Annotated in this window: 107 protein-coding genes and 2 pseudogenes (2 of these 109 only partly in view); 47 read left to right on the forward strand and 62 right to left on the reverse strand. The window is 73.6% G+C overall.

What is annotated here, in order from left to right; genetic code table 11:
- Positions 1 to 913, reverse strand: partial view of a flavin reductase gene (locus tag OTB16_RS06245; RefSeq protein ID WP_267718884.1) — the 5' portion only. The gene continues 389 nt to the left of window position 1, outside the view; only the first 913 of its 1302 coding nucleotides appear in the window; its start codon is at positions 911 to 913; its stop codon lies beyond the left edge, outside the window.
- Positions 914 to 1095: 182 nt separating this feature from the next.
- Between OTB16_RS06245 and OTB16_RS06250 the strand changes: the two genes are divergently transcribed.
- Positions 1096 to 1884 (forward strand): IclR family transcriptional regulator, encoded by a 789-nt coding sequence (locus OTB16_RS06250; protein WP_267718885.1) that lies wholly within the window; start codon positions 1096 to 1098, stop codon positions 1882 to 1884.
- Positions 1885 to 1890: 6 nt separating this feature from the next.
- On the opposite strand, the gene OTB16_RS06255 is transcribed toward OTB16_RS06250, so the two are convergent.
- Together OTB16_RS06255 and OTB16_RS06260 are read right to left on the reverse strand one after the other, a co-directional pair.
- Positions 1891 to 2586, reverse strand: a complete 696-nt coding sequence (locus tag OTB16_RS06255) for a hypothetical protein (protein WP_267718886.1) — start codon at positions 2584 to 2586, stop codon at positions 1891 to 1893.
- Positions 2587 to 2588: 2 nt separating this feature from the next.
- Complete coding sequence (locus OTB16_RS06260) at positions 2589 to 3539, reverse strand: hydroxymethylglutaryl-CoA lyase (RefSeq protein WP_267718887.1); 951 nt, start codon at positions 3537 to 3539, stop codon at positions 2589 to 2591.
- A 64-nt stretch (positions 3540 to 3603) separates the two neighbouring features.
- On the opposite strand from OTB16_RS06260, the gene OTB16_RS06265 reads away from it, so the two are divergent.
- Together OTB16_RS06265 and OTB16_RS06270 are read left to right on the forward strand one after the other, a co-directional pair.
- On the forward strand, positions 3604 to 4797 hold the full coding sequence (locus tag OTB16_RS06265) for a CaiB/BaiF CoA transferase family protein (RefSeq protein ID WP_267718888.1): 1194 nt from the start codon (positions 3604 to 3606) through the stop codon (positions 4795 to 4797).
- A gap of 1 nt (position 4798) precedes the next feature.
- Positions 4799 to 5458: an isochorismatase family protein gene (locus OTB16_RS06270; RefSeq protein ID WP_267718889.1), complete on the forward strand. Its 660-nt coding sequence runs from the start codon at positions 4799 to 4801 to the stop codon at positions 5456 to 5458.
- Between the two features lie 151 nt (positions 5459 to 5609).
- Here OTB16_RS06270 and OTB16_RS06275 read toward each other — a convergent pair whose 3' ends face one another.
- The 6 genes from OTB16_RS06275 to OTB16_RS06300 form a co-directional block, all read right to left on the reverse strand.
- On the reverse strand, positions 5610 to 6275 hold the full coding sequence (locus tag OTB16_RS06275; RefSeq protein WP_267718890.1) for a neocarzinostatin apoprotein domain-containing protein: 666 nt from the start codon (positions 6273 to 6275) through the stop codon (positions 5610 to 5612).
- Positions 6272 to 6835 (reverse strand): neocarzinostatin apoprotein domain-containing protein, encoded by a 564-nt coding sequence (locus OTB16_RS06280; protein ID WP_267718891.1) that lies wholly within the window; start codon positions 6833 to 6835, stop codon positions 6272 to 6274. Before OTB16_RS06280 ends, OTB16_RS06275 begins: the two co-directional genes overlap by 4 nt.
- A 137-nt stretch (positions 6836 to 6972) precedes the next feature.
- Positions 6973 to 8850: a P-loop NTPase family protein gene (locus OTB16_RS06285; RefSeq protein ID WP_267718893.1), complete on the reverse strand. Its 1878-nt coding sequence runs from the start codon at positions 8848 to 8850 to the stop codon at positions 6973 to 6975.
- The gene (locus tag OTB16_RS06290; RefSeq protein WP_267718894.1) at positions 8850 to 9953 is read right to left on the reverse strand and encodes a hypothetical protein; all 1104 of its coding nucleotides are present in this window, start codon (positions 9951 to 9953) and stop codon (positions 8850 to 8852) included. Before OTB16_RS06290 ends, OTB16_RS06285 begins: the two co-directional genes overlap by 1 nt.
- On the reverse strand, positions 9950 to 10951 hold the full coding sequence (locus OTB16_RS06295) for a DUF916 domain-containing protein (protein WP_267718895.1): 1002 nt from the start codon (positions 10949 to 10951) through the stop codon (positions 9950 to 9952). The genes OTB16_RS06290 and OTB16_RS06295 overlap by 4 nt, the downstream gene beginning before the upstream one ends.
- A 145-nt stretch (positions 10952 to 11096) precedes the next feature.
- Positions 11097 to 12707, reverse strand: a complete 1611-nt coding sequence (locus OTB16_RS06300) for a hypothetical protein (RefSeq protein ID WP_267718896.1) — start codon at positions 12705 to 12707, stop codon at positions 11097 to 11099.
- A 276-nt stretch (positions 12708 to 12983) separates the two neighbouring features.
- Here OTB16_RS06300 and OTB16_RS06305 point away from each other — a divergent pair, with 276 nt between their 5' ends.
- Positions 12984 to 13895, forward strand: coding sequence for an HpcH/HpaI aldolase/citrate lyase family protein (locus OTB16_RS06305; RefSeq protein ID WP_267718898.1), 912 nt, complete (start codon positions 12984 to 12986; stop codon positions 13893 to 13895).
- Positions 13896 to 13927: 32 nt separating this feature from the next.
- Here OTB16_RS06305 and OTB16_RS06310 read toward each other — a convergent pair whose 3' ends face one another.
- The 3 genes from OTB16_RS06310 to OTB16_RS06320 are packed head-to-tail and all read right to left on the reverse strand — an operon-like array spanning position 13928 to position 17505.
- Positions 13928 to 15397, reverse strand: a complete 1470-nt coding sequence (locus OTB16_RS06310) for an MmgE/PrpD family protein (RefSeq protein ID WP_267718899.1) — start codon at positions 15395 to 15397, stop codon at positions 13928 to 13930.
- Positions 15394 to 16257: a cyclase family protein gene (locus OTB16_RS06315; RefSeq protein ID WP_267718900.1), complete on the reverse strand. Its 864-nt coding sequence runs from the start codon at positions 16255 to 16257 to the stop codon at positions 15394 to 15396. Before OTB16_RS06315 ends, OTB16_RS06310 begins: the two co-directional genes overlap by 4 nt.
- Positions 16258 to 16275: 18 nt before the next feature.
- Positions 16276 to 17505, reverse strand: a complete 1230-nt coding sequence (locus tag OTB16_RS06320) for a CaiB/BaiF CoA transferase family protein (protein ID WP_267718901.1) — start codon at positions 17503 to 17505, stop codon at positions 16276 to 16278.
- Between the two features lie 163 nt (positions 17506 to 17668).
- Between OTB16_RS06320 and OTB16_RS06325 the strand changes: the two genes are divergently transcribed.
- The 3 genes from OTB16_RS06325 (at position 17669) to OTB16_RS06335 (ending at position 21150) form a co-directional block, all read left to right on the forward strand.
- Positions 17669 to 19114 (forward strand): dihydroorotase, encoded by a 1446-nt coding sequence (locus OTB16_RS06325; RefSeq protein WP_267718902.1) that lies wholly within the window; start codon positions 17669 to 17671, stop codon positions 19112 to 19114.
- Positions 19115 to 19218: 104 nt separating this feature from the next.
- Positions 19219 to 19905: a TetR/AcrR family transcriptional regulator gene (locus tag OTB16_RS06330; protein ID WP_267718903.1), complete on the forward strand. Its 687-nt coding sequence runs from the start codon at positions 19219 to 19221 to the stop codon at positions 19903 to 19905.
- A gap of 240 nt (positions 19906 to 20145) precedes the next feature.
- Positions 20146 to 21150 carry an alpha/beta hydrolase gene (locus OTB16_RS06335; protein WP_267718904.1) on the forward strand — a complete coding sequence of 335 codons (1005 nt, stop codon included), beginning with the start codon at positions 20146 to 20148 and terminating at the stop codon, positions 21148 to 21150.
- Positions 21151 to 21340: 190 nt separating this feature from the next.
- On the opposite strand, the gene OTB16_RS06340 is transcribed toward OTB16_RS06335, so the two are convergent.
- Positions 21341 to 21943, reverse strand: a complete 603-nt coding sequence (locus tag OTB16_RS06340; protein WP_267718905.1) for a TetR/AcrR family transcriptional regulator C-terminal ligand-binding domain-containing protein — start codon at positions 21941 to 21943, stop codon at positions 21341 to 21343.
- A gap of 78 nt (positions 21944 to 22021) precedes the next feature.
- Here OTB16_RS06340 and OTB16_RS06345 point away from each other — a divergent pair, with 78 nt between their 5' ends.
- The gene (locus tag OTB16_RS06345; RefSeq protein WP_267718906.1) at positions 22022 to 22915 is read left to right on the forward strand and encodes a DUF4437 domain-containing protein; all 894 of its coding nucleotides are present in this window, start codon (positions 22022 to 22024) and stop codon (positions 22913 to 22915) included.
- A 159-nt stretch (positions 22916 to 23074) separates the two neighbouring features.
- The gene (locus OTB16_RS39215; RefSeq protein ID WP_324290776.1) at positions 23075 to 23470 is read left to right on the forward strand and encodes an HAD family hydrolase; all 396 of its coding nucleotides are present in this window, start codon (positions 23075 to 23077) and stop codon (positions 23468 to 23470) included.
- Here OTB16_RS39215 and OTB16_RS06355 read toward each other — a convergent pair.
- Together OTB16_RS06355 and OTB16_RS06360 are read right to left on the reverse strand one after the other, a co-directional pair.
- Positions 23464 to 24549 (reverse strand): DNA alkylation repair protein, encoded by a 1086-nt coding sequence (locus OTB16_RS06355; protein WP_267718907.1) that lies wholly within the window; start codon positions 24547 to 24549, stop codon positions 23464 to 23466. The two genes, OTB16_RS39215 and OTB16_RS06355, sit on opposite strands and share 7 nt — an antisense overlap.
- 26 nt (positions 24550 to 24575) lie before the next feature.
- A complete protein-coding gene (locus OTB16_RS06360) occupies positions 24576 to 24869 on the reverse strand; it encodes a hypothetical protein (protein ID WP_243339684.1) in 294 nt (97 codons plus the stop codon).
- A 104-nt stretch (positions 24870 to 24973) separates the two neighbouring features.
- Between OTB16_RS06360 and OTB16_RS06365 the strand changes: the two genes are divergently transcribed.
- From OTB16_RS06365 to OTB16_RS06380, 4 genes and pseudogenes are all read left to right on the forward strand, one after another.
- Positions 24974 to 25501 (forward strand): ABATE domain-containing protein, encoded by a 528-nt coding sequence (locus OTB16_RS06365; protein ID WP_267718908.1) that lies wholly within the window; start codon positions 24974 to 24976, stop codon positions 25499 to 25501.
- 59 nt (positions 25502 to 25560) lie between these two features.
- Positions 25561 to 26058, forward strand: a pseudogene (locus OTB16_RS06370) (transposase family protein); the annotation flags it as partial.
- A gap of 474 nt (positions 26059 to 26532) precedes the next feature.
- On the forward strand, positions 26533 to 27699 hold the full coding sequence (locus OTB16_RS06375) for an exonuclease SbcCD subunit D (RefSeq protein WP_267718909.1): 1167 nt from the start codon (positions 26533 to 26535) through the stop codon (positions 27697 to 27699).
- Positions 27696 to 30707 carry an AAA family ATPase gene (locus OTB16_RS06380; protein ID WP_267718910.1) on the forward strand — a complete coding sequence of 1004 codons (3012 nt, stop codon included), beginning with the start codon at positions 27696 to 27698 and terminating at the stop codon, positions 30705 to 30707. The genes OTB16_RS06375 and OTB16_RS06380 overlap by 4 nt, the downstream gene beginning before the upstream one ends.
- Here OTB16_RS06380 and OTB16_RS06385 read toward each other — a convergent pair.
- Positions 30697 to 31143: an Lrp/AsnC family transcriptional regulator gene (locus tag OTB16_RS06385; protein ID WP_267718911.1), complete on the reverse strand. Its 447-nt coding sequence runs from the start codon at positions 31141 to 31143 to the stop codon at positions 30697 to 30699. The genes OTB16_RS06380 and OTB16_RS06385 overlap by 11 nt on opposite strands.
- A gap of 94 nt (positions 31144 to 31237) precedes the next feature.
- On the opposite strand from OTB16_RS06385, the gene OTB16_RS06390 reads away from it, so the two are divergent.
- Complete coding sequence (locus OTB16_RS06390) at positions 31238 to 31777, forward strand: rhodanese-like domain-containing protein (protein ID WP_267718912.1); 540 nt, start codon at positions 31238 to 31240, stop codon at positions 31775 to 31777.
- A gap of 129 nt (positions 31778 to 31906) precedes the next feature.
- Here the strand turns inward: OTB16_RS06390 and OTB16_RS06395 are convergent, their stop codons facing one another.
- Together OTB16_RS06395 and OTB16_RS06400 are read right to left on the reverse strand one after the other, a co-directional pair.
- On the reverse strand, positions 31907 to 33637 hold the full coding sequence (locus tag OTB16_RS06395) for a DUF885 domain-containing protein (RefSeq protein ID WP_267718914.1): 1731 nt from the start codon (positions 33635 to 33637) through the stop codon (positions 31907 to 31909).
- A 53-nt stretch (positions 33638 to 33690) separates the two neighbouring features.
- Positions 33691 to 34173 (reverse strand): Lrp/AsnC family transcriptional regulator, encoded by a 483-nt coding sequence (locus OTB16_RS06400; protein WP_267718915.1) that lies wholly within the window; start codon positions 34171 to 34173, stop codon positions 33691 to 33693.
- Between the two features lie 60 nt (positions 34174 to 34233).
- Here OTB16_RS06400 and OTB16_RS06405 point away from each other — a divergent pair, with 60 nt between their 5' ends.
- Positions 34234 to 35466, forward strand: coding sequence for a trans-sulfuration enzyme family protein (locus tag OTB16_RS06405; protein ID WP_267718916.1), 1233 nt, complete (start codon positions 34234 to 34236; stop codon positions 35464 to 35466).
- On the opposite strand, the gene OTB16_RS06410 is transcribed toward OTB16_RS06405, so the two are convergent.
- The 3 genes from OTB16_RS06410 to OTB16_RS06420 all read right to left on the reverse strand — a co-directional run bounded on the left by OTB16_RS06410 (position 35381) and on the right by OTB16_RS06420 (position 39695).
- Positions 35381 to 36826 carry a GNAT family N-acetyltransferase gene (locus tag OTB16_RS06410; RefSeq protein WP_267718917.1) on the reverse strand — a complete coding sequence of 482 codons (1446 nt, stop codon included), beginning with the start codon at positions 36824 to 36826 and terminating at the stop codon, positions 35381 to 35383. The two genes, OTB16_RS06405 and OTB16_RS06410, sit on opposite strands and share 86 nt — an antisense overlap.
- A gap of 226 nt (positions 36827 to 37052) precedes the next feature.
- Positions 37053 to 38639, reverse strand: a complete 1587-nt coding sequence (locus OTB16_RS06415) for an alkaline phosphatase D family protein (protein ID WP_267718918.1) — start codon at positions 38637 to 38639, stop codon at positions 37053 to 37055.
- 186 nt (positions 38640 to 38825) lie between these two features.
- Positions 38826 to 39695 carry an alpha/beta fold hydrolase gene (locus OTB16_RS06420; protein WP_267718919.1) on the reverse strand — a complete coding sequence of 290 codons (870 nt, stop codon included), beginning with the start codon at positions 39693 to 39695 and terminating at the stop codon, positions 38826 to 38828.
- Positions 39696 to 40016: 321 nt separating this feature from the next.
- On the opposite strand from OTB16_RS06420, the gene OTB16_RS06425 reads away from it, so the two are divergent.
- Entirely contained in the window at positions 40017 to 40799 is a 783-nt protein-coding gene (locus tag OTB16_RS06425) for a GntR family transcriptional regulator (protein ID WP_267718920.1), read from the forward strand.
- Between the two features lie 461 nt (positions 40800 to 41260).
- On the opposite strand, the gene OTB16_RS06430 is transcribed toward OTB16_RS06425, so the two are convergent.
- The 3 genes from OTB16_RS06430 to OTB16_RS06440 form a co-directional block, all read right to left on the reverse strand.
- Positions 41261 to 42415 carry an ROK family transcriptional regulator gene (locus OTB16_RS06430; RefSeq protein WP_267718921.1) on the reverse strand — a complete coding sequence of 385 codons (1155 nt, stop codon included), beginning with the start codon at positions 42413 to 42415 and terminating at the stop codon, positions 41261 to 41263.
- Between the two features lie 274 nt (positions 42416 to 42689).
- Positions 42690 to 43340: a response regulator transcription factor gene (locus tag OTB16_RS06435; protein ID WP_267718922.1), complete on the reverse strand. Its 651-nt coding sequence runs from the start codon at positions 43338 to 43340 to the stop codon at positions 42690 to 42692.
- Positions 43341 to 43344: 4 nt separating this feature from the next.
- Entirely contained in the window at positions 43345 to 44520 is a 1176-nt protein-coding gene (locus tag OTB16_RS06440; protein WP_267718923.1) for a sensor histidine kinase, read from the reverse strand.
- A gap of 107 nt (positions 44521 to 44627) precedes the next feature.
- On the opposite strand from OTB16_RS06440, the gene OTB16_RS06445 reads away from it, so the two are divergent.
- The 3 genes from OTB16_RS06445 to OTB16_RS06455 all read left to right on the forward strand — a co-directional run bounded on the left by OTB16_RS06445 (position 44628) and on the right by OTB16_RS06455 (position 46868).
- On the forward strand, positions 44628 to 45542 hold the full coding sequence (locus OTB16_RS06445; RefSeq protein ID WP_267718924.1) for an ATP-binding cassette domain-containing protein: 915 nt from the start codon (positions 44628 to 44630) through the stop codon (positions 45540 to 45542).
- Between the two features lie 95 nt (positions 45543 to 45637).
- Complete coding sequence (locus tag OTB16_RS06450; RefSeq protein WP_267718925.1) at positions 45638 to 46390, forward strand: ABC-2 transporter permease; 753 nt, start codon at positions 45638 to 45640, stop codon at positions 46388 to 46390.
- Between the two features lie 40 nt (positions 46391 to 46430).
- Positions 46431 to 46868 carry a hypothetical protein gene (locus OTB16_RS06455; RefSeq protein ID WP_267718926.1) on the forward strand — a complete coding sequence of 146 codons (438 nt, stop codon included), beginning with the start codon at positions 46431 to 46433 and terminating at the stop codon, positions 46866 to 46868.
- 31 nt (positions 46869 to 46899) lie between these two features.
- Here OTB16_RS06455 and mug read toward each other — a convergent pair whose 3' ends face one another.
- From mug to OTB16_RS06480, 5 genes are all read right to left on the reverse strand, one after another.
- The gene (gene mug, locus OTB16_RS06460) at positions 46900 to 47448 is read right to left on the reverse strand and encodes a G/U mismatch-specific DNA glycosylase (RefSeq protein ID WP_267719226.1); all 549 of its coding nucleotides are present in this window, start codon (positions 47446 to 47448) and stop codon (positions 46900 to 46902) included.
- A complete protein-coding gene (purB, locus tag OTB16_RS06465; protein ID WP_267718927.1) occupies positions 47445 to 48878 on the reverse strand; it encodes an adenylosuccinate lyase in 1434 nt (477 codons plus the stop codon). Before purB ends, mug begins: the two co-directional genes overlap by 4 nt.
- 71 nt (positions 48879 to 48949) lie before the next feature.
- Positions 48950 to 49732: an SGNH/GDSL hydrolase family protein gene (locus OTB16_RS06470; protein WP_267718928.1), complete on the reverse strand. Its 783-nt coding sequence runs from the start codon at positions 49730 to 49732 to the stop codon at positions 48950 to 48952.
- A 65-nt stretch (positions 49733 to 49797) separates the two neighbouring features.
- Entirely contained in the window at positions 49798 to 50823 is a 1026-nt protein-coding gene (locus tag OTB16_RS06475; RefSeq protein WP_267718929.1) for a hemolysin family protein, read from the reverse strand.
- Positions 50820 to 52169, reverse strand: a complete 1350-nt coding sequence (locus tag OTB16_RS06480; protein WP_267718930.1) for a hemolysin family protein — start codon at positions 52167 to 52169, stop codon at positions 50820 to 50822. The genes OTB16_RS06475 and OTB16_RS06480 overlap by 4 nt, the downstream gene beginning before the upstream one ends.
- Positions 52170 to 52478: 309 nt before the next feature.
- On the opposite strand from OTB16_RS06480, the gene OTB16_RS06485 reads away from it, so the two are divergent.
- Entirely contained in the window at positions 52479 to 52940 is a 462-nt protein-coding gene (locus tag OTB16_RS06485; protein WP_267718931.1) for a GNAT family N-acetyltransferase, read from the forward strand.
- Here OTB16_RS06485 and OTB16_RS06490 read toward each other — a convergent pair.
- The 4 genes from OTB16_RS06490 to bioB all read right to left on the reverse strand — a co-directional run bounded on the left by OTB16_RS06490 (position 52933) and on the right by bioB (position 57241).
- Positions 52933 to 53613, reverse strand: a complete 681-nt coding sequence (locus tag OTB16_RS06490; protein ID WP_267718932.1) for a class I SAM-dependent methyltransferase — start codon at positions 53611 to 53613, stop codon at positions 52933 to 52935. The genes OTB16_RS06485 and OTB16_RS06490 overlap by 8 nt on opposite strands.
- Positions 53614 to 53939: 326 nt before the next feature.
- Positions 53940 to 54662, reverse strand: a complete 723-nt coding sequence (bioD, locus tag OTB16_RS06495) for a dethiobiotin synthase (protein ID WP_267718933.1) — start codon at positions 54660 to 54662, stop codon at positions 53940 to 53942.
- 1 nt (position 54663) lies between these two features.
- Complete coding sequence (locus OTB16_RS06500; protein WP_267718935.1) at positions 54664 to 55986, reverse strand: adenosylmethionine--8-amino-7-oxononanoate transaminase; 1323 nt, start codon at positions 55984 to 55986, stop codon at positions 54664 to 54666.
- On the reverse strand, positions 55979 to 57241 hold the full coding sequence (bioB, locus tag OTB16_RS06505; protein WP_267718936.1) for a biotin synthase BioB: 1263 nt from the start codon (positions 57239 to 57241) through the stop codon (positions 55979 to 55981). The genes OTB16_RS06500 and bioB overlap by 8 nt, the downstream gene beginning before the upstream one ends.
- A 156-nt stretch (positions 57242 to 57397) precedes the next feature.
- On the opposite strand from bioB, the gene OTB16_RS06510 reads away from it, so the two are divergent.
- The gene (locus OTB16_RS06510) at positions 57398 to 58573 is read left to right on the forward strand and encodes an 8-amino-7-oxononanoate synthase (protein WP_267718937.1); all 1176 of its coding nucleotides are present in this window, start codon (positions 57398 to 57400) and stop codon (positions 58571 to 58573) included.
- Positions 58574 to 58579: 6 nt separating this feature from the next.
- Here the strand turns inward: OTB16_RS06510 and OTB16_RS06515 are convergent, their stop codons facing one another.
- The gene (locus OTB16_RS06515; RefSeq protein WP_267718938.1) at positions 58580 to 58801 is read right to left on the reverse strand and encodes a DUF397 domain-containing protein; all 222 of its coding nucleotides are present in this window, start codon (positions 58799 to 58801) and stop codon (positions 58580 to 58582) included.
- A gap of 12 nt (positions 58802 to 58813) precedes the next feature.
- Complete coding sequence (locus tag OTB16_RS06520) at positions 58814 to 59698, reverse strand: helix-turn-helix domain-containing protein (protein ID WP_267718940.1); 885 nt, start codon at positions 59696 to 59698, stop codon at positions 58814 to 58816.
- Between the two features lie 197 nt (positions 59699 to 59895).
- Between OTB16_RS06520 and OTB16_RS06525 the strand changes: the two genes are divergently transcribed.
- Positions 59896 to 60345, forward strand: coding sequence for an ATP-binding protein (locus OTB16_RS06525; protein ID WP_267718942.1), 450 nt, complete (start codon positions 59896 to 59898; stop codon positions 60343 to 60345).
- Between the two features lie 54 nt (positions 60346 to 60399).
- On the opposite strand, the gene OTB16_RS06530 is transcribed toward OTB16_RS06525, so the two are convergent.
- Positions 60400 to 60792 (reverse strand): VOC family protein, encoded by a 393-nt coding sequence (locus OTB16_RS06530; RefSeq protein ID WP_267718943.1) that lies wholly within the window; start codon positions 60790 to 60792, stop codon positions 60400 to 60402.
- Between the two features lie 312 nt (positions 60793 to 61104).
- Between OTB16_RS06530 and OTB16_RS06535 the strand changes: the two genes are divergently transcribed.
- The 6 genes from OTB16_RS06535 to OTB16_RS06560 all read left to right on the forward strand — a co-directional run bounded on the left by OTB16_RS06535 (position 61105) and on the right by OTB16_RS06560 (position 65687).
- Positions 61105 to 61407, forward strand: a complete 303-nt coding sequence (locus OTB16_RS06535) for an urease subunit gamma (RefSeq protein ID WP_267718944.1) — start codon at positions 61105 to 61107, stop codon at positions 61405 to 61407.
- 14 nt (positions 61408 to 61421) lie between these two features.
- A complete protein-coding gene (locus OTB16_RS06540; protein WP_266578461.1) occupies positions 61422 to 61733 on the forward strand; it encodes an urease subunit beta in 312 nt (103 codons plus the stop codon).
- The gene (locus OTB16_RS06545; RefSeq protein WP_267718945.1) at positions 61726 to 63447 is read left to right on the forward strand and encodes an urease subunit alpha; all 1722 of its coding nucleotides are present in this window, start codon (positions 61726 to 61728) and stop codon (positions 63445 to 63447) included. Before OTB16_RS06540 ends, OTB16_RS06545 begins: the two co-directional genes overlap by 8 nt.
- A 16-nt stretch (positions 63448 to 63463) precedes the next feature.
- On the forward strand, positions 63464 to 64138 hold the full coding sequence (locus OTB16_RS06550) for an urease accessory protein UreF (protein WP_267718947.1): 675 nt from the start codon (positions 63464 to 63466) through the stop codon (positions 64136 to 64138).
- Between the two features lie 80 nt (positions 64139 to 64218).
- On the forward strand, positions 64219 to 64905 hold the full coding sequence (gene ureG / locus OTB16_RS06555; protein ID WP_267718948.1) for an urease accessory protein UreG: 687 nt from the start codon (positions 64219 to 64221) through the stop codon (positions 64903 to 64905).
- Positions 64866 to 65687 (forward strand): urease accessory protein UreD, encoded by an 822-nt coding sequence (locus OTB16_RS06560; RefSeq protein WP_267718949.1) that lies wholly within the window; start codon positions 64866 to 64868, stop codon positions 65685 to 65687. The genes ureG and OTB16_RS06560 overlap by 40 nt, the downstream gene beginning before the upstream one ends.
- Before the next feature lie 81 nt (positions 65688 to 65768).
- Here the strand turns inward: OTB16_RS06560 and OTB16_RS06565 are convergent, their stop codons facing one another.
- From OTB16_RS06565 to OTB16_RS06590, 6 genes are all read right to left on the reverse strand, one after another.
- Positions 65769 to 66479 carry a lysophospholipid acyltransferase family protein gene (locus OTB16_RS06565; protein WP_267718950.1) on the reverse strand — a complete coding sequence of 237 codons (711 nt, stop codon included), beginning with the start codon at positions 66477 to 66479 and terminating at the stop codon, positions 65769 to 65771.
- 275 nt (positions 66480 to 66754) lie between these two features.
- Positions 66755 to 66913 (reverse strand): hypothetical protein, encoded by a 159-nt coding sequence (locus OTB16_RS06570; protein WP_167536860.1) that lies wholly within the window; start codon positions 66911 to 66913, stop codon positions 66755 to 66757.
- A gap of 32 nt (positions 66914 to 66945) precedes the next feature.
- A complete protein-coding gene (locus OTB16_RS06575) occupies positions 66946 to 67902 on the reverse strand; it encodes a cytochrome c oxidase assembly protein (protein ID WP_267718951.1) in 957 nt (318 codons plus the stop codon).
- An 89-nt stretch (positions 67903 to 67991) separates the two neighbouring features.
- Positions 67992 to 69020: a 6-phosphofructokinase gene (locus OTB16_RS06580; protein ID WP_267718952.1), complete on the reverse strand. Its 1029-nt coding sequence runs from the start codon at positions 69018 to 69020 to the stop codon at positions 67992 to 67994.
- Positions 69021 to 69223: 203 nt separating this feature from the next.
- Positions 69224 to 69952, reverse strand: a complete 729-nt coding sequence (locus OTB16_RS06585) for a type 1 glutamine amidotransferase (RefSeq protein ID WP_267718953.1) — start codon at positions 69950 to 69952, stop codon at positions 69224 to 69226.
- A gap of 19 nt (positions 69953 to 69971) precedes the next feature.
- Positions 69972 to 71210, reverse strand: a complete 1239-nt coding sequence (locus tag OTB16_RS06590; RefSeq protein WP_267718954.1) for a Mur ligase family protein — start codon at positions 71208 to 71210, stop codon at positions 69972 to 69974.
- Positions 71211 to 71333: 123 nt separating this feature from the next.
- Here OTB16_RS06590 and def point away from each other — a divergent pair, with 123 nt between their 5' ends.
- Entirely contained in the window at positions 71334 to 71888 is a 555-nt protein-coding gene (gene def, locus OTB16_RS06595; RefSeq protein WP_267718955.1) for a peptide deformylase, read from the forward strand.
- Between the two features lie 72 nt (positions 71889 to 71960).
- On the opposite strand, the gene OTB16_RS06600 is transcribed toward def, so the two are convergent.
- Positions 71961 to 72605, reverse strand: coding sequence for a TetR/AcrR family transcriptional regulator (locus tag OTB16_RS06600; RefSeq protein ID WP_267718957.1), 645 nt, complete (start codon positions 72603 to 72605; stop codon positions 71961 to 71963).
- 215 nt (positions 72606 to 72820) lie between these two features.
- Between OTB16_RS06600 and OTB16_RS06605 the strand changes: the two genes are divergently transcribed.
- The gene (locus OTB16_RS06605) at positions 72821 to 74053 is read left to right on the forward strand and encodes an acyl-CoA dehydrogenase family protein (protein ID WP_267718958.1); all 1233 of its coding nucleotides are present in this window, start codon (positions 72821 to 72823) and stop codon (positions 74051 to 74053) included.
- Positions 74054 to 74100: 47 nt separating this feature from the next.
- Here OTB16_RS06605 and OTB16_RS06610 read toward each other — a convergent pair whose 3' ends face one another.
- Both OTB16_RS06610 and OTB16_RS06615 read right to left on the reverse strand, forming a co-directional pair.
- Positions 74101 to 74379, reverse strand: coding sequence for an LppU/SCO3897 family protein (locus tag OTB16_RS06610; RefSeq protein WP_267718959.1), 279 nt, complete (start codon positions 74377 to 74379; stop codon positions 74101 to 74103).
- 228 nt (positions 74380 to 74607) lie between these two features.
- Positions 74608 to 75045, reverse strand: coding sequence for an SRPBCC family protein (locus tag OTB16_RS06615; RefSeq protein WP_267718960.1), 438 nt, complete (start codon positions 75043 to 75045; stop codon positions 74608 to 74610).
- A 155-nt stretch (positions 75046 to 75200) separates the two neighbouring features.
- Between OTB16_RS06615 and OTB16_RS06620 the strand changes: the two genes are divergently transcribed.
- Complete coding sequence (locus OTB16_RS06620; RefSeq protein ID WP_267718961.1) at positions 75201 to 75386, forward strand: DUF5999 family protein; 186 nt, start codon at positions 75201 to 75203, stop codon at positions 75384 to 75386.
- Positions 75387 to 75545: 159 nt separating this feature from the next.
- Here OTB16_RS06620 and OTB16_RS06625 read toward each other — a convergent pair whose 3' ends face one another.
- Positions 75546 to 77570 carry an ATP-binding protein gene (locus OTB16_RS06625; protein ID WP_267718962.1) on the reverse strand — a complete coding sequence of 675 codons (2025 nt, stop codon included), beginning with the start codon at positions 77568 to 77570 and terminating at the stop codon, positions 75546 to 75548.
- A gap of 137 nt (positions 77571 to 77707) precedes the next feature.
- Entirely contained in the window at positions 77708 to 78655 is a 948-nt protein-coding gene (locus tag OTB16_RS06630) for a fibronectin type III domain-containing protein (RefSeq protein ID WP_267718963.1), read from the reverse strand.
- Between the two features lie 256 nt (positions 78656 to 78911).
- Between OTB16_RS06630 and OTB16_RS06635 the strand changes: the two genes are divergently transcribed.
- From OTB16_RS06635 to OTB16_RS06660, 6 genes are all read left to right on the forward strand, one after another.
- The gene (locus OTB16_RS06635) at positions 78912 to 80507 is read left to right on the forward strand and encodes an ABC transporter substrate-binding protein (protein ID WP_267719227.1); all 1596 of its coding nucleotides are present in this window, start codon (positions 78912 to 78914) and stop codon (positions 80505 to 80507) included.
- Between the two features lie 46 nt (positions 80508 to 80553).
- The gene (locus OTB16_RS06640; protein ID WP_267719228.1) at positions 80554 to 81519 is read left to right on the forward strand and encodes an ABC transporter permease; all 966 of its coding nucleotides are present in this window, start codon (positions 80554 to 80556) and stop codon (positions 81517 to 81519) included.
- Entirely contained in the window at positions 81512 to 82477 is a 966-nt protein-coding gene (locus OTB16_RS06645) for an ABC transporter permease (RefSeq protein ID WP_267718964.1), read from the forward strand. Before OTB16_RS06640 ends, OTB16_RS06645 begins: the two co-directional genes overlap by 8 nt.
- A gap of 137 nt (positions 82478 to 82614) precedes the next feature.
- Entirely contained in the window at positions 82615 to 83532 is a 918-nt protein-coding gene (locus OTB16_RS06650; protein WP_267719229.1) for an oligopeptide/dipeptide ABC transporter ATP-binding protein, read from the forward strand.
- On the forward strand, positions 83525 to 84196 hold the full coding sequence (locus tag OTB16_RS06655) for an ABC transporter ATP-binding protein (protein ID WP_267718966.1): 672 nt from the start codon (positions 83525 to 83527) through the stop codon (positions 84194 to 84196). The genes OTB16_RS06650 and OTB16_RS06655 overlap by 8 nt, the downstream gene beginning before the upstream one ends.
- Positions 84197 to 84456: 260 nt before the next feature.
- Complete coding sequence (locus OTB16_RS06660) at positions 84457 to 86025, forward strand: hypothetical protein (RefSeq protein ID WP_420717634.1); 1569 nt, start codon at positions 84457 to 84459, stop codon at positions 86023 to 86025.
- Positions 86026 to 86111: 86 nt separating this feature from the next.
- Here the strand turns inward: OTB16_RS06660 and OTB16_RS06665 are convergent, their stop codons facing one another.
- The 3 genes and pseudogenes from OTB16_RS06665 to OTB16_RS06675 all read right to left on the reverse strand — a co-directional run.
- Positions 86112 to 86729 (reverse strand): cytochrome b/b6 domain-containing protein, encoded by a 618-nt coding sequence (locus OTB16_RS06665; RefSeq protein WP_267718968.1) that lies wholly within the window; start codon positions 86727 to 86729, stop codon positions 86112 to 86114.
- Positions 86713 to 87366: a molybdopterin-dependent oxidoreductase gene (locus OTB16_RS06670; protein ID WP_267719231.1), complete on the reverse strand. Its 654-nt coding sequence runs from the start codon at positions 87364 to 87366 to the stop codon at positions 86713 to 86715. The genes OTB16_RS06665 and OTB16_RS06670 overlap by 17 nt, the downstream gene beginning before the upstream one ends.
- A 179-nt stretch (positions 87367 to 87545) precedes the next feature.
- A pseudogene (locus tag OTB16_RS06675) lies at positions 87546 to 88103 on the reverse strand (LLM class flavin-dependent oxidoreductase); the annotation flags it as partial.
- A 56-nt stretch (positions 88104 to 88159) separates the two neighbouring features.
- On the opposite strand from OTB16_RS06675, the gene OTB16_RS06680 reads away from it, so the two are divergent.
- Complete coding sequence (locus OTB16_RS06680; RefSeq protein WP_267719233.1) at positions 88160 to 88321, forward strand: cupin domain-containing protein; 162 nt, start codon at positions 88160 to 88162, stop codon at positions 88319 to 88321.
- A 45-nt stretch (positions 88322 to 88366) separates the two neighbouring features.
- Here OTB16_RS06680 and OTB16_RS06685 read toward each other — a convergent pair whose 3' ends face one another.
- From OTB16_RS06685 to OTB16_RS06695, 3 genes are all read right to left on the reverse strand, one after another.
- Positions 88367 to 89242, reverse strand: coding sequence for an NlpC/P60 family protein (locus OTB16_RS06685; protein WP_267718969.1), 876 nt, complete (start codon positions 89240 to 89242; stop codon positions 88367 to 88369).
- Between the two features lie 161 nt (positions 89243 to 89403).
- Positions 89404 to 93381: an nSTAND1 domain-containing NTPase gene (locus OTB16_RS06690; RefSeq protein WP_267718970.1), complete on the reverse strand. Its 3978-nt coding sequence runs from the start codon at positions 93379 to 93381 to the stop codon at positions 89404 to 89406.
- 150 nt (positions 93382 to 93531) lie between these two features.
- A complete protein-coding gene (locus OTB16_RS06695; RefSeq protein ID WP_267718972.1) occupies positions 93532 to 93894 on the reverse strand; it encodes a hypothetical protein in 363 nt (120 codons plus the stop codon).
- Between the two features lie 291 nt (positions 93895 to 94185).
- Between OTB16_RS06695 and OTB16_RS06700 the strand changes: the two genes are divergently transcribed.
- A complete protein-coding gene (locus OTB16_RS06700) occupies positions 94186 to 95250 on the forward strand; it encodes a right-handed parallel beta-helix repeat-containing protein (protein WP_267718973.1) in 1065 nt (354 codons plus the stop codon).
- Positions 95251 to 95298: 48 nt separating this feature from the next.
- Positions 95299 to 96366 (forward strand): methyltransferase, encoded by a 1068-nt coding sequence (locus OTB16_RS06705; protein WP_267718974.1) that lies wholly within the window; start codon positions 95299 to 95301, stop codon positions 96364 to 96366.
- Between the two features lie 125 nt (positions 96367 to 96491).
- Here the strand turns inward: OTB16_RS06705 and OTB16_RS06710 are convergent, their stop codons facing one another.
- Both OTB16_RS06710 and OTB16_RS06715 read right to left on the reverse strand, forming a co-directional pair.
- A complete protein-coding gene (locus tag OTB16_RS06710) occupies positions 96492 to 96749 on the reverse strand; it encodes an acyl carrier protein (protein ID WP_267718975.1) in 258 nt (85 codons plus the stop codon).
- 10 nt (positions 96750 to 96759) lie between these two features.
- On the reverse strand, positions 96760 to 97914 hold the full coding sequence (locus OTB16_RS06715) for a SchA/CurD-like domain-containing protein (protein ID WP_267718976.1): 1155 nt from the start codon (positions 97912 to 97914) through the stop codon (positions 96760 to 96762).
- 230 nt (positions 97915 to 98144) lie between these two features.
- Here OTB16_RS06715 and OTB16_RS06720 point away from each other — a divergent pair, with 230 nt between their 5' ends.
- The 5 genes from OTB16_RS06720 (at position 98145) to OTB16_RS06740 (ending at position 102156) form a co-directional block, all read left to right on the forward strand.
- Positions 98145 to 99776 (forward strand): FAD-dependent oxidoreductase, encoded by a 1632-nt coding sequence (locus OTB16_RS06720; RefSeq protein WP_267718977.1) that lies wholly within the window; start codon positions 98145 to 98147, stop codon positions 99774 to 99776.
- Between the two features lie 177 nt (positions 99777 to 99953).
- A complete protein-coding gene (locus tag OTB16_RS06725) occupies positions 99954 to 100382 on the forward strand; it encodes a hypothetical protein (protein WP_267718978.1) in 429 nt (142 codons plus the stop codon).
- Positions 100376 to 100609, forward strand: a complete 234-nt coding sequence (locus OTB16_RS06730; RefSeq protein ID WP_267718979.1) for a helix-turn-helix transcriptional regulator — start codon at positions 100376 to 100378, stop codon at positions 100607 to 100609. The genes OTB16_RS06725 and OTB16_RS06730 overlap by 7 nt, the downstream gene beginning before the upstream one ends.
- Entirely contained in the window at positions 100606 to 101586 is a 981-nt protein-coding gene (locus OTB16_RS06735; protein ID WP_267718980.1) for an NAD(P)-dependent alcohol dehydrogenase, read from the forward strand. Before OTB16_RS06730 ends, OTB16_RS06735 begins: the two co-directional genes overlap by 4 nt.
- A gap of 243 nt (positions 101587 to 101829) precedes the next feature.
- Positions 101830 to 102156, forward strand: coding sequence for a putative quinol monooxygenase (locus OTB16_RS06740; RefSeq protein ID WP_267718982.1), 327 nt, complete (start codon positions 101830 to 101832; stop codon positions 102154 to 102156).
- 508 nt (positions 102157 to 102664) lie between these two features.
- Here the strand turns inward: OTB16_RS06740 and OTB16_RS06745 are convergent.
- On the reverse strand, positions 102665 to 103915 hold the full coding sequence (locus tag OTB16_RS06745) for a serine hydrolase domain-containing protein (protein ID WP_267718983.1): 1251 nt from the start codon (positions 103913 to 103915) through the stop codon (positions 102665 to 102667).
- Positions 103882 to 104577, reverse strand: coding sequence for an NUDIX hydrolase (locus tag OTB16_RS06750; protein ID WP_420717635.1), 696 nt, complete (start codon positions 104575 to 104577; stop codon positions 103882 to 103884). Before OTB16_RS06750 ends, OTB16_RS06745 begins: the two co-directional genes overlap by 34 nt.
- A 131-nt stretch (positions 104578 to 104708) precedes the next feature.
- On the opposite strand from OTB16_RS06750, the gene OTB16_RS06755 reads away from it, so the two are divergent.
- On the forward strand, positions 104709 to 105242 hold the full coding sequence (locus OTB16_RS06755; protein WP_267718985.1) for an SRPBCC family protein: 534 nt from the start codon (positions 104709 to 104711) through the stop codon (positions 105240 to 105242).
- Between the two features lie 22 nt (positions 105243 to 105264).
- Here OTB16_RS06755 and OTB16_RS06760 read toward each other — a convergent pair whose 3' ends face one another.
- Together OTB16_RS06760 and OTB16_RS06765 are read right to left on the reverse strand one after the other, a co-directional pair.
- A complete protein-coding gene (locus tag OTB16_RS06760) occupies positions 105265 to 106359 on the reverse strand; it encodes an amidohydrolase family protein (RefSeq protein ID WP_267718986.1) in 1095 nt (364 codons plus the stop codon).
- A gap of 58 nt (positions 106360 to 106417) precedes the next feature.
- Positions 106418 to 107773, reverse strand: a complete 1356-nt coding sequence (locus OTB16_RS06765) for a cytochrome P450 family protein (RefSeq protein WP_267718987.1) — start codon at positions 107771 to 107773, stop codon at positions 106418 to 106420.
- Between the two features lie 311 nt (positions 107774 to 108084).
- Between OTB16_RS06765 and OTB16_RS06770 the strand changes: the two genes are divergently transcribed.
- The gene (locus OTB16_RS06770) at positions 108085 to 108651 is read left to right on the forward strand and encodes a hypothetical protein (protein WP_267718988.1); all 567 of its coding nucleotides are present in this window, start codon (positions 108085 to 108087) and stop codon (positions 108649 to 108651) included.
- A 34-nt stretch (positions 108652 to 108685) separates the two neighbouring features.
- Here the strand turns inward: OTB16_RS06770 and OTB16_RS06775 are convergent, their stop codons facing one another.
- The 3 genes from OTB16_RS06775 to OTB16_RS06785 form a co-directional block, all read right to left on the reverse strand.
- A complete protein-coding gene (locus OTB16_RS06775) occupies positions 108686 to 109573 on the reverse strand; it encodes a hypothetical protein (protein WP_267718989.1) in 888 nt (295 codons plus the stop codon).
- Positions 109570 to 110097, reverse strand: a complete 528-nt coding sequence (locus OTB16_RS06780) for a SigE family RNA polymerase sigma factor (RefSeq protein WP_267718990.1) — start codon at positions 110095 to 110097, stop codon at positions 109570 to 109572. Before OTB16_RS06780 ends, OTB16_RS06775 begins: the two co-directional genes overlap by 4 nt.
- Positions 110098 to 110341: 244 nt before the next feature.
- Positions 110342 to 110573 carry the 3' portion of a pectate lyase family protein gene (locus tag OTB16_RS06785; RefSeq protein WP_267718991.1) on the reverse strand. 1181 nt of this gene lie beyond the right edge of the window, so 232 of the gene's 1413 nt are visible here — the last part of the coding sequence; the start codon falls outside the window, past its right edge — the gene reads right to left on this strand; its stop codon occupies positions 110342 to 110344.

A 110573-nucleotide genomic window follows, 5' to 3' on the forward strand; every position in this document is an offset into this window, starting at 1 on the left:
CCAGGACGATCTCCCCGCAGCCGGCGGCGGCCAGCCGCTGCACGGTCAGCAGGCCGGCGCGGGCCGCCCCCGGGCGCAGCGCGTCGCGTATCCGGGCGACCACGAGGGTGTCCGGGTGCCCGGCGCCGTTGACCGCCCGGACCGCGTGGACGGCCTCCCCGCCGGTACCGTCCGGTGCGACGGTGAGCTCGACGGCGGGGCAGCCGGCCTCGGCGGCGGCGACGGCGGCCGAGGCGTTGTCGACGTGGACCGAGGAGCAGCTCATACCGGCGGCCCCGGCGCCGGCCGTTCCTGCGCCGTCGAGCGATGTGAGGCGCACCCGTACGCCCGCCCGCCGCAGCGCGTGGGTCAGGCGAGCGATGTGCGGCGCTGCCACCGCGTCGGTCAGGCCGGTGTCGGCCAGGTCCACGCGGTCGGGGAGCGGATCCGCGAGCTGCCCCCAGGAGCGCGAGTGGAACAGCAGCGGGGAGGTGATGCGCGGTACTCCCGCTGCCACCACCTCACCCAGGAAGATGGAGTGGTCCCCGCCGGGGTAGCGGTGCAGGACGCGGCAGTCGACCCAGGCCGCCGAGTCCGTCAGCACGGGACTGCCGGTGGCGCCGGGCAGCCAGTCGCCCGCCGCGAAGCGATCGGTGACCCCCGGCTCCATGCCCGCGAACCTGCGTCCCAGTGCGAGGTGGTCCCGGCCCAAAACGTTGACGGCGAACACCCCGTTGCGTATGAGGAGATCGTGGGAGCGGATCCCCTGGTCCAAGCAGACCAGGACGAGAGGTGGTGCGAGGCTGACGCTGCTGAACGAGCTCGCCGTCATGCCGTGCCAGCCCTCCTCGCCGGCCGTGGTGACGATCCCCACGCCGCTGGGCCACCGGGACAGCACCTGACGGAAGGTCGATTCGTCGATGACGGTCGTCATCGCACCCCCGCTCAATTATGTTTCCTCTAGTGGAACACTGTATCCATGAGCGTAACGACGGTCGCGTCGCGGTGTCAACGAATCCACCCGCCTCGGGATCACTGTTTCCCCTGGGGAAATCGACGTTATGCTTTTGCCAAGTCGGGGGACGGCCTCGAAACCATCGCGCAAAAGGGGCACCTGTGACCGAGGAGACGAGCAGCAGCAGGTCCATCGCCGCAGTCGAGCGCGCCATGGACGTGCTGCTGATGTTCGGCCGCAGCGGCCGCCCCGACCTCGGTGTCACCGAGATCGCCCAAGAACTGGACATCACCAAGGCCGCCGTGCACCGCGTCCTCACGGCCCTGCGCAACCGCGACCTGATCATCACGGATCCCGTCACCCGCCGCTACGCCCTCGGACCGGCCGCCATCTCCCTCGGCCGCGCCTACTTGGCGCGCACCGACCTGCGGGTCCTCGCGGCCCCGGAGCTGCGCCGGCTCGCCGCCCAATGCGGGGAGACCGCCACCCTCTCCATCCGCCGCGGCGACACCAGGCTCTACGTCGACCAGGTCGTCCCCGAGCAGGAGCTGCGTATGGAGGTGGCCCTCGGGATCCCGCTCCCCCTGCACGCGGGCAGCTCCTCCAAGGCCTTCCTCGCCTTCCTGTCCGACGCCGAGATCGAGACCTACCTCGAACGCCACCCCCTGGACGCGGTCACCGACCGGACCATCACCGACCCCGAGCGCATGCGCAAGGAGCTGTCCGCCATCAAGCGGCGCGGCTACGCCATGTCGGTGGGGGAGCGGCAGAGCGGTTCAGCCTCGCTCGCCGCGCCCGTCTTCGGACACGACGGCCATGTCATCGCGGTGGTCAGCCTGGCCGGCCCGCAGTCCCGGTTCAAGCCGCGCCTGGCCGAGTGCGCCCCGCTGCTGATGGCGAGCGTCGAACGGCTCTCGGCCGAGTTCGGGTACCGGCCAGGGGTCCGGTGACCCGCCTCAGAGGTCGGCCCCGGGCTTGAGCACCCCCAGCGCCGCGGCGGCCAGGACGCACGTCCAGATCCCCGCCACGTACGGGACACAGCCGTTGACCGCCCGACGCAGCGTCCGCTCGACCCCGTCGCCTCCTCCCGAGCCCGCCAGGTCGCGGAACGCGGCCCCGAACGGGCGCAGCGTCAGCCGGATGCCCAGCCCGCAGGCGATCGCCGTCGCATACAGCAGGACCTTGGCGCCCAGCCAGCGGGGATCGGTCCGCACCCCGAACGGCTCCGCGGCCAGCAGGGTGTAGAGCCCGACGTCCCACAGTGAGGCCGTCAGTGCGACGCGTATCGCCCAGTCCGCTCGGCGTATCCAGGGGCGGCGGCCCGGACGGTGGTGCTCGCGCACGGTCAGCCACAGCCAGAGCGCCGCGAAAGCCCAGGTCACCCCGGCGGACCAGCCGTTGAGCAGGCGCTGCGCCCCGTGCGGCTCCAGCGCCATGAGCGTGATTCCGCTCGGCAGTATCAGCACCAGGCAGATCTTCGGGCCGAGATCCAGCACACTCATGATCGACAGCGCCGTCGAGCGGGCGGCGACGGGCAGGCCCGGCTGCAGGACGTACCGGCTGGAGACGTAGACGCCGAGGTCGCCGCCCAGCCAGAAGACGAATAGCAGGATGTGGAGCAGGATCCACCATCCGTGCGGATGTGCTCCCATGTCTACTCCTCCCCCCGCTCGCCGCTGCGCTCGGACTCGGGGAAGGGGCCTGCCCGGCCCAGCAGGGCGGGCACCTGGATGCCGAGCACGGTGCCCAGCCAGGTCCCCGCCGCAGCGGCCGATTCCAGGTCGATGCCCGGTTCCAGGCCCATCCGCCGCAGCAGGTAGACCAGGTCCTCGGTCGCGATGTTGCCGGTGGCGGCCGGGGCGAAGGGGCAGCCGCCGATGCCGCCGAGGGAGGAGTCGAGCCACGCCGCACCGGCCGCGGCGGCTGCCACCGCGTTCGCGTAGCCGGTGTTGCGCGTGTTGTGGAAGTGGCAGCGCAGGACCACTCCGGGCGCCTGTTCCCGTACCGCCGTGAGCAGCCGGGTGACCGCGTCGGGGGCGCCCACGCCGATGGTGTCGGCGAGGACGATCTCCTCGGCGCCCGACTCCGCGGCGATCCGGGCCAGTTCGGCCACGGCCGACTCCGGGGTCTCCCCCTCGAAGGGGCAGCCGAACGCCGCCGCGATGGTCAGTGAGCGCCCGATCCCCTCCGCGTGGGCGCGGGAGGCGATCCCCTCCCACGCGGCCAGCGCCTCGCGCGTGCCCATGCCCTGATTGCGGCGCGAGAACGCGTCGCTCGCCACCACCACGTAGTTGACCTCGTCCACGCCGCTCGCACTTGCCCGTTCCATGCCGCGGGCGTTGAGCACCAGGCCGCTGTAGCGAACACCGTCCGGGCGCTTGAGCAGTCCCATCACCTCCTCCGCTCCCGCCATCTGCGGCACCCGGCCGGGATGGACGAAGGCCACCGCCTCCACCCGCCGCGCGCCCGCGGCCACCGCCCGCTCGATCAGGGCCACGCGCTGCGCCGGGGACAGTGCACGCACCTCGTTCTGCAGTCCGTCACGCGGGGCCACTTCCACCACGCCGGGACCAGTGAGCGGCTTGGCCGCCAAGGAGTTGTCCATGCGTCATATTCTGTCGCGTCGATTCCTCTAGCGAAACAGTGTTTCCCAAACTTACACTCGCCGTATGAGTGGACCCCTCTCCGACATCCGTGTCATCGAGACCGGCACCCTGCTTGCCGGTCCCTTCTGCGGCCAGCTCCTCGGCGACCACGGCGCCGAGGTCATCAAGCTCGAGGACCCCGGACGCGGCGACCCCATGCGCCAGTGGGGACGCGAACGGCCCTACGGCAAGTCCCTGTGGTGGCCGGTCGTCGCACGCAACAAGAAGTCCGTCACCTGCAACCTGCGCCGCGAGGAAGGCCAAGAACTGGTCCGCCGCCTCGTCGCCCGCGCCGACGTCCTCGTGGAGAACTTCCGCCCCGGCACCCTGGAACGCTGGGGCCTCGGCTTCGAGGAGCTCCGCGCCATCAACCCCGGCCTCGTCATGGTCCGCGTCACCGGCTACGGACAGGACGGCCCGTACGCGCCCCGCGCCGGCTTCGGCTCCATCGGCGAGGCCATGGGCGGCATCCGCCACATCACCGGCGAACCCGACCGCCCCCCGTCCCGCGCCGGCATCTCGCTCGGCGACGCCCTCGCCGGCACCATGGCCGCGTACGGCGCCGTCATGGCCCTGCACGCCCGCACCCGCACCGGAACCGGCCAGATCGTCGATTCCGCGCTCTACGAAGCAGTCCTCGCCTACATGGAGTCCCTCCTCCCCGAATGGGAGGTGGGCGGCTACCAGCGCGAACGCACCGGCCCCGTCCTCCCCAACGTCGCCCCCAGCAACGTCTACCCGACCGCCGACGGAGCCGCCGTCCTCATCGCCGCCAACCAGGACACCGTCTTCCGCCGCCTCACCGAGGTCATGGACCGCGCCGACCTGGCCGAGGACCCCCGCTATGCCACGCACACCGCGCGCGGAGCCCACCAAGGCGAGCTCGATGACGTCATCACCACCTGGACCGCCGGGCACGACGCGGCCACCCTGCTCGGCGCCCTGCACGCCGCCGGTGTCCCGGCCGGCAAGACCTTCACCGCCGCCGACATGCTCGCCGACCCGCACTTCGCCGCCCGCAACGCCATCGTCCGCCTCCCGCACCCCGACTTCGGCGAGATCCCCATGCAGAACGTCGTCCCGAAACTCTCCGGCACCCCCGGCGCCGTACGCTGGGTGGGCCCCGAACTCGGAGCCCACAACGACGAGGTGTACGGCGACCTCCTGGGCCTCACCGGGGAAGAGCGTGAGAAGCTCACCGCGGACGGAGTGATCTGACGTGGCCGACACGCCCCTCGCCGATGACTACGAAGCCGCCGGATTCGGCCGCCGCATCGGCTGGGGCGAACACCCCGCCGTCCTCCTCGTCGACCCCGTCCAGGCCTACGCCGTCCCCGACAGCCGCCTCTACCTCGACACGGCGGAACCGGCCCTGCACGCCATGGCGCACCTCGTCCGCGCCGCCCGCCGCACCCAGTTTCCCGTCATCTTCACCGCCGTCCACTACGACAACGAACCGAGCTCCCACGCACCGCACTTCGCCCGCAAGGTGCCCAGCCTCGACGCCTTCCGCGCGGGCAACCCCCTCGCGGCCTTCACCCCGCTCTGCGCCCCGCAACCGGGTGAGATCGTCATCCACAAGCACTACCCGAGCGCCTTCTTCCAGACCCGGCTGCGCGACGTCCTCACGGTCCTCGGCGTGGACACGCTCGTCATAGGAGGGTTCTCCACCAGCGGCTGCGTGCGGGCCACCACCTTGGACGCACTTCAGTACGGGCTGCGCCCCATCGTCGTGCGCGACGCCGTGGCCGACCGGGACACCGGTCCCCACGAGGGCAATCTCTTCGATCTCGACTCCAAGTACGCCGACGTGGTCGATGTCGGCGTGGCCTGCCGCCGCCTGGGGGACCCCGTGCACCCCCGCCCCGGGCGGATCTGACGGCCGTCATCCGACACGGTCCCGGCTCTCCGGTCCCAGCCCCGGACCCAGCCCCGCCCGTGCCCAGGGCTGCCCTCGGGCGGTGAGGGCGGCGCGGTTCGCCGACCGCACGAACCCGTTCGTGCGGATCCGCTTCCCGCGCCGCCACCGCTCACGCCCGGCTGCCGCGCCGCAGCAGGACCAGCGTGCAGCCGCCGAGCAGGAACAGCGTGCCGCCCAGCAGGGCGGCCACCGGCAGGCCGTCGGTGGACCCGGTCTGCGGCAGCGACCCCACCGCGCCCGCGCTGGCCCCCGTCGTGCCCGCGCCGGACGTGGCCGTGCCTCCGCCGGACGCCGTCGGTGCCGGACGGGAGGGCGGCGGACTGCTCGCGCCGGGGCCGGCCGCCCCCACGGTCAGCGGCACCTCAACCAGTTCCTTCGTCGCGGAGATCGACACCGCGATGACGCAGTTCCCCGCCTTGGCCACGCAGTCCGCCCCGCCCGCCTTGGCCTTGACCGTGATCTCGGCCGTGATCGCGTCGCTGGCCGCGCTGTGCCACACCCCGGACGCGTCGGTCTTGCCGATGACCGCGGCGTCGGGTGACGTCTCGCAGTCCGTCGGACCGGCCGGCTTCGGCTTGCACAGACCGATCGGCACGAAACCCTGATTTGGGCTCAGCCCCTTCGCCGACACCGTGACCTTGTCCCCCACGGCGAGTCCGGTCGACTTGCTGACGGTCAGTGTCCCGGCGGCGGCGGCCGGCCCGGCCGAAACCGCGACCAGGGCCGAGGCCGCGGCGAGTGCGCTCGCGCAGCGGATTCTTCGTAGCGATGTCATGAGTTTCCTCCAGATGGGGACAGCGGGGACCTTCCGGGCGCCGCCCTCCGGCGGCCCCGGACGAGGGAGAGGACGCCGAGCACGAGACAGGCGACGGCCACGCCGAGGGACAGGGACCACATAGGGGTCGACGGCCCGCTCCAGTCGTTGCCGCGGCCACCGCTGGGAGCGGCGGCGGATGGCGGGGCCGGTTCGGCTCGGCCGGTGCCGGACACCTCGCCGGGGACCAACCCGCCCTCGAAACCGACCGCGACCTGAACGCTGTTGGCGGCGATCAGCGCGGGCGGGGTCCCGGAGGGCAGTGGCGCGACGCCGACCACACATGGCGTGGAGCGGCAGTCGCCACCGGCGAAGCGCGCGTGCACGGTCAGGGTGACCTGCGGGAGCACCCCGTCGGGGCCGATGGTCACCAGCCGGGCCCCGCCGCCGAGGTCGCAGTCCTTGTTGCCGGTGTAGCCCTTCTTGCACAGGCCGACGGCGACAGACGTCAGCCCGGCACGGAACCCGGAGCCGTCGACGGTGATCTGCCGGCCCTCGGTCAGCCCGGTTGCAGCGGACACGTGAACCGTGGCGGTCGGCGTATCGGCGGCCCCGGCCGTGCCTGCCGCAATGGCGGCAGCGGCGAACTGGCCGGACAGAGTGAGCGCCGTGGTCGCCGCGAGGGCCACCCGGCAGCTCCGGCTCTTCGTCGAGATCCTCACGGCATGGCCTTTCTGTTCCGTCGCAAGAGGGCTGTCCGGGAGCCGCCGGACGCGGGGAGCGCGATCGGACGCTGACCGGGGACGGCCTGCGCCGGGGCGGAGGCGACCAGGACCGCCGTCCCCTGGCCTGCTATCTGGCGCAGTACGGACGTGACCGCCGGATCGGCCGCGAGCGGCCCGCAGCCGGGCCCGGTCAGGTCCAGCAGGAGCAGCGCCGGCTGCGCGATGAGGGTCTGAACCAGCCCGAGGACGCAGCGTTCGTCGGGGCCGAGCCGCCCGCAGGGGTCGGCGCCCTTCGCCGCGAGGAACGGGAAGGCCGCGCGGGCGGCCACCGTCAGCTCCGCCGCCCGCTCGGGGTCCAGATGCGCGGCTGCGGCCGCCACCGCGTCCGTCACCGAGACCGCGGGATGACCGGGGTGCAGAGCGCCCGTCCGGGCCGCGTCCGCCGGGTCCACGAAGGCGGAGAGCCGCAGGTCCCACCGGGCCCGCGCCTCGACGCGGGAGACGTCGTGGCCGCGCAGCCGCCAGGTTCCGCCGTCGGCCTTGCGCAGGCCGGCGAGGACCGCCAGTACAGCGCCCGCCCGCCGGCCGGGGAGAGCGTCGGTCAGGTACGCGATCTCGCCCGGCGCCAGCGTCAGGTCGAGACGGCGCACGGGCGGCGCCCCCGCCTGACGGACGCCGAGGCCGCGGACCTTCAGGGGGCCGTCGCAAGCACCGGCGCCGTTGTCGTCGTCCGGCTCGGCGCCCTGCCCGCGCCCGCGGTGCGCCAAAGCGCCGGCGGCTGCCACGGCGGGCGCCAGACCGATCACGGTCAGGGTGTCCGCGCCGCCCAGCAGCCGGCCGGACAGCGCGACGGCGGTCATCGCGGCCGCCCCGCCGAACAGCCCGGCGACGGCGTACCCGCCGTGCCCGACAGCCCCCGCATGCACGTTGTCCCGCGCGGGGGACGAGCCGGCGCGGGCCGCCGAGGTGGCAGCACCGCTGGTGAGGACGGCCGCCAGCGCGAGGACGAACTGCCAGGGCCGGGCGGCGCTCGCACATGCCGCCACCGCCGCCGTGAGCCCGGCCGCCGTGAACAGCGCCCCACGCAGGCCCGTACCCGTACCCGTACCCGTACCCGTACCGGCGCCGGTGATCGGTCGACGTCGGCCGGCCACGGCGAGGCCGCTCGTCAGGGCCGCCGCCAGCAGCGCCGCGTAGGCGAACGGCCGGGCGCCCGCGCCGCCGAGCAGTTCCCAGCGGAAGACAACCAGGCTCTGGCCGGCGAACACCACGCCGAACACGGCCGCGCCCACGGCACCCGCCGTCCAGTGCGAGGCTGCGGCGCGCCCGGAGTCGTCCGGCGCGGCCCGTACGCAGGCCGGAGCCAGGAGCAGCGCGGCGAGCGCGCACGCGAGTGCGCAGGCCACCTGGGGGTGCTGCGCGAGGAGCACCACCGCGGCGCCCGCCGCACCCGCGCCCGCCAGGCAGGCGGCGTGCCAGGAGTGCCGCGGCCGGTAGAGGCAGAGAGAGCCGCCGCCGAGGGCCGCGGCCATCACCAGCAGCGCCGCGAACACCAGCGGCGAGGCGAGCAGCGCGGCGGCCGACGGTGCCGCGCCGGCCAGCACACAGGCCGCCAGTGCCCGCCGCGCGGCAGCCGTAGCCCTGCCCGGACGGCCCCGGCCTCGCCGCCGCAGCACCGTGCCGACCACCGCGGCGAGCAGCATGCCCGTCAGGAGGAGGTAGCGGACGGCCTCGCCGGGCATGCCGACGGGCCCTGCGAGCAGCGGCGCCGAGGCAAGGAACACGCCGGCGGCCAGCCCGGCCGCCGCGGCGGCACCCAGGTCCGGGCGCGGGCGGGTGAGGAAGAGGGGGAAGAGGGAGGAGAAGGCCATTACCGCTCCGTTTCCAGGGGTGACGCCCGCAAGGCGTCGGCGAACGCCCGTAGCGCTCGGAAGTCAACGAGCGCGGCGTCTCCCGCCAGTTCGCGGACCAGCGCACGGGTACTGACCAGTCCGGGGTGCTCACCGTCCCCCGCGCCGACCGCGAGGACCTCGGCCAGCCGGCCCGCGTCCACGAAGGCGGGAAGGGCGGCCGGCGCCGACCCGGGCGCCCGCGACGGCCGCCCCGCCCGGCGGCGCTCGACGCCGCGGCGTACGGCGACCGCTGCCGTGAACACGGTCAGCAGGGCGGCGAGGAAGGCCAGACCCAGCAGCCCCCAGGGGTAGACATCGGTGCTGACGGCGAACTCGGCCGAGGCGTACCGTCCGCCGACCGAGTAGCGGCCGAACGCCGCGGCGGGAAGCCGTACGGGGATCCGGTAGGTCTGCTCCGCGTGCGGCGGCAGTTCGGCAGTCAGCGGAGTGCCCACCGGGAGGTCGGCGCTGCCGCCTGGCCCCCAGGCGACGATCAGCGGCGCCCGCCCCAGCGGCCGGTCACCAGGGTTGCGCAGGGTTACGGTCAGCGTCCGGTGGGCGGGAGCGCCGAACAGTTCGGCGAACCGCGGCCCGCCGGACAGGGCCGCCGCGACGACATCGACGCGTACGGCGGGCACGGGCGCTGTCGGCGCCGCGTCGGCCGCCCCGGCCAGGGTCAGCGGGGTCTGGGCGCGCACCCCGCTCTGTCCGGCCACCGCCCGCAGCACACACGGGCACGCGGCGGGCGGCGCACCCGCGATGAGCGTCAGGCGGAAGGTGCCGTCGGCGGCCACCAAGGCGACCGCGGCGCGCAGCGTGTCGCAGTCGGCGCTGCCGTGCAGCGCCTCGCCTCCGCAGACCTCGACCTGTACGGTCACGCCGGGCTGCCAGCCCGCCCCGGAGGCTTTGACCGGCAGGCCGGGGGCGGCCCGGGGATCGTCCACGGTAACGCTCGGCCCGGTCGCGGCGGCCGGGCCGGCGCCCGCCACCGACAGGACCGCCGCGGTCAGCAGCACGACGGCGGCCAGCGTCAGACGGATGGCCGGGCCCGGAGGTGCGGCCGGTACCTGGCGGCTGGTCATGAGACCGCCCCGGTGCGGCCGGACCGCTTGCGGCGGAGCCAGCCCAAGGCGACCGCGAGGACGGCGAGGAGCGCGGCCACGGCGCCGAGCGTGGGCCAGGAAAGGACGACCCGGCCGCTCTGCGCCGAGGTCGCAGGCAGGCCGGGCGCAGTGACGCGCACGGAGGCCGTGAGGTAGTCGAGGCCGGGGGCATCCGGCCAGTCCGCGCTGATCTCGGCGCTCTGCCCCGGCAGCAGCAGGGGCAGCGTACGGTCGGCAATGACGCCGTGCCGCAGACCGAACAGTCCGTCGACCCGGGGTGAGACGGTAGGGCGCAGCGCCGCGTTGCCGGTGTTGACAACCGTGTACGTGAGCGTGGCGCGAGCCCCCGCGAAAGGCGTGCCCGACGGGTGGTGGCCGACGCGGACGGACCGGACGGCGAGTCCGGGAGTCACCGGCCCCTCCACCGTGAGCTGGATCCGGACGGCGATGGCCCGCTGAATGCCGACGTCGACCCCGGAGGCCTCGCCAGCCTGCTCGACGGCGTTGTTGAGCGCGACGATCCCGCCGACGTGGCTGCCGGGGGTGGCGTCGGCGGGCACGTGCAGCGTGAAGGGGATGTCCGCGGCCCGGCCGGGCGGGATGACCAGGGCGTTCGTACCGAGGGTGAGCCAGCTCCCGAGACCTGTCTGGGCCTCGCCTGCCTGGCGGTAGGCGAGCGCGCCGTCCCGGGGCGTGTTGTAGGCGTCCGACCCGTAGACCTGGAAGGAGAGGGGGGCGCCGGACAGATTGCTGACGCGCACCGCGTCCTTGACGACCGAGCCGGGCGCGGAGTCCATGACGAAGGCGGGCCGGCCGGTGGTTCCGGCAGGCTGCACCGACCAGGAGCCGGTGCCGGTGACGGCGCCGGCTCGCACCGCCGCGGCGGCCGCGGGCGGGGCGCCCCCCAGCACGGCGGCCGACAACGCGGCCAACAAGGCGGCCAGGCAGGCCGATGCGACGCGGACGGCCGTGCTCACGTGCGTCCCGGCGGGTGCCCTCGGGGCCCGGCCGGGCGGGGGATCACTGCGTAGGGGGGTCATGGTTCCGCTCTTTGCCGGTGTCCGGCGGCGAGCCCGGGAGCTCGCCGCCGGCACGTTGCTCTGGGGAGGGGTCAGGACGAGGTCAGGACAGGGTCAGGCGCAGCACGGCCGCGTACTCGCCGCTCTGGACGATCTCCGGGACGCGCAGGTTCAGCGCCGCGCCCGCGTCGAAGTGGCCGCCGGTGACGGAGGCCGGGTCGGCGCTCGCCGCCTGGGTGCACAGCGCGGCCGCGGTGGCCGAGCTGAGCGGACCGGCGCTGCCCGGGACGACGGCGGAGGCCGCTGCCGAGCCCGGGTGCACCGCGCACTGCGGGGTCCAGGACAGCTGTGAGGCGGGGATGGCGGCTCCGGCGGCGTTGCGGAAGTCGGTGACCGTGCCGACCAGCGACCAGCCCTCGGTGGTGCCGCGGAAGTCCTTTACCTCCAGGGCGCGCAGGCTGCCGGTGGAGTCGTGCGCGCTGCCGTCCACGGTCACGGGGGAGAGGACCACTTCGCCGGGCTCGGCCGACATGGTCAGCGCGCCGCCGCTGACGACCACCTTCAGCGTCTGGTCGGAGCCGCCGCCGTTGGCGCTGCCCGACCAGGGGGTCTGGGCGGCGTCCCCGCCGTCCTTCTCCGTCGCCACGATCTTCACGGCCCCCACGGCCGGGACGAGGGTGGCGGTGAAGTTGCCCCGGGCGTCGACGGGGGCGGTGAGCCCCGCCCCGCCGACCGGCCGGCCGTCCTTGTCGAGGGTGGTGACGCTGACCTGGTCGCCGGGGTCGAAGCTGGCCCCGTTGACGGTGGCGCTCGTACCCGGCCCGCCGCCGCCGGGCGTGACCTGGAGTGCACGGCTGCCCAGGACGCCGAGGACCAGCGAGACGGTGGCGGAACCCTGGGTGATCTTCAAGCGGTGCGGCCCGGAGGCGGCGCCCGCGCCGACCGTCACCGTACCGGCCAGCTTCCCGTCGACGCCGACCCCCAGGTCGGGGGTGAGGTCGGCACCCGAACAGCCGGTGCCGGCCAGGCTGCACAGCTCGACCGCGCCGATCGGAGCGGCGGCGTTCCAGCCCGTTCCGGCCAGGGTGAGGATGTCCCCGGGGCGGGCGCCTGTGGTGTCCGTCGCCGGGCGGCCCGAGATGCCGGTGACGGCCGCGGTGGTGTTGCCGGCGGCCGGGGTGACGGTCATGGTGTGCAGCGCGGTGGCCGTGCCTTGCAGGGTGCAGCTGAGGGACAGGCCGTAGCTCGGGATGTCGAGGGTGAGCTGGTCCGGCGTCAGCGTCACCGTGCCGGGCTGGGCCACGGTGAGCTTGCCGGTCAGGTCGGGTATCGGGATCTCGCCCTTGGCGGGGATCGGCGGGTTCGAGGCCGGGGCGGTAAGCGTGAGCGGCGCCTGCCCCGAGACGAGGATCTTGGCGGAAGGGACGACGCTGCCCGCGGGCAGTGCCACGGGGCCGTTGGCCGGGCCCTTGTCGGCGAGGCTGAGCTTGACGTCCACGCTCTCACCGGCCGCCGCGGTCGCCGGTGCGGTGAGGGTGGCGGTGGTGGTGAAGAGGGAGTGGGAGGAGCTGAAGACGCAGTCGTAGGTCACGGGTGCGCTGCCCGCGTGGGCGGGCGAACCGGCGAGGACCAGTGAGCCGGCCGCCGCCACCACCAGGGCGGCGAGCGTGGCACCACCCCGGGTCCGGGCGGATCTGGCGGGTTGAGGGTGCATGAGCGGTGGGGTTCCTCTCGAAGGGAGCAATGAGTTTCCCTGTACGGAACTTTGTTTCGCTTGTGTTCTCATATGGAGCCCTTCGCCCGCTCGGCGTGTCAAGGGTCGGGGCGTGCGGCGGGGTAAAAGCTGCGTTTCCGAGCCGCGCGTCTCGTGCGAAACGGCGGATCCCACAGCGAAACGAATCCATTGACCCGGCCCGCCCGCGCTCCTAGGGTGGGAAGCCGCCCAACTCCCCGACCGGGCCGCGTCCTCAGCGAATCGGAGAACCGCGCCATGACCGCGAGCCAGCTCGCCCCCGTGCCCCGCTCCTACCTCTACGTCCCGGGCGACCGCCCCGAGATGCTCGCCAAGGCCCTCGGGCGCGGCGCCGACGCCCTGATCGTGGACCTGGAGGACGCCGTCCCTGCCTCGGGCAAGGAACGGGCGCGGGAGCTGGTGCGCTCCTGGCTCACCGGCCTCGACGACCACGCCGATGTCCCGCGCGGTACCCCGGAGATCTGGATCCGCGTCAACCCGGGGGAGCGGGGGCGTGCGGAGAGCGCCCTGCTCGCAGCGCCCCGGGTGACGGGCTTCTGCCTCGCCAAGTGCTCCGATGCCGACATCGCCGCCCAGCACGAGACCCTGACCGCCGCCGAGGAGCGGCACGGGCTCGCCCCGGGCACCTTCGCCCTCGCACCGCTGCTGGAGACAGCCTCGGCGGTCCTCGACGTACGGCAGATCGCGCGGGCGCCCCGGGTGCGCCACCTTCAGCTCGGCGAGGCCGACCTGTGCGCCGAACTCGGCATCGAGGGACCCGATGTGACGGACCCGGACGGCGCGGCGGCTGGTGCGGCCCTGGTCGCCATCCGCATGGACCTCCTCCTCGCCTCGGCCGCCGCCGGGCTGCTGCCCCCGGTCGGGCCGGTCAGCACCGACTTCACCGACCTCGACGCCCTCGCCCGCACCACCCGGGCCCTGCGCGGGCTCGGCTACCGCTCCAGGGCCTGTGTCCACCCGCGTCAACTGGGCACGGTGCACGCCGCTTTCACCCCCGGCCCGGAGGAGGTCGCCGCGGCGCAGACCCTGCTGGACCGCTTCGCCGAAGCGGTGCGGGACGGCTCGGGCGTCATCACCGGCCCCGACGGCCGCATGGTGGACGAGGCGGTCGTACGCGCCGCCCGCCGGGTGCTCGCCACCCGCCGCTGACCGGCCCACCGGCCGCTCTGCCCGCCCCGCCGCTATCCGATCCGCGTGAGGCCCAGCAGCGCGCCTGCCGCGCCGCGGGGCGCCCCACCCAGGGCGCGTACCGCCTCGACCACCCCGTCCGCGCGGGCTGCTCCGAGCACCGGCTCCGTGTTCAGCCGGAACTTGCCCGCCAACTGGGCCCGCGACAGTGGCATGCCCGGGCCGCCCAGTGAGCTGGTGACCCGCGACTGCATCACCTGGCCGCTGTGCGTACGCACCCGCAGTATCGCGCTGAAGGCCTGTGGGAACTCCGCGTCGCACTGCGGGTCGGCCACCACCTCGACCCGCTCCGCCAGCGCGAGCCGGCGCGGATCGGTGAATGCCTCCGGGGAGAAGTCCGCGTGCCGCAGCCCCGGGCCGGCGCCGTCCGCGGCCGTCTCCGACAGGAGCGCCGCCGCCACCGTGTACGGACCCGAGAACTTGGCGTGGTACGGCGTACGGGGGCGCGCCTTCTCGGCGTGCGGCTCCCCGATGGTGCGCCGGGGCGCCGCGGCCACTCCGAGTTGTGCGCTCGCCACATCCTCGGCGCGCAGCCCGGCTCGGCGCAGGGCCAGTGCGCAGTCGATCCCGGGGTGGGTGAAGTGGTTGGAGGGGTACGGCTTGAACACGGTCCGCGCGTACTGCCAGTTCCCGGCCGCGCCCATCTCCTCCAGGCCGGCCAGCAGCGGCTGCGCTGTCCACCTCTCGTCCAGGAACGCCGTCAGGAATCCGAAGCGGCCTTCGATCACGGTCGGCGGCCCGGTGACCCCGCCCGCCGCGAACTGGGCGGCGCACACCCCGGAGTGGGCCGCCCACCCGCAGTGCAGGCGTTTGACGCTGCCGCCGGTGCGGTTCGCCTCGATCACCCCGGCGCCCATCGAGCAGGCGATGCCGATGGCGTGCGCCAGCTCGGCCGTGGTCAGCCCGTACAGCAGGCCCGCGGCGACGGCGGCGCCGACGGTGCCGCAGATCGAGGTGGCGTGCAGGCCCTTCTCGAAGAACACCGAGTTGCGCAGCTCCGGGTCGTAGGAGGCCATCCCGAGGCGGACGCACACCTCGCCGCCCGCCGCGAGCGCGGTCAGCAGCGCGTCCCCCGTTGCTCCGGTCGCCTCGGCGGCGGCGAGCGCGGCGGGCAGGACGGCGGCCGTGGGGTGCAGGACGGACGGCAGGTGGGTGTCGTCGAAGTCGAGGGCGTGCGCGAGGGTGCCGTTGACCAGGGCGGCCCGGTCGGCCGGCATCCGCAGGCCGCTGCCGACGGCGGTGGCCTCGCCGACCCCGCCGGCCGCGCGCGCCAGGGCCAGCGCCGCCGCCTGGGGCGAGGCACCCGCGTCCTCACCGGAGTGGGCGCCGAGTGCCCCCAGACTGTTGCCGAGGCAGTCCAGCGTGCGCGCGGCAGCGTCCGCCGCGATCTCCCGCGGTACTCCGTCGGCGCGGCACGCCGCCGCGAAGGCGGCCAGGCGCGCCGCGTACCCCTGACCGCTCATGCCCGGCCTTCCCTGTCGTGGTCGTGCAGGATGGCAAGCGGGCGTACAGGGGAGCCGGTGGCGCCGACGACCGGCAGAGGCGCGAGCATCAGCAGGAAGTCCGCCCGCCTGCGCGAGGCGAGTCCGGCGGGCTCGGTGAGCCCGGTGAGCCGCATTGTTTCGACGATGTGGATGCCCGCCTCGACCAGCAGCAGCCGGTGCACGGGCAGTTCGGCGTGCCCGCGCCTCGGCGGGACATGCTCGAAGGCGATGGTCTCCCCGCCGGTCACTCGCACCCCGCGCTCCGCGATCCAGGCCCCGGCCGCGGGACCGGGGCCCGGCGCCCCGCCCTCCTGGCCGGTGAAGACGCGCGCGTCAGCCCAGTGCCGGGACCATCCTGTCCCCAGCAGCAGCGCCTCGCCCGCCTCGATATCCACGCCGGCCGCGTCCCGAGCTTTCTCCAGGTCGGCGACGGTGATCTCGTACCCGGCGGGCAGGACGGGGACGCCGTGCACGGCGGCGACGTCGAGGAAGACCGCCCGGCCCACGTACGGCGGGAACTCCTCGATGCCGTGCCGGGAGAAGCCCTCGTGGCTCTGCACCGAGGCCGCCGGGACGTCCCCGTGCAGCAGCCCGGCTTGTGAGACGTGGGCGAGGGCGTCGACGTGGGTGCCGACGTGGCCGCCGGTGACGATCAGCTCGTTCGCCGCGGAGCCGCCGTCGGCGCGTACGTGGTCGCCGTGGCGGCGTTCCAGGAGCATGCGGAAAGGCGGGTGGTTGGGTGACTGCGGCATGCCTCGGCGCATCGGCTGGGAGAGGTCGATCACGGGAGCGCCGGCGAGGGACAGCGGCCCGCCACGGTACCCGTGGACGCTGTTCATGGGGTCTCCAAGAGGGGGTCAGATCGTACGGTGTGCGGCGAGTTCGTCCAGCTCGCGCGGCGACAGGCCGAGCCGTGCGGCGTAGACGGCCCGGGTGTCGCGGCCGTGCGGGCGGCCGGTCCAGCGGATGGCGCCGGGCGTGGCGGAGAGCCGGAAGAGGACGTTCTGCATCCGGATCGGTCCCAGCACCGGATCCTCCACGGTCGTCAGCGAGTCCAGGGCCCGGTACTGCGGGTCCTCGAAGATGTCGGCGATGCCGTACACGGGGGAGATCGCGGCTTCGGCCTCCTCGAACGCGGCGATCACCGTGTCCCGGTCGCGGGCCGCGATCCACTCCCCGACCTGCCCGTCGAGCAGGTCCGCGTGCGCGGCGCGCCCGGCGCCGCCGGCGAACCAGGGCTCGGCGGTCACCTCCGGGTGCCCGACGAGCTTCATGACCCGCTCGGCGACGGACTGCGCCGAGGTGCTCACGGCCACCCACGCGCCGTCCCGGGTCGGGTAGATGTTGCGGGGGGCGTTGTTCACCGAACGGTTGCCCGTGCGTGCCGGCACGGTGCCGAGCTGGTCGTACGCGGTGGGCTGCGGGCCCAGCAGGGTCAGCAGCGGTTCGATGATCGCGAGGTCGACCACCTGCCCCGGCCCGCCGTGCACGTCGCGGTGGTAGAGCGCGGTCTGTACGGCCGAGGCGGCGACCAGCGCGGCCACCCCGTCGGCCAGCCCGAACGGCGGCAGCGTCGGCGGGCCGTCCGGCTCGCCCGTCAGGGCCGCGAAGCCGCTCATGGACTCGGCGAGCGTGCCGAAGCCGGGCCTGCGGGCGTAGGGCCCGTACTGGCCGAAGCCGGTCACGCGGGCGATGACCAGCCGGGGGTTGGCACGGTGCAGGTCCTGCGGGCCGAGCCCCCAGCGCTCCAGGGTCCCCGGCCGGAAGTTCTCGATCAGTACGTCGGCCTGCGAGGCGAGCCGGAGCAGCAGATCCGCTCCGGCGGGGCGGCTCAAATCCAGGGTGACGGTGTGCTTGTTGCGGCCGAGCATCTTCCACCACAGTCCCTCGCCGTCCTTCGACGGGCCGTGGGTGCGGGCCGGGTCCGGCCGGGCCGGGTGCTCGATCTTGATGACGTCGGCGCCGTAGTCACCGAGGACCGTCGCGGCCAGCGGCCCCGCGAACAGGGTGGCGCAGTCCAGCACGGTCACGCCACGCAGGGCAGCCGGAGCGGGCGGCGGGGCTGCGCGGGGGAGGGAAGGCTCCATCGGGGCTCACGCACCTTCACGGATCGCGGTTTCTCCTTGTGAAACGCTGTTCCGGAAAGCTAGCATGACCCTTCGTCACGAAAAAGGGAAACAGCGTTTCCCGATAGCCCACGGGTGCGGAAGGGAGGTGCGGGCGGCGCCCCCTGCGGCTGCCCGGCCTGTCATGTCTCGTTACGACCTGCTCATCAAGAACGGCACGCTCATCCAGCCCCACCTCGGCGAGATCACCGCAGACCTCGCCGTGCGCGACGGGAAGGTCGCGGCCCTGGCCGACCGCATCGACACCTCCGAGGCCACCGAGGTCATCGACGCCTCGGGCCGGGCGGTCTTCCCCGGCGCGGTCGACGCGCACTTCCATCTCGGCATCTACCGCTCCCTGGAACAGGACGCGGCGGAGGAGACCCGGTCCTCCCTGGTCGGCGGTGCGACGAGCGTCCTGTCCTACTTCCGCACGGGCGAGCACTACCTCAACCGGACCGGGGCCTACAGCGATATCTTCCCCGAGGTCCTCGCGGCGGTCGGCGGCCGCAGCCACACGGACTACGGCTTCCACCTCGCCCCGATGGACACCGCCCAGGTGCGCGAGATACCCGACCTCGTGGCGAAGCACGGGGTCAGCTCCTTCAAGTACTACATGTTCTACAAGGGGTTCAACCTGTCCGCCGACTCCCGGGACGCCAAAGGTTTCCGGATGGCCGAGGAGGGCGAGGAGTACGACCTCGGTCACCTTTACCAGCTCATGGAGGCGGTCGCCGCCGCCGGCGCCGCCCGCCCCCACGGCCGCGTCTCGCTCTCCCTGCACTGCGAACAGTCCGAGCTGATGAGGCTGTTCATCGACCGGGTCCGCCGCTCGGGCGACCCCCAGACCCTGCGCGCCTACCACGACGGCCGCCCGCCCCTGACCGAGGAGGTCGCGATCGCGGAGGCGGCCACCCTGGCCCGCGCCACCGGCTGCCCGGTCAACCTGCTGCACCTCTCCAGTGCCGCCGCCCTCGCCGGGGCTCGCGCCGCCCGTGCCGCCTCGCCCGGGCTGGACCTGCGCACCGAGGTGACCCTGCATCACCTGTGCCTGGACCACGAGAGCCTGGACGCCGCCGGCTGCGGCCTCGGCGCCAAGGTCAACCCGCCGATCCGCACCCGAGCCGACAATGACGCGCTGTGGGCGGGCGTGCTCGACGGCACCGTGGACTGGGTCGCCTCCGACCACGCCTGCTGCATGGAGGAGTCCAAGGGGGACGCCCTGTGGCCCGCGCTGCCCGGCTTCGGCGGCACCGCCCTCCTCTATCCGATCCTGCTCTCCGAAGGCCACCACAAACGCGGCCTGTCGCTGCGCCGCGTCGCGGAACTGCTCTCCGCTAACCCGGCCGCCGCCTACGGCCTCACCGGCAAAGGGTCGCTGATGGTGGGCGCCGACGCCGACATCGTCGTCGCCGACCTGGACGCCGTCCGCACGGTCACGGCCGACCTGCTGCTGTCCGGACAGGACCACTGCCCCTTCGAGGGGCAGGAACTGCGCGGTTGGCCCACGGTCACCATCGTCGGCGGCCAGGTCGCCTACCGCGACGGAGCAGTCACCGCAGCCCCCGCCGGCCGCTACCTCGCCCGCTGAACGGATCCCGCTGACAGGCCCCTTGCGTTGACAGAGCGCCTGCACGCCCCCGACGATGACCGGGCGGTCACCTGACCGCCCGGTCATACGTCTGGGGAGCGCGCATGCCCACCACCACCTGGACCCACCTCCCGCCCGACCGGCGGGAGCGGATCCTGGTCGCCGCGATGGACGAGTTCGGCACCCACGGCTACTCGACCGGCAGCCTCAACGTCATCGCCCGGCAGGCGGGCGTCGCCAAGGGGTCCCTCTTCCAGTACTTCGCCGGAAAGCTCGACCTGTTCACCTACGTCGCCGAGCAGACCTCCCTGCGCATCTTCGAGGCCATGCGGCCCTGGCTCGACGGCTACAGCGGCGCCGCGCCCGGTACCGACGGGCCCCGCGCCGCCCAGGACTTCCCCTCGTACCTCGTCGACGCGATCGACGCCTGGGTCTCCTACTTCGAGACCCATCCCCTGGAACGGGGCGTGACCGCCGCCACCAACATGGAGATCGACCCCGTCGTACGCCAGGCCGTACTGGAACCCGTCCAGCACCTCTACCTCGCCGGACTGCGCCCCCTTGTCGAGGAGGCGGTCGCCGCCGGAGAACTGTGCGCGGACGCCGATGTCGACGCCCTCCTCTCCCTCCTTCTCCTGCTGCTGCCCCACACCGCCCTCGCCCCCTTCTTCCCGGCCGTCGCCGGCCCCGTCGCCCTGCCCCGGGGTGACCGGGCCGCCCGCCGTACCGCGATCGAGCGGCTCGTGCACCCCGTCCTCGCCGGGTTCCGTCCCGCCCGCGCACCCGACTGATCAGAGCCGATCCGTCCGCCGACCCCGCCACCGCGCCCCGCGTGCCGGGGCTTTCGGCATGCTCCAAGCGGCCTGCGGAGCCGCAAAAGAATCACCGCCGTTCTGCTTGACGCGGTGCCCCCGCTCGGGCCCAATGGGACCGCTGGAGAAACAGAGTTCCAACAGTGGAAACACCCCGGCCCCTTCCGGGCCGGCCCGGCGACGCCGCGACGCCACGCGGCCATCCCCCTGGGAGTCCCCATGAGCGACACCTCGCACAGACGCATGTCCCTCCCGCGCCCCCTCCTCGCCGCGGCCCTGGCCGCCGCCGCGACCCTCACCGCCCTCTCGCCCGCCACCGCCGCGGAGCAGGCCCCCACCGACGTCGTGAAGGTCTCCAACACCGTCGACGTCCGCTGCGCCTTCCTGGTCTACAAGCGCTCCGGCGACTGGTACTTCCCGTCCACCGCACCCAAGGGCACCGTCTGGCTCCAGCACGGCTTCAGCCGTGCCAACGACCACCTGGAGGACATCGCCCGGCGCTACGCCGCCGCCGGCTTCGTCGTCTTCGCCCCCACGCTGCCCTCCGCCGACATGTTCGGCTGTACGGTCTCCAACATCGGGAACAACACCGCCTTCCTCAACAACGTCGCCGACCTCTTCGGCAAGGCCGCCGACCCGAACGACAAGCTCGGCCGCAGCTTCGCCGATGCCGCGGCCAAGGCTGGCCGGCCCGGCCTCCAGATGCCCGCCAAGTTCGTCTTCTCCGGTCACTCCGCCGGCGGAGAGGCCGTCAGCTACGTCGCGAACCGGCTCCGCACCCAGTACCCGGCGGCGTTCGCCCGCCTCTCGGGCCTCGTACTCCTGGACCCCGTCAACTCTTTTGTCGGGCTCAACATGGCCAACGCGCTGAACGGCCTGAACACCACGAACCTGCCCCTGCACGCCATCTCCTCGCCGCCCTACCTCGCCAACGGCCAGGCCTCCGGCACCCGCGAGCTGACCACCGATGTGCACCGGGACTTCCTCGGCATCCGGCTCAGCACGGGCTCGCACTGCGACGCCGAGGGCGCCAGCACCGACACGCTCTGCACCCTGCCCAACGGGGCACCCCAGGACGCCAACGTCGCCGTCCTCCAGGAGTTCGCCACCGTCTGGGCCGCCGACGATGTGAGCGGCACGGTCACCGCCACCCACCGCCCCGGCGGCAGCCGTTACGAGTCCCTGCGCACGGCCGGCACCATCCAGACCCTCAGTGGATCCTGAAACCGTTCCACGCGTGCCCGCCCCCGCGCCGACGGGGGCGGGCACGACCGCGCTCGCGGCCCCACTGGGTTCGTCTGTGCAGGTGGAGGCGGCTGACAGGCAAGGAGACGACGAACCCCGCGCCCAGCGGCCCAGCGCCTCTTGGCCCCCTACGGGATGGCCTCGCCATGCGTTCGACAGGGGGAGAAAGTCATGCCAACTCCGGAGGCCTGACGCCCCATCGCGGGGCACCGAAAAGGCAGTGGGGGGTGTCCAGGACCGCGTCGACAGTGCGGTGGGCGCGCTCTCGCGCCGCCGGGCGGTCCAGCAGCAGCGCGTCGAGCAGCAGGGGCGAGACGATCGCGGAGACGGCGTCCTCCCGTGCCGCACCGGTCAGGCCCGCGGGGGCCAGCGCGGTGCGGAAGGGTGCCAGCAGGTCTTCCACGTACCGGCGCCGCAGATCCGCCATCGCGGAGTCCCATGCCGCCGCCGCGACGATGGCGTGCAAGAAGCCGCCGACCGGCTTGTCGCGCAGGCGGTCGCAGAGCGCGTCCACCTCGGCGTGCAGATCCGTCCGGACCTCACCCGTATGGGAGGGTGCGGGGCGCGGGGCGACCTCGATGAGCGCCGCCAGTACCGCGTGAGGTGTGGGCCAGTGGCGGTAGACCGTCGACCGCGACACCCCGGTGGCGGTGTGCAGACGCTGCGCGGAGAGCGCGGCTGCGCCCTCGGTGAGAAGCAAGTCCAGCGCAGCGGTCAGGACGACGGCCTCGGTGTCCGAGGCGGGTCCTGCGGGGCGGCCAGGTCGAGTCACCTGATTAACGGTACATCTTGTATCGGATTTTTGTCGGCGCTACATTCCATATCGGAACCCGACCCGGAGGGAGCCGCCATGCGGCCGCACGTGGAACTTGTGGACGAGCGCGATCTGATCTGGCACATGGGGGAGTTCGAGCACGCCCAGGGCAGCACCCGGCAGCGCAACCTCAGCTACGACGAGGAGGACGGCTCGGCGTCGCTGAAGGTCCGCTTCGACACCGACTGGTCGCGGCCGGGCGGCGTGCACCACGCCGCCACCGAGTGGTACGTCCTCTCCGGCCGGGTGACCGTCGGGGACGCCGTCCTCGGCCCCGAGGGCTTCTGGATGGCGCCGGCCGGAGTCCGCACCCCCGCCGTCACGGCCGCGGCCGGTACGGAGATCCTGCTGTTCCGCGAGTACGGCGACTGGCGCTTCGACCTCGCAGATGCCGACCGGGAGGGCCTGCGCGCCGACCAGAAGCTGGTAGTCCTGCAGACCTCGGAGATGCCCTGGACCGACGTGCGCGACGGCAGCCCGATGCGCTTCGACCTCGGCGGCACCCCGGTCCCCGGCCTGTACATCAAGATGCTGCACCGGGACGAGAAGACCGGCTTCTACAGCAGGCTGATCAAGGCCAAGCCGGGCTGGCGCGAGGAGCCGCTCGCCCACCACCCGTGCACGGAGGAGGCGTACTGCCTCGAAGGCGCCTTCGACTACAACTACGGCAAGATGTGGCCCGGCACCTACTTCTGGCGCCCCGCCCTCATCCGGCACGGCGACTTCACCGCCGACGCGGAACAGGGCTGCACCTGGATCGTGCGCTCCGACAGTGATCTCGTGGACTGGTACACCTCAGAGGCCCGCGTCGTCATGCAGGGCCAGGCCACCAACTGGGGACCCGACCACCCGCACAGCGTCCCTCCGCGCTTCGTGGAACCGGTCCGCTCCCGAAGCGTCGGTCCGTGGGAGGACCCGTCCTACCAGTGACTCCCGCCCGCCGGAGACCGCGCTCTCGGGCGGACCTGGCCAGCTCGATCGTGGGCGTGGTGGCCGACAGCCACGCCGCGGCCTGCGAGCGCACCCCGCCGCAACGCCCCCCGCGCCGGCTGCGTCCTGCGCGCGGGGGGACTGTAAAACCTCGGATCTGTGGCACTTGCGGTGGTGACGGAGGGTGACGCTGTTCACCCGGAGCCCGCCGTGATTCCGACCGCCGTGACCGGGAACCTCAAGCCGAACGCCGTGCTCAAGCTTGCGGCCTTCGACCTCGACGGCCTCCTAGACACCGAGATCGGCGGCTTCGCCTCCGACGACCACCACCGCCCGGCGCTCGTCACCATCGCCCAGAAGCGCGCCCAGGCCAAGTACGGCATGGTCTTCACCCGCTCGAACACCGTGATCATCGGGGACTCGCTAGATGATCGCTTCCAAGGGATAGCTGCGCGGATGCAGGTTCCCGTTTCTGGTGGCGGAAGCCTCATTGGGGTGGCGGCGCGATGGCGGCTACGCCACCGAAGCGGGATGCGAGGCGGTTGCCCTCAGTAGTGCAGCGTGAACGGGGTTTCCCCGTGGGATCGGCCGTTGACCTGGAGCTGCACCAGATGGACACCCGGGTGGTAGCGCCGCGTGCTGATCGGCTTGAAGGAGTGTCTGCGTGTCGCGCGCCACGTCTCGCCGGGAGCCAGGGACCGCGTGGTGAGTTTGAAGACCTTGGGGGTGCGGGTCCCGTTGGCCTTCATGTGGAGGACGACGTAGTCGACGACGAGGTGAGCGGTCTGATCGTGAGTGTTGGTCACCGAGTAGTCGAACAGCAGATAGTCGCCGACCCGGATCTCTGAGGCGTGGACGTGCGGGCCCTGGACGGCGACGGGACTGTCCGGGAAGTGGCCGAGCAGTGTAAGTGCCCCGGCGTGGCCGGACTTGATCAGGGTCCGAAGGCCGTGCCGTACCAATCGGGTCGTCGTCGGTGCTGGGTCGCTCAGCCAGCGCGCCGCGACACCAGTGGCGATGTCGGGGTGGTCACGGCTGATGTCGTTGAGGTGGTTGGCCACTGATCTGCGGACGTACTCGGAGTCATCCCGGTACAGCGCGTCGAGGAGGGGCAGTGCGGGTGCCGGATCCGCGATCAGCTCCGGAAGCTGGGGCGCCCAGGGGAGTCTTGGCCGCGTGCCTTCACTGGCCAGTCGACGGACGTGGAGGTCGGGATGCGTGGTCCACCGCGTTATGACCCGGAGCGCGCGTTCCAGGTCGGCACGGAGGAAGGGCCGGACGGCGATCTCCGCGGTCAGGCGCGGGGTGAGTTCTGTCAGCAGGGCGAGCGCCGGTTCGAAGGCGTCCTGGCCTCGTACGGCGACGGCCTCGGTGACAGGGAAGATCATCCATCCGGTGAAATCGCTGTCTCGCAGTGCGGCGCGCAATATGTTCGCGAAGGCCGGGTAGTCCGCCGGAAGATCAGCCAGGACGGCATTTCTGATCAGGGCGACACGCTCGGTGAAGCTCAGCCCGTCCAGCACGGCGCCGCACCCCCGGGTCTCATGCGCCGTGATCCCGTCACCGGCTCGCGCAAGGCATCGGGCGAGGTCGGCGACGGTGTCCGCGCTGAGTAGTTCGTCTGCCGAGGGCACAGCGTCATTCTCCTTGATCGCGAGGGCTATGCGGTGTGCAGTACCTGAGCGTGCCGCATCTCGTGCACTGTGCCGATTCGGCTGAAGAAGCCCTGTGCCCGGGGGTCGGCCGGCATTTCCTTGGCCGCGCGCTCGGCGACGGCGGCGGACGACCAGATGATGAAGTCCAGGACGGTGCCGTCGTCGAACTGGGCGAGGTGGGCGCCCTGAAAGCCGTCGCCGTACTGCTCCTTGAGTAGTTCGACGAGCTGCTCTCGGTGGGCGGTGAGGGCGGCGGGGTCGTCGGTGTCGAACCTGACGTACTCGATGGTTGCGCTCATGGCATCACCCTTCGTCGACCATGTTACTCACGGATTTGGTGGATCAAATCCGTGAGTCGAACTTATCACGGGTTCGCTGACCTGAATCCAGTAGATTGAGGGGCATGACCATCCGGGACCTGCAGGAAATGCCGTGGATCGGCGAGGACCCGGTCCTCGACCTGGCCAACACCGTCGTCGTCGGCGCAGGCCCGGGGCGCGGCGACGTCGACTTCCTCGCCGATCAGGAACTCACCAGGCGATGGCGCGCCCGCGCCGCCGACCGCAGATTGGCCGCCCTCTCCTTGGAGGAGCTGGAGCGGCTGCGTGGGTTGGTCCGCGACGCGCTGGACGCGGCAGCCGGACAGCGGCCGCTCACCGACAGCCTGCGGACCCGTCTGAACGAACTCGCCTCGTCCGCCCCCGTCGTCTTCCGGATGACCGGCGACGGCCTGCTCGCACAGCAGGAACAGGGCGGCGGCGCCGACGCCGTCGTCGCCCGCGAGACGCTCGTCCTGGCCGCGGGTCCAGACCGTCAGCGGGTGCGGCGCTGCCACGCCCCCAGTTGCGGCATGTTCTTCCTGGCCAGGCGCCGCGACCAGGCATGGTGTTCCCTCGGCTGCGGCAACCGGGCGAGGTCCACCCGGCGCTAGCCACGAGAAACGGGAACCCCCAGCTGATGAGACAGGGGAACCCAAAATCAGGTTGTGTTGTGACACCAGACTTGGACTCCCTCGCGACCGCACTCTATGCGGAGACCGACGACCTGCTGAAGGGTTCGCCGCAGCTTGCTCCGTGGCGGCCAGCGGTGGGTATCGCCCCGAAGCTCACCGACGCCGAGCTGGTCACGCTCGCGATGATGCAGGCCATGCTCGGCTTCACCTCCGAGGCCCGGTGGCTCCGCCATGCGCGCTCCCACCTGCGGCATCTCTTCCCGTACCTGCCGAAGCAGCCCGGCTACAACAAGCGCCTGCGCAAGGCGGCCGAGCTGCTCCGCCGGGTCACCCGGCTGCTGGCCACCGAGACCACCGTGTGGAGCGACAACGTGTGGATCGTGGACTCCACGCCGGTGGAGTGTGGCCGCTCACGTGAGACCGTCAAACGTTCCGACCTGGCTGGATGGGCCGAGTACGGGTACTGCGCCAGCCACAGCCGCTTCTTCTGGGGCCTTCGGCTGCACCTGGTGTGCACCCTCCAGGGCCTGCCCATCACCTCAGTTACGCCCTTCGAGGCACGGTTGACACGGGAGCAGTTCGCCGCGCGTGGCTGCGGCATCGACTGGGGGAGCGGCGCCTGTGGCGTACGGAGCAAAGATCACAGCGACCTTGTGAAGTGATCACCGGTAGTGAGCACCGTCCTCTACTTCGAGCCGATGTGGGTCGAGGGGCGCGCCCTGGGTCGCAGAGGCCACCAAGCGTGGTGCGCACCCTGACTCCGTTCCACTGCGCAGGACTGCGGAAGCGTGTACGACGCGGGCGTGCTGCTACGGCCGGCGTCTTTCGGGATGCGGCAAGGATCGACGGCGTGAAAAATTGTCCTCCAATTTTTCGGGGTGATCTTAGGTGAGCGGCGGATCAGGGGGCGCCATGCGTTAGCGTGGCAAGCGTTCATGGCGAGCCCCCGTGCTGGTTCGTGCTGGTTTTTAAGGCGCAGTAGGGGTAAACGTGCAGGTCAGGGCGATTTCATGAGATTCCTGCACACCTCCGACTGGCACCTCGGCCGGGCCTTCCACCGTGTGAACCTGCTCGGCGCCCAGGCCGCCTTCGTCGACCACCTCGTCGCGGCCGTGCGCGAGCACGAGGTCGACGCCCTCCTCGTCGCCGGCGACGTGTACGACCGGGCCGTGCCCCCGCTGTCCGCCGTCGAGCTGTACGACCGGGCCCTGCACCGGCTCGCCGACCTTGGCGTGCCCACCGTGATGATCTCCGGCAACCACGACTCCGCCCGCCGCCTCGGCGTCGGGTCGGGGCTGATCGACCGGGCCGGCATCCACCTCAGGACCGACCCGGCCGGCTGCGCCGACCCCGTGGTGCTGGCCGACGTACACGGCGAGGTGGCGTTCTACGGGCTGCCGTACCTGGAACCCGCTCTGGTCAAGGACCAGTTCGGCGCGGAGAAGGCCAGCCACGAGGCGGTCCTCGGCGCGGCCATGGACCGGATCCGGGCCGACCTGGCCGGCCGCCCGACCGGCACCCGCTCCGTCGTCCTGGCCCACGCCTTCGTCACCGGCGGGCAGGCCAGCGACAGCGAGCGCGACATCGCCGTCGGCGGGGTCGAGGCCGTGCCCGCCTCCGTCTTCGACGGCGTGGACTACGCGGCCCTCGGCCACCTCCACGGCTGCCAGACGATCACCGAACGGGTCCGCTACTCCGGTTCCCCGCTCGCCTACTCCTTCTCCGAGGCCGACCACCGCAAGACCATGTGGCTGGTCGAACTCGGCGCCGGAGGCGAGATCGCCGCCGAGCGGATCGGCACCCCCGTACCACGCGCCCTCGGCCGCCTGCGCGGCCGGCTGGACGACCTGCTCGGGGACCCGGCGCACACCGCGCACGAGGACTCCTGGGTCGAGGCCGTCCTGACCGACCCGGTCCGCCCCGACGACCCCATGGCCCGGCTCGCCACCCGCTTCCCGCACATCCTCAGCCTCGGCTTCGACCCCGAGGGCCGCGAGGAGGAGCCCGGAGTCTCCTACGCCCAGCGACTCAAGGGCCGCAGCGACCAGGAGATCGCCGAGGACTTCGTCGCCCACGTCCGCGGTGGCGGCCGGGCCGACGAGGCCGAACGGGCCGTGCTCCAGGGAGCCTTCGACGACGTACGGGTCGACGACGGCCTGCGGGAGACCCACCGATGAGGCTGCACCGGCTCAAGGTCACCGCCTTCGGCCCCTTCGCCGAACCCCAGGAGATCGACTTCGACGCGCTCTCCGGCGCCGGGATCTTCCTGCTGCACGGACCCACCGGCGCGGGCAAGACCTCCGTCCTCGACGCCGTCTGCTACGCGCTCTACGGGTCCGTCCCAGGCCCCCGCCAGGCCCCCGGCGCCAGCCTGCGCAGCGACCACGCCGCCGCCGGGACCCCGACCGAGGTCACCCTCGAACTCACCGCGGGCGGCCGCCGCCTGGAGATCACCCGGCGCCCCGAGCAGGACCGGCCCAAGAAGCGCGGCACGGGCACCACCAAGGACAAGCCGCAGAGCCTGCTGCGCGAGCGCACCGGCGACGGCTGGGACGGGCTCAGCCGCTCCCACCAGGAGATCGGCGAGGAGATCGAGCAGCTCCTCGGCATGAGCCGCGAGCAGTTCTGCCAGGTGGTGCTGCTGCCGCAGGGGGAGTTCGCCCGGTTCCTGCGCGCCGACGAGGCCGCCCGCGGCCGACTGCTCGGACGGCTCTTCGACACCCGCCGGTTCGCCGCCGTCGAAGCCCTGCTCGGCGACCGCCGCCGGGCCGCCGAGGCCGGGGTCCGGGCCGGCGACGAGAAGGTGCTCCACACCGCCCAGCGGCTCGCCCAGGCCGCCGGCGACAGCGCCGACCTGCGGGACTGGCCGCTGCCCGGACTCCAGCCCGGCGACCCCGGACTCGCCCCGGCCGTCCGCGCCTGGGCGGCCGTCGCCCGGTGCGCCGCCCGGGAGCGCTTCACGGTCACCGAGTACGCCCTCGCCGCCGTCGAGAGCCGCCACGCCGCGGCCCGGCGCGCCGCCGAGGACGCGCGGGAGCTCGACCGGCTCCAGCGCCGCCACGCCGAGACCACCCGCCGGGCCGCCGCGCTCGCCGAGGCGGAGCCCGAGCGGGAACGCGTACGCCGCCTGCTCGACCGGGCCCGGCGCGGCGCCCTGGTGGCCCCCGCCCTGGAACTGCGCGGGGCAGCCTCCGCCGCGCACCTCACCGCCGCCCACGCCGAGGCGGCGGCCCGCGCCGAACTCCCGCCGCCCCTCGCCGAAGCGGGCACCGAGCATCTGGCCTCCGTCGAGCAGCGGCTGCGCGAGGACCTCGGCGCGCTCGGCGCCGCCCGGCGCTCCGAGCAGCGCAGCGCCGAGATCGGCCGCGAGCGGGCCGACCTGGAGCGCGAGGCCAGGGCCGCCGAGGAGCAGCACCAGGAGTCCGCCGAGTGGCTGGAGCGCTGGGACACCACCCGGGCCGCCCTGGCCGCGCGGGTGGACGCCGCCCAGCAGGCCGCGACGCTCGCCGAGCAGCTCGCCGGCCGGCTGGAACCCGCCCGCCAGCGCCTCCAGGCCGCTCGGAAACGGGACGCCCTCACCGCCGACGCGCGGCGCGCCGAGGACGAACTGCTGGCCGTGCGCGCGGAGTCGGCCGCCGCCCGGGAGCGCTGGCTGGAGCTCAAGGAGGCCCGGCTGCGCGGGATCGCCGCCGAGCTGGCCGAAGCCCTGGTCGCCGGGGAAGCCTGCGCCGTGTGCGGCAGCGCCGCGCACCCGGACCCGGCCCGCCCGGCCCCAGGCCACGTCGACCGGGACGCCGAGGACGCCGCCCACGCCGCCTTCGAGCGGGCCGAGGAGGCCCGGGCCGCCGTCGGGCTCCGGCTCGCCGCCCTGGAGGAGGCCCGCGCCGGGGCCGCGTCCGCCGCCGGGGACGCCACCGCTGCCGAACTCGACTCCCTGGCCTCGGACCTGAGCGCCCGGCACGCCGCCGCCCACGCCGCCGCCGCGGGACTGCACACCGCCCGGGAGCACCTCGCCCGCGCCGAGCGGGAGCACACCGCGCGCAGCGCCGACCGCCTCGACGCCGAGCGCCGGGTCGCCGCCAGGGCCTCGCGCCGCGAGGCCCTGGACCGGGAGCAGGCCTCCCTGGAGGCCGAGCTGGCCCAGGTCCGGGGCGACGCGCCCACCGTCGCCGCCCGGGCCCGCACCCTGGAGGACCGGGTCCGGATGGTCGCGGCGGCCGCCGGCGCGCTGCGCCGGGCCGAGACGACCGCCGCCCGGCTGAAGGAGGCCGACGACCAGCTCGCCGACGCCGCGTTCAGGGCCGGCTTCGACACCGTCGAGGCCGCCGCCGAGGCCGTGCTTCCCGAGTACGAGCGCACCGCCCTGCAGCACCGGCTGGACGCCTGGCAGGCGGAGCAGGCCCTGCTGGCCGACCGCCGCGGCGAGACCGGCACCGCCGAGGCCGCAGCGCTGCCCCCGGCCGCACCGGAGGCCGCCGAGGCGTACGCCGCGCTGGCCGCGGCGAAGCTCCGTACGGCCGGATCCGCCCACGACGCCGCCCGGGTCCGCTGCGCCGAACTGGACGCCCTCTCCCGCCGGGCCGAACAGGAGCTGCGCGCCCTCGGCCCGCTGCGGGACGCCTACGACCGGGTCGCCCGGCTGGCCGGGCTCACCGCGGGCACCTCCGCCGACAACGAGCGCAAGATGCGCCTGGAGGCGTACGTCCTCGCCGCCCGCCTGGAGCAGGTGGCCGCCGCGGCGACGGTACGGCTGCTGCGGATGTCCGGCGGCCGCTACACGCTCGTCCACTCCGACGCGCGAGCGAGCGGCCGCGGCCGGTCCGGCCTGGGACTGCACGTGGTCGACGCCTGGACCGGCAGCGAGCGCGACACCGCCACGCTGTCCGGCGGCGAGACCTTCTTCGCGTCGCTCGCCCTCGCGCTCGGCCTGGCGGACGTGGTCACGGACGAGGCGGGCGGGATGCGCCTGGACACCCTCTTCATCGACGAGGGCTTCGGCAGCCTCGACGACCAGGCGCTGGACGAGGTGCTCGACGTACTCGACTCGCTGCGCGAGCGGGACCGCAGCGTCGGCATCGTCAGCCACGTGGCCGACCTGCGGACCCGGGTCCAGACCCAGCTGGAGATCGTCAAGCAGCGCGGCGGCTCGGTCGTACGCCACCGTACCGCCGCACTCACGGACTGAGAGGTCGGCGGGGGAGCGGCGAGGAGTACACGACGCTCGTCGTCACCGAGCCGAGCCCCGAGATCCGGCCCGTGACCTCCTCGAGGTGCGCCATCGAGCGGGCGGCGACCTTGAGTACGAAGCAGTCGTCGCCGGTGACGTGGTGGGCCTCCAGGATGTCCGGGGTGGCGTCCAGGAAGTCGTGGAACGGCTTGTAGTTGCCGTGCGGATAGCGCAGCCGGACCAGGGCCAGGATCGACTTGCCGAGCTTGTCCGGGTCGACCACCGCCGTGTACCCGGTGATCACGCCCACCTCCTCCATGCGGCGGACCCGCTCGGTGACGGCACTCGCGGACATCGAGACGGAGCGGGCGAGTTCGGTGAAACTGGCGCGGCCGTCCCGCTGGAGGGCTTCGAGGATGCGCCAGTCGGTGGCGTCCGGGGAATAGTCGGTCATGTCGCAGGTTTAGCAGGGGTTTCCCCGGTCGTACAGCGAAAGCGCCGGGGAAAGTTACTTCCGGGGACGATCGGTCGATCGTAGATTTTGAGCCATGACGACGACGCACACGCAGACCACCGACCCGGGCGCCACGGCCACCGCCAACCCCGCGGGCACCAACCCCGTGCTCCGGGTGCCCCCGGCCCCGCCGGCCGCGGCCGCCGCCTACTTCGCCGCGAGCCTCGCCTTCCACGCCGACGTGTCCGACATCGCCGCCGCCTTCGCGGCCCACCGCGAGCAGGGCGCGGAGCTCGGCTTCCAGCTGGTCGACTCCCGCTCCACCCCGTCCTGGGACCAGGCGCACGTGCCGGGCGCCGTCCACCTGCCCACCGCCCTCGTCCCCGAGCAGGCCGAGCGGCTCCTCGACCGGAACCTGCCGGTGGTGACGTACTGCTGGGGGCCCGGCTGCAACGGTGGCGCCCGCTCCGCGCTCGCCCTGGCCGAACGCGGCTTCCAGGTCAAGGAGATGCTCGGCGGCATCGAGTACTGGATCCGAGAGGGCTTCGAGGTGGAGACCTGGCGGGGCAGCGAGCAGCGCGCCGAAGCCGATCCGCTGACCGCCCCCACCGCCTCGGACGACTGCGGCTGCTGACGCCGTATCCGGGCCGGCCGGACGGGGAACGGGCCGCACGAGGGAGCGGCCCGTTCCCGCGGCGCGGGCGGCGGTGGCTGCGGCCCTGGTCGTGGCTGCCGCCGCGGCCAGGGCTTTGGCCGTTGGCCGTCAGAGCTTGGACAGCTCGTCCACCAGGTCGTCCAGCCCCAGCGAACCCTGCGACAGGGCCGCCATGTGCCAGGCCTTCAGGTCGAAGGACTCCCCGTGCGCCGCACGGGCGTTGTCCCGGCCCAGCAGCCAGGCGCGCTCGCCCAGCTTGTAGCCGATGGCCTGCCCCGGCATCGACAGGTACCGGGTCAGCTCGCTCTCGACGAAGTCCGCCGGCCGGCCGCTGTGCAGGCCGAAGAACTCCTGCGCGAGGTCCACCGTCCACGTCTCGCCCGGGTGGAACGGGGAGTCCGCCGGGATGGGCAGCTCCAGGTGCACGCCGATGTCCACGATGACCCGTGCCGCACGCATCATCTGGCAGTCCAGGTAACCGAGGCGCTGCTCGGCGTCCTTGAGGTAGCCCAGCTCGTCCATCAGCCGCTCCGCGTACAACGCCCAGCCCTCGGCGTTGGCGCTGACGATGCCGACGGTGGCCTGGTAGCGCGAGAGCCGGTCCGCCACGTGCGTCCACTGCGCGAGCTGGAGGTGGTGGCCCGGCACGCCCTCGTGGTACCAGGTGGAGACCAGGTCGTACACCGGGAAGCGGGTCTGCCCCATGGTGGGCAGCCAGGTGCGGCCCGGCCGCGAGAAGTCCTCGGAGGGGCTGGTGTAGTACGGAGCCGCGGCGCCGCCCGGCGGGGCGATCTTCGACTCCACCTTCTTGACCCGGTCGGCGAGTTCGAAGTGCGTGCCGTCGAGGTTCTCGACGGCCTCGTCCATCAGGCCCTGGAGCCAGTCCCGGACCTCGTCCACCCCCTCGATGTGGGTGCCGTGCTCGTCCAGGTGCGCCAGTGCCTCCCAGGGGCCCGCGCCCGGAAGGATCTTGGCCGCCTCGGTCTTCATCTCGGCGAGCAGCCGGTGGTACTCCGACCAGCCGTAGGCGTACGCCTCGTCCAGGTCGAGGTCCGTGCCGTTGAAGTACCGCGACCAGCGGGCGTAGCGCTCGCGGCCCACCGTGTCGGGCCGGCCCTCGACGGCCGGGGCGTACACCTCGCGCATCCAGTCGCGCAGCGAGCGCAGGGCGGCGGTCGCCTCCGCGGCCGCCCCGTCCAGGCCCGCGCGCAGGGAGTCCGGGCCGCGGGAGGCGAAGTCCTCGAAGAAGGCGGGTTCGCCCCCCGCCGTGTCGCCCGGGTCGGCGGCGTCCGCTTCGCCGGCCCACGCGGTGAGCTGCCCGATGAAGGTGGCCGTGGGGCGCGGGCCGGCGTACAGGCCGCGATCCAGGCCGAGTGCGAGGCTCTCGCGGTAACCGGCGAGGGCGGCCGGGACGGCGCGCAGCCGCTCGGTGATCGCCGCCCAGTCCTCGTCGGTCTCGGCCGGGGTGAGGGTGAAGACCTCGCGGACGGAGTGGGCGGGGCTGTGGATGTTGCTGACCGCGCGCAGGTCCTCGTCGGCCTCGTGCACCGCGAGCTCGGCGGTCAGCCGCTCGCGCAGCAGGCGGGCGCAGCGGCGCTCGGCGTCGCTGTCGCCGCCGGGCAGCCGCTCGGCGGCGTCCAGGAGGGCGAGGGTTGTGCGGGACAGCTCGGCGGCGGCCGCCCGGCCTGCCGGGGAGAAGTCCGGGAGGCTGCCGGAACTGGCGGCGACACCGAGGTAGGTGCCGGTGATCGGGTCGATGGCGACGAGGTCGTCGACGTACGCGTCGGCCACCTGGCGGGGCAGCCGCGTGGCGCTGTCGTTCTGCAAGATCTCTGACATGCCGCCATCTTCGTACGGCGGACGCCGCCGCGTCATCACCGCGCCCCCCGTCCTCAGCCCGCGGGAGTGGGCGGCAGCAGCGGCCCGCAGTCCCATTCCTGGAAGATCAGCCGGGTTTCGACGCGGGCGACCTCGCGCCGCGAGGTGAACTCGTCCAGGACCAGACGCTGGAGCTCTCCCGGGTCGGCGACCGCGACGTGGACCAGGTAGTCGTCGGGCCCGGTGAGGTGGAAGACGGCGCGGGAGGCGGGCAGCGAGCGCACCCGGTCCACGAAGGGGCCGATCAGTTCGCGCCGGTGCGGGCGCACCTGGACCAGGAGCAGCGCCTCCAGTCCGCGGCCGAGCTTCGCCGGGTCGAGCCGCAGCCGGTTCCCGAGGATGATCCCGGAGCGGCGCATCCGCGCGACCCGGTCCAGACAGGTGGACGCGGCGATGCCGACCTCGGCGGCGAGGTCGCGGTAGGTGGTCCGGGCGTCGTTCTGCAGGAGCCGCAGAATCTGCAGATCGGTCGGATCCAAAGCAACGGAATCGGACATTGGCCGAACGTAGCACGGCATTTTGCCGTCATCGCCGGTCGGCCACGCACAGTACCGGGCATGGAGACGAACGCCCAGACCGCACGACGGTCGCTGGCCACCGAAGCAGTGCACGCCGGACGCGAGGACCTCGCACGGCTCGGGCTGCACGCGCCTCCGCTCGACCTGTCGACGACCTACCCGTCGTACGACAGCCGGGCGGAGGCCGCCCGTATCGACGAGTTCGCCACCACCGGGGCCCGCCCCGAGGGCCCGCCGGTCTACTCGCGCCTCGACAACCCGACCACCGCCCGCTTCGAGACGGCCCTGGCCCGCCTGGAGGGCACGGAGAGCGCCGTCGCCTTCGCCAGCGGCATGGCCGCCCTGACCGCCACCCTGCTGGTGCGCGGCGCCATGGGCCTGCGGCACGTGGTCGCCGTACGCCCGCTCTACGGGTGCAGCGACCACCTGCTCGGCAGTGGACTGCTCGGCACCGAGGTCACCTGGGTGGACCCTGCGGGCATCGCGGACGCCATCCGCCCGGACACCGGGCTGGTCATGATCGAGTCCCCGGCCAACCCGACCCTCGCGGAGATCGACCTGCGGGCCGCCGCCCACTCCTGCGGGGAGGTGCCGCTGCTGGTCGACAACACCTTCGCCACCCCCGTGCTCCAGCGGCCCGCGGAGAGCGGGGCCCGGCTGGTCCTGCACAGCGCCACCAAGTACCTGGGCGGCCACGGAGACGTGCTCGGCGGGATCGTCGCCTGCGACGAGGACTTCGCCCGCAAGCTCCGCCAGGTGCGGTTCGCGACCGGCGGCGTCCTGCACCCGCTGGCCGCGTACCTGCTCCTGCGCGGCCTCTCGACGCTGCCGGTCCGGGTCAGGGCCGCCTCCGCGAGCGCCGCCGAACTGGCCCGGCGCCTCGCGGACGACCCGCGGGTGGAGCGGGTGCACTACCCGCGGATCGGCGGGGCCATGGTCGCCTTCGAGACCGCCGGGGACCCGCACGAGGTGATCGGCGCCGTACGCCTGATCACCCCGGCGGTCAGCCTCGGCAGCGTCGACAGCCTGATCCAGCACCCGGCCTCCATCAGCCACCGGATCGTCGCCGAGGGCGACCGGCACTCCTCCGGGGTGAGCGACCGGCTGCTGCGGATGTCGGTCGGACTGGAGGACGTCGACGACCTGTGGGCCGATCTGGACCAGGCGCTCAGCGCGGGTTCCCCGCTTACCGCTGCCCCTGCTTCCGCTCCTGTCGCCGCTCCCCGTACGAGTGCTGCGCGGGCGGCGGCTCGTGCGGCGGCCGGGAACTGACCCGGGCCGCGTCAAGCCTGGCCGTGATCACCAAGGTGCCCTCCTCGATCTGGTAGTCGAGGGGGAGCCCCAGGCCGCGCATGGCGGCGACCATGCCGGTGTTGGAGGCCTGGGTGACGGCGTACACGCTGTCGCACCGGGCCTCCACGGCCATCGCGATCAGCCGGCGCAGCAGCTCGGAGCCGATGCCGCGGCGCTGCCAGTCGTCCTCGATGAGCAGCGCGACCTCGGTCTCGTCGCCGTCCCACAGCAGGTGGCCGAGGGCGACGAGCTTGCCGGAGGCGGTGGTGGCGGCGAGGGTGCGCCCGAAGCGGGGGCTCAGCAGGTGTCCGAGGTAGCGGTCGGCGTCGGCGACGGGCCCGTGGTAGCGCAGCGACAGCGTCCGGTCGGAGCAGCGGTCGTGCATCGCGCGGGCGGCCGGCAGGTCGGAACCGTCGGCTCGGCGCACGGTGATCTCGTTGCCCTCGGGCAGGGTCAGCACGTCCTGGCTGCGCGGGACGCGGGGGCCGAGCCGGGCGTCGAGCTCGACCAGCGCCCGGGCGCGGGCGAACTCGGTGGGAGTGAAGGGCAGGTACGGCCGCTCCACGGTGATCGCGCCGCCGGAGGGGTCGCGCAGCCGCATCACCGTGGCCTCCAGGACCCCTTCGACCGGGGCGTCGGCGCCCGCGTTGGGGCGGCCGGAGAGGGTGGTCGCGGGGATCGAGTGGATGGTGCAGCGGCCGAGGAGCTGGCGCAGCGCGAGGGGGAGTTCGGCGGCGTCCAGTGCGGTGCGCGTGGCGAGGCCGAGGACCCGGGTGGGGGTGTCGACGAGGTCGTGGGCGTCGGCGCGCTCGATCCAGGTGCTGTGGCCGCCGGCCCGGGCGATGGCGCGGGTCAGGTCGGCGGAGGGCAGCGTCTGCGGGGCCCGCAGCAGGAACTCGTCGACGGTGCCGCCCTCGGGGAGCGGATGCGTCTGGAGGGTCAGGATGTCCACGCTGTTGCGGGCGAGGGCGGTGCAGAGCGCCGCCAGGGAGCCGGGCTCGTCCCGTACGGTCGTCCGCATCCGCCACAGGGCGGGGGTGGGAGGTGCGGTCGGCTCCCCGCCCGCCTCGCCGGTCGTCGCCGGATCGCTGGGGGCGGTGTCGGCCGGCGGCGGCGCATGGCTGTGGCGCCGGGCCCACCAGGTGTGGAAGGCCGCGGTGAACAGGAGCGCGACGGCCGAGGCGACCAGCAGGACCGGGCCCCTCGGGGCGTGTACGACGAGATTGGCGATGGCGTCGGCGACCGCGACCGCGCAGAAGAGCGCGGCCAGTTCGACGAGGTCGCGGCGCCAGTGGTGGCGGTGGGAACGCTGGGCGGGGGCATGCGTACGGTCAGTCATGCACGCCACTGTGGCCCAGGGGTGTTGCGTGATCACGAACGATCTGTGACCGACTGGTTAAGTATCGATCTGGCCGATTTCATCCGGTTTTCCGGGTCATTTCCTGAATTCGGAAGGTATACGTCCGCGGTGGGCGCGGTGGGCGCGGTGGGCGCGGTGGGCGCGGTGGGCGCGGTGGGCGCGGTGGGCGCGGTGGTGCGGCGCGTCGGGTGCCGCCCCGGGCCCGCTACTGGCCCACCTGACCGGGCCGGAGCGTCTTGGTGAACAGTACGCCGTCTCCCTGGCGCCGTAGCCGGACCGTCAGCTCCCCGCTGTCGCCGTCGATGTCGACCTCGCCGTAGTACGGGGGATTCTCGGACGGGGACATGTTCGCCACGGGAGCGGACTGGACGTACGCGGTCCGCGGGCCGAAAGTGGCGTCGAGCCGCCCGGCCGGGAAGCCGCCCGCCCCGATCGGACCGGACACGAACTCCCAGAACGGCGCGAAGTCGCCGAAGGCGGCCCGCTCGGGCGCGTAGTGGTTCGCGGCGGTGTAGTGGACGTCGGCGGTGAGCCAGACGGTGCCCGTGATGCGCTGGTGCTTGATGTGGCGCAGGAGTTCGGCGATCTGGAGCTCGCGGCCGAGCGGGGCGCCGGGATCGCCCTGGGCGACGGCCTCGAAGTCGGTCGCGCCGTCGGGGACGACGATCCCCAGCGGCATGTCGGCGGCGACGACCTTCCAGGTGGCGCGGGAACGGGACAGCTCGCGCTTGAGCCATGCCAGCTGCTCGGAGCCGAGGATGCCCACGGGGTCGTCGGTCCCGCGGCCGGGGGAGTTCGCGTTGCGGTGGGTGCGCATGTCGAGCACGAACACGTCGAGCAGCGGCCCGTACCGCATCACCCGGTACATGCGGCCCTCGGCGCGGCCGCCGGGCAGGTCGGTGACGGGGAAGTACTCGCCGAAGGCCCTGCGCGCGCGGCGGGCCAGGGTGTCGACGTCCTTGACGGTGTATCGGGGGTCGTCGATCAGCTGGCCCGGGTACCAGTTGTTGCGGACCTCGTGGTCGTCCCACTGGGCGAGCACCGGGACCTGGGCGTTGAAGCCGCGCAGGCTGCCGTCGAGCAGGTTGTAGCGGAAGTTGCCGCGGAACTCGGCGAGGGTCTCGGCCACCTTCGCCTTCTCCTCGGTGGTGACGTTGCGCCAGAGGGTGCCGTCGCGCAGCGTCGCGGTGGGCTGGATCGGACCGTCGGCGTAGACCGTGTCCCCGCTGAACAGGAAGAAGTCGGGGTCGCGCAGCCGCATCTCCTCGAAGACGCGGTAGCCGCCGAGGTCGGGGTTGATGCCCCAGCCCTGGCCCGCCAGGTCCCCGGACCACAGGAAGCGCACGTCGTGGCGGCGGGAGACCGGGGTGGTGCGGAAGGCGCCGTGCACCGGCTCGGAGGTGCGGCGGGGGTCGTCGGGGTCGGCCAGCACGACCCGGTAGTGGATCTGCTGCCCCGGCGGGAGGTCGCGCAGGACGGTGGTCCCGGTGAAGTCCCCGGACGGGCCGAGCAGCGGGCCCCGGTGGCGGCGTACGGCGTACCGGAACGACTCGCTCGGGGAGGTGTCGACGTACATCCGCGCCGGGCGGTCGGAGCGGGTCCAGACGGTGGCCGCATGGGCGGTGACCTCACCGGACTGGACGCCCCAGAAGGCGTGGGGCCGGCCGGAACGGGTGAAGGCCGGCGCGGCGGCGAGCGCCGGTACGGCCAGGGCCGGCGCGGCGAGCAGCGCGGAGGACAGGGCGAGGGAACCGCCGAGGAGGGAGCGGCGGGTGTGCGGCGTCGGTGCCATCGGTGCGTCTCCAGGGGCCGGCGGTGTGTGGCCGGACCAGCGTGCCGCCGCACACCGGCCCGGCCGCGTCGGCCGCGCGAACCGCGGATGAACAGCCGTCAGCGGCTCGGTCGGGCACCGGGCCGGGCCGGGGCCGGGCCGTGGCCGGGGCGGGGCCGTGCCGGTGGCCCGGTCGGCGCCGGCGGCTCAGGCGCCGGCGGCTGCTCCGGCGGTCAGGAGGCGTGCGCTGCGGGCGGTGTCCAGGACCACCCGGGCGACCAGGGCCGGATCGTCGTTCATCGGGACGTGTCCGCAGCCGGGGAGCCGGACCAGGCGGGCGCCCGGGACGGTCTGCTTGGCGCGGATTCCCTGGCGGCGCAGCAGCAGCCGGTCGCGCGTGCCCCAGGCGATGGTGACCGGCAGCCCGGGCACGTCCGCGGTGAACCGTACGGAGCCGCCGGCGGCCAGGGTCTGCTCGAAACCGGTGGCGTCGCGCAGGGCGAGCGTCTCCTCGACCACGGCCTGCGGCGAACGGCGGGCCGGGCGCGCGTAGATGGTCCCGGTGAGCGCGGCCCGGCCCGCGGCGCTGCGCGAGAGCCGCTCGAGCGCGGGGCGCGGCAGCGCCTTGGCCCCGACGCGCATCGCGAGCAGGGCGGCGAAGGCGTAGCGGCGCTCGCCCTCGGTCCAGAACCCGGCGGGGGAGAGGGCGGTGACCGAGCGGACGAGGCCGCTCCGGGCCATCTCGAGCGCGAGCAGGCCGCCGAGGGAGTTCCCCGCGACGTGCGGGCGCTCGACGCCGAGCGCCGCGCAGAGCGCGCCGAGCGCGGGCGCGACGGTGCCCAGGTCGTACGGAACCCCCTCGGGCAGCGGCTCCGAGGCGCCGAAGCCGGGCAGGTCGACGGCGATCACGTCGAACTCGGCGGCCAGGATGTCGGTCACCGGGTGCCAGGCCTGGAGGTGGTGGCCGATGCCGTGCAGCAGGAGAAGCGGTTCGCCGGAGCCTTTGCGCTCGTAGGCGACGGTGGTGGTGCGGGGGCCCAGCGGCGAATCGATCGTGAAGGAGACCGTGGCGGTCATGCTGCTCCTCGTCGGGTGGACGCGTACGAGACGGGCTGTCGTGTGGGACGGGCTGTCGCGTGAGACGGGCTGTCAGTAATGGCTGCCGACATGACTACCGTCCGGTAGGCCTTGACTACAAGCCCTCCGTGCGCACGAGAACATCCCGTGAACGGCTTGATACGTATGCCCGATCTGCCCCGCAAGGGATGAGCATTGGTCTTGACCAAGGGGGTGTGCCGTCCTATCGTCGCAGGGATAGTGCAGGAACCTTTAATAAACAAGGGCGCGGAACTGCCGCTGGATCACACGGCGAGTGCAGCGATGGCAGGAGGAGTCAGGGTGGGGACCACGCAGCTCGAAACGGCGCCGGAGCCGAAGTACTGGCACCTGAAGACCGTCCTCAGCGAAGCGCTCGACCAGGACTTCGCCGTCGGCGAGGTCCTGCCGAACGAGCGCGAGCTCGCGGCTCGCTTCGGAGTCGCCCGCGCCACCCTGCGTCAGGCGCTGGAACAGCTGGAACTCGAAGGACGCCTGCAGCGGCGCCGCGGCGTCGGCACCACGGTCGCCCCGCCGCGCGTCGGCGTCGCCGTCGGCAGCCCGCAGCACAGCTGGCCCGGTGAGAGCGTCGACGGCTGGGAGCCCGTGGACGCGGTGGAGGGCCTGCCGCCCGCCGCCGTGCTGGCGCTCCTGCGCACCGGCGCCGCCGATGGCGCGGGATTCGCCGCCGACGAGCCCGTCCAGACCGTGCGCCGGACCCGGGTCACCCAGGGCCAGGCCGTCGCCTCCGAGCTGCTGTACGTCCCGGCCGCCTCCGTGCCCGGACTGCCCGCCATCGAGGCCCCGGCCGGACCGGCACGCGCCCGCGCCGTCCTGCGCGAGCTCCAGCGGCTGGCCCTCGACGGCCAGGACCGCTCGGTGGAGCTCGGCTCGGCCCGCGCCGACGACGCCCGGGAACTGGACCGGCTCCCCGGTGCCCCGGTGCTCCTGGTCACCACCCGCTACTTCACCGCGGCGGGCACGGCTGCCGTGTCGGTGGCCACGTACCGCGCCGACACCTGCCGTTTGACCTTCGGCGACTCCGGAGACGTCGAGATCACCCACGAGCCCCGCGTCGCGTCCTGACGGACCCGCCGCCCGCGGCGTGACCCCGGAGAACGGGAACGACCGGCACCCGCCGAGTTCCCCCCCGCACCCTCCCGCACGGCCCGGCGCCCAGCGCCGGGCCCGTCCCCGCTTCCCGGGTGCCCCCTGGCCACCACCGGCACCCTGTACGGCGTCACACCCGGCCCGGGGCCCCACGACGACCGGACGAGCCCCGCCGAAAGCGCGGCCCGGGACCGAGCGTCGGCCCGGGGACCGAGCGTCGGCCCAGTCCCGATCAGCGGTCCGGTCCCGATCACCGGGACGGCACTCCCGAGGGATCGGAACACGATCAGGCCGCAAGACGCCCGGCCCGCCCGCGCACGCGAGAAGGGGCCAGTCGGCGGCCCGAGTCGGGGGGAGACCGGCGGTCGGGGCGGCTCGGGGCGCGGTCGTTCCGGAGTCGGGGGCGGACCGGCCCAGGCCGGTGCGTCCCTCCGGAATCACCGGCGGGCCGTGACCGTCTTCTCCACCGCGAAGAGTTCCTCCTCGACGTGGTCCAGCGCGAGCCGCAGCGCTCCGGTGGCCACGGCGGCCTCGCCGAGCAGGGACAGCGCCACCCTCGGTGGACGCAGGCAGTAGCGCTCCAGCTCCTGGCGCAGGGGCCCCAGCACCCCGTCCAGGCCGGCGGCCCAGCCGCCGACGACCACCAGCTCCGGATCCATCGCCAGGACCAGCGCCGCCACATCGTGCACCAGCCGTTGCAGGAACCGTTCCACGGCGGCCACCGCCCGCTCGTCGCCCCGCCTGGCCATCGCGAAGACCTCCGCGACGGCGGGCTCGTCCAGCGGGTGCAACGGTTCGCCGGTGGTCGACAGCAGCTTCTCCGGCGTCACCTCGCGGCCCAGCAGGTGCAGGGCGCCGATCTCGCCGGCCGCCCCGCCGAAGCCCCGGTGCAGCCGTCCGCCGATCAGCGAGCCGGCGCCGGGGCTCAGCCCCGCCATGACGAACACCATGTCGTCGGTGTCCCGCGCGGCCCCCTTCCAGTGCTCGGCGACGGCCGCCGCGTTGGCGTCGTTCTCCACGTGCACCGGGCACCGGAACGAGCGCCGCAGCCGCTCCCCGAGCGGCAGCCCGGTCCAGCCGGGCAGCGCGGTGCCCAGGCGGACCGTACCGTCGGCCTCCACGATGCCCGGACTGCCGACCCCGACTGCCCTTAGGGAGTCCCGGGGCACTCCGGCCCGCCGCAGCAGATCGGCGACGGCCGTTCGCACCCGCTCCAGCCGCTCGTCCGCGGTGGCCGCCTCCGCGACCTCCTTGGTGCCGGCGCCGATGATCCGCCCGTCCAGGCCGGACAGCAGCACCGCGACCCGATGCGAGCCGATCTCGATGCCGAGCAAATGGCCCGCCTCGGCACGGAACCGGTACCGGCGCGCCGGCCTGCCCTGCCGCCGCGCACCTTCCTCGGCGTCTGCCTCGACGACGAGCCCGGTCGCGATCAGACCCTCCACGACCCCTTCGACGGTCGGCCGGGAAAGCCCGGTCACCCGCGTGAGATCGGTGAGTGTCGGCGATTCGGCCGCGCGCAGTGCCCGCAACACCACGGCGGAGTTGATCCGCCGGAGCAGTGACGGGTCACCGCCGGTCAGCTGCCCCAACGTGTGTCCTCCCAGCTAGCGACCCTGTCAGGCGGATCGTACTGCGCACCCGCCACGGCGGCGAGAAGCAGCCCCCCATAGTCCGGAACCAGACCCTCCCCAGCCACCCCCCAGGGCGTCTCTTTCGGATCTTGCCGGGTCCGCTTCGTCCGGCACCGCACCTCGCCGCGTTGTCGGGCCGGCCGAGCACGTCCAGTACCCGGCCGGCGCTCCGCCTCGCGACGCACGGCACCGGACGAAGCGGACTCGGCCGACAAGAGCCGGAAGGGACACCCTAGGCCGGGGCGACGAACCCCGACTCGTACGCCATGATCACGGCTTGGGTCCGGTCCCGTGCCCCCAGCTTCGCCAGGATCGCGCTGACGTGTGACTTCACCGTCTCCGTACCGACGATCAGCTCGGCGGCGATCTCCACGTTCGTCAGCCCCCGGGCCATCAGCCGCAGCACCGCCTCCTCCCGCTCGGTCAGGGCGGCCCGCGCAAGCGCCGTCCGCGCCTGGCGGTTCCCGTACTCGGCGGCCAGGGCCCGCACGGCCGCGGGGAAGAGCAGGGTGTCGCCCTCCGCCACCAGCCGTACCGCGTGCACGATCTCGGACGGCCGGGCCCGCTTCAGCAGGAATCCGTCGGCCCCGGCCCGCAGCGCCTGGTAGACGTACTCGTCGTTCTCGAAGGTGGTCACCACGAGGATCTTCGGCGGCGAGTCCACCGTGCGCAGGACGGCCCGTGTGGCCTCGATCCCGTCGAGCAGCGGCATCCGTACGTCCATGGCCACCACGTCCGGCCGCAACTGCCGTACGAGCGGGACGACCGAGGCACCGTCGCCTGCCTCACCCACCACTTCGATGTCGGGCTGGGCCTCCAGGACGGCGCGCAGACCCGCACGCACCAGGGGTTCGTCGTCGACGAGCAGAACGGTAACCGGCATCCGGTCAGCGTATTCGCTCCAGCGGAAGCCGGGCGCGCACTCGCCAACCGCCTTCGTACGGACCGGTCTCGGCCTTACCGCCCAGCAGCGAGGCCCGCTCCCGCATCCCGCGCAGACCGGACCCGCCGCCCGTCGTGACGGCGGGCCGCTCGGGCAGCGGATTCGTGACCTCCAGCACCAGCCGCTCCGGGGTCATGTCCACCCGCACCCGTACGGGCACGGGACCGCAGTGCCGCAGCACGTTGGTCAGCGCCTCCTGCAGGATGCGGTAACCCTCCCGGGTGACGGGCCCCGGCAACTTCTCCAGTGGTCCCGTCAGCCGGGCCTCCACCGCCGCGCCGGAAGACCGGGCCGACTCCAGCAGCCGGTCCGCCTCCACCAGAGTCGGCCGTTGCGAGGGTGGCTGCGCCGACTCCCGCAGCACCAGCAGCACCCGCTCCAGATCCTCCAGTGCCGCCCGGCCCGTCTCCTCGATCGCGCACAACGCCCGCTCCGTGAAGGCGGGGTCACCGGCGGCCCGCGCCGCTCCCGCCTGCACGACCGCCACCGTCAGGGCGTGCCCGATGGAATCGTGCAGCTCCCGCGCGATGCGGGTCCGCTCCAACAGGCTCTCGGTGCGCGCCTCCAGCGCGGTGAGGCGCTCGGCCGCCGAAGGCCCGAGCAGCCGCCGGGCGAGCACGGTGATCACCTCGCCGAGGACGACGATCACGGAGAGGAGCACAACCAGCGGTACCGGCGCGAGCAGGGCGGCGGCCCAGCGCGGCGGGGTGAGCGGCAGCATCGAATCGTCCGTCAGCGGCTGCCCGAGCGTGATCGCGACGAGTTCGACGGTCATCACCGGCAGCGCGACGGTGGCGAACATGGCCGGGCCCGCGACGAAGAGCCGTAGTTCCAGCCACAGCAGGGTCCGCCACCGGTCGTTCCACCCCGCGGACGGAGCGACGGCGATGCTGCCGTCCGGGGTGTCCCGATCGTGCGGGGTCAGCAGGAACCGCGCCTGCAGGCCCTCGGCCAGCCGGACCCACGGCAGGAACCCGAACGGTATGACGATCAGCAGAGGAGCCCACGGCCAGGTGGGATTGATGAAGATCCAGACGGCCAGTAGCAACAGGGGAACGCAGAGGTGCAGCCAGCGCGAATACGTCACCGGTCGCAACGGAGCACGGAGCAGTCGGTACATGCACTCATCGTGACAGCGCCCAGGTCACGAGCGTCTCCCCCACGTGGGGGAGACGCGACCCCCGCGTGGGGGAGGGAGGAGGGAGGCGCGGCCGCGAGTCTTGAGTCATGAACCGCATCGAGATCCGCGAACTGACCAAGGACTACGGCACCACCCGCGTCGTGGACTACCTCACCTTCGATGTCCTGCCCGGTCGGGTGACCGGCTTCCTGGGGCCCAACGGCGCGGGAAAGTCCACGACGATGCGGCTGCTCCTGGGGCTCGTCCGGCCCACAGCCGGCACCGCCACCATCGCCGGCCGCCGGTTCACCGACCTCCAGGACCCGCTGCGCCACGTGGGAGCCCTGCTCGACCCGCAGGCACCCCACGGTGGGCGCACCGCCCGCGATCACCTGCTCATCCTCGCCGCCGCCAACAGCGTTCCGGACGGGCGCGTGGACGCGGTGCTGGAGCAGTCCGGCATCGCCTCGGCGGCACGACGCCGGATCAAGACCTTCTCTCTGGGCATGCGCCAGCGGCTCGGCATAGCCGCCGCGTTGCTCGGGGACCCCGGGGTACTCCTGCTGGACGAGCCGACGAACGGTCTGGACCCCGAGGGCATCATCTGGATACGGGACCTGATGCGCGGACTCGCCGCCGAGGGCCGCACGGTCCTCGTCTCGAGTCATCTGATGTCGGAGACCGCGTCGTTCGCCGACCACCTGGTGGTGCTAGGGCAGGGACAACTGCTCGTCGACACCCCGACGGCGGAGTTCATCGACGCGCACAGCTCTCGCCGGGTGCGGCTGCGGACCTCCGACGCGGACCGGCTGCGCGCCGCCCTGGCGGGCCGCGGGTTCCGGCTGGTCCCCGCGGAAGACGGGCGGTGGACCGTCGACGGGATACAGGCAGAGGCGGTCGGAGCCCTCGCGGCCGACGAAGGAGTTCCGTTGCTGGAGCTCTCCGACGAGCGTTCCTCGCTGGAGCAGGCCTACCTCGGCCTCACCGCCGGCCGCGCCGAGTTCTCGGCGGGCGCGGCCTGACGTGCGCCGCCACCCGGCGCACCGCGCCGATCCTGTCCCTCGAGCTCCCGATTGCGTGGAGCTCCCCTCACCCGACCCTCACAGGAGTTCCCGCCATGACCGCAGCAGCCATGCCCACCACACCCGTTCTGCGCTCGGAATGGATCAAGATACGGTCCGCCCGGTCGATACTCGGCTCCCTCACGGCCGTGTTCGGCGCCACCGCCGGCATCACCGCCCTCACCGCGGCGGCGATCGGCACCGCCGAGGAGGGGGCCATGGGAGCGGACCCGCTGCTCGCCGCCTTCTACGGCATCAACTTCGGCCAGATAGCGGCCATCGCCTTCGGCGCCACCGCCCTCGCCGGGGAGTTCCGTAACGGCGCCCTGGCGGTATCGCTCACCGCGGTGCCCAACAGGACCCGGCTCTACCTGTCGAAGGTGGTGGTGGTCGCCGGACTCGGCTTCCTCGTAGGACAGGTCACCGGGCTCGTCACCTTCGTCTCCGGGCAGGCGTTCATGGGAGAGTACGCCCTCGGCCTGGGTGACCCTGGCGCCCTGCGGGCGGTGTTCGGCAGCGGCGTCTACCTGATGCTGATGGCACTGCTCTCGGCCGGCCTGACCGCACTGGTGCGCAGCGGAACCCTGGTGATGTGCCTGCTCATACCCTTCGTGCTGATCGTTCCCTTCGTGGTCGGCCAGCTCGTCGGTGGTGCGGGACGGTTCATGCCCGACAGGGCCGGACAAGCGGTGATGCGGATGAACGCGGAGGGATCGCTCGGCCCGTGGACCGGTCTCGCCGTCGCCGCCCTCTGGTCGATCGTGGCTCTGGCGGCGGGTTGGTTCGCGATGCGCCGGCGGGACGCGTGACGCCAGGCCAGTTGTCAGTGCCGGCCGGGATACTGACGGCATGACCACGGCAGAGCACCTCGACACGATCGACCGGCTCCGGGGTCGGGAGTTCCCGACGGAGCCGGTCGGGTCCGGCGGGCGGCGCAGCGGCCCGGGATACCACCTGGTCCAGGTCGGCCGGGCCGAGGACACCTGGGAGGACGGCGGCTCGGGGCGGGCCGCGGCGGCCGACCAGGTCAAAGCCGAATACGGGGCGCTCACCCAGGCCCTGCAGGCCCGGTGGGGGGAGGCCCAGCAATTCAGCGTGACGTCGCTCAGGCACAGGGGGATCGAGGGGGAGGAGATACCGGAGCCGTGGGCCGAGGTGAGCAATACCACCGACCACGTGCACACGTGGCAGGTGGAGGGGCAGTGGCTCGTGGCCTACGTGGCCCTCTGGGACGGCGGTGAACCGTACGCGCTGATGGCGGGCGTCACGGTGGTCGACCCGCCGTAGTCCCGACGGGCGGGGGGCCACGGCGCGGGGATCAGGCGCCGCCGGCGGCCTCGGCGGCGGAACGCAGGCGGGCGTACTCCTGGGCCATGGACTCGGCGGTCCAGTGGGCGTTGAGGCCGCTCGGATTCGGGAGGGCCCAGACGCGGGTGGAACCGATGGTCCGCTCCTGCGGGCCGATCTGGGCCCGCCGTTCGCCGAAGGCGGTGCGGTAGGCGGTGACGCCGACGACCGCCAGCCACTGGGGGCGCAGCAGCTCCACCTTGGCCGTCAGGATACGGCCGCCCTCGCGGAACTCCTCGGCGCTCAGCTCGTCGGCGCGGGCCGTGGCACGGGCCACGACGTTGGTGATGCCGAGGCGGTGGGCGAGCAGTTCTTCCTGCTCCGCAGGGGCGAAGCGGCGCGGGGTGAAGCCGGACAGGTGCAGGACCGGCCAGAAGCGGTTGCCGGGCCGGGCGAAGTGGTGGCCCGTCGCCGCGGAGAGGAGACCCGGGTTGATGCCGCAGAACAGCACACGGAGACCGCCCGCGACCACGTCCGGGAGGACGCGGTCACGGGCGGCGTTCAGCTCTTCGGGGGTCAGAGGATCGACCCCGGCGCGTATCCGGCGGCCTCCGGGTGCTGCTTGGCGATCGCCTCGATCCGCGAGACCACCACCGCGACCTGGTCGGCCGCGGCGCCGGTGAAGGAGAGCTTGTCGGCCATGAGGGCGTCGAGCTGCGCCCGGTCCAGCGGCATCCGGTCGTCGGCGGCCAGCTTGTCCAGCAGCTCGTTGCGCTCCGCACCCTGCTCGCGCATGGCGAGGGCCGAGGCCACCGCGTGCTCCTTGATGACCTCGTGGGCGACCTCGCGGCCCACGCCGGCCCGCACCGCGCCCATCAGGACCTTGGTGGTCGCGAGGAACGGCAGGTAGCGGTCCAGCTCGCGGGCGACGACGGCGGGGAAGGCCCCGAACTCGTCGAGGACCGTCAGGAAGGTCTCCAGCAGGCCGTCGAACGCGAAGAACGCGTCCGGGAGGGCGATCCGGCGGACCACGGAGCAGGAGACGTCGCCCTCGTTCCACTGGTCGCCGGCCAGTTCGCCGGTCATCGAGGCGTAGCCGCGCAGGATGACCATGAGGCCGTTCACACGCTCACAGGAACGGGTGTTCATCTTGTGCGGCATGGCGGAGGAGCCGACCTGGCCGGGCTTGAAGCCCTCGGTGACCAGTTCGTGGCCGGCCATCAGGCGGATGGTCTTGGCGATCGACGAGGGCGCGGCGGCCAGCTGCACGAGGGCGGTGACCACGTCGTAGTCGAGCGAGCGCGGGTAGACCTGGCCCACCGAGGTGAAGGCCTGGGCGAAGCCGAGGTGGGCGGCGATCCGCTGCTCCAGGTCGGCGAGCTTCGCGGCGTCGCCGCCGAGCAGGTCGAGCATGTCCTGCGCGGTGCCGACCGGGCCCTTGATGCCGCGCAGCGGGTAGCGGCCCAGCAGGTTCTCGAGGCGGTCGTAGGCCACCAGCAGCTCGTCGGCGGCGGTGGCGAAGCGCTTGCCCAGCGTGGTCGCCTGCGCGGCCACGTTGTGGGAGCGGCCGGCCATGACCAGCTCGGCGTGCTCGCCGGCCAGCTTGCCGAGGCGGGCGAGCACCGCGACCGTGCGGTCCCGGGCCAGCTCCAGCGAGAGCCGGATCTGCAGCTGCTCGACGTTCTCTGTGAGGTCGCGGGAGGTCATGCCCTTGTGGACCTGCTCGTGACCGGCGAGGGCGTTGAACTCCTCGATCCGGGCCTTCACGTCGTGCCGGGTGACCTTCTCGCGCTCGGCGATGGAGGCCAGGTCGACCGTCTCCAGGACGCGCTCGTAGTCGGCGAGGGCCGCGTCGGGGACCTCGATGCCGAGGTCCTTCTGGGCGCGCAGCACGGCGAGCCACAGCCGCCGCTCCAGCGTCACCTTGTACTCGGGGGACCACAGGACGGCGAGCTCCGCGGAGGCGTAGCGGCCGGCCAGGACATTGGGGATGCGGGGCTTGGCTGTCACATGGAGGGATTCTACTTGGGCCCCGGCTGTGCGTTTACGCAGGTAGGGGCACCACCGCGGATTGTGTCTTGCTACGAGAGCGGCGGGCCCCCATAGGGCAGCAGCTCGGGGCGCTTGGCCGGGCGGCCGTCCCCGCTGGAGCGGCCGGTCAGCCGGCGGCCCACCCAGGGCAGCAGGTGCTGACGTGCGAACCTCAGGTCCTGGGACCGGCGCACCGTCCACCCCGGCGGAGTCGCCGGCGGCAGCTCGGTGTGCCAGTCCTCCTCGGGAGGCAGGCCCAGCGTCTGCCAGACCGCCTCGGCCACCCGGCGGTGCCCCTCGGCCGTCAGGTGCAGCCGGTCGACGTCCCACATGCGCGGGTCGCCGAGCGCGGGGGACCCGTACAGGTCCACCACCAGGGCGCCGTGCCGGGCGGCGAGCTCCTCGATGATGACGAAGAGCTCCTCCATCCGGGGCCGGAAGCGTTCCATCACCGGCCCGTTGCGCCCCGGCGAGCGCATCAGGACGAGCTGCCCGCAGGCAGGCGCGAGGAGTTCCACGGCGGACTCCAGGTGGGCCCGGACCCGGCCCATGTCGACCTTGGGGCGCAGCGTGTCGTTCAGGCCGCCGACCAGGGTCACCAGGTCGGCGCCCATGGCCGCGGCCACTGGAGCCTGTTCCGCGGCGATCTGGCCGATCAGCTTCCCGCGGACCGCGAGGTTGGCGTAGCGGAAGCCGGGCTCGCGCGCCGCGAGGCGGACGGCGAGCAGGTCGGCCCAGCCCCGGTAGGAGCCGTCCGGGAGCAGGTCGGACATGCCCTCGGTGAAGGAGTCGCCGACCGCGACGAAACTGGTGTAAGAGGCATTCATCTCCATGGCGGAGCGATGCTACCGCGCGGTAGCCCCGCCCCGCGGGGCCGGGGGGACCGCCCGCGGGCCGTCTACGCGGAGGCCGGCCTGCCGAACAGCTCGCGCAGGACGTCCTCCATCGTCACCAGGCCCGTCATGGCGCCGTCCGGCCCGAGCACCGCGGCCAGATGCGTGCGGCTGCGGCGCATCGCGGTGAGCACGTCGTCCAGCGGGGTCTCCGCCCGCACCTGGGCGATCTGCCGCAGCGCCGACACCGGGAACGGCTCGTCCCGCTCCTGCGCGTCCGCGTCCAGGGCGTCCTTGACGTGCAGGTATCCCAGGATCCCGTGCTGGGCGTCGACGACCGGGAACCGGGAGTACCCCGAGTCGGCCGACAGCCGCTCCAGCCCGGCCGGTGTGATGCCCTCCCGCGCCGTGACCACCCGCCGCGCCGACAGCACCACGTCGGTGACCGGTCGGCGGCCCAGCTCCAGGGCGTCGTGCAGCCGCTCGCTCGCCCGGTCGTCCAGGAGCCCCGCGTCACTGGAGTCCTTGACCATCCGCGCCAGCTCGTCGTCCGAGAAGGTCGCCGCGACCTCGTCCTTGACCTCCACCCGCAGCAAACGCAGCAGGGCGTTGGCGAAGGCGTTGATCGCGAAGATCACCGGACGCAGTGCCCGGGTCACGGCCACCAGGGGCGGCCCCAGCAGCAGGGCGGTGCGCACCGGCTCCGACAGCGCCACGTTCTTCGGCAGCATCTCGCCGAAGAGCATGTGCAGGTACGTGGCCAGCGCCAGCGCCACCACGAAGGAGATCGCGTGCGTCAGCCCGGCCGGGACTCCGAGGAGTTCGAACACCGGGGTCAGCAGGTGCGCGATGGCCGGCTCGGCCACCACACCCAGCACCAGGGTGCACAGCGTGATGCCGAGCTGGGCCGCCGCCATCAGCGCCGACACGTGCTCCAGCCCCCACAGGACGGCGCGGGCCCGCCGGTCGCCCTGCTCGGCGAACGGCTCGATCTGGCTGCGCCGGACCGAGATCAGCGCGAACTCCGCGCCGACGAAGAAGGCGTTGACGACCAGCGTCGCCAGACCGATCAGCAGTTGGACGACGGTCATCGGGACTCCTCCCCGGCGTCGCGGCCGTCGATGTCTGCGGGGCCCGGCGGTGCGTGCAGCAGCACCCGCGCCGCCCGCCGTCCGCCGGCGTCCACCACGTCGAGCCGCCAGCCGTCCAGCTCCATGCTGTCGCCGACCAGCGGGATGCGGCCCAGCTCGGTCGCCACCAGACCGGCGAGCGTCTCGTACGGGCCGTCCGGCACCCGCAGACCGATCCGCTGGAGCTGGTCGGTGCGCGCGGCGCCGTCGGCCGAGTAGAGCGGCCGTCCGGAGTCGTCCGTTCCGGCCGGTGCCAGGTCCGGGGTCTCGTGCGGGTCGTGCTCGTCGCGGACCTCGCCTACGACCTCCTCGACGATGTCCTCCAGCGTGGCCACGCCCGCCGTGCCGCCGTACTCGTCGATGACCACGGCCATCGTCTGCCTGCCGGACAGCCGGTCCAGCAGCCGGTCCACGGTCAGCGACTCCGGTACGAGGAGCGGCTCGCGCAGCAGCGACGCCACCGGGTGGCGGCGGCGTTCCTCGGCGGGCAGCGCCAGCACGTCCTTGATGTGGACGGTGCCGACGACGGAGTCGAGGCTGCCCCGGTAGACGGGGAAGCGGGACAGGCCGGTGGCCAGCGTCGCGTTCGCCACGTCCTCCGCGGTCGTCTGCAGGTCCAGGGCGGTGACCTGGACCCGGGGGGTCATCACGTTCTCCGCCGTCAGATCGGCCAGGTTCAAGGTCCGCACGAACAACTCCGCGGTGTCCTTCTCCAGAGCCCCCGCCTTCGCGGAGTGCCGGGCCAGCGCCACCAGCTCCTGCGGGGTCCGGGCCGAGGCCAGCTCCTCGGCCGGCTCCATCCCGAAGCGGCGCACCATGTGGTTCGCCGTGGTGTTCAGATGGCTGATGAGGGGCTTGAAGGACCGGCTGAAGACCCGCTGCACCGTGGCCACGCGCTTGGCGATGGCCAGCGGCGAGGAGATCGCCCAGTTCTTGGGCACCAGCTCGCCGACCACCATCAGGACGATCGTCGACAGCGCCGTGCCCAGGACCAGGGCCGCGGAGGACGCGGCGCCGGGCGACATGCCCATGGCCTCGAACGGCCCCTGGAGCAGGGCGGAGATCGACGGCTTGGAGAGCATGCCGATGACCAGGCCGGTCACCGTGATGCCGAGCTGGGCGCCGGACAGCTGGAACGTCAGCGTCCTGACCGCGGCCAGGGCGCTGTCCGCGCCCCGCTCGCCGCGCTCGACGGCCCGTTCGAGGTCGCCGCGTTCGACGGTGGTCAGCGAGAACTCGGCCGCGACGAAGACTCCGCAGGCGAGGCAGAGCAGCAGTGCCAGGACGAGCAGGAGCACTTCCGTCATCGGTCGATCACCTCCGTCCCATGTTCGGCCAGGAGGAGGGGTGCCGCGCGGTGTCGCGGAGGGAAGGGTCGTGGACCGGAAGGCTCGCCCATGGGCGGACGCTCACACCTTTCGTTCGAGGGGGATCGATTCGGGATCGATTCCCACACGGTAGAGGAAGGCCGACACGAGTGGATCGCGGTTTCGGCGGGGCCTTGTCCGGGCCGGTGGGCCCGCGCAGGAACGATTCTCGTACCCGCCCCGCGGCGGTGTATCCCGCGGAGCGGAAGTCACTGGCGGCCGGCGGGCGGCCGTGCTTGGCTCCCGGTCATGAACCAGCTGCGCATACGGGCGGCCGCGCCGGCCGACGCCGAGGACGTGCTCGCCTTCTGGAGGGAAGCGGCGGAGGGCACGTCGATCACCGACGACCTGGACGGCGTGCACCGGCTGATCGCGCGCGACCCGGACGCCCTGATCCTCGCGGAGTCCGCCGGACTCCTGGTGGGCTCCGTGGTGGCCGGGTACGACGGGTGGCGCTGTTCGCTGTACCGGCTGGCCGTGCTGCCCGCCCACCGCAGGCAGGGGATCGCGACGGCGCTGCTCGACGCGGCCGAACGGCGTTTCCTCGCCGTCGGGGGCCGGCGCGGCGACGCGATGGTCCTGGAGGCGAACGGCCGGGCGCGGCAGGCGTGGGCCGCGGCCGGCTACCACCGCGAGGACCACTGTCGCCGCTGGGTGAAGCCGCTCGAGCCGGTACGGGATGCCGGGCGCGCCACCGGCCCGGTCAGCTGACGCGGCGGGCCGAGCCGAGGACGCAGTACGAGGTGGGGAGGGCCGGGCCGCGCTCGGGGAGCCGGAAGGCGCGCTGCGAGACGATCCGGAAGCCCGCGGCCTCGATCGAGGCGAGCGGGTCGCGGGCCGTGTGGCAGCCCCCGAACAGGCGGGGCCAGACGGTCCGGTCGAGCGCCCGCTGGACGGCCGCCATGCCGGGGCCGGGGGCCAGGCCGTGCTCGAAGAAGCGCAGCTCGGCGTCGGGGCGCAGCACGCGGTGCAGTTCGGCGAGGGTGCGGGGCAGGTCCCGTACGGTGCACAGCACCAGCGAGGCGACGGCGGCGTCGAAGGCCTCGCTCTTCACGGGCAGGGCCTCGGCGGCGCCCGGTACGACGTCCACCGGCACCTCGACGTGCTGGGCGGCGGCGGACGCGAGCCGCCGCAGGGTGCGCTCCGGTTCCACGGCGACGACCTCGGACACGGCGCGCGGGTAGTGCGCGAAGTTCAGGCCGTTGCCGGCGCCGATCTCGATGACGCGGCCGGACACGCCGTGCAGCAGCTCGCGCCGCAGGGGCGCGATGCCCGCACGGGTCTCGGCGCTGGTGCTGGCGCGGGCGTAGAACCGCGCGAACAGGGGGTGGTGGACGGAGTCGCGGGGCGGAGCCGGTGCCGGGGTACGGCGGGGCGTGGGCATGAGGGCCTCCGGGGCGGTGGCGGTGCCGGTACTTTCAGGGTGCCCGGTCGGCGGGGCCTCATCCCTGCCCGTGCCTGCCGGGAGCCGTCGGTTCCGGGGCTCCGCCGTGGCCCGGCGCGGCGGGGAGGCGGGGGTGGTGGTTTCGGGGCTCCGCCCCGTGCCCCGCGCCTCAAGCGCCGGCGGGGCTGGATTGGCTCCGTTGCGCCACCGCCGTGCGCCGATGTCGCCGGCCCGGACAGGGCCCGCGTCGCATCCGGCTCCGTGCCGGGGTCCCCGGCCGCCCGACCGGGGACCCCGGGGCCCCTCGCCCCGCCCTCGGAGCGGGGTCAGGCGGGCCAGGTGGTCAGGAAGGCGGACGCCGACCAGGTGCCGGACAGGGCGGGTGAGAGCCAGGCCGGGGCCGCCGCGCGGAACCGGTCAGGCGGGAGGGCGCCGGAGCCCTCCGGGACCGCGCCCAGCAGCGGCAGGCCGGAGACCTCCGGGAGGTCGGCCAGGTTGCAGCGGGAGGCCAGGTCCGGCGCGGCCGGCCAGCTGCCGATGACGACGCCCAGCGCGGTCAGCCCCCGCGCCCGCAGGGCTTCCGCCGTGAGGGCGGTCGCGTTGAGGGTGCCGAGGCCCGCCGGGGCGACGACCAGCGTCGGTGCGCCGAGGAGCCGGGCCGCGTCGGCCAGGGTGTGGCCCGCCTCGTCGAAGCGGACGAGCAGCCCGCCCGCCCCCTCCACCAGCACCAGGTCGTGCGTGCGCGCCAGCCGCGTGGCCGCCTCGGCGACGGCGGCCGGGGAGAGGGTTGCCAGCCCGGAGCGGCGGGCCGCGGTGTCCGGGGCCAACGGCTCGGGGTAGCGGGCCAGTTCGAGCGCCGTCACCGACGGCCCGGACAGCCGTACCACCTCGGCGGCGTCGCCCGGCTCGTCCGGGGCCATGCCGGTCTGCGCCGGTTTGAGCACCGCCACCGACCGCCCGGCCGCGACCGCGGCGGCCGCGACCGCCGCGGTGACCACCGTCTTGCCGATTTCGGTGCCCGTGCCGGACACCACCAGTACCTCGGCCATCTCAGCCCTCCTGAGCCGCCGCGACCACCGCGCGGCAGATGCGGGCGACGTCGGCGTCGCCCGTGACGAACGGCGGCATGGTGTAGATCAGGTCCCGGAACGGCCGCAGCCAGACGCCCTCCCGGACCGCCGCCCGGGTGGCCGCGGCCATGTCGACGTCGTGGGTCAGCTGGACCACCCCGATCGCGCCGAGGACGCGCACCTCCCGTACGCCGGGCAGTGCGGCGGCCGGCGCGAGGCCTTCGCGCAGGCCCGCCTCGATCCGCTTGACCTCACCCGCCCAGTCCCGGTCGAGCAGCAGGTCGACGGAGGCCAGCGCCACGGCCGTCGCGAGCGGGTTGCCCATGAAGGTGGGGCCGTGCGCGAGCACCGGTACCTCGCCCCGCGAGATGCCGTCGGCTACCCGGCTCGTGCACAGGGTCGCCGCCAGCGAGAGGTAGCCGCCCGTCAGCGCCTTGCCCAGGCACAGCACGTCGGGGGTGATCCCGGCGTGGTCGGCGGCGAAGAGGGCGCCCGTACGGCCGAAGCCCGTCGCGATCTCGTCCAGGATCAGCAGGACCCCGTACTCGTCGCACAGTTCGCGCAGCACCCGCAAGTAGCCGGGGTTGTGGAAGCGCATGCCGCCGGCGCCCTGCACCACCGGCTCCACGATCACCGCGGCCAGCTCGTCCGCGTGCGCGGCGATCAGGGAGCGCAGGTGGCCGGCGTACGCCGGGTCCACGGGCGTGTCGAAGTCGCCGGGCGGCGCGTCCGCGAAGACCTGCCGGGGCAGGTGGCCCTGCCACAGCTCGTGCATCCCGCCCTCGGGATCGCAGACGGCCATCGGCTGCCAGGTGTCGCCGTGGTAGCCGCCGCGCCAGGTGAGCAGCCGGGTCTTGCCCGTCCGTCCGACCGAACGCCAGAACTGCAGGCACATCTTGACGGCGACTTCGACGGCCACCGAGCCCGAGTCGGACAGGAACACGTGCTCCAGACCCGCCGGGGTGATCTCGACCAGCCGCGCGGCGAGCCGGACGGCGGGCTCGTGGGTGAGCCCGCCGAACATCACGTGCGACATCCGGCCCAGCTGGGCCGTCGCGGCCTCGTTCAGCACCGGGTGGTTGTAGCCGTGGACGGCCGACCACCAGGAGGACATGCCGTCGACCAGCTCTTCGTGGCCCTGCCCCTGAGCCGGGTCGGCGAGCCGCAGCCGGACCCCCGAGGCGGAGGCGACGACCAGCGGCTCCTGCCGCCCGGGCATGGGGCCGTACGGGTGCCAGACGTGCTGCCGGTCCAGCGCGAGGAGTTCCGCGCCGGCCGGCAGCGGGTGGAGCGGATCAGGCATTGGGGGCGATGTCCGTCCCCGCGCCCCGGCGGCGGACCGACACCAGGTCGGACCGCACGCCGCCGGCGTCGGCCTGCGCCCGTACGGGCGCCGCCTCCGCGTGCCCGGAGCAGCCTCCGCACGCCGAACCGCAGCCGGCCGCCTCGGCGGCGCCCGCGGGCTCCGCGGAACCGCAGACCGGGGCGCCGCCGCCGTGCGAGCCGCAGCCGCCGGCCGGGGCCGCGGCCGCTTCGGCCTGCGCCGCCAGGTCGGAGCGGTGGGCGGGGAGGGTCGACGTACCGGCGCCCTCCACCTCGAAACCGGCGTCCGCGATCATGTCGAGGTCGGCCTGTCCGGCCTGGCCCTCACTGGTCAGGTAGTCGCCCAGGAAGATCGAGTTGACCAGGTGCAGGGCCAGCGGCTGCATCGAGCGAAGGTGCACCTCGCGCCCGCCCGCGAGGCGGACCTCGACGTCGGGGCAGACGAAGCGGACCATCGCCAGGATGCGCAGGGCGCGCTGCGGGGTGAGGTTCCACTCCTTGGCCAGCGGGGTGCCCTCGAACGGGATCAGGAAGTTGACCGGCACCGAGTCGGGGTCGAGCCCGCGCAGCGAGTAGACGACGTCGACCAGGTCCTCGTCGCTCTCGCCCATGCCCGCGATCAGGCCGGAGCAGGCGGACAGCCCGGCGGCGTGCGCCTTCTGGACCGTGTCGACCCGGTCGGCGTACGTGTGGGTCTTGGTGATCTGCCCGTACGTGGCCTCGGAGGTGTTGAGGTTGTGGTTGTACGCGTCGGCGCCCGCGTCCTTCAGCCGCTCCGCCTGGCCGTCCGAGAGCAGGCCCAGGCAGGCGCAGACCTCGACGCCCTCGTTCTGTTCCTTGATCGCTGCGATCGTCTTGCCGACCCGGTCCACGTCCCGGTCCGTCGGCCCGCGGCCGCTCGCGACCAGACAGACTCGCTTCGCGCCGCCCGCGACGCCCGCGGCCGCGGCCTGGGAGGCCTCCTCCGGCTTCAGCCAGGTGTACTTGAGGATCTCGGCCTTCGAACCCAGGCGCTGGGAGCAGTACGAGCAGTCCTCCGGGCACAGGCCCGACTTCAGGTTGACCAGATAGTTCAGCTTCACCCGACGGCCGAACCACTGACGGCGCACCTTGCCGGCCGCGGCCACCACGTCGAGCAGTTCGTCGTCAGAAGTCGCCAGTACGGCGAGCGCCTCTTCGCGGGTCGGCAGCTCGCGCCGCAGCCCCTTGTCCACCAGGGTGTTCAGCAGGTCCATGACGCCGATCCTGGCCTACACGACCACTCCCGGCCAAGGAGAGATGACACAACATGGCCGGATGGGAGTGTGTGTATCGCCACACATGACCCGCAGGTCACGCCCGGATAGGGTCGGGCTGGTCTGTGGACTGCCGACAAAAACGAGGACCCCCCGATGCCCGAGCACACTTCCGACCCCGCGGTGGACGTCTTCGCCTGGATCGACGACGCGGAGCAGGCGCGCGAGCGCGCCGGGCTGGTCCGCACCCTGCGTCCGCGGCCGGCGTCCTCACCGCTCCTGGACCTCGCGAGCAACGACTACCTCGGACTGTCCCGGCACCCCGAGACCGTACGGGGCGCCCGGGACGCGGCCGAGCGCTGGGGCGCCGGCGCCACCGGCTCCCGTCTGGTCACCGGCACCACCGAACTCCACGCCGAGCTGGAGCGCGAGCTCGCCGCCTTCTGCGGGTTCGAGGCGGCGCTGGTCCTCTCCTCCGGGTACGCGGCCAACCTCGCCGCCGTCACCGCGCTGAGCGACCGGGGCACCCTCGTCGTCTCCGACGCGGGCAACCACGCCTCGATCGTCGACGGCTGCCGCCTCTCGCGCGCCGAGACCGCCGTGATCCCGCACTCCGACCCGGACACCGCGCGCAAGACGCTCGCCTCGCACGAAGGCCGGGCGCTGCTGGTCAGCGACTCCGTGTTCTCCGTGGACGGGGACGCAGCCCCGCTCGCCGCGTACGCCGCCGCCTGCCGCGACGCGGGCGCGGCGCTGGTCGTGGACGACGCGCACGGGCTGGGCGTGCTCGGCGAGGGGGGCCGCGGGGCGCTGTACGCCGCCGGGCTCGCGGGCGCGCCCGGCGTGGTCGCGACGATGACGCTCTCGAAGTCCCTGGGCAGCCAGGGCGGAGCCGTCCTCGGCCCGGCCAAGGTGATCCGGCACCTGGTCAACACCGCCCGGACCTTCATCTTCGACACCGGGCTCGCCCCGGCCGCCGCGGGCGCCGCGCTGGCGGGCCTGCGCCTGCTCCAGCGGGAGCCGGAGCGGGCCGGCCGCGCCCGCGAGGTGGCCGGCCGGCTGTACGGGCTGCTCACCGCGTCCGGCCTGACCGCGGCCCGGCCGGACGCGGCCGTGGTGTCGGTACGGGCCCCGTCGGCTTCGGCGGCACTGCGCTGGGCCGCCGACTGCCGCGAGGCAGGACTGTCCGTGGGGTGCTTCCGGCCGCCGTCGGTGCCGGACGGCATTTCCCGGCTCCGGCTCACCGCCCGGGCCGATCTCACGGGGGAGGAGATCGGCCGGGCCGTGTCGACGATCCTGCGCACCGCTCCGGCCGGAGCCACGGACCGGTAGGCGGGGTTACGGGTGAAGGTCCGCCCGTACCTGTGCGAGGAAGCCGTTCCAGGCCGGCCCGGTGAAGAGCACGGCCGGGCCGTCCGCCCGCTTGGAGTCGCGGACGGCCAGCAGGCCGCCGGTGAGGGCGGCCGCTTCCACACAGTTGTTCATTCCGGTGCTGCGGCTGCTCCGCCGCCACCGCGCGCCGATCAGAAGTCCGCTGGTGGCCAAGAGGGTTGCGGACACGGGGGTGCCTCCTTACGCGTCGTCAGCGAGTGAGCCGATGAGACCCGACGAGTCCCGGGGCGGGAGGGCGTGCGCCTGGATGGTGCGGAACGCGGCGCTGTACGCCTCGAGGTCTTCCTTCCGCTCGAGATAGAGGCTACTCGTCAAATGGTCGAGTACCACCACATCCAGATCGGCGATGTTCGGAAATGAGAAGATGACGAACGGTCCGGTGAGGCCGAGATGTCCCCCCACGCTGAACGGCAGTACCTGAAGGCTCACTTGGGGTAGCCGCGCCACCTCCACCAGGTGCCGCAACTGCTCCGCCATCACCCCCGCGCCGCCGATCTGGCGGCGCAGCACGGCCTCGTCGAGCACCGCGCTCAGCTCCAGCGGCGGATCGGACCGCAGCACCGCCTGCCGTGCCAGCCGTACCTCGACCAGGGCGTCCACCTTCGGCTCGGGCAGCCCGCCCAGCGCGGCCCGGGTCACCGCACGCGCGTACCGCGGCGTCTGCAGCAGCCCCGGGACCACCGACAGTTCGACGGTGCGCGCCGACCGGGCCCCGGCCTCCAGGCTGATGAAGTCCCGGTACTCCTGCGGCAGCAGCCCCCGGTAGTCGTGCCACCAGTGCCGTCCCCGCCCGGTGCCGTCTCCCGTCGCCGGGCCGGATGCCGAGGCGGACAGTGCCTCCAGCAGTGCGCGCTGCTGGGGGCTCACGATCTCCCCGTACACGTCGAGCAGCACGCGGATGTCCTCCGCTTTCACGCCGCTGCGCCCCGTCTCGATGCGGCTGATTTTCGACTGGTGCCATCCCGCGATCCGGGCCGCCTCACCACTGGTGAGTCCGGACCGATCGCGCAGGGCGCGCAGTTCCTCGCCGAGCTTGCGCCGACGCACCGTGGGACCGTGCTGCACACCCGTCTCCTTCCACCGGCACAGCTCGCACCAGTCTGCCGTCCGAATACGCTCTTCCGTAGCAGAGTTCACCGCAATGAGCGACAGATATATGCACAACTTGAGGGAACGGCAGCAACCTCGTCAGGATGGGTGGCACTCTGGCGTCCAGCACAGATCCGGGGCGGTTCCGCCCCGGTGGGAAAGGGACCGTCGCCATGGCAGACCACCAGGAAGCATCCGTCACTCTGCCGAGCGATCCCGCCTCGGTCGCCGCCGCCCGACGCTATGTGGCGGAGGTGCTGGGCGAATGGGGACTGCCCGGCGACGCCGACACCGCGGACAGCGTCCGGTTGATCGTCTCGGAGCTCGCCACCAACGCCGTACAGCACACTTTCGGCCAGTCGCCCACCTTCACCGTCGACATCCTGCTCGAGCGCGCCGAGTGGCTCCGCGTCGGAGTGACCGACAGCCACCCGCGCTGGCCCAAGCGGCTGCCCGCCGCCGTCCAGCAGGACAACGGCCGGGGCATGGTCATCATCCGCTGGCTGACGGCCGAGGCGGGCGGCCGGCTGTCGGTCAGCCCCACCGAGGACGGCGGCAAGACGGTGTGGATCGCGCTGCCCTGGCCGGCCGGAGTGCCCGTGACGAGCGCCACCGGCCGCTGACCGGACGCCGGGCCCGCGGGCCCGCCGCCCGCCGCCCACCGGTCCGGCGGCTGTTCAGGACAGGCCGCGCTCCGCGGCGCCCCGCTCGATGCACAGCTCGTTGCCCTCCGGGTCGGCGAGGACGACCCAGCCCATGACGCCGTCCGCCGCGCGCCGGTCGTCAATGAGCTTCGCTCCGAGCGCGACGAGCCGCTCGACGGTCTCGTCGCGGGTTCCGGAAGCCGGCTGGATGTCCAGGTGCACCCGGTTCTTGACGGACTTGGAGTCGGGCACCCGGATGAACAACAGGCCGGGCACGCCCGGCTGTCCGGGCTCCAGCAGGATCTCGTCGTCTCCCTCCACGTCGTCCGGATGGATGGGGAAGCCGGTCACCGCGGACCAGAACTCGGCGGTCCCGTAGGGATCGATCGCGTCGAAGGTGATGTGCCGGACGGGGTTGATGAACATGCGTCTCCTCGGACGGGGCGCGTACGGCTTCGTATACGGAACCGGATTCCGGGGACCCGGAAAGCGAACCGGGTGCCTCCCCGAAACGTGGGTTAACTCAACGGAAAAACGCGGCGCATAGCGTGGCGCCACGTTCGGCCGCCAATGATCACCCATCATCCGGTAAAGCGACGGTGGTCGGGACGGAAAGCCTTTCCCCGCGTCGGGCAAGACATGCTTGGCCCGGATATGACCTGGTCAACTAAGTGTTGACGGCCAGTAGGGTTCGGCCCGGCGCGATGTCGATCTTGTCCCGGAAGCTTGGTGATAGCTGTGCAACTGACACCGCACGAGCAGGAGCGACTGCTCATCCATGTGGCCGCCGACGTGGCGGCGAAGCGGAGGGCGCGCGGTGTGCTCCTCAACCATCCCGAGTCGATCGCCCTGATCACCTCGCATCTCCTCGAAGGGGCCCGCGACGGCCGGACGGTGGCCGAGCTCATGGCCTCCGGCCGCACCGTCCTGCACCGCGGGGAGGTCATGGAGGGAATCCCCGAGATGATCCACGACGTCCAGGTCGAGGCGACCTTCCCGGACGGCACCAAGCTCGTCACCGTCCACGATCCGATCGTCTGAGGAGAGTACCCGCCATGATCCCCGGCGAAATCGCCTACGGGGACGGTCCGGTGCGCCTCAACGAGGGCCGCCCCGTCACCCGCCTCACCGTGCTCAACGCCGCCGACCGGCCCGTCCAGGTCGGCTCCCACTACCACTTCGCCGAGGCCAACCCCGGTCTCGACTTCGACCGGGCCGCCGCGCGCGGGCTGCGGCTGAACATCGCCGCCGGGACCGCCGTCCGCTTCGAACCCGGCATCCCGGTCGCCGTGGAACTCGTACCGCTGGGCGGACTGCGCACCGTACCGGGGCTTCGCGGGGAGACCGGAGGGCCGCTCGATGGCTGAGATCTCCCGCCAGGTGTACGCCGACCTCTTCGGGCCGACCGTCGGCGACCGGATCAGGCTGGCTGACACGGACCTCTTCGTCGAGATCGAGCAGGACCTCAGCGGCGGCCCCGGGCGGGCCGGTGACGAGGCCGTCTTCGGTGGCGGCAAGGTGATCCGCGAGTCGATGGGGCAGGCCCGCACCACCCGGGCCGAGGGCGCCCCGGACACCGTGATCACCGGAGTCGTCGTCCTCGACCACTGGGGCATCGTCAAGGCCGACCTCGGCATCCGCGACGGCCGCATCTGCGGCATCGGCAAGGCCGGCAACCCCGACACCATGGACGGGGTCGAGCCCACGCTGGTGATCGGACCCGAGACGGAGATCATCGCGGGCAACGGGAAGATCGTCACGGCCGGCGCGGTCGACGCGCACGTCCACTTCATCTCCCCGACGGTCATCGAGGAGGCCCTCACCTCCGGCATCACCACCCTCGTCGGCGGCGGCACCGGACCGGCCGAGGGCACCAAGGCCACCACCATCACCCCCGGACCCTGGCACCTGGCCAGGATGTTCGCCGCCCTGGAGGCCTACCCCGTCAACATCGGCCTCCTCGGCAAGGGCAACACGATGTCCCGCGAGGCCATGCACTCCCAACTGCGCGGAGGAGCCCTCGGTTTCAAGATCCACGAGGACTGGGGGGCCACCCCCGCCGTGATCGACGCCTGCCTCGGGGTCTGCGACGAGACCGGCGCCCAGCTCGCCATCCACACCGACACCCTCAACGAGGCCGGCTTCGTCGCCGACACCCTCGCGGCCATCGGCGGGCGGACCATCCACTCGTACCACACGGAGGGCGCGGGCGGCGGGCACGCCCCGGACATCATCACCGTGGTCTCCGAGCCGAACATACTGCCCAGTTCCACCAACCCGACCCGGCCGCACACCGTCAACACCGTCGAGGAACACCTCGACATGCTGATGGTCTGCCACCACCTCAACCCCGCGGTCCCCGAGGACCTCGCCTTCGCCGAGTCCCGCATCCGGCCCTCGACGATCGCCGCCGAGGACGTCCTGCACGACCTCGGGGCCATCTCCATCATCTCCTCCGACTCCCAGGCCATGGGCCGGGTCGGCGAGGTCGTCCTGCGGACCTGGCAGACCGCCCACGTGATGAAGAGACGCCGCGGCTTCCTGCCCGGCGACGGCCCGGCCGACAACCACCGCGCCCGCCGCTACGTCGCCAAGTACACGATCAACCCCGCCGTGGCCCAGGGGCTCGCCCGCGAGATCGGCTCGGTCGAGACCGGCAAGCTCGCCGACCTCGTGCTGTGGAACCCCGCCTTCTTCGGGGTCAAGCCCGAACTCGTCATCAAGGGCGGCCAGATCGCCTACGCGCAGATGGGCGACGCCAACGCCTCCATCCCCACCCCGCAGCCGGTCCTGCCCCGCCCCATGTTCGGCAGCCTGGGCCGCGCCCCCGCCCTGAACTCGCTCAACTTCACCGCGCAGGCCGCCCTCGACGACGGCCTCCCCGAACGGCTCGCCCTCGGCAAGCGGTTCACCGCCATCGAGAGCACCCGCAAGGTGAGCAAGACGGACATGCGCAACAACGACGCCATGCCCAGGGTCGAAGTCGACGCGGACACCTTCACCGTCACCATCGACGGCGAGGCCGTGGAGCCGGCGCCCGCGGCCGAACTGCCCATGGCACAGAGATACTTCCTGTTTTGAGAAGGGGCCAGCTCCGATGAGCCTCGCCGCGCTGCTCGTCCTCGCCGACGGACGCTTCCCCGCCGGGGGCCACGCCCACTCCGGCGGGGCCGAGGCCGCCTGCAAGGCGGGCCGCATCCACGACGCCGCCACCCTGGAGGACTTCTGCCGGGGCCGGCTGCACACCGCGGGACTCACCGCCGCCGGACTCGCCGCGGCCGCCGCCCTCGGGCTCGATCCGGCCGGACTCGACGCGGCCGCCGACGCCCGCACGCCCTCGCCCGCCCTGCGCACCGCGGGCAGGCGCCTGGGCCGGCAGCTGCTGCGGGCCGCCCGGGCGACCTGGCCGTCGCCGGAACTCGATGCGCTGGCCGCCGCCTTCCCGCGCGGAGCCCACCAGCCCGTCGTCCTCGGGCTCACCGCCCGGTCGGCCGGACTCGGGCCGGACGGCGCCGCGCAGGTTGCGGCGTACGAGAGCGTCGGCGGGCCCGCGACCGCGACCGTGCGGCTCCTGGGCCTGGACCCCTTCGAGGCGAGCGGGGTGCTGGCCCGCCTGGCCCCCGACCTCGACGCCGTCGCGGCCCGGGCGGTGGCGGCGGCCCTGCGGGCGCGCACGGACGGCACGGACGCCCTGCCCGCGGCCTCCTCGCCCCTGCTGGAGATCGCGGCCGAGGTCCATGCCGACTGGCCGGTACGTCTCTTCGCCTCCTGAACACGCCCTTCGCGCACCGAACGCCCCTTCGCGCCCTGAACGCCCGCCCCCGTACCGCCGACATCCCCAAGGAGACCCCCGTGCACCTCGACCACGGCGTGACCTACCCCCACCGCCACACCCACGGCGCCGCCCCCGTACGCGCCGACGGCACCCGCCGGGCCCTGCGCATCGGACTCGGCGGCCCCGTCGGATCCGGCAAGACCGCCACCGTCGCCGCCCTGTGCCGGGCCCTGCGCACCGAACTGTCCATGGCGGTGGTCACCAATGACATCTACACCCGGGAGGACGCCGAGTTCCTGCTCCGCGAGGCCGTCCTGCCGCCCGAGCGGATCACCGCCGTCGAGACCGGTGCCTGCCCGCACACCGCCATCCGCGACGACATCTCCGCCAACCTGGAGGCCGTCGAGGAACTGGAGGAGAGCGTCGGCCCGCTCGACCTGATCCTCATCGAATCCGGCGGCGACAACCTCACCGCCACCTTCTCCAGGGGACTCGTCGACGCCCAGGTCTTCGTCATCGACGTGGCCGGCGGCGACGACATCCCGCGCAAGGGCGGCCCCGGCGTCACCACCGCGGACCTGCTCGTCGTCAACAAGACCGACCTCGCCCCGTACGTCGGCTCCGACCTGGACCGGATGGCCCGCGACGCCGCCGAGCAGCGCGGCGAACTGCCCGTCGCCTTCCAGTCGCTGCGCGGCGCCGACGGAGTGGCGCCCGTGGCGGAATGGGTGCGCGAGCGGATCGCCGCCTGGATCGTACGGTGACCGGGGCGGCCCCCGCCCCGGCCCCGGCGGCGGGCCTGCGGGCCACCGCCCGGATCCGCGCCGCCGCCGACGGGCGGGGCGGCACCGCCCTTCCGCTGCTGGCGGGGGAGGGGCCGCTCGCCCTGCGCCGCACCCGCGCGACGCGCCCCGAGGCCGGGGTCGTGCTGGTCGGCGCGATGAGCGCCCCGCTGGGCGGCGACCACCTCACGGTCGAGGCCGTCGCCGGACCCGGGGCCCACCTCGCCCTCGGGTCGGCGGCGGCCACCCTCGCACTGCCCGGCCGCGGCGGCGAGCCCGCGCGGTACGACGTAAGCCTCACCCTGGAGGAGGGGGCGTCGGTGCGGTGGCTGCCGGAGCCGCTGGTGTCCGTGCGCGGCAGCGACCTGCGCGTGCGCACCCGCGTCCGGCTGGCCCCCACGGCCCGGCTGCTGCTGCGCGAGGAACAGGTGCTGGGCCGCAGCGGAGAGGCCCCCGGGCTGTTGCGCAGCCGGCTCGGCGTCACCCGGGACGGCCGCCCGCTGCTCGACCAGGAGCTGGCCTGCGGACCGGGCGCGCCCGGCGGCTGGGACGGCCCGGCGGGCCTCGCGGGCCACCGGGCGCTCGGCCAGCTTCTCGTGGTGGACCCGGCGTTCGCAGGGGCCCCGCCGGCGGCCGCCGTGCTGGGGGAGTTCGCCGCGGTCACCCCGCTGGCCGGACCGGCGGTCCTCGTGACGGCCCTCGCCCCGGACGCCCTGCGGCTGCGCGAGCTGCTCGACTCGGCCCGCGCCACGTACGGCTGGTGAGGCGCGGGCGAGCCGGACTCCGCCCAGCGGTACCCGGCTCGCCGGTTGTCGGGTACCCGGTCCGGCCGTACGGGAGGAGGCTCAGCGCGACCGGCGCCGTGCCTTCTTCCGTTCCTCTTCCGCCTCGGCCTTGACGTCGCCCGCGTACCGGTCGACGTACTCCTGGCCGGACAGCTCGAGGATCGCGTACATGATCTCGTCGGTGACGGCGCGCAGAACGGCCCGCTCGGCCTCCAGGCCGGCGTACCGGGAGAAGTCCATCGGCGCGCCGAAGCGGATCGTGACCCGCCTGATCTTCGGGAGTTTCTGGCCGGGGGGCTGGATCTCGAAGGTGCCGACCATCGCGCACGGTACGACGGGCACCCCCGCGCCCAGCGCCATCGCGGCCACGCCCACCTTGCCCTTGTACAGCCGCCCGTCGTGCGAGCGGGTGCCCTCCGGGTAGATGCCGAGCAGCTCGTCCTCGGCCAGCACGCCCAGCCCCTCGCGCAGCGCGGCCTGCCCGGCGTTCTTGCCGGAGCGGTCCACGGGGATCTGCCCGGCGCTGCGGAAGAAGGCAGCGGTGAGGCGGCCCTTGACCCCGGGGCCGGTGAAGTACTCGGCCTTCGCGAGGAAGGTGATGCGCCGCTTGAGGATCGCCGGCATCAGGAAGTGGTCGGAGAACGACAGGTGGTTGCCCGCGATGATCGCGGCCCCCTCCTCCGGGATGTTCTCCAGGCCCTCGATCCTCGGCCTGAACAGCAGCCGCAGCAGCGGACCGAGCAGCACGTGCTTGAGCAAGTGGTAGAACACCAGGCCGCTCCTGTCGCCGGCCGCGGCCGGGCATGCGGGAATCACGGAAAAGATCCAGTCTAGGGGCCGTCCGACACCGCGTCACGAGGCGGGCACGGACCGTCGGCGGACCGGTCTTTCCGGAGCACGCCCCAGACCCGCCACCGACCCGCCGCAGGGAGCGGCCGAGGGCGGCGGGGCGGGGGGTGGCAGGGTGGCAGGAAGGCCCCACGGGGAACGGTGCGCGCCGGGTCCACCGCGGGGGAGCGTCACGGGCGGCGCGGGCCGCCCGGGGGTCAGGCGCCGCGGGAAGCGGCCATCCCTGCGGTCAGCAGCCCCAGCACCACCCAGCCGAACCACAGCCAGCCGTTGCTGCCGAGGGCCACGGAATACGCGGCTACGGCCACCAGAGCGGCGAAGGTCGTGACGGCCATCGCCTTAACGGATCCGGTCATGCCCCATGGTGGCGCGCGAAGGCCGTCCCGCGCTACTGGCCACGCGCTTGCAACGAGGCGAGATACGCGTTGTACGCCGCGAGCTCCTGGTCGCCGTCGCGGTCGGCGGCCCGGTCGGAACGCTTCGCGGCCCGCTGCTCGGAGTGGTACCACTGGTAGACGAGCGCGATCAGTACCAGCACCGAGGGGATCTCGCTGAAGGCCCACGCGATGCCGCCGCCCCACTGCTGGTCGAGGAGCGGGTCGATGCGGAGGGAGGCGGGCGGGTTCGCGTACGTCTTGATCATCGGCTCGCTCGCCATCATCAGGGCGATCCCGAAGAAGGCGTGGAAGGGCATGCCGGCGAAGAGCTCCAGCATCCGCATCACGTAGCCGGGCCGGTGCGGGCCCGGGTCGATGCCCATGATCGGCCAGAAGAAGACGAGGCCGACGGCGAGGAAGTGCAGCATCATCGCGATGTGCCCGGTCCGGCTCTCCATGAGGAAGTCGAAGAGCGGGGTGAAGTACAGGCCGTAGAGGCTGGCGATGAACATGGGGATGGTGAACGCCGGATGGGTGATCACCCGCATGTAGCGGCTGTGCAGCAGCATGAGCAGCAGCTCGCGCGGCCCCTTGCTGCCGCGGGGGGCGGGCGGCAGCGCGCGCAGCGCGAGGGTCATCGGAGCCCCGAGCAGCAGCAGGATCGGGGTGATCATGCTGATCACCATGTGCTGGACCATGTGCACGCTGAACATGACCATGCCGTAGTCGTTCAGCTTGGTGCACATCACCAGGATTACGGTCAGCACGCCGAGGGTGAACGCGACGGTCCGGCCCAGCGGCCACGAGTCCCCGCGCCGGCGCAGGCGCAGCACGCCCCACGCGTACAGGGCGAGCCCCAGCAGCGAGCCGAACAGGAAGAACGCGTCGAACGAGAACTCCAGCCCGCGCCCGAGAGTGAACGGCGGCAGGTCCATGTTCATGTCCATGCCGTGCCCGTTGTGGTCCATCTGTTCACTCCCTTGACTGTGGCGCCCCACCACAGTAGTGCCGCCCCCGTACGCTCCTGCGCGCGGGGGCGGCGGTAACGGGCATACGGTCACAGAACCGTCTGGGCCTCGGCGTACCGCTCGGCCGGAACCGTCTTCAGGGTCGAGGTGGCCTCGGCCAGCGGCACCATCACGATGTCCGTGCCGCGCAGGGCGGTCAGCATGCCGAACTCGCCGCGGTGCGCGGCCTCCACGGCGTGCCAGCCGAAGCGGGTGGCCAGGACGCGGTCGTACGCGGTGGGAGTGCCGCCGCGCTGGACGTGGCCCAGGATCACCGGACGGGCCTCCTTGCCCAGCCGGTGTTCCAGCTCCACGGCGAGCCGGTTGCCTATGCCGGCGAACCGCTCGTGCCCGTAGATGTCGGTGCCGCCCTCCTCGAGGGCCATCGAGCCGCCCGGGGCGGGCTTGGCGCCCTCGGCGACCACGACGATGGCGAAGCGCTTGCCCGCGGAGAAGCGCTCGCCGACGATCGCGGTCAGCTCCTCGATGTCGAAGGGGCGCTCCGGGACGACGATCGCGTGCGCGCCGGCCGCCATGCCCGAGTGCAGGGCGATCCAGCCCGTGTGGCGGCCCATGACCTCCACCACCATCACGCGCTGGTGGGACTCGGCGGTGGTCTTCAGGCGGTCCAGCGCCTCGGTGGCCACGCCGACGGCGGTGTCGAAGCCGAAGGTGACGTCGGTGGACGGGATGTCGTTGTCGATGGTCTTGGGGACCCCGACGATCGGCAGGCCCGCCTCGGCGAGCAGGTGCGCCGCCTTCAGGGTGCCCTCGCCGCCGATCGGGATGATCGCGTCGAGGCCGAGGTCGGCGACGTGGCCGCGGGCCCGCTCCACGCCGTCGCGCAGGTGCGCGGGCTGGACCCGGGAGGAGCCGAGGATGGTGCCGCCGCGGGCGAGGATGCCGCCCACCGCGTCGAGGTCGAGCTTGCGGTAGTCCGCCTCCAGCAGACCCTTCCACCCGTCGAGGAAGCCGATCACCTCGTCGCCGTGGTCGACGACGGCGCGGTGGACGACGGAGCGGATGACGGCATTCAGACCGGGGCAGTCGCCACCGGAGGTGAGCACACCTATGCGCATGGCAGGAAGAGACCTTTGCAACGTGGGCCGACGACCGGACCACGTCGTCCGGTGGGAACTAAACGTCACCCTACAAGCGGAAGCCGGGTTGGCTGAACCATCCTCCACATGCTGGTCCCGGCCGTCGTGCGAACGCACGTCGGCCCGGCTCCCACCTGGGGGAGCCGGGCCGACGGCGAGGTGCCGGAGTGCTGCCGCGGGGGCTAGGCCGGCTGCGTGGCGGCCGAAATGCGCTCGGTGCGCAGCGCCTCGTACCAGCGGTCGTCGAGACCCGGCAGCGCGTTGACGTCGAGGGCCAGCTTCAGCAGCAGGTCCGCGACGAGCGGGTTGCGGGCCAGCACGGGACCGTGCATGTAGGTGCCGAACACCGTGTCGTTGTACGCGCCCTCGGTACCGTCGCCGGTGCCGTTGCCGCGGCCCATGCTCAGCCGGGCGAACGGCCGTGCGGTGGGCCCGAGGTGCGTGACGCCCTGGTGGTTCTCGAAGCCCGTCAGCTGGGGCAGGCCCAGGCGGGGGTCGATGTCCGCGAGGACGTCGCCGACGCACCGCTCGCCCTCGCCGCGCACGCTGACCACGTCCAGCAGGCCGAGGCCCTCCTGGCGCTGGCCGACGTCGTTGACGAACTCCTTGCCGAGGATCTGGTACCCGGCGCAGACGGAGAAGACGATCGCCCCGTTCGAGACGGCCCGCTCCAGACCGCCGTCGCGCACCAGGCGTTCGGCGGCCAGCCGCTGCGGACGGTCCTCACCGCCGCCGATCAGGTAGATGTCGCCGGAGGTGGGGATCGGCTGGTCGCTGCGGACGTCCACGCGCTGTACGTCCAGGCCGCGCTGGCGCGCCCGGCGCTCCACCACGAGGGCGTTGCCCTGGTCTCCGTACGTGCTCAGCAGGTCGGGGTAGATCCACACCAGACGCAGGCTGTTGTCGCTCATGCTCGTGTCCTTATGGGTACTAGTTGCCGACGCGGCGGCGCACGTCTTGGAAGGCGGTGTAGTTGGCGATCAGCTCGATCTGACCGGGCGGAGCCAGCTGCACGGCCTCGTCGAGGGTCTCGCACACGCGGAAGTCCAGTCCCGCGACCTCCAGGCGGACCGCGAGGTCCAGCTTCCGGTCGCCGATCACGAAGATCGGGTGGCCGGCCAGGCGCGTGTAGTCCACGTCCCACAGCCAGGAGGTGTCGGTGCCGTCCGCGCCGCGGGCGTTCACCGACAGGACCACCGGGGTCGGCGGCGGGTCGATCAGCGAGAACGTCTCCAGCCAGCCGGCCGGGTTCTTGGCGAGCAGCAGCCGCACCTCGCGGCCAAGGAAGCTCACCACGTCGTAGCGGCCCGCGACGGCCTGCACCTGGTACATCCGCTCCAGCGCGACCTGCGGCGGAACGCCGAAGACGGCGGCCACGGCGGCCGAGGTGGCGGCGTTCGCCTTGTTGGCGCGGCCGGGCAGCTGGAGGTGGATCGGCCAGGCCGAGCCGTGCGGGTCCAGGACGTGGTCGCCGGAGAGCACCCAGCTGGGCGTCGGACGGCGGAAGCCGCACTCGCCGCAGAACCAGTCGTCGCCCGGGCGCTGCATCACACCGCCGCAGGAGGGGCACGACCAGGCGTCGTCCTTCCACTCCTGGCCGGCCGCGACCCACACCACGTTCTGTGACGAGGACGCGGACCACACGATCAGCGGGTCGTCGCAGTTCGCGACGATGACCGCCTTGGAGCCCGACAGGCCCTCGCGCCACTTCTCCGCGAGCATGCGGGTCTCGGCGGCGCGGTCCAGCTGGTCGCGGGAGAGGTTGAGCAGGGCGATCACCTTGGGGGTGACGTCCCGGGCCACTCCGGCCAGGTACTTCTCGTCGACCTCGATGACGCCGTACTTGGCGTCCGAGCCGCCGGCGAGCGCCGAGGTGATGCCGGCCGGCATGTTCGCGCCCAGTGCGTTGGAGACGACCGGACCGCTGGCCCGCAGGGCCTCCGCGATCAGCCGGGTCGTCGTGGTCTTGCCGTTCGTCGCGGAGACGAGGACGACGTCGAGATGTTGCGCGAGCGCTCCGAGAAGATCGGGGTCGAGCCTGAGCGCGACCTTGCCCCCGATCACCGATCCGCTTCCGCGTCCCGCGGCCCGCGACACCGCCGCCGCGGCCTTGCCCGCCGTCACGGCCAGCTTGGCCCGCGGCGAAAGCGGCTCCGTGTTGCCTGCCATCGTCCCTTGTCCTCCTTGCGTCGGTCGGCCCCAGCCTATCCAGTACCTGCCGGAGCCTTGACCGCGGCGCCCCCGGGGCGCGGCGGATCTCCTCATATATTCGCCCGTCGTACCCTTACGGCCATGCGACAGCGCCCCATCCCCGGTACCACCGGACTCGTCCGCACCATGAGCCTGCTGGGCGATCCGGTGCTCCACTCCGCCTGCGCGGAGGTCACCGAATTCGGCCCCGTGCTCGACCGGCTGGTGGAGGACATGTTCGCCACGATGTACGCCGCCGAGGGGGTCGGCCTCGCCGCGAACCAGATCGGCGTCGGGCAGCGGGTGTTCGTGTACGACTGCCCCGACGACGAGGACGTGCGGCACGTCGGGCACGTCGTCAACCCCCGTCTGGTGGCGGCCGACGGGGACGAGTTCACCGGCCCGGAGGGCTGTCTGTCGCTGCCCGGGCTGGAGGCGGGTACGGCCCGCTTCGACCGGGCGGTCGTCGAAGGGGTCACCACCGACGGGGCGGCGGTGCGGATCGAGGGCACCGGGTTCTTCGCCCGGTGCCTGCAGCACGAGTGCGACCACCTGGACGGCACCGTGTACGCGGACCGCGTCACGGGGCTGCGGGCCCGGCGCCTGCGGCGGGCGATCCGGAAGGCGCCCTGGGCCGCGGGGGCGTCGGAGGGCTGAGCCCGGCCGCGCCGGGAGCCGGCACCCGGTCCCGGACCCCGCGCCCTCACACTGCGCCGGGGGCGGTTCGGGTCAGAAGCCCGGGCCGTCCGCGCGGTTGCCCGCGGTCGCCAGGCGGCCCCACAGCAGGTCGGTGAGGCCCGCGACGAGTTCGGCGCGGTCGCACGGGCGCTCGCCGAGCCACCAGTCGCCGGCGGCGTGCATCATGCCGACGATGCCGTGTCCCCAGATCCGCGCGAGGCGTTCCCCGTCGGGGCCGAGGTCCACGCGCTCGCCGACGACCTGGGCCAGTTCCTCGCCGAGCCGGCGCAGCAGCGGCGCCGAATGCAGGCCGACGTCGAAGCCGCGCTCGGCGGCCTGCGAGTCCTCGGCCGGGTGCATCAGGAACCGGTACACCTGGGGGCGGGCCTCGATGGCCGCGAGATAGGTGTCCAGGGTGGCCTCCACCCTGGAGCGGCGCTCCGCCGGGGCATCGAGCGCGGCCCGCAGCGAGTCGAGGAGGGCGTCGGTGTGGCGGACGGCGAGCGCCTGGTAGAGCCCGGCCTTGTCGCCGAAGTGGCGGTAGAGGATGGGCTTGGTGATGCCGGCCTCCGCCGCGATGGCGTTCATGGAGGCCTTCGGGCCGTCCCTGAGCACGACCCGGTCGGCGGCCTCGAGCAGCTCGCGCCGCCGCCGCTCGGCCGCCCCGGGCTCGCCTGCGTGCTGCGTGGTCTCCATGGTGTTTCTCTCCCCGCCCTTGCGATGTGCGTGACGCCCACGCAACGTAACACCCCGCACACCCCCGTGATCGACGCGGCGGCGGACGCTGTCCTGGGCGGGAACCGGATCGGCTCTGCTTGACAGCCCTTACTCGCCGGTAACAGACTGTGGCGATCGTGTGGGTTACCGCTAGTAACACACACTTGGGGCGCGAACAGGCAGCTGGAGGGGACATGGCGGAGTTCACCATGGAGCTCAACGACGACCAGATTCAGGTGCGCGACTGGATCCACGGCTTCGCGGCCGACGTGATCCGGCCCGCGGCCGCGGAGTGGGACGAGCGCGAAGAGACTCCCTGGCCCGTCATCCAGGAGGCCGCCAAGGTCGGCATCTACTCGGTGGACTTCTACGCCCAGCAGTTCTTCGACCCCACCGGCCTCGGCATCCCGATGGCGATGGAGGAGCTCTTCTGGGGCGACGCGGGCATCGCGCTGTCCATCGTCGGCACCGGGCTCGCCGCCATCGGCGTCGTCGCCAACGGCACCGAGGAGCAGATCGGCACCTGGATACCCCAGATGTACGGCGACGCGAACGACGTGAAGGTCGCCGCCTTCTGCTCCTCCGAGCCGGACGCCGGCTCCGACGTCGGTGCCATGCGCACCCGTGCCGTGTACGACCAGGCCAAGGACGAGTGGGTGCTCAACGGCACCAAGACCTGGGCGACCAACGGCGGCATCGCCAACGTCCACATCGTCGTCGCCGTCGTCGACGCGGAGCTCGGCACCAAGGGGCACGCCTCCTTCATCGTGCCGCCGAACACCCCGGGCCTGTCCCAGGGGCAGAAGTTCAAGAAGCACGGGATCCGCGCCTCGCACACCGCCGAGGTGGTCCTGGAGGACGTACGCGTGCCCGGTTCCTGCCTGCTCGGCGGCAAGGAGAAGCTGGACGAGCGCCTCGCACGGGCCCGTGAGCGGGCGCGCAGCGGTGGCGGCGGAGAGCGCGTGAAGAACGCGGCCATGGCGACCTTCGAGGCCTCGCGGCCCGCGGTCGGGGCCATGGCGGTGGGCACCGCGCGCGCGGCGTACGAGGTCGCCCTGGACTACGCCAAGACCCGCACGCAGTTCGGCCGTCCGATCATCGACAACCAGGGCGTGGCCTTCCAGCTCGCCGACATGCGGACCCGGATCGACGCGGCCCGGCTGCTCGTCTGGCGGGCCTCGTGGATGGCGGTCGCGGGCCGGCCCTTCACCTCGGCGGAGGGCTCGATGTCGAAGCTCTTCGCGAGCGAGACGGCCAAGAAGGTCACCGCCCAGGCCGTCCAGATCCTCGGCGGCAACGGCTTCACCCGGGAGTACCCGGTGGAGCGGATGCACCGCGACAGCGCGATCTACACCATCTTCGAGGGGACGAGCGAGATCCAGCGGCTGGTGATCGCCCGCACGATCTCGGACATGCCGATCCGCTAGGGAAGATCCGAAGGAGACGCCCCGGCCGGACCGCCGCCGGACCGCTCCTACCGCAGCGGCCTGAGGCAGCGCGCGGTTCGGCCGCCCGGGCCGTACTCCAGGCGCGCGACGCACTTGCCGTCAGCGCAGCTCACCCCGGGTCCGGGCGGGTCCAGCAGCCGGGTGACCTCGAACCCGGCGCTGACCGGACCGCACTGCGTGACCCGCAGGTCCTGGTCGCGCCAGTCGCCCTCGTTGCGCACGCACTCCCCGACGGCCGGGGGCGCCCGCCTCCCGCCGCCGACCACCAGCGCGACCAGGACGGGCACCCGGACGGTGGGGGTCACCAGGACCAGCGGAACAAGCACGGCGGCGGCTGGCGGGCGCCGCCACAGCGGCCGGCCCGGGTCGAGCGGGGCCGGTGCGCCGCCCGTCGGCGGCCCGAGCGCGCGCAGCCTGGACCTGGACCACGGGGCGAGGTTCGTCCCGCGGAGGCGGCGGGGTAGCCACGGAGATCCCCCTCGGTTCTCCCGGTGATCACCGGTCGGTGACGGGTGGAACCCCCACCCCGGGCGCTACGGACGCAGCATGCGGCGCAGCGCCCGAGAAAAGACCGCCCGGCCCGCCGCGTCGACCACCGGGTCCACGAGGCGCGGGAGGCCGCGCAGGCGCAGGTGCTCGCGCCAGTGCACCTCCGTCCCGCCCCCGGGCAGCGGCCGGACCTCGATCTCCGCCCAGCCCGTCACCACCCGGCCGCGCTTCTCCAGCCGCACCAGCCCCGCCGCGCCCGGGCCGGGCGGGCGCCAGAGGGTCACTTCCATCGGGTCGTCGAAGGTGATCCCGCCCACTCCCGTGCGCGCCGTGAAGACCGTCCCGACGTGCGTGGGGGGAGCCGTCGCGACGACCGTACGGGTGAGGGGGACCTGCTCCCCGTGGCGCTTCCAGTCCGTGAGCCTGTGCCAGGACTCGGCCGGGGGGAGAGGTGTGCGGTGAATGATCCGGATGCCGGGCATGAGCGCATCGTAATCGGGCATACACACCGTGAACTGGGCGGCGAATATGGGTTCCGCCCAGGGGTGGCGATCAGCAATACTCACCGCCACCGTGGATCGCGGATTCGACCGGGTGACCACCGGCCCTCCCGCCCCACTCTGCGAGGAGGTGCGCCATGTGCTCCCACCAGTCCCCCTGCCCTGCCGTAGACAGCGCTGACCACGAGACCGCCCGCGTGGTGGCCTTCCATCCCGAACAGGGCTGGAGCCTGCTGTGCAACGGCGCCGTCGTCTTCGACGACACCGGTGAACTGCTCCCCGACGGCCGAACGGTGGAACCCCGCCGACCGGCCCTGGTCTGAGCCGAGGAGGCAGCATGCGCCAGCAGCTGATCCGCAAGCCCGTCCCGAAGCCCGCCCCCCGAGACCTGGACCTGCGCACGCCGTCGGGCAGACCCCTCCCGTACTGACGGGAGCCCCGACGCGGTCCATCGCCGCCGTACACCGCCCACCGGCTGGTGCTCAGCCGGTGGGTGCGGTCGTGCCGCCCAGGAACGCCGTCTCGTACGCCGCGTCGCCGATCGCCGCGCGGGCCTGCCGCTCGCCCCGGTCCCGCAGGGCCGTCAGCGAGGGCGAGCCGCCCATCTGCGGGCGGCCGACCGTGCGCCACCAGGCGTGCCCGGTGCCCAGCAGGCGTGCCGCCAGTTCCCCGTCGCCCAGCGCGGCGACCGCCGCCGCCAGCAGGTCCAGGCCGAGCGCGATGCCGAACCGGTCGCCGAGCAGCCGCTTGCCGGACAGCATGGCCCGTACGTGGCGGGCCGCCTCCCCGTGGTCGCCCAGGCCCAGCGCGGCCACCGCGAGGATGTAGTCCGCGTACGCCCGCAGCCAGCGCTCGCCCAGCTCCGCGCAGGCCTCCCGCAGGGAGTGCGCCTCCGCCGTGGCCTCCTCGTACCGCCCCAAATCGCACAGCGCGTAGCCGGTGGCCAGTTTGCACAGCAGCCAGCCGGGGGCGCTGGTGCGCCCGCCGTGGCCGGCCCGCGCCCGCGGGCCGGCCAGAGCGAGGGCCCGCAGGGGATCGCCGGGCATCAGGACCGCCACCGCCGACAAGTACGCGGCCCGCAGCTCCCGTTCGGGGTCCGCCAGCCGGGCCGCCGCCCTGGTGCACTGCGCGCCGATCTCCCGGGCCGCGTCCATGTCGCCCTGGAGCATCACCGTGAGTCCGAGCGCCCATTGGGCCTGGTTGTACGCGGCGCCCGCGGGCGGGGCGGCCCGCAGGGCGCGTTCCAGGAAGCCCCGGCCCTCGTGGACGTGTCCGCACGCGAACCAGTAGAACCACAGCGCGCCGGCCATCTCCAGCGCGGCCGTCGGGTCCGACCCCAGCAGGTGTTCCAGCGCCGTGCGCAGCTGCGCGCGCTCGGCGGTCGTCCTGCGGTACCAGTCCAGCTGGCCGGGGCCCAGCCAGCCCCGGTCGGCGGCCTGGGCGAGGGCGGCGTACCAGTGGGCGTGCCGGTCGGCGACGAGCCGGACCTCGCCGAGCTCGGCCAGCCAGCCGTGTCCGTACTCGCGGATCGTGTCGAGCATCCGGTAGCGGGTCCCGGCGCCCCGCTCCTCGGTGCGGCGGACCACCGACTTGGCGACCAGGCCCGCCAGTGCCCGCTCCACCCGGGCGGCGGGCAGCGGTCCGCCCGCGCAGACGGCGCGGGCCGCGGCGGCGTCGAAGTCGCCGCTGAAGACGGAGAGCCTGGCCCAGAGCAGCCGTTCCACCGGCTCGCACAGCTCGTGGCTCCAGCCGATCGCGGTCCGCATGGTCTGGTGCCGGGCCGGGCGGGCGGTGCGGGTGTCCGCAAGCACGTCGAACCGCGCGCCGAGCCGGTCGGCCATCTGCTCCAGGCTCCACCGCCGCATCCGGGCGCCGGCGAGCTCCAGGGCGAGCGGGATCCCGTCCAGGCGCCGGCACACCTCGGCGGCGACCCCGGCCCGGTCCGGGTCGGCGAAGGCGGCGGCCGCCCGCGGGGCGGCGGTGAGGGCGCGGGCGCGGAAAAGGGCGAGGGCGTCGCTGTCAGGGCCCTCGCAGGGCAGCGGGCGGACGTCGACGACCCGCTCGCCGGGGGAGCCGAGCGGCTCCCTGGAAGTGACCAGGACCGTCAACCCGGGTGCGGACTGGAGGAGTTCGCCCACGAGATGGCGGCAGTCGGCCACCAGGTGCTCGCAGGTGTCCAGGACGAGGAGCAGAGTCTTGTCCGCCATCCAGGCGCACAGCTCCTCGTCGAGGGGGGCCGCGGAGTGGTCGTCGAGGCCGACGGCGTGGGCCACGGTCGCGGTGAGCAGGCGCGGGTCGCGCAGGGGTGACAGCTCGACCCACCAGACGCCGTCGGGGCGCTCCCGGCGGGCGCGGGCGGCGGCCCGCAGGGCGAGCCGGGACTTGCCGACGCCGCCCACCCCCGTCAGCGTGACCAGCCGCCGCTCGCGCAACAGTCCTTCCAGCAGGCCGAGTTCTCGCTCCCGGCCGACGAAGCTCGCCGATTCCGGCGGCAGGTTTCCCGGCACGGATTCAGATTCTGGCTCAGGGCCGCCGGCATCCGCGTCTGCCTGATTGTTGTTGACCGAGTACTCTCCGAACACGGGAGTATTCTGCGTGATCTTCTTGCCCGTGCGTGCGGTTCAGGCTGAATCGCTGTCACATCTCATGCGATGAGGGTGACTTCGCGCTCGGCGGAGAAGGCGCCCCAGTTGCCGTCGGGAAGCCTGGCGCGGAGCTTGACCCGCCACACGGTGCCGGGGGGCTCGGTCACGGTGAGCCGGTGTTCCACCCGGCCCGCGGGCACCGCGCCCGCGCCGAACTGCACGGTGGTCGTGAGCCGTCCGTTGACGTGGAGTTCGTAGTCGCTGGTCTCGCGGCCCGTGTCCGGCGCGGTCCAGGAGAGGGTGACCGTGCCGGGGGAGGCGGTCGCGGTGAACCCGGAGGGTGCCGTGCCCGGCGCGCCGCCCGCGGCGGGCGGGGTGGTGACGTCCACGGCCGGGCCGTCGGGGGAGGAGTGGTCGGCTCCGTCCCGGGCCCGGACGGTGAAGGTGTAGACGGTGTCCGGCTGGAGGCCGCTCAGGGCGGTCGAGGTCTCGCCCGGGCCGGCGGTGTGGATGCGGACGCCGCCCTGGTAGACGTCGTACGCCGTCACGCCCGTGTCGTCGGTCGCGGCGGTCCAGGTCATCAGCGCGGACCGGGGCCCGGTCGCCCGGCCCCCGGTGGCGGCCGGGGCGGTGGGGGCCGCGCGGTCCTCGGCCTTCGCGGCGGGGGTGGTCGCCCCGACGGCGGGACCCGCCCCGGAGACGTTCCCGGCGGCGTCCCGGGCCCGGACGGTGAAGGCGTACGCGGTCTGCGGCGCGAGGCCGGTGACGTCCACCATGGTCTTCTCCGCGGGGAGTTCCCGGACCATGCGGCCTGCCTGGAAGACCTGGTAGCCGGTCACCCCGTCCCGGTCCGCCGCGGCGTCCCACATGACGTGCACGGTGGTGGCGCTGCCCGCCTGGGCGGTCAGCCCGGCGGGGGCGGGCGGGGCCTGGGTGTCGGACGCGGTGCACGCCGCCAGGCCGGTCAGGGCCAGGCAGAGGGCCAGCGTGGGGGCGCTGCGTCGCACGGGGGTGCCTTCCTCGGCTTGCTCGGCTTCTCTCGCCGGCGCTCCTCGGCGTTTCCCGGCGCCTTCCCGCCTCTTGGTGAGCGCTTTAAAGGTCTAGACATATATGGCACGAGAGGCTCGGGGTGGGCAAGCCCCCTGCCGCCCCGGGGTGGGCGGGGGCCGTCGTTGTGACCGGGTTCGCCTTCTTCTGATCCCGTCTGGCATTATTGCGATCTCTTTGCAATAGCAGAAGATCATGAACAGGGATGTGTACAGCATGACGGCCCGGACAGTACGGGGAGTGGCCCGCGCGACGCTGGCCGCCGCACTCATCACGGGCGTGGCGGCCTGCTCGAACCCCGGCGGAGGTGCCGCCGGGGGGTCCGCGGACTCCGCCGTCGTCGGCATCGCGACCGAACCGGAGAGCCTGAGCCCGCTGCTCGGCTACGGCAAGGACGGCAACTCCAAGATCTTCGACGGGCTGCTCGCACACGACGCGGACCTGAAGCTGAAGCCCGCGCTGGCCGAGGCCCTTCCCGAGGTCAGCGCGGACGGGCTCACCTACACGTACAAGCTGCGCCAGGGCGTGAAGTTCAGCGACGGGCAGCCCTTCTCCGCCGAGGACGTCGTCTTCACCTACCGCACGATCCTCGACGCGAAGACGAACAACGCCTCCAAGACCGAGCTCGACGCCGTCGCGGGCGTCGAGGCACGCGGCGCGGACACGGTCGTCTTCACCCTGAAGTACCCCTACGCCCCGTTCGCCGAGCGGACCGTGCTGCCGATCGCCCCCGAGCACGTCGCGGGCCGGCAGGACGTCAACAGCGGCGAGTTCACCACCCGGCCCGTCGGTACCGGCCCCTACCTGCTCACCGGCTGGTCCAAGGGCGAGAAGCTCAGCTTCAAGGCGAACCCCGGCTACTGGGGCGGCGAGCCCGCGGTGAAGAAGTTCACCATGGCCGTCATCAAGGACGACGACGTCCGCGCGACCCGGCTGCGCTCCGGCGAGCTGGACGCGGCGATCCTGCCGCCGAACCTCGCCGAGGGGTTCGCCGCCGACAAGGCGCGCACGACGCTCGCCGCCAAGACCTTCGACTACCGCACCGTGACCCTCCCGACGCACCACCCGGTCACCGGGGACCTCGCGGTCCGCCGCGCGCTGGACACAGCCGTCGACCGCACGACCATGGTCGACAAGCTCCTGGAGGGCGCGGGCAAGCCCGCCTTCGGGCCGGTCCCCACCGGCAGCCCGTGGTTCACGGCGGGCACCGAGCGCGCCCACGACCTCGGGAAGGCGCAGCGGATCCTCGACGACGCCGGCTGGAAGCCGGGCGCGGACGGGGTCCGCGTCAAGGACGGGGTCCGCGCGTCCTTCCCGCTCTGGTACACCTCCGGCGACAAGATCCGTCAGGACCACGCGCTCGCCTTCGCCTCCGACGCCAAGAAGGCCGGCGTCGAGGTCAAGACCGAGGCGGGGACCTGGGAGGTCATCGAGCCCCGGATGAAGACCGACGCCGTCCTCGCCGGCGGCGGCTCCCCGGCCGACCCCGACTTCGACCAGTACCTGCTGCTGACCTCCTCCCTCGCGGGCGACGGCTTCAACAACATGGCCTGGTACGACAACCCGGCCGTCGACCGGGCGCTGACCGACGGCCGCCGCGGCGGTGACCCGGCCGCGCGCAAGGCCGCGTACGACACCGTGCAGCGCGAGCTCGTGAAGAAGCCGGGCTACGTCTTCCTCACCCACATCGACCACCTGTACGTCGTCAACGACAAGTGGGACGGCCTCACCACGCAGATCGAGCCGCACGACCACGGCCTCGGCACCGGCCCCTGGTGGAACGTCGAGACCTGGAAGCCGAAGCAGAAGTGAGCCGGGCGACGTGACCTCCCCCGCCGGCCGCCTCCCCTGGGGGCCGATGGCGCGCATGGCGGGGCGGCGGACGCTCTTCGCCGCCCCCGTCCTGCTCGTCGTCACCTTCGGGGTCTTCGCCATCGCCGCGTTGTCCCCCTTCGACCCCGTCAAGGCGTACGCCGGCACGGCGGGACTGACCGCCTCGCAGGCCGACCTCGACCAGCTGCGCGCCAACCTCGGCGCGGACCAGCCGCTCGTCGCGCGCTGGTGGGACTGGCTCACCTCGGCGCTCACCGGCGACCTCGGCACCTCCGCCGTCATGCGCCAGCCCGTCGCCGACGTCATCGGGGAACGGCTGGGCTGGTCCGCGCTGCTCGCCGCGAGCGCCTTCGCGGTGGCCGTGCTGCTCGGGACCGCGCTCGGCGTGCTGGCCGCGCGCCGCCAGGGCGGGCTCCTGGACCGGGCCGTCAGCTCGCTGGCCTACACCCTGGAGGCGGCCCCCGCGTTCTGGCTGGGGCTGCTGGCCATCTGGTTCTTCTCGGTGCACCTCGGAGTGCTGCCCTCGGGCGGCCTCACCGACGCGGGCAGCGACGTGGTCACCCCAGGCCAGGTCGCCTCGCACCTGGTGCTGCCCGCGCTCGTGCTGGGGGTCTCCCAGCTGCCCTGGTTCTTCCTGTACGTCCGCCAGGGCGTGGCCGACGCCCTGGCGGAGGACCCCGTACGCGGCGCCCGCGCGCGGGGCCTGGCCGAGCGGGGCGTCCTGGTCGGGCACGCCCTGCGCTCCGGCATGCTGCCGATGCTGACGCTGGTCGGCTCACGGGTGCCGGAACTGATCACCGGCGCGCTGCTGGTGGAGACCGTCTTCAGCTGGCCGGGCATCGCGGCGGCGACCGTACAGGCCGCGACCTCGGTGGACTTCCCGCTGCTGGCGGCGCTGACGGTGCTGGCCACGGCGGCGGTGCTCGCCGGGAACCTGCTGTCCGACCTGCTGTACGGGCTGGCCGACCCGAGGGTGGGCTTCGATGGCTGAGCCGGTGACCGGGCGGGTGCCCGGAACGACGGGGACGACGGCGGAAGGCGGGCCGGTGAAGGCGGCGGAAGGCGGGCCCGTGGAGACGGTGGAGGCCGGGCCGGTGTGGAAGCCGGCCGGGACCGTGCGGAGTTCCACGCGGACCCTGCGGGTGCGGGTCTCGGCGGCGATCGTGCTGCTGATCGCGCTGGCGGTCCTGCTGGTGCCACCGCTGGCGCAGCTGGACCAGCAGGCGGTCGACCTGTCGGCGAAGCTGCTGCCGCCTTCGTGGGCCCATCCCTTCGGGACCGACGACGTCGGGCGCGACCTGCTGCTCCGCTGCGTCTACGGGCTGCGGGTCTCACTGCTGGTGGGCCTGGTGGCGGCGCTCGTCGCCACCGTCCTCGGCACGGCGGTGGGTGCGGCCGCGGGGGCACTGGGCGGGTGGACCGACCGGCTGGTGATGCGGGCCGTGGACACCCTGTCCTCGATCCCGCACCTGCTGCTGGGCATTTTCATCGTCGCCATGTTCCGACCGGGCGTCTGGCCGGTGGTCGTCTCCGTCGCCGTCACCCACTGGCTGTCGACGGCCCGCATCGTCCGCGCCGAGGTCCTGTCCCTGCGCGGCCGCCCGTACGTGGACGCCGCGATCTCCGGCGGCGCCTCGCGGTGGCGGGTCGCCGTCCGTCACCTGGTGCCCGGAGTGCTTCCGCAAGCGGGTCTGGCCGCCGTGCTGATGGTGCCGCACGCCATGTGGCACGAGTCCGCCCTGTCGTTCCTCGGCCTCGGCCTGCCGGCGCACCAGGCCAGCCTGGGCAACCTCGTACAGAGCGCCCGCGGCTCGCTGCTCGCCGGTGACTGGTGGCCCACCCTCTTCCCGGGACTCCTGCTGATCATCCCGACCCTGGCCATCGCCGGACTCGCGGGTGCCTGGCGCGACCGCCTCAACCCCCGCCGCCGCTCGGAGCTGAGCCTGTGACCCGCCACCACCCCGCCGACGCCGCCGGGGTACGCCCCGCAGGCCCGGCCCCGGCCGGGGACCCGGGCCCGGCCGGTTCCGGTACCGGCCCCGGCGCGCCCGTGCTCGCCGTCGACGGGCTCTCCGTACGCTTCCGCATGCGCGCGGGCCGCCACGTCGAGGCCGTCACCGGCGCCTCCTTCCGCCTCGCCCCCGGCGAGTGCCTCGCCCTCGTCGGCGAGAGCGGCTGTGGCAAGTCCGTGCTCGCCTCGGCCCTCCTCGGCCTGCTCCCCGGCAACGCCGAGACCGCCGGCTCGGCCCGGCTCGCCGACGGGCTCGACCTGCTCGCCGCCGACGAGCGCACCCTCGCCCGGACCGTACGCGGCCGCCGCGTCGGCCTGGTCCCGCAGAGCCCGGCCGCGCACCTCACCCCGGTCCGCACGATCCGGGCCCACCTGGAGGAGACCGTCCGCGAACTGGTCCGGCCCGCGGTGCCCGCGCCCCGCGGGCGGCTGCGCGGGGACGCGCTGCGCGCCGCCGCGGAGGCCGCCGCCGAGCGGGCCGCCTTTCCCGCCGGCCACCTCGACCGCTACCCCCACGAACTCTCCGGCGGCCTCGCCCAGCGCGCCGCCACCGCGCTCGCGCTGGTCGGCGACGCCCCGCTCCTCCTCGCGGACGAGCCGACCACCGGCCTCGACCGGGAGCTCGTCCACCGCACCGTCGACGAACTGCGCGCCCACACCCGCGACGTCGGCCGGGCCCTGCTGATGATCACCCACGACCTCGCCGCCGCCGAGCGGATCGCCGACACCGTCGCCGTCATGTACGCCGGCCGGATCGTGGAACTGGCCCCCGCCGCCGCCTTCTTCGGCGCGCCCGGCCCCCGCCACCCCTACGCCGCCGGCCTGCTCGACGCCCTGCCCGAGCGGGCCTTCACCCCCATCCCCGGCGCCCCGCCCGAGCTCGGCGCGCTCCCGCCCGGCTGCGCCTTCGCCGCCCGCTGCGCCCGCGCCGACGACGCTTGCCGCGCCGAGCGGCCCGCGCTCACCGAAGGGGTGGCCTGCCACCATGCTTGAGCTCACCGGCATCACCGCCGGCTACGACCGCCGCGCCCCCGTCGTCCGCGGCGCGCACCTCGCCCTGCGTCCCGGGGAGTCCCTGGGGCTCCTCGGCCCCAGCGGCTGCGGCAAGTCCACCCTCGCCCGCGTCGCCGCCCTGCTGCACCGCCCCGACCGCGGGACCGTCACCCTGGACGGCCGCGCCGTCACCGGCTACCGGCACCGGGCCCCGCGCGACCTGCGCACCTCCGTCGGCGTCGTCTTCCAGCAGCCCCGGCTCGCCGCCGACCCGCGCCTGCGGCTGCGCGACCTCGTCGCGGAACCCCTGCGCGCCACGGGACGCCGCACGGAAGCGGACGCGGCCGTCGCCGAGTTGACGGAGCGTGTCGGACTCGGCCGCGATCTGCTCACCCGCCGTGCGCACGAGGTCAGTGACGGCCAGCTGCAACGTGCCTGCCTGGCCCGCGCGCTGATCCTGCGCCCCCGCTGGCTGGTCTGCGACGAGATGACCGCGATGCTGGACGCCTCCACCACGGCGGCCCTGGTCAGGGTGGTCGAGGAGTACCGCGCCGACACTGGGGCCGGCCTGCTGGCGGTCGGCCACGACCCGGTGCTGCTGGCGCGCTGGTGCGACCGTACGACCCACTGGGACGAGATCGTCGACGGGACCGTCAAGGACTGACCGCCCGTCACGGAACGTCAGCACCCCTACGGCGGCTCGCGGGCAGCAGCACGGCCGTGACCCTCCGCGACGGCCTCGCGGCCAGGGCGAACGCGGTGTCCGGCCCCGGCCGCCGACCCGCGCTCCTTGATCGACTGTTGCGCCTTCGTGAATCATCCGCTTCTTCCATGGACTCCTCGGGCACCGCGATCTAGCGTCTGGCGGCGGCGCGACGTCAGACACGATGTCAACAGAACTGAAGAGAGAGGGAGGAAGCCCGGATGCTCCGAAGAGCGCTGAACTGCGCTGTGGTCCCGGTCGTCGTCGCCTTCACGGCGATGTACGGCATCACGCCGGCCCAGGCCGAGGAGATACCCAAGGCCCCCGGCCACCGCCTGGTCAGCCACTACGAAGGCAGCCCCGCGGCCGCCGCACCACTGCCCGGCGAGGCGCCGCCGCAGCACCCCTTCCTCGCGCCCAACGGCCGCAGCGGCATGCACTCCGACGCCGCCGGCAGCGCGACCTCGCCCTGGTCCGGTCCGCTCGGCAAGAACCCGCAGGTGACCAGCGAGAAGATCGCCGCGCTCGGCGGTGAGTGCGCCACCGCCACCTTCGACTCGGGCGGCCGGCTGGTCACCGTCTGCGGCACGTTCACCGGCTTCAAGGTCAAGCTGCTGGAGCCCCGCACGCTCGCCACGCTCGCGGAGTACCAGCTCCCGCAGCGTTCCTCCACGGTCGAGGCGATCACCTCGCTCGACTTCGCGAAGATCTTCAAGGACACCTCGGGCGGCGCCTACTTCTACCTGGACAACCAGGACCGGGCCGTGCTGGCCGACTCCCGCCAGCACGTCCTGCGCCTCTCCCACGGGCAGAACCCGGACGGCAGCTGGACGTTCACCGTCGACGACGACTGGGACCTCACCGGCCACGTCCCGCACGACTGCGTGACCTGGACCAACCTGAGGCCCAGCGGCACCTGCGACCCCGTCACCTCCGTGATGCCCGACTGGAGCGGCCGCATCTGGTGGGTCACCCGCCAGGGACGCGTCGGCACCGTGGACCCGGCGACCTCGCGGATCCGCTCCGTACGGCTGGCGGGCGAGGAGATCCAGAACTCCTTCTCGGTCGCCCAGGACGGCGTCTCCATCGTCACCGACCACGCCCTGTACAGCTTCCGGGCAGCCGCGGACGGCACACCCGAGGCGCAGTGGCGCCAGACCTACGACCGCGGTACCAAGGCCAAGCCCGGTTCCGTGAACCAGGGTTCGGGAACCACACCGGACCTCTTCGGCAACGGCTACGTCGCCATCACCGACAACGCCGACGACCGGATGAACGTGCTCGTCTACCGGCGGGGCGCGGACGTGCCCGCCGACCAGCGGCTCGTCTGCAAGGTGCCCGTCTTCGGCTCGGGCGCCTCGACCACGGACAACTCCCTGATCACCTGGGGCAACAGCATCGTCGTCGAGAACAACTACGGCTACGAGAACCCGACCACCCTGCTCCTCGGCAAATCCGTCGTGGGCGGCGTCAGCCGCATCGACGTCCGGGCCGACGGCAGCGGCTGCGACACGGTGTGGCAGAGCGCGATCCGCTCGCCCTCCGTCGTCCCCAAGCTCTCCACCGCGAACGGGCTGCTCTACTTCTACGAGAAGGAGCCCAACTTCTGGGGCATCGACGCCTGGTACCTCACCGCGGTGGACTTCCGCACCGGTGAGCGCCGCTGGCGCCAGCTGACCGGGACCGGCGCGCTGTACGACAACAACTGGGCCCCGATCACCCTGGGCCCGGACGGCACGGCCTACGTCGGCGTCTTCAACGGCATCGTCGCGGTACGCGACGGCGGCTGAGCCCGCCGGAGGAGAGGGGCGGCACGCCACCCGTGCCGCCCTTCCCTGCGCCCGCCCCGCGCGCGGGAGCCCGTACGCCGGCCCGGTCACCGGTCGGAGTGCTCCCACAGCGGGTGCTCGCGGGCGGCCCACCCACGCTCCACGGAGCCGGTGCGCATGCCGCGCCGGGCCTCCGGGTCGGCCAGGGCCTTGCCGATGTGACCGGCGAGGACCACGGCCAGGGCGAGGGCCAGCCAGTCGTGGACGAAGGTGGCGCCGGTCCGCCAGACGAGCGGGGCGAGGCCGGTGAACCACATCAGCAGCCCCGTGCCGAGCATCACGAGCACGGCCCCGGCCAGCCAGCCCGCGTACACCTTCTGCCCGGCGTTGAACTTGCCGGCGGGCCGGGGCCCGCGCTCGCGGCGCAGCGCCGAGCGCAGCCACTGCCGGTCGTGCGGCCCGAACCGGTTCAGCCGGCGCAGGTCGGCGCGGAAGGCGCGGGAGACGAGCCCGAGCAGGAAGGGGAGCGGGATCAGCAGCCCGGACCACTCGTGGACGAGGACCACCAGACGGCGCCGGCCCACCAGCTCCGCGAGCGGCGGCAGGTAGAGGCAGGCGGCCGAGGCGACGCAGACCAGGGCCAGCCACGCCGTCGTCCGGTGGACCCAGCGCTGGCCCGCGGTGAACCGGCGCACGCGCGCCGGGCGTTCAGGCGGTGGGGGCATCGTCGCGTCCGTTCGAGCGGCCGACCCAGGCGTCGACGTCGTAGCCGAGGCGTTCCCAGTAGCCCGGTTCGACCCGGTCGGTCAGGGTGATGCCGGAGAGCCACTTCGCCGACTTGTAGAAGTACATCGGGGCGACGTACAGGCGCACCGGACCGCCGTGGCTGTGGCCCAGCGGCCGGTCCTGCATCCGCAGCGCCACCAGGACGTCGTCCCGCCGCGCCTGCGCGAGCGTGAGGCTCTCGGTGTACGTGCCGTCGAAGCAGTCGAAGCGCACGGCCCGGGCCTCGGGGCGCACCCCGGCGGCGTCGAGCAGCCGGGACAGCGGGACGCCCTCGAAGGGGGTGGAGGGGACGCGCCAGCCGGTCACGCACTGGACGTCGCGGACCAGCCGGGTCTGCGGGAGCCCCCGCAGGGCGTCCAGGGAGTACGTCGCCGGGCGCTCGACCAGGCCGTCCACGGTGAGCCGGTAGTCCTGCGGGCCGAGCTCGGGGACGGAGGAGGCCACCGAGTAGTAGCGGAACCCGCCGCCGTTCGGCAGCAGCCCGGTCAGCCCGGTGGGGTCCCGGCCGGCGACGGCTTCGACGCCGCGCTGCAGGAGGGGGGCGGCGACCAGCCCGGCGGCCCCGAGGCCGAGCATGCCCAGGACGAGGCGGCGCCCGACCGGCGCGCCCCGGCCGTCGGGATCCCCGGGGTCCGTGCGTTCTTCTGTGCTCACCCGTCGATTCGACCACCGCCGCACGCCCCGGCGCCAGGGGCCGCGGCGGACCGTCAGATTTCCGTCACACCTTCCCGCCGTCACCGGGGCGAGCGCCCCCGTCAGCGGCGCGCCCACTCCTCGGCCAGCAGCTCGTAGGACCGGACCCGGTCCGCGTGCTCGTGCGTGATCGTCGTGATCAGCAGCTCGTCGGCCCCCGTGGCCTCCTGAAGCCGCTCCAGATGGTCCGCGACCGTCCGCGCCGAGCCCGTGAACTGCGTGTCCACCCGGTCGGCGACCAGGTCCCGGTCCGCGTCCGTCCAGGGCAGCCGGCGGGCCTCGTCCGGGGACGGGAAGGGGATGGCGCCCTCGGCGGTCCGGATGCTGCGCACCCACGGCGCGTACCCGGTGGCCAGCTCGCGCGCCGTCTCGTCGTCCTCGGCCACCACCACGTCGGCGGACACCGTCAGGTACGGCCGGTCCAGCTCGGCGGACGGCTTGAACGCCGCCCGGTAGCCCTCGGCCGCCTCCAGCACCGAAACCGGGCTGACGTGGTAGTTCGCCGCGAACCGCAGCCCGTTGCGGCCGGCGGCCTCCGCGCTCGTCCCGCCGCTGCTGCCCAGGATCCACACCTGTACGTCGGCCCCCTCACCGGGGACGGCGTGCGCCTCCACCCCCTCCCTTCGAGCCCGGCCGGGGCGAGCGCGGCTGGTTCGAGCACCCCGGCGAGGACTTCCTGTACGTACTGGAGGGCGAGATCGTCCTGGAGGTCGAGGGCGAGGAACCCCTGCCACTGCGCGCCGGCCAGAGCGCCCACCACCGCGGCGAGGTCCCGCACCGGTGCCGCCTGGGCGGCCCGGACGGGGCCCGCACGCTCCTGGTCATCGCGGGATCCTGACTGGCCCCTGCCGCTCCGGCGCCGCCCCGGGGCCCCCGCCACACGCTACGGTGCCTGCGCGTCCGCGCAGTCCGGCACTCCCGGCAGCCACTCCGGCCCCTGGACGTAGATGTTCGTCATCCACGCCCCGTAGTCGGGGAGGTAGGACCACGCGTCGTTCGTGTACCCGTCGGAGGTGACCGGCTCCGCGTGCTTCTGGCAGCCGACGCGGACCTTCGTCGGACCGGGGAACGCGTACACGCGGGCCGCCTTCGCCGACGGTCCCGCCTTGGTCCACACCCCCGTGCCCCAGGTCGTGAACACGTGCCCGGTCACGGGCCCGGGGTCGATGCGCACGGCGCCGTGGTAGTCGCCGCCGAGCCGGACGTCACTGACCATCAGCTTGGTGCCGGACTGGCGCGCCTCGGCCATCTTGCCCGCGCCCAGGTACACGGCGATGTGGTGCAGGTCCTGCGGGGTGCCCCAGACCAGCAGGTCCCCGGGGAGCAGCGGGCCCAGTCCCTGCCCGGCGCCGAAGCGGGCCTCGGCGCGGGTCGTGTAGTGCTGCGCGCTCGCCACCCCGTTCAGGATGTCCGCCCCGGCCGCCTGCGCCCAGGCGTGCCGGACCAGGCCCGAGCAGTCGAAGCCCAGTCGCTCGGGGTCGTGTTCGCTGGCCGGGTCGGTCGGGTCGACCTGCCCGTACGTGGGGCCCGGGCGGGCGCCGTGCCCGCCGCCCCACGTGTACCAGACGTCGGCGTCGACCTGGGCGCAGGCCGCGGCCACCGCCCGCTCGGCGGCCGGCGAGGCCCCCGGGGCGCGGACGGCACAGGCCCCGGCGACCGTGCCGCCCGCGGCGGCCGCCGCCGGTGGGGCCGGAGCCCAGAGCAGGACGGCCAGCAACGCGGTGACCGCGCCCGGCAGTCCGGATCGGCGGAGGTACATGTGAGGGCCTCGTTTCGTGGTGCGGTGGATGGCAGCAGCCTGCCCGCGGCGGGCCCCGCCCGGGGAGGGGCGGGCGCGGCCCTGTCCGGACGGGCAACGGGAAACACCCCGGGAAACCCCCGCCGAGCAGGGCGTTCACCGGATCCCGTCCGGGGCCGTGTTCAGCCCCGCGGGCAGCCGGGGTCCCGGGGGACGGCCACCGCGGGTGCCGGTGCCCGCGGCTCGGTCGCGGGGCCGCCCGCGGCCAGTCGGCACAGCTCGGCCAGCCGGGCCCGCACGTCCAGGTCCCACAGCCGTACGGTGCCGTCGGTGCTGCTGCTCGCGACGGTCCGGCCGTCGGGCGCGAAGACGACCCCCCACACCGCGTTCCCGTGCCCGGCCAGCGCCGCCACCGCCCGTCGCCCGGCCACGTCCCAGAGCCGCACCGTACGGTCGTTGCCGCTGCTCGCCAGGGTCCGTCCGTCGGGGGAGAAGGCGATGCCCCGCGCGGAGCCGGTGTGCCCGGACAGCGCCGCGTCGAAGCGGTGGCTCCGGGCGTCCCACAGCCGTACGGTGCCGTCGTTGCCGCTGCTCGCGAGGGTCCGCCCGTCCGGGCTGAAGGCCACGGCGCGGACCGCGCCCGTATGACCGGTCAGCGTGTCCAGCGGACCACGCGCCGCCACGTCCCACAGCCGTACCGTCAGATCGTCCCCGGCGCTCGCCAGCGTGCGCCCGTCGGGGCTGAACACCACGCAGTTGGCGAAGTCCGTGTGCCCGGCCAGGAGGGCCAGCGGGCGGCGCGCGGCCACGTCCCACAACCGGATCGTCCCGTCCGATCCGGCCGAGGCCAGGGTCCTGCCGTCGGGGGAGAACGCCACCGAGAACACGGTGCCGCCCAGGCTGGTGAGGATCCCGGCCGGGGCGCGCGCGGCCACGTCCCACAGCCGGACCGTGCCGTCCGATCCGGCCGAGGCCAGGGTCCTGCCGTCGGGGGAGAACGCCACCGAGAACACGGTCTCGCCGTGCCCGGTGAAGGTGGCCAGGACCCGCCGCCCCGCCACGTCCCACAGCCGTACCGTGTGGTCCGCCTGCGCGGTGGCCAGCAGCTTTCCGTCCCGGCTGTACGCGGCGTGCCAGATCTCCGTGAACGGGCGCGCGGTCAGCACCGGCCCCCGCAGGTCCCACAGGACCACCGACTGGTCGAACCCGGCCGTGGCCAGCAGCGTCCCGCCCGAGTCCACGGCCACGCCGAGCACGTAGTCGGTGTGCCCCGCGAACGTCGCCGTCGGCCGGCCGCCGCGCGCGTCCCACAGCTGGGTCGTCCCGTCGCCGCCCGCGCTGACCACCGTCGTCCCGTCGGGCGTGTAGGCGACCCCGTTGACGTCGTCGCTGTGCCCGCTCAGCGTCGCCGTCGCCCGGCGGCCCGCCACGTCCCACAGCCGTACGGTCCGGTCGACGCCCCCGGTGGCGACCGTCCGCCCGTCCGGTGCGAACGCCGCCCCCAGCACCTCGTCGGAGTGCCCGTACAGGACGGCTGTTTCGCGGGCGCCCGGCCGCTCCCGGCCGGGGTCCGGGGACGGGTCCCACAGCCGTACGGTCCGGTCGGCGCCGGCCGACACCAGCGTCCGGCCGTCCGGGGCGTACGCCAGCGCGTTGACCCGCCCGGTGTGTCCGGTCAGCGTCCCCACGACCCGGTGCTCCCCGCCGGTCTCCCACAGCAGGACCGTCCCGTCGGAGGCCGCGACGGCCAGGGTCCGCCCGTCGGGAGCGAACGCCAAGGCGCGGGCGCCCGCCGTGACCGCCGGGAGCAGGGTCACCGCCGACCGTCCGGAGGTGTCCCAGACCCGGGCCGGACCGTCCGTGGACGCGGCCGCGAGCGTCCGGCCGCCGGGGCCGAAGGCGACCGCGCGCACCCGCCCGGGCAGGGTGAAGGCCGCCGTGGTCCGGTGGTCGGACAACCGGCGCAGCGCCACCCGGCCGTCCGAACCGGCCGTCGCCAGCACGGAGTCGTCGGGGGAGAAGGCCACCGCGTTGACCGGCCCGTCGTGCCCGCCGAGCCGGGTGACGAACGGCTGGGACTGCGTGCTCAGCAGTGCCCCCCGCGCCTCGGCCGTCGGCTCGGTCCGGTACGCCTGGCCGGCCAGCAGCATCGAGCCCTCCGGCTGCCCGGCGGCGAGCGCGGCGGACTGCAGGGCCAGCGCCCGCGAACGGGCCACGCGTTCCTGGCCGAGCGCGGCCGTGCGCTCCTGGTACGCCAGGCCGCCCGCGCCCACCGCCAGGACCAGCAGGACCAGCAGCGTGGCCAGCATCCGCTGGCGGAGCCGGACCTGACGCCGCGCCTGCCGCCGCCGGCCGTCCTCCACGGCCCGGCTGGCCCGCAGGAACGCCTCCTCCGCGGTGCCCAGCCGGCTCCGGCCGTCCAGCTCGTCCGCCCAGGAGCGGGCGGTGTCCAGCCTGGTCCCGCGGTAGAGGGCGGACGGGTCGCGCCCCTCGCGCTCCCATTCGGCGGCCGCGTGGGCCAGCTGCTGGTGGATCAGCAGGCCGGCCCGGTCGGCGTGGATCCAGCCGCGCAGCCGCGGCCAGGCGTGCAGCAGCGCCTCGTGGGTGATCTCCACGGTGTCCCGGTCCATGGTGACCAGCCGGGCCCGGACGAAGGGGTCCAGCGCGGCCGCCGCCCGGTCCGCGCCGTCGGGCGGCCCCAGCAGCGCGGCCCGGGCGACCCGGCGCCGCGTCGCGACCGCCCCGTCGGCGACGTGCACCAGCCGTACCAGCACACGGCGGATCGTCTTCTGCTCGGCCGGGTACAGCCGCGCGAACACGGTCTCGGCCGTGCGCGCGACCGCCCCCTGGATGCCGCCGGCCTTCTCGTACCCGGCGACGGTCAGCGTGTCGCCCGTACGCTCCTGCCAGGTGGCCCGCAGCGTGTGGGAGACCAGCGGCAGCGCGCCGGAGGGCGTGCGGTCGGAGGCGTCGCCGCGCAGCCCGGCGTCACGCAGCAGCAGCGGGACCAGGCCCGGCTCCAGCGTGACGCCCGCGAGCTCCGCCGGGCGCGTGACGGACGCCCGCAGCTCCGCCACGGACATCGGGGGCAGGACGAACAGACCCTCGGTGAAGGCCGCGGCGAGCTCCGGGAGCTCCATGCAGCTCCCGGAGAAGTCGGCCCGTACGCCGAGGACCACGACGGCGGGATCCTGCCCGGCCGCCGCCGCCCGGGAGGCGCTCGACACGCAGGAGAGCACCCGTACGAAGGCCCGGCGCTCGTTCTCGTCGGAGCAGAGGGTGAACAGCTCCTCGAACTGGTCGACGAGCAGCACGGGCCGCACCGGCGGCGAAGCGGAATCACCCGGACGAGCGTCGTCAGACCACCGGCTGACGGCCTCCAGCAGCACCTCGGGCCGCTCCCGCACCTCCCGTACGGTGATCCCCGGATCGCCGCCCAGCACCTTCGCGGTACGGTCCAGCAGCTCTTCCAGCGGATGCGCGGTCGGAGTGAACCGGACCACCGGCCACGCGTCGGCGCCCGGCATCGGGAACCCGCCGGGGCGCCGGAAGGCCGGCACCAGACCCGCGTTGAGCAGGGAGGACTTGCCCGCTCCGGAGGGGGCGACCAGGAGGAGCGGGCCGCTGCCGACGCGCTCGAAGACCCGCTCGACCAGCTCGGCCGTCGCCCGCTCCCGGCCGAAGAACCACCCCGCGTCCCGCGCGGTGAAGGCGGGCAGCCCCCGGTAGGGGCAGTCGCCGGCGGGTGAGGGCGCGGCCCCCGCGGGCCGCGGGCCGGGCACGGCCCCGGGCGGGCCCGTCTCCCGGACCAGCCGCAGCAGTTCGCCGCCCGCCCGCAGCACCTCGTCGCAGCGCCGGGCGACGTCGGGGGTCGCGGGCTTCGCGCCGGTCTCGATCTTGCTGAGGTAGCCCTTGCTGTAGTGCGTCCGCCGGGCCAGATCGGCCAGCGACAGGCCGCGCTCCCCGCGCAGGCTCCTCAGGCGGGCCGGGAAGGCCACGGCGTCGCCGTCGGATGCCTCGCGCCGGTGACCGATGGGCTCGGTGCGGTCGGCGTTCTCGGCGTTCTCGGCGGTGTCAGGGTGGTCGGTGTGGTCGGTGTCTTCAGTGGGTCGGCTTTTCCGCCGGTGGTCCGGATCCGGATGCCCCAAAACATCCCCCATGGCAGAGCGCGCCCAGGCTGTGAGATGGCACGGCCCAGGCTACAGCGGGGGTGTGACGGGGAGTCGGACCTCGCGTCCGGTATGACGAGAACAGGAACGTCCGGAGCCGCGGCCGGGCGGCTCCGGAACCTGTTCCCCGGGGGCGGGGTGCTACGGGTTGAGCCGGATCGAGTTGATCGGGCCGAGGTCGGCGTACACACCGGTCTTGGCCGCGATGGGGCTGCCGCAGCCCGCGCCGTTGTAGCCGGTGCACAGGTTCGCGGTCGCACCGCCGTACTGGTTGTTCAGCACCCAGTGGCGGCCGAACTGGTTGCTCAGGTTGTGCGCCCCGTACTTGTAGAACACGTGGGTCGGCTTCACGGCCGGGTTCTGGTTCTGGGGGTAGATGCAGACCGCCCCGTCGGGGCAGCCCGCCCACGCGTCGGCGGGCTTCGCCTCGACCGTCCCGCTGAGCGCGATCACGGCTGCGGCGGCGGTGGCGACGGCGGCGGCGCCGCGGATCATCTTGCGCATGATTTCCCCTCGTGGGTCTTGCCTCGTGCTGACCACCTCAGCCTGTCCCGGCAGGGCACCGGGGTCGACGGGTTTCCTGTTGCCCCTCGGCCGCCCCCGCCGGGAAACCCCCCGTGACCAGGCCCTTCCCCGGCGCGCGGTCAACAGCCCGGGGTGGGCGCCGGCCGCCCCGGCGGGGAGGAGGGCCGGGCCACTCCTCCGGGCGCCAAAATGAAGCCGTTTGCGCGCGGTATGTATCCATCCGCTTACCCGGTGTGGCGGGAGGCGGTGATCGCCCCTAGCTTCGGCTAGGTGACGAACCGACAGTTCAACAGCCTCGCATGCATCTCCGTCGTCATTGCCGCGGGCCTCGGCCTGGTCGCGCCGCCCGCGGCCGCCGCCGGCCACACGGTGCATCCGGGCGAGTCGATCCAGGAAGCGGTGGACGCCGCACGGCCGGGAGACAGCATCTTCGTGCTGGCCGGCACCTATCGCGAGAGCGTGAACATCACCAAGCCCCTGACCCTGCGGGGAGCGGGCCCCACGACGGTGATCACGCCGCCGGCCCCGGCCGCCGTCCGCGCGGACAACGCCTGCGCGACGTCCGGCAACGGAATCTGCGTCATAGGAGCCGCCGAGAAGACCGTCGGCCGGGTGAGCATCCGCTCCCTCACCGTGACGGGCTTCAAGAAGAGCGGCATCTGGGCCTCCCGCACCGACCGGATGCGCGTCGAGCGCGTCGTCGCCGAGAAGAACGGCACCTGGGGCATCGCGCAGGAGCGCTCCACCCGAGGGGTGTTCCGCTCCAACACGGCCCGCGACAACGCGGAGTCCGGCATCTTCCTCGCGAACACCATCGACCGCGAGGGCGGCGCCACCGACACCCGGGGCGCCGTGGTCCGCGACAACACGCTGACCGGCAACCGCATCGGAGTGACGGTCAGGCGCGTCCGGAACCTCTCGGTCAACGACAACATCCTGACCGGCAACTGCGGCGGCGTGTTCGTCGTCGGCGACGAGGGCGACCCCGGCGCCGGCGACATGACCATCCGCGGCAACCGCATCCACGCGAACAACAAGTTCTGCCGCGGCAACAGCCGCCTCCCGGACATCCAGGGCGCCGGCATCGTCCTCACCGGAGCCGAGGAGACGGTCATCCGCGGCAACTCCGTCCGGGACAACGTGGGCGCCGCGCCGATCTCCGGCGGAATCCTGCTGTTCAAGAGCTTCGTCGGCGCCCAGAACACCGACAACGTCGTCAAGGACAACGTCGTGACGGGCAACAAGCCCGCCGACCTGGCCAACCAGGGAACCGGAAGCGGCAACACGTTCCTCGGCAACCGCTGCCAGGTCTCCGCGCCCGCGGGCATGTGCTGACCCCCCGTCTCCCGTCGCTTCCCGTCCCCCCCGGAGGATCGAGGCCGTATGACCACGCTGAGCACCACCCCGGCCACCACCCCCACCGTTCCCGTTCCCGCCCACACCCCCCAGCCGGCCATGCGGCTGCGCGAGCTCGTCTTCGGTACCGCGTGCGCCGCCGCCGTCCGTGCGGCGGCCCGCCTCGGAGTGGCCGACGCCCTGGGCGACGAGCCCGCCACCGCGGCCGGGCTCGCGGCGGCGGTGGACGCCGAGCCGCAGCCCCTGCACCGCCTGCTCCGCGCCCTGACCTGCTACGGGATCTTCGCGGAGACGGAGGACGGCGCCTTCGTCCACACGGAGATGTCGAGGCTGCTGCGCGAGGACGACCCGCACAGCCTGCGCTCCATCTCCCTGTGGTGCACGGAGCCCTGGACCTGGGAGGCCTGGCCGCGGCTCGACGACGCCGTGCGCTCCGGCGGGAGCGTCTTCCAGGACCTCTACGGCAAGGGGTTCTTCGAGTACCTGCACCAGGACGCGCACGAGTCGGCCCACGTCTTCAACCGGGCGATGACCACCTCCAGCACGCAGTCGGCGCTGGACGTCGCGGAGCTCCTCGACCTCACCGGCGTCTCGGTGGTCGCGGACATCGGCGGCGGCCAGGGGCACGTCCTGGCGAGCCTGCTGGAGAAGCACCCGCGGGTACGGGGCGTCCTGCTCGACCTGCCGGGCGTGGTGGCGAAGGCAGACCCCCGGCTGCGGGACGGCGGACCGCTCGCCGACCGGGCCGGCATCGTCCCCGGGGACTGCCGCGAGGCGATCCCGGTCGACGCCGACCTCTACATCATCAAGAACATCCTGGAGTGGGACGACGAGAGCACGCGCAGGACCCTGCGCAACGTCCGCGGCGCGGCCCGGCCCGGCGCCAGGGTCGTCATCATCGAGAACCTCGTGGACGACAGCCCGTCGATGAAGTTCACCACCGCCATGGACCTGCTGCTCCTGCTCAACGTCGGGGGTGCCAAGCACACCAAGGAGAGCCTGGTCAGCCGGATGACGGAAGCCGGCCTGGTGGTCGGCGAGATCCGACCGGTCAACGCGTACCTGCACGCCTTCGAGTGCACCGTGCCCGAGTAGGGCATCAGGGCCGGGCACCGCCACCGCCCGTACGCCCGACCACGAGGCCCGACCACGACGCCTCGGGACCGGCGCGACGCCGGTCCCGGGGCGCGGGCACGTGGTGCCGGGCGGTGAGCGGCGCGTCAGCTCCCGGCCGGCAGGGAGCTGTTGACCAGGTCGATGAACTCCCGTGGCGACTTGCAGCGGTCCGCGTCGGGCGGCAGGGGCCGGCTGTGCCGGTTCTCCAGCTCGCCGACGATGCCCAGCAGCCCGAGGGAGTCCAGGCCCCACTCGTCGAAGCCCGAGTCGGGGCGGCTCGCCATGGCGACGGGGTCGACGGTGATGCCCGCGCCCTTCTTCATCAGCACGGCCAGCTCTTCGATGGTCAGTTGAACGGTCATGGCGGTCTCCTCAGAATTGCGCCGGCGGACGCCGGTCGGTGATCAGGCGCATCTCGGAGCGCGCCAGGAATCGGGAGATCTCCTCGTCGGTGGTGGGGACGCCGTCCTTGGCGCTGTCGAGGAGCCGGGCGAGCACGGCCGCCTTGTGGCCGCCCTGGACGCCGAGCGCGTGGGCGGGCCGCGCGTCGATGGGGCCGCTCAGGTCGAGGAGCCGGACGACGACATCGTCGCGCTGGAAGACCGTGCTGGCCTCGATGGGGCTCGCGGGGTCGTCCACGGCGCCCTCGTCCTGGCCGGCCAGCAGCCGGGCGAGGGCCGCGCCGCACCCGGCCTTCGCGGGGTAGAAGAGCGCGTGCCGCCGCAGGTCCGCCGGTTCCCGCCCGGCGGCCGCCACGTGGTGCACCGCGGGGAGCGCGGCGCGGGTGACGAACTCCCGCGCGGACGCCGGGTCGGTCAGGTCCCGGTCCAGCTCCAGGTACGGGTTGACGGCCTCCTCGACCGCCCTGACCTCGGGCTGGCAGGACACGTGACGCAGCGCCGCGAGGAGGTCCCCCTCCACCTCGACCGCCCGTACGACGCGGTTGCCGTGCATGAACAGCGAGGTGCGGCGCAGCCGGGTGTGCTCGTCGACCCGGGCCTGCGGGGAGGCGTACCCGGCCAGCAGCTTCGCGACCACGGCCTCACTGCCCGGCTTCACGGTGAAGGTCAGGGCGTGGCGCACCACGCCGTCGCCGCGCCGGGGGGCGGTCTGGAGCCGCCCGTCGCGGCGGTCCGCGGCCGCCGCCGCTTCGGCGAAGGGGCCGCCCGGCACCGGTACGGAGGACCTGCCGGTCTCCCGCAGCACGCTGAAGCGCAGCGATCGGGTGTCCCGTACGCATCCGTGGAGCGGCTGGACCGTCGCGACGTGCGCCTCGCTGCTCACCCAGGCGAGGAAGGGCTGCGCGCTCTCCCACTCACTGGTGATGAGCCACTGGGAGGGGTTCTCGATCGACTGGCACAGCTCGTCGCTGATGTGTCCCGGGACGGACGAGACCTGCCTGCGCAGCTGCTCGTACACCTCCAGGAACTGGTTCTGGGCCCCGTCGTAGAGATCCAGCAGCAGTACGACCCGCAGCCTGGAGTCGTCGAAGGCGGACTGGGATATCCGTTCCGACAAAGTTGTCATCGTTCTCACTCCTTCGAGACCACGTGGTCGCCGCATTCCCTGAGGCGTCGTCGGTCCTCGGTGGCATCCGCCTGGGTGGTCCACCCGCGGATGCGGTCGGTCAGCCCCCCGGAACGCGGGTCGCGCCACCCGAACCGATCGTTGTCCCGTAGTGCGATCGGCGCGAGAGGGGAGAACCAAGCGGGTGAACGCGCGAGGGAAGACCCCCCGCCCAGGGCATGAAGGAACCCATGAAGGAAAACGTCGACCACCACGTGCCCGTCCTCATCGTGGGCGGCTCCCTGGTGGGCCTGTGCACCTCGCTGTTCCTGGGCCGCCACGGCATCAGGCACATGCTGGTCGAGAAGCACGGGGGCACCTCGCTGCACCCGCGCGGACGCGGCATCAACGTACGGACGATGGAGCTGTTCCGGGTCGCGGGCGTCGAGGCGCGGATCCGCGACGCCGCTTCGGTCCTGGCCGACAACCGCGGCATCCTGCAGGGCGGCTCCCTGACCGGCGACGACCAGGAATGGCTGTTCGAGGAGATCGACCCCGGGGGAGCGCTCGCGCGCTTCAGCCCCTCGGCGTGGTGCCTGTGCAGCCAGAACGACATCGAGCCGGTCCTGATGTCCGTGACCCCCACGCTCGGCGCCGACCTGCGCTACGCCACCGAGCTCCAGTCCTTCGACCCGGACGCGACCGGCGTGACCGCGCACATGAAGAACCGGGACACCGGAGAGCACCTGACGGTGCGCGCGGACTACCTGGTCGCCGCGGACGGCCCGCGCAGCCCCGTACGGGAACAGCTCCGCATCGGGCAGAGCGGTTCCGGCGACCTCTTCCACAACGTGAGCATCACCTTCCGCTCCCGCGGCCTCGCGGAGGTGGTCGGCGACCGGCGCTTCATCGTCTGCTACCTCACCAAACCCGACGCGGACGGTGCCCTGCTCCCCGTCGACAACGCCGAGCGGTGGGTCTTCCACGCACCGTTGCACCCGGACCGGGGCGAGACCACGGAGGACTTCACCGACGAGCGCTGCGTCGCGCACATCCGGCGCGCGATCGGCGCTCCCGACCTGGACGTCGAGATCACCGGGAAGGCGCCCTGGCACGCCGCCGAGCGGGTCGCGCGCCGGTACGGGTCGGGCCGGGTCTTCCTCGCGGGCGACTCCGCCCACGAGATGTCCCCGACCGGGGCGTTCGGCTCCAACACCGGCATCCAGGACGCGCACAACCTCGCCTGGAAGCTCGCGGCGGTGCTGAACGGCACGGCCGGACCGCGGCTGCTCGACTCGTACGAGGCCGAGCGGCTGCCGGTGGCGCGGGCGACGAGCGAGCGCGCCTCGGCCCGCTCGGCGGAGCACAGCCATCCCGGGTACGAGCCCGCCCCCGAGACGCGCGGCGGCCGGCCCGGCGGGGTCCTGAAGGTGGCCATGGGCTACCGCTACACCCGGGGCGCCGTGCTGGGCACCGACCCCGCGCTGCCGGTGGTCCCGGACCGGCTCCAGCTGTCGGGGGAACCCGGAACCCGGGCCCCGCACCTGTGGCTGACCGGGCCCGAAGGTTGCAAGTCCACCGTCGACCTCTACGAGCGGTCCTTCGTACTGCTCGCCTCCGAGGGCGCCCCCTGGCGCGACGCGGCCCGCAGGGTCGCCGCCCAGACGGGCATGCCCCTGGTGGCGTACGCGCTCGGCACCGGGCCCGACGCCGACCTGACCCCGGAGGGCGGGGCCGACTGGGCCGAGGCCCACGGCGTGACCCCGTCCGGCGCGGTCCTCGTCCGCCCGGACGGCTTCGTGGCCTGGCGGGTGGCGCAGTCCGTGGGGGACCCGGAGGCCGTTCTCCACGAGGTGCTGGGCCGGCTGCTCGGCCTGGACTGAGACCCGGGCGGGAGCCGCCGCCGAAGCCGTCCCGGTCCCGCGCTGTGTGGGGGACCGGGACGGCTTCGCTGCGTCCGTGCCCCTCCCTTCGGTCGGTGTACAGAAAACTTGACACGAAGTCGCTCCTGCTTGACACTCCACAGTGTCAAGCATTCTTTACATGCAAGGGGAGCGGACGTGGCAGTCGAAGAGAAACGTGCCTGGACCATGCTGGGGGTCGCGATTGCCGCCTACGGGGTCTACCTGGTCCTCGTACTCGACCGCCCGGCGGGCGTACCCCTCGCCGAAGCGCCCTACGCCGCCGCGCTGCTGTGGACGGTCGGCGCGGCGATCGTCGCCCAGATCGTCCTGCACGTCGTGGTCGCCGCCCTCTCGCCCGCGGAGGAGAACATCAAGGACCAGCGCGACCGGGAGATCCACCGCTTCGGCGAGTACGTGGGCCACTCCTTCGTCGTGATCGGTGGCGTGGCCGGCCTGCTGCTGGCCATGGCCGACGCCGACCAGTTCTGGATCGCCAACGCCATCTACCTGGCGTTCGTCCTGTCCTCCGTCCTGTCGTCCGCGGCCAAACTCGTCTCCTACCGGCTGGGATTCCACCCGTGGTGAAGTCGACGAGGGTCACCAACACGATCCGCGCCCTGCGCTTCGCCCACGGCGAGATGACCCAGGCCGAACTCGCCCGCCGGATCGGCGTCAGCCGCCAGACCGTGATCGCCATCGAGCAGGGCCGCTACTCGCCCTCCCTGGAGATGGCCTTCCAGATCGCCCGCGTGTTCGCGGCGCCGCTCGACAGCGTGTTCCAGTACCCGGACCCTGAAGGAGACACCCCATGAAGGCGATCGTCCACGACGTCTACGGACCGCCCGACGTCCTGCGCCCCGCGGAGCGGGAACAGCCCGTACCCGGCCGGGGCGAGGTCCTCGTACGGGTCCACGCCGCCGGCGTCGACCCCGGGGTCTGGCACCTCACCGCGGGGATGCCCTACCTGATCCGCGCCGCGGGCTTCGGACTGCGCAGGCCCAACAACCAGGTCCGGGGCATCGACGTCGCCGGACGCGTGGCGGCCGTCGGGCCCGGCGTGACCCGGCTGCGGGTGGGCGACGAGGTCTACGGCGGCTGCGCCGGCGCGTTCGCCGAGTACGCCCGCGCCAAGGAGGGCCAGCTCGCGCCCAAGCCGACCACCCTGGGCTTCGAGGAGGCGGCCGCCGTCCCCGTCTCCGCGTGCACCGCCCTCAAGGCCCTGCGCGACGTCGGCCGGCTGTCGGCCGGCCAGAGCGTCCTCGTCCTCGGCGCGTCGGGCGGGGTCGGCACCTTCGCCGTCCAGCTGGCCAAGGCCCTCGGGGCGCGGGTCACCGGCGTGTGCAGCCCGGGCAAGGCCGACCTGGTCCGCTCGATCGGCGCCGACGAGGTCCTCGACTACACGAGCCAGGACCCCACCGACGGCACCCGTCGCCACGACCTCGTCCTCGACATCGCGGGCAACCGCTCCCTCACGGCCCTGCGCAGGTCCCTCACGCCCCGCGGCACCCTCGTCATCGTCGGCGGCGAGGGCGGCGGCCGCTGGATCGGCGGGAACGACCGGCAGCTGCGGGCCCTCCTGCTGTCGCCGTTCACCGGCCACCGGCTCCGGGCGCTCGCGGCCGGCGTGCGCCACGAGGACCTGCTGGCCCTCACCGGGTTCATCGAGGCGGGCTCGGTCACCCCGGTCGTCGACCGGGTCCACCCGCTGGACGAGGTCCCCGAGGCCGTACGCCGCCTGCGGGCGGGCCAGGTGCGCGGCAAGACGGTCGTCACCGTCGGCGCCGGGTGAACGACGCCGGGCCGGCCTTCCCCGGGCCGGCCCCCGTGGACCGGCCCCCGTGGACCGGCCCCCGTGGACCGGCCCCCGTGGACCGGCCCCCGTGGACCGGCCCCCGTGGACCGGCCCCCGTGGACCGGCCCCCGTGGACCGGCCCCCGTGGACCGGCCCCCGTGGGCCGGCGCCCGGGGAGGCGCCCGCCGGAGGGGGTGACCTGATGTGCGCCGCCGGGCGGTTCCTGGCAGGCTGGCCCGCATGATCTTCATCGCCGTCAGGTTCGACGTCCGCCCCGAGCACAGCGACGACTGGCTCGCCCTCGTCGACGACTTCACCCGTGCCACCCGCGACGAGCCGGGCAACCTCTTCTTCGACTGGTCGCGCGGCGTCGAGGACCCGAACAGCTTCACGCTGCTGGAGGCCTTCGCCGACGCCGACGCGGGCGCCGCCCACGTGGAGTCGGCCCACTTCCGGGCCGGCATGGAGACGCTGGCCGGCGCCATCGCCAGGACCCCGGAGGTCATCAACGTCGAGGTACCCGGCCAGGGCTGGAGCGCCATGGCCGAACTGACCCCCCGCGGCTGAGCCGTCCGGACGCGGCGGCTCAGGGGCCTTCCAGCAGCCGGGCCGCCATCTCCCGCATCTCGATCTTGCGGATCTTGCTGGTGACCGTCATGGGGGACCCGTCCACGACGTGGACGTAGCGCGGGACCTTGAAGTGCGCGCCGCCGCGTGGTGAGCCGGCCGGAGAAGGCGCCCCGGCAGCGCGGGGTGACGGAGAGCGGCATGAAGGCCGTGCTCATCGCCTCGCCCCAGTACGCGCCGCGGTCGTGATCCGGTACGGAATCGGTCGTGAAGGTCAGGGCCGAGGATGCTTCCCGGGGTGGGCGCGGACGGTGGGCCGCGGCGGCCGGGGTCACGCACGCCGTACGGCAGGGTCGGCCGTGGCGCGGTGGCGCGCGTCCTCAGCATGGCCGGGGTACCCACTGCCCGGGTCAGGCCATGTGACTGCACCGTCCGTCCGTTTCGGCCGGGTGTGCACCCGTGGTCAACCGCGTGCACGGCACGCACACCCCGCGCCCGTGCGGAGGCGTCAGCGCGCGTGGTGCTCGGGCAGGTCGACGTCGGCCGGGGCGGCCGCGAAGCCGCGCGCCGCGCCCTTCGCCGGCTTCGTGGCCCCCGTCCCGCAGAACGCGGCCTCGAGGGTGCCGCCGAGGGCCGTGTTCGCCTCGCCCCTGTTCGACGTGTTCGCCATGGCGGCGAGGCTCCGGCGGCCGTCGCGGGTGCTGAACGCGTAGGTGTAGAAGCCCTGCACGGTGCCGGTGTGCCCGTAGACCGACGTGCCGCAGGAGAGGTCGTAGCGGCGCAGGCCCAGGCCGTAGAAGCGGGTGCTGGTGCTGTCGGTCGCGGTCGCGGCGGTCATGGCGTCGAGCATCGGCTTCGGCAGCAGCTTCCCGCCGAGCAGGGCGGAGGTGAAGGTGTTCAGGTCGGCCTGGCTGGAGATGACGGCTCCGGCGGACTGGGCCCACGACACCGTCTGCTCGGTGGAGTCGACCAGCGGCGCGCCCGCCTCGTCGGGGTGGAGGTAGCCGCGCGCGTGCGCTCCCCTGATGGTCGTGCCCGGATGTACGTACGAGGTGTTCTTCAGCGCCAGCGGCTTGATGACGCGGCGCTCGTACTCCGCGGCGACGTTGCGGCCGGTGGCCTTCTCGATGAGCATGCCGAGGACGACGAAGTTGGTGTTGGAGTACGCGTACGCCGCGCCGGGCCGGGTCGTGCGCGGCTCGGCCAGCGAGAGCTCCACCAGGTCCTGGTAGGCGAACACCCTGTTCCGGACGGCCTCGAACCCGGGCACGGTCCGCGCGAACATCACGTTCGTGTAGTCCGCCAGCCCGCTCCGGTGGGTCAGCAGGTGGCGCACGGTGATGCGGTCGTCGGGCAGCAGGCCGGGCAGGTGGCCGTTGACGGACGTGTCGAGGCCGATCTTCCTCTCGGCCACGAGCTGGAGCAGGACGACGGAGGTGAACGTCTTGCTGACGCTGCCGATCCGGAACCGGGCCGCGGGATCCATGGCGGCGCCCGTGGTCCTGTCGCGCACGCCGACGGCCTTCGTCCTGGTACCGCCGGGGCCGCTGAAGCGGGCCATGGCCCCCGGGGCGCCGGCGGCGGTCGTGTTGCGCAGCGCCCGTTCCAGGGCCCTGAGATCGGGAGCGGGGGGTCCGGCCTGCGCGGTCCCGGCGGGTCCGGCCGGCGCCGCGTGCGCGGCGGTCGCCGGTGCGACCCCCGCCACGACGGCGAGCAGGGCGGCGCTCACGGCCAGACGTCGGTTGAACGGCAGAAGCATGTGGTCCCTCTGGTCTGCTGAGGCGGAGACCGGGCACGGCGTCGCGTACTCGTGCTCCGGGAAGCGGAATTGACTGCTCCGGGCGCGAGCATACGGAAGATCCGTTGCCGTTCCGGCGCGCGAAACCGGCCCGCCGCGGGGCCCGCGCCCCGCCTCAGACCGCGGGACGGTTCCCCGGGGACCCCCAGCGCCGACGCGATCAGGTCGTGGATGAAGGAGTCGCCGGCTCGGTTCTCCTTGAGCCGGGGGAGGTCCTCGCGGCCGAACCAGTCGTAGGCGGAGTGCTTGGCCCACTCCAGGGCGGGGCGGTCCAGGTCTCCGTCGACCTCGACGAGGTAGTCGGCCTCGTGCCGCAGGCCGTTGCCGTCGTCCCCGGTCCAGGTGCTCACGCCGAGGAGCCGCCGCACCCGGCGCACCCGCCAGCCGGTCTCCTCCGCGACCTCCCGTACGAGGGCGTCGAGCAGTGCCTCGCCGGGCTCGACGTGGCCGCCCGCGATGTCCCAGCAGCCGGGGAACAGTCGCCGGCCGGGGGCGCGCCGCTGCGCGAAGGCCCGGCCGCGGCCGTCGAGGATCACCGCCCCGACCGCCCAGAGCTCGCTGTCGCCGGGCACGGGCACCTCGACGCCGGGCGCCACGTCCACCTCGTACTGACCGTCCGTCATGTCGCCACGGTACGCATCCCCCGGCCCCCGGGGGTGCCCTCCCCGCGCGCGGAGGGGCGGCTGTTGGTTACCGCAGGGTAGCTTCGTGGGTGGGCAGGCGATAGCGTCAGATCCCCGGAGATCGGAGTGCCATGCCCCGTACGTTCAGCGTGTCCGACAGCGTCCTCGTCGGCGCCAGCCCGTCCACGGTCTACCAGCGCGTCTCCGATCCCGCCCTCATGGGCGGCTGGAGCCCCGAGAACCTGGGGGCGACCGTGCGCGGCGGCGCCGGGGGGAGCGCGTACGTCGGGATGGTGTTCGACGGCCACAACAAGCGGGGTCCCTTCCGCTGGACCACGCGCTGCACCGTCACCGCGGCGGACCAGGACCGGCTGTTCCGGTTCAGGGTCCATGCCATCGGCCTCAGGCGCCCTCGGCTGCCGGGACCCATCGCCACCTGGGAGTACCGGTTCGAGCCGGTCGAGGAGGGCACCCGGGTCACGGAGACCTGGACCGACGACCGGCGCAAGTGGCCCGACGCCGTGGCCAACGCCTTCGACCGGGTGGCGACGCGCGGGCACACCTTCGCCGACTTCCAGCAGCGCAACATCCGCACCACGCTGCGCAACCTCAAAGCGGCGCTCGAAGCCGCGCCGGGAGCGGCGCCCGCGACCCCCTCGCCGTGACGGTCCGGGGGCCGGGCGGCGGTCAGACCGTCGCGAGCTGCGGGATCAGGCGGAGCGCGTTGCCCCGGTAGATCCCCTGGAGCTGCTCCGGGGTGAAGGCCGGGTCCGCATCGAGCGCGGGGAAGGCCAGCTCCGTGACCGTGTCGGCGGGGGCGGCGGGCCAGTCGGTGCCGAAGAGGACGCGGTCGGCCGGCACGTGGGCGAGGAGGGTCGCGGCGGGAGCCATGGGGCCCGCCGTGTCGTAGTAGAAGCGGCCGAGGTGGTCGCGGACGGCGCCGGGGTCGATCGGCGGATCGCAGAACCGTCCGAGGGCCTGCATGCGCGTCGCGATGTACGGCAGGAAGCCGCCCGCGTGCGGCAGGATCACCGAGATGTCCGGGAAGCGGTCCAGCGTCCGCCTGCTGATCATGTTGACGGCGGCGCGCGTGGTGTCGAGCAGGAAGTCGCACATGAAGTTCGGGATGCCCGGAACCGTCGCCGCGCCGGGCGGGCCGCCCGGGAGGTTGTGGGGGTGGGTGTCCACCACGGCGGAGCAGTCGTTCAGTTCGCCGAACAACCGGTCGTAGGACGGGTCTCCGAGGTAGACGCCGCCGTAGTTGGCCGTGACGTTCACGCCGACGGCGCCGAGCTGCCCGAGTCCGCGGCGCACGGCCCAGGACGAGGCGTCGGGGTCGTCCAGGAACAGCGGCGTGTAGAACGCGAACCGTCCCGGATGCGAGTTCACGACCTCGATCATGGACTGCAGCGTGATGTTGACGGCCTCGCGCAGCTGGGCCGACGAACGGTATCGCGCCGGCAGCATGGGCTTCAGGACGGCCGTGGCGATCCCCGCCCCGTCCATGAACCGGACGGCGGCCGCGGTGTCGAGGCGCGTCCACGGCGGCAGCTGCCTCGGCTCGATCAGCCCGTGGTGCTCGGCCCACTCACGCCACTCCGGTGCGCAGTAGTGGTGGTGCATGTCGATCTTCGACGGCGCCGAGCGCCCCCCGTCCGGGTCCGGGGCGTGGTCGCCCGGCACCGTACGGGCGAGTTCACCGGTGCCCACGGCCGCCATCACCGGCTCGTCCGCCGACGCCGGCGGGAGGGGTCGTTCCGAGGTGCGCGCAGAGTCCGGCATGCCAATCCACCGTCCGTCGGGTGCGGGTCTACTGGGTACGGGTCTGACTGGTACGGGTCTACTCGCGGGAGGCCGCGGAGACGGCCGCGGGGGCCGTCGGGGCCGCGGAGCCCACGGGCTCCGGACCGAGGTTCACGGCCGTACGGGACGGGTCCAGCTCGAGCCGCAGGTGCTGGAGGCCCCGGAACGCCGCCACCGGCCCCTTCAGCCAAGCCCCCCCGGCCTCCTCGTCGTCGGCCAGCCGCATCCGCGGGAACTCCCGCAGGAGGCAGGAGAGCGCGATCTCCAGCTCCAGCCGCGCCAGCGGCGCACCCAGGCAGTAGTGCGTACCGTGGCCGAAGCCCAGGTGCGTGCCCTGGATGCCCTCGCGCGTCACGTCCAGGACGTCGGGATCCTCGAACTTCTCCGGGTCCCGGTTCGCCGAGGTGATGGCGATCTGGACCAGGGAGCCCCGGGGGATCAGCGTCCCGCGGACCTCGACGTCCTCGGCGGCGTACCGGAAGGTCGACGTCTCCACCGACCCCTCGAACCGCACGATCTCCTCCACCGCCTGGGGGATCCGCCGCGGGTCCGCCCGCAGCCGCTCCAGCTGGTCGGGGCGCAGCAGCAGGTTCAGGACGGTGTTCCCGATCTGGAACGCGGTGGTCTTGTGGCCCGCGAAGAAGATGACCCACATCGACGAGACGAGCTCCGCGTCGTCCAGGGCGTCCTCCGCCCGGATGAGGTCGCCGAGGAACGAGTCCGACGGGTTGTCGCGGGTGTGCGCGACGAGCCGCCCCAGCCGGTTCTGCAGCCACTCCTCGGCCGCCCTCAGCTCAGCCTTCAGCCGGGGGTCGAACCGGGCGCGCGTCACGACCGAGAACTGCTCCAGGATCTCGCCGCGGTCCGCGTCCGGGATGCCCATCAGCTCGCAGAGGACCGCGATGGGCAGCGGGAAGGCGAACGACGTCATCAGGTCGACCGCGCCGCGCTCGCGGCAGTCGCGCAGCAGGTCCTCGGCGATCTCCGTGATCCTCGGCCGCATGGCCTCCACCCGCCGGGGCGTGAACGCGCTCCGCAGGCTCCGGCGCAGCCGCGTGTGCCGCGGCGGGTCCGAGAAGAGCACGTTGTCGTCCAGCGCGTCGAAGAAGCTGCCGTACACCGCGTGGTACGTCTCGATGGCCCCGCGCATGTTCTTGCTGAACCGCGGGTCCGAGAGGGCGTCCCGGGCGTCGTCGTAGCGGGTGATGAGGTAGGTGTCGACCCCGTGCGGCGGCGTCAGCCGGCACACCGGGGCCCGCTCGCGCAGCGCGGCGTAGGCGGCATGGGGGCACGCCCGGTACTCCGGCGCGCCCGCGGACACGGCCGCCACGATGTCGTGCAGCGCGCCGTCGCCTTCCGGAGCCGCCTTCGGTGCCGCGTTGTCCTGGGTCATGTTCCGCGCCCTCCGTGACACTCGGGTTCCCGGACCCAGCGGTTCCCTGCGGGCGCGGGCCGCGAAACGGCCCCCGCCCGATCGGGTGAGCCGCCGCGCCCGTCCGTCCGGGGGCAACCGCGGCCCCCGCCCGGCCCGGCCGGAGCGGGGCGGGGCCCCCGCGGGGCGGTCCGGCGGCGGCCGACGGCGGGGGACCGGGGCGGCCCGGCCTTCGGCCGACCGGCCGACGGCCGTACGGTCCGCTGCGGTGACGGGCCCCCGGGGCCGGGGAAGGGCTGTGCGTGCAGCCCATCGCCCAGAGGAGACCGCGCATGGCCCGACGTCCCGCCCTGGTCCTCACGACGGCCGCCGCGCTCGCGCTGGCCGTCGCCGCTCCCGCCTCCGCGTCCGGCCCCGCCGGCGCCGAACGCGGCAGAGCGGCCGTCGAACGCAGCGTCACGTACCGCGCTACCGCCCCGTACCATATCCACGCGAACGGGGTGAAGGCCGGCTACGTCCCGGACAAGTACTGCGTCGCGAACCGGAGGGGCCCCGGCGCGCTCGGCTACCCGCACTTCAACCACGCCTACGACAACTCCGTGGACCCGGCGAAGCCCGCCGCCCTGTACTACGAGGACGACGGACGCGGCGGCAAGCGCCTCGTGGGCGTCCAGTGGCTGGTCTACGACCGGGACCAGAACCCGGCCACGGACGACGACCGCCCCACGATGTTCGGCCGCGCGTTCAAGGGCCCGCAGCGCGGCAACTTCCCCGGCCAGCCCGTCCACTACGCCCTGCACCTGTGGCTCTGGAAGGCGAACCCGAAGGGCGTGTACGAGACCTACAACCAGGCGGTGGCCTGCCTCCCCGGCACCACCCGCCCCCAGCCGGCCGCCTGAGCCGGCGGGCCGTCCGCCCCGGCGGGCGGCCCGCTCAGCCGGTCCGGGCGAAGTCTCCCCGCACCGATGCCCTGCCGTCCGGGCCGCCGCCGCGCGCCGCGGTGGCCTCGGCGCCGTAGGAGTCGTCGTTGGCGTCGCGCCCCCCGGTGGCGTGGTCGTACTGCCCGACGAAGAGGTGCTCGCCGACCGGGACCGTCCGGCCCGGCTTGAGCGTCCACCGGTAGACGAGGAAGCCGCCGTCCGTACGGACGGAGACGGCGAAGTCGCCGGCCGGGAGGGACTGCCTGCTGCCGGTGCTGCGCACCCCCTCGGTCAGGGCGATCCGCAGCTCGACCGTGAGCGCGGTGAGCGGACTCGACGTCTTCAGGGTGACGTTGCTCCGCGCCCAGCGGACGGTGCTGTCGGGATCGACGGAGCCGTCGGCCCACAGCGGGCCGTCCTCGGTACGCGAACCGGCCGCGGGCGGCGTCGCGCGCGAACCGGCGGACGGCGAACCGGAGGCGGTCCGCCCGGGGTCGGGTCCGGGCCCGGCCGGAGCCGTGGAAGGCGGCGGCGACGCGGGCGGCGACCCGGTCCCCGTCCCGGTCGGGGCGGTGGAGGGGGACGGGGGCGCGGATGCGGGCGGGGCGGGTGAGGGGGACACGGAGGCCGGCGGGGCCGGATCCGTGGCGACCCGCGGCGGGTCCGGGGCATGGAACACCGTCGCCACGGCGAAGCTGCCCACCGCCAGGGCACCGGCGGTCGCCAGGGTCGCGAGGACGACCCTCGGCCAGGACACGGCCCCGCCGCGCCCGCGCCCGAACGGCCGGGCAGGGGGCTCCGGGCGGGCCGTGCCGCGCTCGACCCGGGCGAGCATGCGGGCCCGGTCGGGCCGGTGGGCCGCGGCGCTCTCGCGCAGCAGGTTGCGCAGTTCGTCCGTCACCGGCTCCTCCTCCCCACCAGCTCGTCGGCGGCCCGCGTGCCGAGCAGCCGTTGCAGTTCCGCCGTTCCCCTGGAGGTCTGGCTCTTCACCGTACCGACCGATATTCCCAGGGCCAGGGCGGTGTCCTTCTCCGACAGGTCGAAGGCGTAGCGCAGGACGACGCAGGCGCGCTTGCGGAACGGCAGCCGGTCCAGGGCGGCCCGCACGTCCATCACGGCCGCCACGTCCGGGCCGTCGGTGCGCTCCTGGCGGTGCGACCAGAACAGCAGCACGCGCCGCCGCTCGCGCACGCTGCTGCGGATCCGGCCGCGCGCGAGGTTGGCGACGACCCCGCGCGCGTAGGCGGCCGGGGAGTCGGCGCGGCTGACCCGGTCCCAGCGGTGCCAGAGCGCGACCATCGCATCGGCGGCGAGGTCGTCGGCGGCGTCCGCCTGCCCGGTCAGCAGATGGGCGAGGCGGGCGAGTTCGGAGTGGTGGCGCTCGAAGAAGGCGTGGAAGTCCGCGGACGCCTCATCGGTGGTCATGGCCTCGGTACGGCCTCTCGGTGCGACGGGGGCGCCAACCGGCAGGTGCGGGAGCGTAGCAGTTCGTTCGAGCGGCTGTTCGGCCGCTGCCCGCTCCGGCCGGCGGACGCCGGCCGGGCCCCGGGCGGGGCCCGGCCGGAACCGGGTCCCGGTCGGTGTGACGGCGTCCATCAGCCCACCGGGTTCCAGCCGTCGGTGCCGGCCAGGTAGGTGCGGGCGGTGTGGCCGGCGGCCTGGGCGGCGGTCAGCTGGGGCCGGTCCGGGCCCGTACCGGCGCCGGGGCGGACGGCGCGGGGGCGGAGGTGGAGCCGGACTCGGTGAGGACGCCCGCGCCCGCCTTCACCGCGAGTTTCGCGGGCAGCCCGGCGGCGGGCTCCAGGCCGGCCGAGAGGGTGGGCTTCCAGGAGACGGACGTCTTGATCTTCTTGCCGGGGTTGGCGGCGTTGTACGCGGCGACCGGGTCGGCGGGCTTCCCG

This window comes from Streptomyces antarcticus (assembly GCF_026627255.1).
GTDB classification, from domain to species: domain Bacteria; phylum Actinomycetota; class Actinomycetes; order Streptomycetales; family Streptomycetaceae; genus Streptomyces; species Streptomyces antarcticus.

Bases quoted from the DNA above. Each gene is read 5' to 3' on its own strand.
- OTB16_RS06255 (WP_267718886.1), bottom strand. From the start codon at position 2,586: ATGGGAGCACATCCGCACGGATGGTGGATCCTGCTCCACATCCTGCTA.
- OTB16_RS06260 (WP_267718887.1), bottom strand. From the start codon at position 3,539: ATGGACAACTCCTTGGCGGCCAAGCCGCTCACTGGTCCCGGCGTGGTG.
- OTB16_RS06265 (WP_267718888.1), top strand. From the start codon at position 3,604: ATGAGTGGACCCCTCTCCGACATCCGTGTCATCGAGACCGGCACCCTG.
- OTB16_RS06275 (WP_267718890.1), bottom strand. From the start codon at position 6,275: ATGACATCGCTACGAAGAATCCGCTGCGCGAGCGCACTCGCCGCGGCC.
- OTB16_RS06285 (WP_267718893.1), bottom strand. From the start codon at position 8,850: ATGGCCTTCTCCTCCCTCTTCCCCCTCTTCCTCACCCGCCCGCGCCCG.
- OTB16_RS06290 (WP_267718894.1), bottom strand. From the start codon at position 9,953: ATGACCAGCCGCCAGGTACCGGCCGCACCTCCGGGCCCGGCCATCCGT.
- OTB16_RS06300 (WP_267718896.1), bottom strand. From the start codon at position 12,707: ATGCACCCTCAACCCGCCAGATCCGCCCGGACCCGGGGTGGTGCCACG.
- OTB16_RS06305 (WP_267718898.1), top strand. From the start codon at position 12,984: ATGACCGCGAGCCAGCTCGCCCCCGTGCCCCGCTCCTACCTCTACGTC.
- OTB16_RS06310 (WP_267718899.1), bottom strand. From the start codon at position 15,397: ATGAGCGGTCAGGGGTACGCGGCGCGCCTGGCCGCCTTCGCGGCGGCG.
- OTB16_RS06315 (WP_267718900.1), bottom strand. From the start codon at position 16,257: ATGAACAGCGTCCACGGGTACCGTGGCGGGCCGCTGTCCCTCGCCGGC.
- OTB16_RS06320 (WP_267718901.1), bottom strand. From the start codon at position 17,505: ATGGAGCCTTCCCTCCCCCGCGCAGCCCCGCCGCCCGCTCCGGCTGCC.
- OTB16_RS06325 (WP_267718902.1), top strand. From the start codon at position 17,669: ATGTCTCGTTACGACCTGCTCATCAAGAACGGCACGCTCATCCAGCCC.
- OTB16_RS06330 (WP_267718903.1), top strand. From the start codon at position 19,219: ATGCCCACCACCACCTGGACCCACCTCCCGCCCGACCGGCGGGAGCGG.
- OTB16_RS06335 (WP_267718904.1), top strand. From the start codon at position 20,146: ATGAGCGACACCTCGCACAGACGCATGTCCCTCCCGCGCCCCCTCCTC.
- OTB16_RS06345 (WP_267718906.1), top strand. From the start codon at position 22,022: ATGCGGCCGCACGTGGAACTTGTGGACGAGCGCGATCTGATCTGGCAC.
- OTB16_RS06360 (WP_243339684.1), bottom strand. From the start codon at position 24,869: ATGAGCGCAACCATCGAGTACGTCAGGTTCGACACCGACGACCCCGCC.
- OTB16_RS06365 (WP_267718908.1), top strand. From the start codon at position 24,974: ATGACCATCCGGGACCTGCAGGAAATGCCGTGGATCGGCGAGGACCCG.
- OTB16_RS06375 (WP_267718909.1), top strand. From the start codon at position 26,533: ATGAGATTCCTGCACACCTCCGACTGGCACCTCGGCCGGGCCTTCCAC.
- OTB16_RS06380 (WP_267718910.1), top strand. From the start codon at position 27,696: ATGAGGCTGCACCGGCTCAAGGTCACCGCCTTCGGCCCCTTCGCCGAA.
- OTB16_RS06385 (WP_267718911.1), bottom strand. From the start codon at position 31,143: ATGACCGACTATTCCCCGGACGCCACCGACTGGCGCATCCTCGAAGCC.
- OTB16_RS06390 (WP_267718912.1), top strand. From the start codon at position 31,238: ATGACGACGACGCACACGCAGACCACCGACCCGGGCGCCACGGCCACC.
- OTB16_RS06395 (WP_267718914.1), bottom strand. From the start codon at position 33,637: ATGTCAGAGATCTTGCAGAACGACAGCGCCACGCGGCTGCCCCGCCAG.
- OTB16_RS06400 (WP_267718915.1), bottom strand. From the start codon at position 34,173: ATGTCCGATTCCGTTGCTTTGGATCCGACCGATCTGCAGATTCTGCGG.
- OTB16_RS06405 (WP_267718916.1), top strand. From the start codon at position 34,234: ATGGAGACGAACGCCCAGACCGCACGACGGTCGCTGGCCACCGAAGCA.
- OTB16_RS06410 (WP_267718917.1), bottom strand. From the start codon at position 36,826: ATGACTGACCGTACGCATGCCCCCGCCCAGCGTTCCCACCGCCACCAC.
- OTB16_RS06415 (WP_267718918.1), bottom strand. From the start codon at position 38,639: ATGGCACCGACGCCGCACACCCGCCGCTCCCTCCTCGGCGGTTCCCTC.
- OTB16_RS06420 (WP_267718919.1), bottom strand. From the start codon at position 39,695: ATGACCGCCACGGTCTCCTTCACGATCGATTCGCCGCTGGGCCCCCGC.
- OTB16_RS06435 (WP_267718922.1), bottom strand. From the start codon at position 43,340: ATGCCGGTTACCGTTCTGCTCGTCGACGACGAACCCCTGGTGCGTGCG.
- OTB16_RS06440 (WP_267718923.1), bottom strand. From the start codon at position 44,520: ATGTACCGACTGCTCCGTGCTCCGTTGCGACCGGTGACGTATTCGCGC.
- OTB16_RS06445 (WP_267718924.1), top strand. From the start codon at position 44,628: ATGAACCGCATCGAGATCCGCGAACTGACCAAGGACTACGGCACCACC.
- OTB16_RS06450 (WP_267718925.1), top strand. From the start codon at position 45,638: ATGACCGCAGCAGCCATGCCCACCACACCCGTTCTGCGCTCGGAATGG.
- OTB16_RS06455 (WP_267718926.1), top strand. From the start codon at position 46,431: ATGACCACGGCAGAGCACCTCGACACGATCGACCGGCTCCGGGGTCGG.
- OTB16_RS06470 (WP_267718928.1), bottom strand. From the start codon at position 49,732: ATGGAGATGAATGCCTCTTACACCAGTTTCGTCGCGGTCGGCGACTCC.
- OTB16_RS06475 (WP_267718929.1), bottom strand. From the start codon at position 50,823: ATGACCGTCGTCCAACTGCTGATCGGTCTGGCGACGCTGGTCGTCAAC.
- OTB16_RS06480 (WP_267718930.1), bottom strand. From the start codon at position 52,169: ATGACGGAAGTGCTCCTGCTCGTCCTGGCACTGCTGCTCTGCCTCGCC.
- OTB16_RS06485 (WP_267718931.1), top strand. From the start codon at position 52,479: ATGAACCAGCTGCGCATACGGGCGGCCGCGCCGGCCGACGCCGAGGAC.
- OTB16_RS06490 (WP_267718932.1), bottom strand. From the start codon at position 53,613: ATGCCCACGCCCCGCCGTACCCCGGCACCGGCTCCGCCCCGCGACTCC.
- bioD (WP_267718933.1), bottom strand. From the start codon at position 54,662: ATGGCCGAGGTACTGGTGGTGTCCGGCACGGGCACCGAAATCGGCAAG.
- OTB16_RS06500 (WP_267718935.1), bottom strand. From the start codon at position 55,986: ATGCCTGATCCGCTCCACCCGCTGCCGGCCGGCGCGGAACTCCTCGCG.
- bioB (WP_267718936.1), bottom strand. From the start codon at position 57,241: ATGGACCTGCTGAACACCCTGGTGGACAAGGGGCTGCGGCGCGAGCTG.
- OTB16_RS06510 (WP_267718937.1), top strand. From the start codon at position 57,398: ATGCCCGAGCACACTTCCGACCCCGCGGTGGACGTCTTCGCCTGGATC.
- OTB16_RS06525 (WP_267718942.1), top strand. From the start codon at position 59,896: ATGGCAGACCACCAGGAAGCATCCGTCACTCTGCCGAGCGATCCCGCC.
- OTB16_RS06530 (WP_267718943.1), bottom strand. From the start codon at position 60,792: ATGTTCATCAACCCCGTCCGGCACATCACCTTCGACGCGATCGATCCC.
- OTB16_RS06540 (WP_266578461.1), top strand. From the start codon at position 61,422: ATGATCCCCGGCGAAATCGCCTACGGGGACGGTCCGGTGCGCCTCAAC.
- OTB16_RS06545 (WP_267718945.1), top strand. From the start codon at position 61,726: ATGGCTGAGATCTCCCGCCAGGTGTACGCCGACCTCTTCGGGCCGACC.
- OTB16_RS06550 (WP_267718947.1), top strand. From the start codon at position 63,464: ATGAGCCTCGCCGCGCTGCTCGTCCTCGCCGACGGACGCTTCCCCGCC.
- OTB16_RS06560 (WP_267718949.1), top strand. From the start codon at position 64,866: ATGGGTGCGCGAGCGGATCGCCGCCTGGATCGTACGGTGACCGGGGCG.
- OTB16_RS06570 (WP_167536860.1), bottom strand. From the start codon at position 66,913: ATGACCGGATCCGTTAAGGCGATGGCCGTCACGACCTTCGCCGCTCTG.
- OTB16_RS06575 (WP_267718951.1), bottom strand. From the start codon at position 67,902: ATGGACCACAACGGGCACGGCATGGACATGAACATGGACCTGCCGCCG.
- OTB16_RS06580 (WP_267718952.1), bottom strand. From the start codon at position 69,020: ATGCGCATAGGTGTGCTCACCTCCGGTGGCGACTGCCCCGGTCTGAAT.
- OTB16_RS06585 (WP_267718953.1), bottom strand. From the start codon at position 69,952: ATGAGCGACAACAGCCTGCGTCTGGTGTGGATCTACCCCGACCTGCTG.
- OTB16_RS06590 (WP_267718954.1), bottom strand. From the start codon at position 71,210: ATGGCAGGCAACACGGAGCCGCTTTCGCCGCGGGCCAAGCTGGCCGTG.
- def (WP_267718955.1), top strand. From the start codon at position 71,334: ATGCGACAGCGCCCCATCCCCGGTACCACCGGACTCGTCCGCACCATG.
- OTB16_RS06600 (WP_267718957.1), bottom strand. From the start codon at position 72,605: ATGGAGACCACGCAGCACGCAGGCGAGCCCGGGGCGGCCGAGCGGCGG.
- OTB16_RS06605 (WP_267718958.1), top strand. From the start codon at position 72,821: ATGGCGGAGTTCACCATGGAGCTCAACGACGACCAGATTCAGGTGCGC.
- OTB16_RS06615 (WP_267718960.1), bottom strand. From the start codon at position 75,045: ATGCCCGGCATCCGGATCATTCACCGCACACCTCTCCCCCCGGCCGAG.
- OTB16_RS06620 (WP_267718961.1), top strand. From the start codon at position 75,201: ATGTGCTCCCACCAGTCCCCCTGCCCTGCCGTAGACAGCGCTGACCAC.
- OTB16_RS06635 (WP_267719227.1), top strand. From the start codon at position 78,912: ATGACGGCCCGGACAGTACGGGGAGTGGCCCGCGCGACGCTGGCCGCC.
- OTB16_RS06640 (WP_267719228.1), top strand. From the start codon at position 80,554: ATGGCGCGCATGGCGGGGCGGCGGACGCTCTTCGCCGCCCCCGTCCTG.
- OTB16_RS06645 (WP_267718964.1), top strand. From the start codon at position 81,512: ATGGCTGAGCCGGTGACCGGGCGGGTGCCCGGAACGACGGGGACGACG.
- OTB16_RS06650 (WP_267719229.1), top strand. From the start codon at position 82,615: ATGCGCGCGGGCCGCCACGTCGAGGCCGTCACCGGCGCCTCCTTCCGC.
- OTB16_RS06655 (WP_267718966.1), top strand. From the start codon at position 83,525: ATGCTTGAGCTCACCGGCATCACCGCCGGCTACGACCGCCGCGCCCCC.
- OTB16_RS06660 (WP_420717634.1), top strand. From the start codon at position 84,457: ATGCTCCGAAGAGCGCTGAACTGCGCTGTGGTCCCGGTCGTCGTCGCC.
- OTB16_RS06665 (WP_267718968.1), bottom strand. From the start codon at position 86,729: ATGCCCCCACCGCCTGAACGCCCGGCGCGCGTGCGCCGGTTCACCGCG.
- OTB16_RS06670 (WP_267719231.1), bottom strand. From the start codon at position 87,366: ATGCTCGGCCTCGGGGCCGCCGGGCTGGTCGCCGCCCCCCTCCTGCAG.
- OTB16_RS06685 (WP_267718969.1), bottom strand. From the start codon at position 89,242: ATGTACCTCCGCCGATCCGGACTGCCGGGCGCGGTCACCGCGTTGCTG.
- OTB16_RS06690 (WP_267718970.1), bottom strand. From the start codon at position 93,381: ATGGGGGATGTTTTGGGGCATCCGGATCCGGACCACCGGCGGAAAAGC.
- OTB16_RS06695 (WP_267718972.1), bottom strand. From the start codon at position 93,894: ATGCGCAAGATGATCCGCGGCGCCGCCGCCGTCGCCACCGCCGCCGCA.
- OTB16_RS06705 (WP_267718974.1), top strand. From the start codon at position 95,299: ATGACCACGCTGAGCACCACCCCGGCCACCACCCCCACCGTTCCCGTT.
- OTB16_RS06710 (WP_267718975.1), bottom strand. From the start codon at position 96,749: ATGACCGTTCAACTGACCATCGAAGAGCTGGCCGTGCTGATGAAGAAG.
- OTB16_RS06715 (WP_267718976.1), bottom strand. From the start codon at position 97,914: ATGACAACTTTGTCGGAACGGATATCCCAGTCCGCCTTCGACGACTCC.
- OTB16_RS06720 (WP_267718977.1), top strand. From the start codon at position 98,145: ATGAAGGAAAACGTCGACCACCACGTGCCCGTCCTCATCGTGGGCGGC.
- OTB16_RS06735 (WP_267718980.1), top strand. From the start codon at position 100,606: ATGAAGGCGATCGTCCACGACGTCTACGGACCGCCCGACGTCCTGCGC.
- OTB16_RS06740 (WP_267718982.1), top strand. From the start codon at position 101,830: ATGATCTTCATCGCCGTCAGGTTCGACGTCCGCCCCGAGCACAGCGAC.
- OTB16_RS06745 (WP_267718983.1), bottom strand. From the start codon at position 103,915: ATGCTTCTGCCGTTCAACCGACGTCTGGCCGTGAGCGCCGCCCTGCTC.
- OTB16_RS06750 (WP_420717635.1), bottom strand. From the start codon at position 104,577: ATGACGGACGGTCAGTACGAGGTGGACGTGGCGCCCGGCGTCGAGGTG.
- OTB16_RS06755 (WP_267718985.1), top strand. From the start codon at position 104,709: ATGCCCCGTACGTTCAGCGTGTCCGACAGCGTCCTCGTCGGCGCCAGC.
- OTB16_RS06760 (WP_267718986.1), bottom strand. From the start codon at position 106,359: ATGCCGGACTCTGCGCGCACCTCGGAACGACCCCTCCCGCCGGCGTCG.
- OTB16_RS06765 (WP_267718987.1), bottom strand. From the start codon at position 107,773: ATGACCCAGGACAACGCGGCACCGAAGGCGGCTCCGGAAGGCGACGGC.
- OTB16_RS06770 (WP_267718988.1), top strand. From the start codon at position 108,085: ATGGCCCGACGTCCCGCCCTGGTCCTCACGACGGCCGCCGCGCTCGCG.
- OTB16_RS06780 (WP_267718990.1), bottom strand. From the start codon at position 110,097: ATGACCACCGATGAGGCGTCCGCGGACTTCCACGCCTTCTTCGAGCGC.